The organism is Pseudomonas simiae (assembly GCF_900111895.1).
Taxonomy (GTDB): domain Bacteria; phylum Pseudomonadota; class Gammaproteobacteria; order Pseudomonadales; family Pseudomonadaceae; genus Aquipseudomonas; species Aquipseudomonas simiae.
Genome location: NZ_FOKB01000010.1, coordinates 56,323 through 166,416, shown reverse-complemented (window position 1 = coordinate 166,416; position 110,094 = coordinate 56,323). Strand labels below are relative to the sequence as shown.

Genomic DNA, 110,094 nt, shown 5'->3' with positions numbered 1-110,094 from the left:
GGGCCGTCATCCACAGCCCGCTCAATCTGGTAATCCACCGCCACAATGCGGCCCGACGCATAGCGCAAAAACAACGAGCGCCCGACGCCGTTATCCAACCGCTCAATCTGCCCCAGGTAATTACGGGAAATGCGCAGCCGGTTGTCATACGCATCGCTGATCGCTGTCAGCGCACCGTCGTGGAAGTGGTAGAAACGTGACCCTTGAGACAGGACTAACTCATCGGGCACAGCCCCCAAGTAGATCGCCGCTTCGGCCAGGCTGTTGGTAATTGCAGGTCGCGAAACAGTGGGCAAGGGCAGGGTGGTCGAGCGGTTTTCATGATCGGTCCACACCACCGCATCGCCGGAAACACTCAGCCGATGCGCCAGCGAGTGACTCCAGCCAAACCCCAACCCGCAGTCCATTTCCACCGCACTGGTGCGGTACAAGCGGGTCCACTCAAACGGCAAGAGCCCGTCCAGCGTTCCATCGGTGAGGGTCAGCAGTTCCTCGCCCGTGACCATCGACACCGGGCACCCGTTGGTGGCGGTCTTGTCCGAAGACGCAGCGACATTCCCAGCCGGGTTTCGAGCAGAAGCAGGCACATCGTCGACAGGCTCCTGCCGCACCAACACCGTCCGTTGCGTGGCCTTGTCCCGAACCAGCGGCACCGGGTTGGCAACCACCTGATCTCCAGCCTTCAACGGCACATCCGGAATCGTCTTGATCGTCGTTGCCCGGCTACTGAGCAATATCGGCTTAGCCAGCTCCGCGTGGTCATCCCCACGGAACCTCCCGAACTGCCCAGCCATATGCTCCAACCACTTACGCGCTCGCTGAGACTTGATGCCGCCCAGCACCTTCGTACTCAAGCGCACCGCCATCCCCATTCCTGCGGTAGCAAGACACAGCAGCAAATTGATCAATACTTCAGCGCTGATTTCCCCCAGCAACTCGTTCATATAAGGCGGCGGCAACATCCGCACCCAGCTGACCATCGCCGACACATAAATGAACAGCAGCGGCTCATCGCTCAGCACCAACAAGCCCTTTGCGATGCTTTCGGTGCCGAGCTTCAACAGCTTTTCAAATTCATCCTGGGACAGGTAATGCAGGAGTTTTTCCGCGTAACCCATTGGGTCCGAAAGCCACTGAAACATCTGCTTGATGTTGTCCCAGAGCGCATACAACGCCTCACCAAACCCCCGAGCGTAGGCTTGGTGCAGCGAGAGATAGCGTTCCAGGAAGTTGGCTTCGGAATACCCCTTCCACAGCGGTTCAAACGTGGTGGTCCATTCAGCGCGCAGCCAACCTTCCAGCGGCGCGATAACCGACTGGTAAGAGGCGTACAGCGCCTTGAAATGCGCTGTGGAAACGTTGGGGTAGAAACTGACCCGGTACTGCTGGTTGCGATCACATTCAGTGATTTCGAGAATGCCGCTCGGGCCAATGGTTTTATGGAGGGGCTCCCCGAGCGGGCCACCCGTTGGATCGATGCGTTGCACCATCACGGGCGTATTGCCAATGGGCACGAACCGTGAACTTTGGAACATGTGCACCAGGGTCAACGTGCCGTTGGCCTGGCAGGTTGCGGTGGTGGTGCTGGGAAACAGGGAGCGGTTGATCGGCGCGACCAGCGCCACTTCATCCCCGACCTTGAAGACCTGCTCGATATCCAGCGCCGAAAAGCTGAAAAAGCTTTCCGCCCAGGCATCGTAGTGATTGAGGCAGCGCTTGAAGTCGCTGATGACCGATTCAACGTCTCGCGTCTTTGAATCCAGGGTGGCCAGTACCAAATAGCCAATGGTTTGGCTGGTCACTTCGATCATGAGGCGGCCCCATCAACCGGGGGCCAAACAAACAACGCCATCCGCAATCCCTCGCACTGTGTACTCAGGCGAGGGACTTTGCGGACCTTTTCACGGGAGGGGAGTAGAGCTTATCCGGCAGGCATGTAGGACGTTTCGACAAACCTTGTCGTCCCTCACGCGACTAGCGGCTATTGTCAGAAATTTCCCGCAGGAGTACAAATGTACTCCATGACAACTCTAACGCCCCGCCGTACCGCCATCCTGACCTTCATCCGCGACCGTATCGCGCAGCAAGGCCAGTCCCCCAGCCTCGCCGAGATCGCCGAGGCGTTCGGCTTTGCCTCGCGCAGCGTGGCGCGCAAGCATGTGCTGGCGCTGACTGAAGCCGGGTTTATCGAGGTCAACCCGAACCAGGCACGCGGTATTCGCTTGCTCAATCAACCGATGCGTCCGCAATGGCTGGATGTGCCGGTGCTTGGCCGTGTCGCTGCAGGCTCGCCTATCGGCGCCGATGCCGAGGTGCATAGCCGCCTGCAACTTGACCCGTCGACCTTCGCGAAAACCCCGGATTACCTGCTGCGCGTGCAGGGCGATTCGATGATTGAGGACGGTATTCTCGATGGCGACCTGGTGGGCGTGCGCCGCAGTGCCGAGGCCTTGAACGGGCAGATTGTGGTGGCGCGCCTGGACGGTGAAGTGACCATCAAACGTTTCGAACGCCATGGCGACAGCGTGCGCTTACTGCCGCGCAACCCCGCGTATCAACCCATCGTGGTCGGGCCCGATCAGGACCTGGCGATCGAAGGGGTGTTCTGCGGTCTGGTGAGGCAAGGTTGATGGGCGCCGTGGTTGCACTGGACACGCTGTTCAATGGCGGGCGTGTCTGGAAAGGCCGGCCTGCCACGCCGCCAGCCAGTGTGCACCCCACCGGGCTGGCGGCGCTGGATGCGGTGTTGCCCACGGGCGGCTGGCCGGAGGCGGCCCTGAGTGAAATCCTCATGGCCAAGGAGGGGGTGGGCGAACTGCAACTGGTGCTGCCGACCCTGGCACGCTTGTCAAAGGCGCGGGAGCGCATTGTGCTGGTGGCGCCGCCCTATACACCGTACCCCCATGCCTGGCAGAACGCCGGGGTGGATCTGCGCTTGCTTTCGGTGATCCAGGCCGAAGAGCGTGATGCCCTGTGGGCGGTGGAACAGTGCCTGCGTTCCGGCAGTTGCGGCGCGGTGTTGTGCTGGCCACGCAAGGCCGATGACCGCGCGCTGCGGCGCCTGCAAGTGGCGGCGGAAACCGGGCAGACCCTGGCCTTTGCCTGGCGCGCCTTGAGTGAGGCGGTCAACTCATCTCCCGCCGCCTTGCGCCTGGCCGTGGAAGCCAAACCCGCGCAGGTGCGCGTGCTCAAGTGCCGGGGCGGCCTGGCCCATCCGGCGCCGATTACGCTGGCGGGGCATTGAGGTTGCCATGCGCTGGGTGTGTATTGTCTTCCCGCAATTGGCGCTGGACGGAGTGCAGCGTGCGCATCCCGAACCGGAGCAGCCTCTGGTCTTGCTGGCCGGCACGCCACAGCGGCGTGTGCTGCAAACGGTCAATGACGCCGCCCGCGCCTTGGGCTTGCGCCCCGGTCAATCCCTGACAGCTGCACATGCCCTGGCCAAGACCTTTGCCAGCGCCGAATATGATCCCGCCGAGATCGAACGCTACCAGCAGTTCCTCGCCGCCTGGGCCTATCAGTTCAGTTCTCAGGTCAGCCTGTATTATCCACGCGCTTTGTTGTTTGAGATCGAGTCGAGCCTGGGGCTGTTCGGACCATGGCCACGGTTCGAAGCGCGCTTGCGCAGAGAGTTGACCGAACTGGGTTTTCGCCACCGTATCGTCGCGGCACCCAACCCGGCGGCGGCGCGGGTGCTGGCAAATATCTACGATGGTTTGGCGGTGCAGGATGACGGCTTGATGCAGGCCCTGGCGCCGCTGCCCATCGACCGCGCCGGTCTTGACCCGCAGGCCGCTACGGCCTTGTCGCGCATGGGCCTGCGCACATTGGCCCAGGTGCAGGCGCTGCCTCGGCATACCCTGGCGCGACGCTTTGATGCCGGCTTGCTCAAGCACCTGGATGCACTGGTCGGGCACCGGCCGCTGGGCCTGGCGTTCTATCAGCCGCCGGACCGGTTCGATGTGCGTATCGAGCTGAATTTCGATGTGCAATCCCATCAGGCGTTGCTGTTTCCTTTAAGGCGTTTGACCGGCGATCTGTCCGCCTTCCTCTGTGGTCGCGACAGTGGCGTGCAGCGCTTCGACCTGCACTTGGAGCACGCCCAGGCGCCCGATAGCGTGATCAAGGTCGGCCTGCTCAGTGCCGAGCGTGAACCGGCGATGCTGTTTGAACTGGCGCGTGGCCGCCTGGAGCAAGTCCAAGTCACCTCACCGGTCCGCGGCTTTCGCCTGGTGGCCCAGGACCTGCCGGTGTTCGTGCCCCAGCGCCAGGACCTGTTCGACGACCGCCCGCAACAAACCCTGCCATGGGAGCAACTGCGCGAACGCCTGCGTGCCCGCTTGGGCGATGAAGCGGTGCAGGGCCTGCGCTTCCACGCTGACCACCGACCTGAATGCGCCTGGCAAGCGGCTGCGGATAAAACCCTGTGCCCAACCCTGAACAACGTGCAGCGCCCCGGCTGGCTGCTGAACGAACCGACCTTGCTGGGCGAGCAGGGTGTGCAGATCCTCATGGGGCCTGAGCGCATCGAGTCCGGCTGGTGGGACGGCGCCGATATCCGCCGCGACTACTACCTGATCCAGACGCGCGCCGGTCAGCAAGGCTGGGCCTTTCGCACCGTGGGGCAGGGCGATGGATTATGGTTGCAGGGTTGGTTTGCATGAGTTACGCCGAGCTGCACTGCCTGTCCAACTTCAGCTTCCAGCGCGGCGCCTCCAGTGCGCTGGAGTTGTTCGAGCGCGCCAAGCGCCAAGGCTACAGCGCGCTGGCAATCACCGACGAATGCACCTTGTCCGGCATTGTGCGCGCCTGGCAGGCGGCGAAGGCGGTGGAGCTGCCGCTGATCATCGGCAGCGAGGTGCGCATCGACAACGGCCCGAAACTGGTCCTGCTGGTGGAAGACATCAGCGGCTACCAGCACCTGTGCCGCTTGATCACCCTGGCCCGGCGGCGTGCCGAAAAGGGCAGCTATCGCCTGCTGCGCGAGGACTTCGATCAACCGCTGCCCGGCCTGCTGGCGCTGTGGGTGGCCGAAGACAGCGACACCCAGGCCGATAGCCAATGGCTGCGCCGCACCTTCGGTGAGCGACTGTGGCTGGCGGTGCACTTGCACTGCGGCCAGAACGATGCGCGTCACTTGGAACAACGCCTGCAACTGGCCGCCAGCCTGCACCTCCCCGCGGTGGCTTGCGGCGATGTGCACATGCATGCGCGTGGCCGCCGCGCCCTGCAAGACACCATGACTGCCATTCGCCATCACGTACCGGTGGCCGAAGCCGGCACGCGCCTGCACCCCAATGGCGAGCGGCACCTGCGCAGCCTCGACGCCCTGGCCGCGCTGTACCCGCAAGCCTTGCTCGACGAAACCGAGATCATTGCCCGCCGCTGCACCTTCGACCTCAGCCAATTGCGTTATCACTACCCGCGCGAACTGGTGCCCGCTGGCCACAACGCCCAATCCTGGCTACGCGCCGTGACCGAAGAAGGCATCGCCAAACGTTGGCCGCAAGGGGTCGACGCCAAGACCGCGCAGCAGATCAACAGCGAGCTGGAGTTGATCAGCGAGCTGGGCTACGAAAGTTACTTCCTTACGGTGCACGACATTGTGCAGTTCGCCCGCAGCCGGTCGATCCTGTGCCAGGGGCGCGGCTCGGCGGCGAACTCGGCGGTGTGTTATGCCCTGGGCATCACCGAGATCGACCCGAGCCTGACCAGCATGTTGTTCGAACGCTTCCTTTCAAGGGAGCGCAATGAACCGCCGGATATCGACGTGGACTTCGAACATGAACGCCGCGAAGAGGTGCTGCAGTACGTGTTCCAGCGTTACGGCCGTACCCGTGCGGCGCTGACGGCGGTGGTCAGCAGTTACCACGCGTCCGGCGCGGTGCGTGATGTGGCCAAGGCCCTGGGGCTGCCGCCGGACCAGATCAACGCCCTGGCCGACTGCTGCGGGCGCTGGAGTGACGCAGCGCCCCCGCTGGATCGCCTGCGTGAAGGCGGCTTCGACCCCGACAGCCCGATCCTGCGCCGCGTGCTCACGCTGACCCAGCAATTGATCGGCTTTCCCCGGCACCTGTCCCAGCACCCGGGTGGCTTCGTGATTTCCGAATACCCGCTGGACACCCTGGTGCCGGTGGAAAATGCCGCCATGGCCGAGCGCACCATCATTCAGTGGGACAAGGACGACCTCGATGCCGTCGGCTTGCTCAAGGTGGATATCCTCGCCCTGGGCATGCTCAGCGCAATCCGTCGCTGTTTCGACTTGCTGCGCCGCCATCGCAACCGGGACCTGGCCTTGGCAACCATCCCCAAGGAAGACCCGGCCACTTACGCGATGATCAGCAAGGCCGACACCATCGGCGTATTCCAGATCGAGTCGCGGGCGCAGATGTCGATGTTGCCCAGGCTCAAGCCGCAGAAGTTCTACGACCTGGTGATCGAGGTCGCCATCGTGCGACCTGGGCCGATCCAGGGTGGCATGGTGCACCCGTACTTGCGGCGGCGGAACAAGGAGGAGGAAACCACTTATCCTTCGCCGGAACTCAAAGTTGTGCTGGAACGTACCCTGGGCATCCCGCTGTTCCAGGAGCAGGTGATGCAGATCGCCATGGTCGCCGCCGACTACGGCCCAGGCGAGGCCGACCAGTTGCGCCGCTCCATGGCCGCCTGGAAACGCCACGGTGGCCTGGAACCGCACCAGGAACGCCTGCGCACCGGCATGCTGAAAAACGGTTACAGCGAAGCTTTTGCCGCGCAGATCTTCGAGCAGATCAAGGGGTTTGGCAGCTATGGCTTCCCCGAATCCCACGCGGCCAGTTTCGCCTTGCTGACCTACGCCAGTTGCTGGCTCAAGTGCCATGAGCCGGCGGCCTTCGCCTGTGCGCTGATCAACAGCTGGCCCATGGGGTTCTACAGCCCGGACCAGATCCTGCAGGACGCACGGCGCCATCGCTTGCAGATCCGGCCAGTGGACGTGCAGGCCAGCGACTGGGATTGCAGCCTGGAGCCGATCGACGGGGCACAGCCGGCGATTCGCATGGGCTTGCGCATGATCTCGGGGTTTCGCGAAGAGGACGCGCGGCGCATCGAAGCCGCACGCCACCGCCGGGCATTCAGCGATATTGCCGACCTGGACGATCGTGCCGGGCTGGATGCACGCGCCCAGGCACTGCTGGCGGATGCGGGTGCTTTGCGCGCCCTGTCGGGCAACCGGCACAAGGCGCGCTGGGAGGTCGCCGGTGTACACAAGCAACTCGGGCTGTTTGCCGGCCTGCCGAGTCCGGACGAAGCCGTGGTGGAGTTGCCGTCGCCCACGGTGGGTGAGGATTTGCACGCCGACTATGCCACGGTCGGCACCACCCTGGGCCCGCATCCGTTGGCATTGTTGCGTGCGGAACTGCGCAAGCGGCGCTGCCGCAGTTCCCAGGAGCTGATGGCGGTGGAGCATGGGCGCAACGTCAGCGTTGCCGGCCTGGTCACCGGTCGTCAGCGTCCCGGCACAGCCAGTGGGGTGACTTTTGTCACGCTGGAGGATGAATTCGGCAATCTCAATGTGGTGGTTTGGCGCGATCTGGCTGAGCGTCAACGCCAGGCGTTGGTGGGCTCGCGTCTGATGAAAGTGGATGGGCGCTGGGAAGCGGTGGGTGAAGTGCGGCACCTGATCGCCGGGCGCCTCACCGACCTGACGCCGTTGCTGGAAGGCATCACTGTGCGCAGCCGGGATTTTCATTAGGGGCTGTGGTTTCTGCGGGCATTCCTCCCTAAGTTATATAAGATGAAACCATCAGCTTCTGACGCGCTCCAAATTTCGCAGCTGTCTTTTCTTTGCGCAGAGTTCAATGATGCAATTTTTATCCAACCCTCATGGCTGTGAAGGTTGGGCCGGTGAAATGGCCCAGCGAATCCGCGCTTTCGATTGGGCCACCACCGACCTGGGCCCTATCGACAAATGGTCCACCAGCCTGACCTGCACCGTGCAGATGATGCTGGCATCACCCGTGCCCATGGTGATGCTGTGGGGGCAATGGGGGTACATGATCTACAACGACAGCTATTCGGTCTTTGCCGGTGGTCGCCACCCGTACCTGCTGGGAACGCCGGTAGAACTGGGGTGGCCGGAAGTCGCCGAGTTCAACCGTCACGTGGTGGACACTTGCCTGGCAGGCGGCACGCTGTCATTCAACAACAAGGACCTGGTGCTGTTGCGCAACGGCAAGCCAGAAACCGTATGGCTGGACCTGTATTACAGCCCCGTCGCCGGCGACAACCAGCAACCGGCGGGGGTGTTGGCGATTGTGGTGGAGACGACCGAGCTGGTGAAATCCGAACAGGTGCGCCAGGAGCTCACGCATAACCTGGAGCAGCGGGTCGCCGCTGAAGTGCAGGCGCGCTCGGCCGCCGAGGACCAACTGCGTCAGTCGCAGAAGCTCGAAGCCATCGGCGGCCTGACCGGCGGTGTGGCCCACGACTTCAACAACCTGCTGCAGGTGATCGCCGGCAACCTGCATTTGCTGGCCCGCCACGAACCGGACAACGCCCAGGTGCAGCGCCGTGTCGCCGCGGCCATTGCGGCGGTGGAGCGCGGGTCCAAGCTGTCATCGCAATTGCTTGCGTTTGCCCGTCGCCAACCTTTGTCACCGGCGGTCTACAACCCGCAACGTATCTACGCAGGCCTCGGCGAGCTGCTGCAACGGGCGCTGGGGGAAACCATCCATATCGATGTGCAACTGCCCCAGGACTCGTGGTTTATCAACGTCGACCGCAACCAACTGGAAAATGCACTGCTCAACCTGGCGATCAATGCCCGGGACGCCATGAACGGCGAGGGCGTGATTCGTATCACCGGCGAGAACATCATCCTTAATCCGGACGATTGCGCGGGTAAAGGCATCAAGCCGGGCGAATATGTGCGCCTGGCGGTCATCGACACCGGTGTGGGTATGTCCGAGTCCACGTTGAAACGTGCGTTCGAACCCTTCTTTACCACCAAGCGCGAAGGCCATGGCACCGGCCTGGGCCTGAGCATGGTGTTCGGCTTTGTGCGCCAGAGTGGCGGGCATGTGGAGATGTGGAGCGAGGAGGGCAAGGGCTCGGTGGTGCAGATGTATTTCCCTCACAGCCTGGAGCCGGAAAGCCTCGATGTGCATATCGACCAACTCCCCCTTAGTAGCGGCCAGGAAACCATCCTGGTGGTCGAGGACAATGAAGGCGTGCGCCTGACCGTCGTCGAGTTACTCGAACAGTCCGGCTACACCGTGCTCACGGCCGATGACGGTGACCAGGCCATGCTCAAGCTACAAGCCGGTTTGCAGCCGGAGCTGATTTTCACCGATGTGGTCATGCCCGGCCGCGTCAAAAGCACCGACCTGGCCAACTGGGCGCGTGCGCAAAACCCGCCGGTGGCAGTCCTGTTCACCTCCGGCCACACCCGTGACATTCTCTCCAGCAATCATCTGCTGAGCGCCGATATTCATCTGCTGAGCAAGCCCTACAGCCCCGAAGCGCTGACGCAACGGGTGCGCAGCGTGCTCACCGCCCGACAAGGTTGTCCATGACTTCACAGCGCAACACGCCTGCAATCACTGCCCAGCAAACCGGTTTCGTCCGTGTGCGTGGCGCCCGCGAACACAACCTGCGGAATGTTGATGTGGATATTCCCCGGGATGCCTTGGTGGTGTTCACCGGCGTGTCGGGTTCCGGCAAGTCGTCCCTGGCGTTTTCCACGGTGTATGCCGAAGCGCAGCGGCGTTATTTCGAGTCGGTGGCGCCGTATGCCCGACGGCTGATCGACCAGGTGGGCGTGCCGGACGTGGACAGCATCGAAGGCCTGCCGCCCGCCGTGGCCCTGCAACAGCAGCGCGGTACGCCGAGCGCGCGCTCATCAGTGGGCAGCGTGACGACGTTGTCGAGCCTGATCCGCATGTTGTATTCCCGCGCCGGCAGTTATCCGCCGGGACAGCCGATGCTGTACGCCGAGGACTTCTCGCCGAACCTGCCCCAGGGTGCGTGCCCGCAATGCCATGGCTTGGGCCGTGTGTATGAAGTGACCGAAGCACTGATGGTGCCGGACCCTTCGCTGACCATCCGCCAGCGCGCGGTGGCGTCCTGGCCATTGGCGTGGCAAGGCCAGAACCAGCGGGACATTCTGGTGACCCTTGGCTACGACGTGGATATCCCCTGGCGCGACCTGCCGAAAAAGCAGCGCGACTGGATCCTGTTCACCGAAGAAACTCCCACCGTACCGGTCTATGCCGGCTTTACCCCGGAGCAGACCCGCGATGCGCTGAAACGCAAACTGGAGCCGAGCTATCAGGGCACCTTCATGGGCGCCCGGCGTTACATCCTGCACACCTTCGCCCACACCCAGAGCGCGCTGATGAAGAAGCGCGTGTCACAGTTCATGCAGGGCAGCGCCTGCCCGTTGTGCGAGGGCAAACGCCTGACCAAGGCTGCGCTGTCGGTGAAGTTTGCCGGGGTGGACATAGGTGAGTTGTCACAGTTGTCATTGGCGCAATTGGCCGAGTTACTGCGGCCGGTGGCGGCGGGGCAGGACACGATGAAACTCTCGGTGGAAAAACGCCTCGCCGCCCAGCGTATTGCCCAGGACTTGCTGGAGCGGGTCAGCACCTTGACCGAGTTGGGCCTGGGTTATCTGTCCCTGGAGCGCAGCACGCCAACCTTGTCGTCCGGCGAGTTGCAGCGTCTGCGCCTGGCCACGCAATTGGGCTCGCAGTTGTTCGGCGTGATCTATGTGCTGGATGAGCCTTCGGCAGGCTTGCATCCAGCGGATGGCGAGGCACTGTTCACCGCACTGGACCGTTTGAAAGCGGCGGGCAATTCATTGTTTGTGGTGGAGCATGACCTGGAAACCATGCGCCGCGCCGACTGGCTGATCGACGTTGGCCCGGCGGCCGGCGAACATGGCGGCCAGGTGCTGTACAGCGGCCCGCCTGCGGGGCTGGCACAGGTGCAGGCGTCGCAGACCCGCGCCTATCTGTTCGCTGAAAAGCGTCTCTCCAAGCAAGAGCGCCGTGAACCCACCGGTTGGCTGACACTGCAAGGTGTGACGCGTAATAATCTCAAGGACCTGAATGTCGATTTTCCGCTGGGCTGCTTCACGGCGGTCACCGGGATTTCCGGGTCGGGCAAGTCCAGCCTGGTCAGCCAGGCGCTGCTGGAACTGGTGAGCGCCGGTTTAGGGCGCGTGGTGGAAAATGACGAAGAACCAAGCCTGGAAGACGATGCGCCGCAAACCAGCGGCGGGCACATCCACGCCGGTCTGGAGCACATCCGCCGCCTGGTGCAGGTAGACCAGAAACCCATCGGCCGCACTCCACGTTCGAACCTGGCGACCTATACCGGGCTGTTCGACAATGTGCGCAAGCTGTTCGCGGCTACACCGGCGGCGAAGAAACGGCACTACGATGCCGGGCAATTCTCGTTCAACGTCGCCAAGGGGCGTTGCCCGAACTGCGAAGGGGAAGGGTTTGTCAGTGTCGAGTTGCTGTTCATGCCCAGTGTGTACGCGCCATGCCCGACCTGTCATGGGGCGCGCTACAACCCCGAGACCTTGGCGGTCAAATGGCAAGGTTTGACCATCGCCCAAGTGTTGGGGCTGACGGTCGAGCAGGCGGTCGAAGTGTTTGCCGAACAACCGAGCGTGCTGCGCTCGTTGCAGGTGCTGCGGGATATCGGCCTGGGCTACCTGCGTCTGGGCCAACCGGCCACCGAGCTGTCGGGCGGTGAAGCGCAGCGCATCAAACTGGCGACCGAGCTGCAACGCAATGCGCGGGGCGCGACCTTGTACGTGCTGGATGAGCCGACTACAGGCCTGCATCCGCGGGATGTGGACCGCTTGCTCAGCCAGTTGAATCACTTGGTGGATGCGGGGCATACGGTGGTTGTGGTGGAGCATGAGATGCGCGTGGTGGCGCAGAGTGATTGGGTGATAGATATCGGGCCGGGGGCAGGGGATTTGGGCGGGACCGTGGTGGCCAGTGGTACGCCGCAAAAAGTTGCGAAGAGCAAGAAAAGCCGGACTGCCGCCTTCCTGGCGAAAGCACTCTAAACCTGTGTAGGCGCGGGGCTTGCCGACAAGCCCGGCGCCTATACAAAAGCTGTCAGGTCTGTTGGATTTGCTGCTTGGCCTGCCTCACCACATTCTCCACGGTAAACCCGAACTTCTCCTGCAACTTGGCCAACGGCGCGGACGCACCGAAGCTGTTCATCACCACCTTGGCGCCGGTCTGGCCTACATAACGGTCCCAGCCCAATGGGCCTGCCTGTTCCACCACGACCCGCGCTTTCACCGCCGGCGGCAGCACACTGTCGCGGTAGGCCTGGTCCTGGTCTTCAAACAATTCCCAGCTGGGCATGGACACCACTTGCGCGGCAATCCCTTCGGTCTTCAGCTGCTCATAGGCCGCTACGGCCAGGCCGACTTCGCTGCCGGTCGCCAACAGCAAGACCTTGGGATGGTCGGCAGCGGCCAGCACGTAAGCCCCCTTGGCCGCCCCGGACGCCGCTGCGTACTTTGTACGATCCAGCGTCGGTAACGGCTGACGCGACAACACCACGCAACTCGGCCGATGGGTTTGCGCCAGGGCAACCTTCCACAGCTCCAGGGTTTCATTCGCATCGCCCGGCCGCAGGGTCAGCAGCCCCGGCGTGGCGCGCAACTGCGTAAGGTGTTCGATCGGCTGGTGCGTCGGCCCATCTTCACCCACGCCAATCGAGTCATGGGTAAACACGAACACCACCGGCAACTCCATGATCGCCGCCAGGCGGATCGGCGGTTTCATGTAATCGCTGAACACCAGGAACGTCGAGGTGTATGGCCGCAGGTAGGACAGCGCCAGCCCGTTGGCGATCGCGCCCATGGCGTGCTCACGAATGCCGAAGTGCAGGTTGCGCCCGCTGTAGTCGTCGGCACTGAAACGCCCGGCACCGTCAAAGGTAAGGTTGGTCTTGGTCGACGGTGACAAGTCCGCCGAACCGCCCAGCAGCCAGGGGACCTGTTCGGCAAACGCATTCAGCACCTCGCCGCCAGCGGCGCGGCTTGCGATGCCCTTGGGGTCGGTATCGAAGTCCGGCAGGTGCTTCTGCCAGTGTTCCGGCATTTCCCCGGCACGCATACGTCTCAATTCATCGGCCAATTCCGGTTCGAACTGCTCCAGCAAGGACAGGTGTTCGGTCCATTTTTCATACAGGGGCTCGCTGCGTTCAAGCAGGGCATCACGCAATTGCGCGCGTGCTGCTTCGGGGACCAGGAAGCTCGAGTCCTCGGGCCAGCCATACGCCGACTTGGTCAGGCGAATTTCCTCTTCGCCCAAGGGCTCGCCATGGGCGGCGGCCGTGTTGTGTTTGTGCGGTGAGCCATAGCCAATCACGCTGTCGACCACAATCAGCGTGGGTGCGCCACGATTGCAATGAAAGGCTTCCAAGGCATTGCTCAGGGCTTGCAAGTCGTTGGCATCGGTAACGTGCAGGGTGTGCCAACCATACGCCTGGAAGCGCTGGATCACGTCTTCGCTGAACGCAAGTTCAGTGTGGCCTTCAATGCTGATGGTGTTGTTGTCATAGATCCAGCACAGCTTGTCCAGCTTCAAGTGACCGGCCAAGGACGCGGCTTCACCGCTGATGCCTTCCATCATGTCGCCGTCGCCGCACAGGGTATAGACGTTGTAGTCGAACAAGGTTTTTTCTTCGCGGTTGAAGCGCTTGGCCAGCCAGCGTTCGGCCATGGCCATGCCGACACTGTTGGCACAGCCCTGGCCGAGCGGGCCCGTGGTGGTCTCCACGCCAGTGGTCATGCGGTATTCGGGGTGGCCGGGGGTCTTGGAGCCGGCTTGTCGAAATTGCTTGATATCGTCCAGGCTGACCGCGGGTTGGCCGGTGCGCTCGCCGTTGGCATCCAATTCCACTACGCCGGCCAGGTGCAGCAGCGAATACAGCAGCATCGAGGCATGACCAACGGACAACACAAAACGGTCACGGCTGGGCCAGTCGGGATGCTGGGGATGATAGCGCAGGAAGCGGCTCCACAACGTATACCCCACCGGTGCCAGGCCCATGGGCGTGCCCGGATGGCCGGAATTGGCCTTCTGCACGGCGTCCATGGCCAAGGTGCGAAGGGTGTTGATGCATTGGGTGTCGATATCAGTGGCAGCATGAGTCATGAAACCGGTCTCCCTCGGTTGGCTATCTAGAGTGGAGGGCAGGGGGCGGCAAAGGTTTGATCCAAACGCCCGCGCTGCGACGAACGGGGCTGTATTGACCCCGGACATGACAAGACCCCTCGCAATGGTCTAGCTTCTAGGGCGTAAGCCATTGATCAACTTGCGGAGGTACGCCATGCCAGTGAAACACGACCTGTATCAGGACTTGGGGTTTAGCAAGGAAGTCGTTCACGAACGCAGGGCGAGCGATAAACGCCTGGACTCGCTGCTCACTCAATACGATGACGCTGATAAGGAGGTGCTGAAGGCAGAATCGGCAAGCGCCAGCGATGAGGATGTGGAGAAGCTGAAGAAGAAGCGGCTGTTGATCAAAGACGACATTGTCGCAAAGCTGGGGTAAACCAAAACGCCTCCCCTGTAGGAGCAAGCTTGCTCCTACAGCAGGGACGGACATATTTGTTCAGAATTGTCTGGGGGACAGGATGCTTCTCTCTGCCTATCATGCCGACCGCCCACCCGGCTCTGGGGACTGTTGCGGCGCAAGGATTGTGCTGGTGAGTCGGGTGGGCACTTCATTTCAGGCCAGCAGTGCCTTTGTGCATTCATCGATAGAGCGTTGCTGCGTCTCGCCATACAGCTTCAATTCATCAATCGTCCGACGTCCCAGCGCCTTTTCAAACTCGGCCCGATTCGAGTTGGCCGCGTAGTGACTCTGGGCTGCATCCCCCAGGTTCGACTGAAAAATCCCCGCCGCACTCACCGGTAGGAAATCCTCATACACCAACGGCTCCACATCGATGTGGCCGGCCTCGACCAGCGCTTCCAGTGTGCGCGGTTGAGCGGCAGTGCCGCGCGCCGCCAAACCTTGTTCGGTGGCGAAGTAGCGGAAGTAGGCCAAGCCCTGTTCGCGCATCTGTGCATGGTTATCCGGGAACGCCTGGAAATGCCGTTCCATCAATTCGACATAACGTGCAGCGTTGCCCTCATTGGGAAAGGCGCCCAATTCGTCGCGCGCGGCGTTCAGCAACTGGTCGTACAGCGCGCGGCCTTTGGGGGTGAGCGCCACGCCGCGCTGTTCGATTTCGCCAAAGCGCGCACTGTGGCTGCCTTGAGCGTCGGTAAAGGCGATGGGTTCGTCGAGGGCCTTGAAGCTGGTCTGGCGCAGCAGGATCGGGCAATGCCGGCGCGGTGGGCCTTCGATCACAGCCTTGGGGGTGATGCCTTTGCCGGGCATGGCGGCCTGGACCTGGTCGATGTCCAGGGTGCGCGGGGTCAGATGGTTGATATGCGGGCCTTTGAAGGCGACCACGTCGGCGATCAGGCGGTGCTGGTCGCTCAGTTGCTGGTACTGCGCGCCGGTGACGGTGGCGGTGTGGTGCCAGCGGAAGGTTTCCAGGGCCTGGCGGATAAACTCATCGGCGTCCTCGGCGTTGAGGCCGCCGTCCTTTTCCGCTTGTTCGATCAGCGTCAGGGCGCCAGGGGTGAAGATCGAGCGCTTGGCCAGCGCGGTTTCGGCGAAGGCGCGCAGGTCGGGATTTTCGATCAGTTCCAGGCGCAGCAATGAGGTAAATACCCGAAACGGGCTGGTTTGCAACGCCTGTTCATGCACGGCGCGAAACGCGGTGGAGTGCACCGGTACGCCGGCCGGTGTCAGGTCGTAGTAGCCCACCGGTTGCATGCCCATTACGGCAAACAGGCGGCTGATGGTCGCCAGCTCTGCCGCGGTGCCCAGGCGGATCGCGCCGTGGCGCTCCATGTCCAGGCGCTGTATTTCGCCGGTGCGTTGCAGCTGCTGCGCCAGCTGCGGCTGGGTGTCGAGTACGTGGGCATTGGTCTCGGCCACCAGCTCCATCAGGGCGCCATACAGGGGAACTTCATCTCGGTACATGTCGGACATGGCCTTGGAAAAGCCCCTACGGATCTGGTCGGGGCTGACATGTGCGGTGCTGGGCATAGAAAAATTCCTGATGGCTATAGCGGTAGAGGTGGCCTTTGCCTGGATTTTGTTGAGCGCAAAGCACCCTTGCAAACGAAGATTCCTCAGGACTTCATTCTGCAAATGAATGAGATGACGTGAATATGACAAAAAACAGCCCGTGAGAAATTTCATTTAACGGCGGCTTTCCTAACTAATTCTTCACGGATTCCGCCCTGGTCGGCATGAAAGAATCGTCACGTTTGCAAGGATGAAAACGCCGTTATGCACACCAGACACATAAAAAAATGTTTAGGGGCTGTCGTTAATGAAAATTTCTACACTGGCGTTGTCGATCACCGCCGCCGTTCTTGCACAACAGGCGTTCGCTGATGATTTCGGGCTCGGTTCGCTGGGCACCGGCAACGGTCACAGCGGCTTCTTGGAAGACAGTCATGCGGCCATCAGCTCGCGGACCATGTACTACAGCGCGGATAACCGCTCGGGGACCAACAACGACCTGCGCGAAGCCGCAACCGCGCTGCGTTTTGACTACAAATCCGGTTTCACCCAAGGCACCATCGGCTTGGGCTTTGACGTCATGGCTTTCGGCGCACTGCGTCTGGATGGCGGTGATGGCCACACGGCGGGCGCGGGCCTTTCGGGCAACGGCAACAGCTTCTTCCCGACAAAGAACAACGGCACCGAGCCTGCGGATTCCTTCGGCCGCGCGGCGGGCAACGTGAAGTTCCGCATTTCCCAGACCGAATTGCATGTCGGTGGCGGCTTGGCGCCGGTGTTGCCGATCCTGGTTTCCAACGACAGTCGCGTGGCTCCGCAGACCTTTGACGGCGGCATCCTCACCTCCAATGACATCCCCAATGTCACCTTCACCGGCGGTGAACTGAACCGCGCCGAAGGCCGTGCTTCCAGCAACTCCACGGGCTTGAGCGTGGCAGGCGGTACCCGCGACAGCGACAGCTTCAAATTCGGTGGGGTGGACTACAAACCGTTTGGTTCTTCCGAGAACGTGATCGCGAAAAACCTGACGTTGCAGTACTACTACGCGCAGCTGCAGGACTTCTACAAACAGAACTACTTCGGCCTGGTCCACGTGCTGCCGCTGGGCAATGATCGGTCGTTCAAGACCGACCTGCGCTACTTCGACAGCTCCAGCGACGGCAAGAACGGCGAGAGCGGTTACCAGTTCAACAACAACGGTGGCTACGCCAAGCACGCCAACGAAGTGGACAACAAAACCTACAGTGCGGCCTTCACCTACCAGTTGGGCGGCAGCAGCCTGATGCTTGGCCACATAGGCGTGGGTGATGACGGCGGCTTCGTGTGGGTGAACCAGGGCAGCCTGGCCGACCCGCACGCACAAGGCGCCGGCGGCAGCGACTTCTACCTGTTCACCGACGCCGTGGTCGGCCAGTTCTCCCGTGCGGGCGAACAGGTCAACTTTGGTCAGTACTCGTATGACTTCAAGGCCTATGTGCCGGGTCTGAAGGCGTCCGTGGCTTACCTGGACGGCAGGGACATCAAGTCGAAGGTGGCCGGTGGCCCTGACCAGAAAGAAAACGAAGCCGACTTCCGCCTGGACTACGTCGTGCAGGCCGGTCCGCTGAAAGGGTTTGGTACGACTTTCCGTACCGGCACCTATCACGGTAAAAACACCGGCACCGCCGACCAGGACCAAACCCGCCTGATCTTCAACTACACCTACGCGATCTTCTAAGTCTTCATGTGCGCCCGGACGTCATTGGGCTCTACACTGCCTCTCACTGGGTAGGCGATGGAGGACCCGATGACGGCCACACCCGACAACCGGATACTTGGAACCCTCGAAGGCCAACGCTTGGCGCAGCAGGATGCCGAACGTTGGCGCGAGTGGGGCCCTTATTTAAGCGAACGCCAATGGGGCACGGTGCGCGAAGACTACAGCGCCGATGGCGATGCCTGGACTTACTTCCCCCATGAACACGCGCGCAGCCGTGCCTATCGCTGGGGCGAGGATGGTTTGGCGGGATTCAGCGACAAGGCGCAACGCTGGTGCCTGGGCCTGGCCCTGTGGAACGAGCGCGATGCGATCATCAAGGAGCGCTTGTTCGGCCTCAATAACGCCGAGGGCAACCACGGTGAGGACGTCAAGGAACTGTATTTTTTCGTCGACGGCGTACCGAGCCATGCCTATATGCGCATGCTCTACAAATACCCGCATGCCGCCTTTCCCTATGACGACCTGATCAGCGAAAACGCCCGCCGTGGCCTGGCGGATGCCGAATACGAGATCCTCGATACCGGCGTGTTCGAAGACAACCGTTACTGCGATGTCAGCGTCGAATATGCCAAGCATCAGCCCGACGACATTTTCATGCGCGTGACTGTGCGCAACCGTTCGGAGCAGTCGACGCGCGTGCAGGTAGTGCCTCAACTCTGGGCGCGCAATGACTGGAGCTGGACCTTCGACGCGCCCAAGCCGCAATTGACGATGGACGGGGAACAGGTGCTGGCGCGCCACCCTGAGTTGCCTGATCGGCATCTCGGCGCCTGGGGCCAGGACGGCGTGGAGTGGTTGTTTTGCGAGAACGAGACCAACGTTGCGCGGCTGAATGGGCAGCCGGCGCCGGGACCGTTCAAGGACGGGATCAATGATTACGTGGTGGCGGGTGTGCAATCGGCGATTCGCCGTGACCGCGGCACAAAAGTCGCGGCGCGCTTCATCCTTGAGCTGGCAGGCCTGGAAAACAAAACCCTCTACCTGCGTTTCGCCCCCGTTGATGCACCGCAGGTCAACGCCCGCAAGCTGTTCGAACAGCGCCGCCAGGAGTCCGATGACTTCTATGCCGCCTTGCAACACAACATCGCCGATGAGGATGCGCGCAATGTGCAGCGTCAAGCCTTGGCCGGGTTGCTCTGGTCAAAGCAGCTCTATTATTTCGATGTGAACCAATGGCTCGACGGCGACCCGGCACAACCCGCGCCGCCGCCCGAGCGCCTGCATATCCGCAATACCCATTGGCGGCACCTGTCCAACTTCGACATCCTCTCGATGCCTGATACCTGGGAATACCCGTGGTACGCCTCATGGGACCAGGGCTTCCAGGCGGTGGCCATCGCGCTGATCGATCCGGGATACGCCAAGCAACAGCTGTTGCTGTTGGTGAAGGACCGTTTCATGCACCCCAACGGCCAGTTGCCGGCCTATGAATGGCGCTTCGACGACGCCAATCCGCCGGTGCATGCCTGGGCCAGTTGGCGTGTCTATCAGCAGGACAAAGCGCTGACTGGCGTAGGCGATATGGATTTTCTTGAGCGAATTTTCCACAAGCTGCTGCTGAATTTTTCCTGGTGGGTCAACCGTAAGGACGCGGAGGGACGCAACCTGTTCCAGGGCGGCTTCCTCGGGCTGGACAATATCGCGTTGTTCGATCGCTCGGCCGCGTTGCCACCGGGTTACCAGCTGGACCAGGCCGATGGTACCGCGTGGGTGGCGGCCTATGCGCTGGACTTGATGCGCATCGCCCTGGAGCTGGCCAAGCGCAATGGCGTGTACGTCGACATTGCCGTGAAGTTCTTCGAGCACTTCCTGTATATCGCCGGCGCCATCAACCGCGTCGACGACAGCGCGGAAGGCCTGTGGGACGAGCAGGACCTGTTCTTCTACGACGTGCTGCACCGGCCCGACGGCGCGAACGAGCCGGTGCGCCTACGTTCGATCGTCGGGCTGATGCCGCTGTTTGCCGTGTTGGTGCTGGAGCAGCGCGAGCATGAAGGCCTGGAAGGTTTGCGCGAGCGTTTGCTGGGGTTTATGAAGCACCGGCCGGACCTGGCCAAATTGGTCTCGCGCTGGAACGAGCCGGGGCAGGGCAATCGCCTGTTGCTGGCATTGTTGCGTGGTGAGCGCACCAAGGATTTGTTGCGGCGCATGTTGGCTGACGAAGAGTTCTTGTCGGCGTTTGGCGTGCGCTCCCTGTCCAAGGCGTTCGCGGAACAACCGCTGGCGTTGAAGATGAACGGCAATACCCTGTGTGCGAGCTACCAACCCGGCGAATCCGACTCGCGGTTGTATGGCGGGAATTCCAACTGGCGCGGGCCGCTGTGGATGCCGGTCAACTACATGCTGATCGAGTCGTTGCGAGAGTTTCACCGCTACTACGCGGACAACTTCTCGGTGGAGTACCCGGCCGGCAGTGGTTACCTGTCCTCCCTGGAGGACGTCGCCAACAGCCTCAGTCAGCGCCTGACGCGTCTGTTTCTGCGCGACGAAAATGGCTCAAGGCCGTCGATGGCAGGGTACGCCCAGCTGGAAGCTGACCCGGCCAGCCGCGACCTGGTGTTGTTCCACGAGTATTTCCACGGGGAAACCGGGCGCGGACTGGGCGCGTCCCACCAGACGGGGTGGAGCGCGCTGGTGGCGTTGCTACTGCAGCCAGGGGCTTGAGCTTCTTTGTGGCGATTGTTGTGGTGAGCGGGCAGAGCGCTGAACTACAGGCGACGCAGGAAGGATTTAACGATGTGCCGGGTGGCGTCGGTGGTGTCCAGTTCATCCATGGCGCCATAAGGGTGCCACTGGCAATCGATTATTTCATTGCAGGGTTTTGCATCGGCGATGTTCACCACTGACGCTTCGAACACGTGGTGAACGGTGTCGCGCGCCTTCAGTTCCTGCAAGTACAGCAAGCCGTCCACGTTCAATCCGGTTTCTTCTTCCAGTTCGCGTTCCGCCGCGCCGACCGGGCGCTCATTGCGTTCGACCTTGCCGCCCGGCAGCGCCCATTTCGATCTGGCCTTGCGTACGAAGAGGATATGCCCCTCGTGTTCGCAAATGACCGTGGCCCTTATTTTCATCGTCTGTGCCCCCGCAGTGGGATGAATGTCATAAAAGTGTAATGCAATTGTCATGCTAAGTGGTTATGGCGCTGACGCGTGGGGTTGTGGATACTGCCCGATTGATCAAAACGGACGAGGAGAGCAGATGAGCACCGTACGCTGGGGCATGATCGGCTGTGGCAGTGTCACTGAGTTAAAGAGTGGACCCGCTTTCTACAAAGCGCCAGGTTCGGCGCTGGTCGCCGTGATGGGGCGCCGTGAAGAGGCTGTGCGCGATTATGCGACACGCCACGGGATTGCCCGCTTCTACACCGATGCCCAGGCCCTGATCAACGATCCCGAAGTGGACGCGGTGTACATCGCCACGCCACCCGACAGCCACCTGGAATACAGCCTGATGGTGGCCGCCGCGGGCAAGCATTGCTGTGTCGAAAAGCCGATGGCATTGAATGCCGAGCAAAGCGCATTGATGCAGCGCACCTTCGAGCGTGCCGGCCTGCATCTGTTTGTCTCGTATTACCGCCGCTCACTGCCGCGTTTCCAGCAAGTGCGCCAGTGGCTGCAGGACGGGCGCATTGGCCAATTGCGTCACCTGACCTGGACCTTGTGCAAGCCACCGGGCGCCGACGACGCCAGCGCCGCCAATTGGCGCACCGACCCGCTCATTGCCGGTGGGGGTTACTTTGCCGACCTGGCCAGCCATGGGTTTGATCTGTTCCAGTACCTGGCCGGGGATATCGTCGAGGTCTCGGGCTTTACCGCGCGACAGGCCGGGCGCTACGCCGCCGAGGATGCGGTGACCGCCTGCTGGACGTTCGCGTCCGGCGCGCTGGGCATGGGCTGCTGGAACTTTGTCGCCGACCGCCGCGAAGACAAGGTCGAGCTGATCGGCAGTAAGGGGCGCATCACGTTTGCAGTATTCGAAGACCAGCCGCTGCGCCTTGAAGGCGAGGTGGACGAGGTGCTGGAGGTGCCTTGCCACGCGCATATCCAATGGCATCATGTGCTGGCCATGAACGCCCATATTCGCGGGGAAGCCGAACACCCCTCACAGGCAATCGAGGCGTTGAAGACCGATCGGATCCTCGACAAGGTGCTACAGCGTAACCCCCATCATCCTGGCTAGGTACGATAGGGTTGTGTTTTTTCAAGGAACAGATGGATGAAATTCTGGATGATGGTGTGGATGGTCATTGCCACCAACGCAATGGCCGCGCCACGAGAACAACGCCCGGCAGGGGATTTTGATTTTTATGTGTTGTCACTGTCGTGGTCGCCCACGTTCTGCCTGACGCACCCGAGCAACGAGCAATGCACGGGTAAAGGCTACGGCTTTGTATTGCACGGGTTATGGCCGCAGTATGCCCGAGGCGGGTGGCCGGCGTCGTGTGACCCGCAATCGCGGCTGTCGGCCGAAGACATCGCCAAGGGCGCGCTGATGTTTCCCACCCAGGCATTGCTCAAGCATGAGTGGGCCAAACACGGTACGTGCAGCGGCCTGGGACCCACGCGTTACCTGGACGCCACCGACGCGGCGCTGGCCACGGTGCAGATCCCGCAGCAACTGCAGCCATTCAATGTGCCCAATTACCTTGAAGCACGGGACATCGAACAGTTGTTCCGCCAGAGCAACCCCGCCATGGGCGATCACAGCATGGCGGTGATCTGCAAGGGCAAGGTGCTGTCCGAAGTGCGCGTGTGCCTGAGCAAGGAACTGCGCTTTGCCGGCTGCCCCAAAAGTGTGAAAACCCAGTGTCGCGGCGGTGATATTCGTATTCCGGTTCAGCGCTGATCCGGCGTCTGGAGCGCGTGCAACGCAATGGTTGCCGCGGCGTTGGCCGTTGGCGCCCCGGCGCGATCTGCCAGGTAACGTGCTGGCGGCTGGCCTACCGCCTTGCGGAACATGGTGATGAAGCCGCTGGCGTTCTCGTAGCCCAGGTCCAGGGCGACCCGCTGCACACTGTCGCCCCGGGCCAGGCGTTGCAGTGACAGGATCACATGCAACTGCCGGCGCCAGCGGCCGAAACTCAAGCCAAATTCTTCCAGCAACAGGCGCGTCATGCTGCGCTCGCTCATGCCGATGCGCATGGCCCATTGGCCGAGCGTGGTCTTGTCGCCGGGGTCGGCCAGCAGGCTGTCGGCCAGGCGCCGCAAGCGCGGATCCCGGGGCATCGGCAGGTGCAGGTCCTCGATGGGCGCCTGGGCCAGCTCGTCCAGCAGTGTGCGGATCAGGCGCCCCTGTGCGCCGTCCTCGTCGTACAGTTGCGGGAAGCTTACGGCCTTGCTGATCAGTTCATGCAACAGGCCGGACACCGACAGCGTGCAACATTGCGCGGGCAGGGCGCCGGCGGCGTCCGGGTCGATCAACAGGCAATACACCTCCGCTTCGCCGGAACCGCGCGCCGCATGGGGCAGGCCGCCGGGAATCCACAGCGCGCACTGGGGCGGCACGATCCAGATGCCAGCCTCGATCTGGCAATGAATCACCCCGCGCAGGGTGTACATCAGCTGCCCCTTGCGATGGGAATGCGGGGCATGCTCCCAGCTCTCGGACGTGCTGGTGGCGTTCACGGCCACCACGGCGCGCGGGAGCAGGTCGGCGTCCCTGACTCTGGCGGGATCACGATGATCAAGGCGGTGGCGTTGCATGACGGCTTCACGTTTTGGCTGAATTGCGAAACATTCTGGCTATTCTGTGCAATGCCGTCCAGCGGGTTGAGCCTTATGATGAGATTCACTCTCATCAACGGCTACTCAAGGGGCTTTGCCATGCGACTCGACAGTTCAACATTCCCAGTGGTGAAAATCGTCTTCGATGCACCCAACGAGGGCGGGCCGGAAGATGCCTTCCTGACCTTCGAAAGCCTGCTGGCCCGCCAGCAATCCTTCGTGCTGCTGCACGAGAAATCCGTGGATGAAAACAACCACGAGCACTCCCACGAGGAGCGCAAGCACGCGTCGATCTGGATGAAGAAAAACAAACAGGCGCTGCGCACCTACGTCAAAGGCATGATTCAGGTGGAGCCCAGCGCCGCGCAACGCTTGGCGCTCAAGCCGTTTGCCGCGATGTTCGGCAAGGCCTGGGGCTACCCGCTGCTGGTGGTGGAATCCAGGGAAAGCGCCTGGGCACTGGCGCGGGATGTGCTGGATGAGCGGGTGTCGGATGTGGCGCACTTCTAACCGCTCCTACAGGGGGATATGGCTCAGTCCACGCAGATCGCCCGCCCCAGCTTGCCTTTCTCCACCGTCGCCGAGCAGCCGAAGTGGCTGTTATCCACCTGGCAGGTGCCGCTGATCGGTGTGGTGCCTGTTTGCGTGGTCACGCTGGTCTGGCACTCACCCTCGCACTGGCTCGAATCGGTGCACGCCTTGCCCGCGTCCCTGTACGGCGTGATGCACTTCCAGGTCTGCAACTTGCCGACTTGCTTCATCGTGCCGCCGCCGGCCAGGCATGTTGACGCGGCGGAGTCTTGGGCGGGGGGCGTGGTGGGCGTGGTCGTGGTGCAAGCCGATACCAACAGCAGGGCGGCCAGGCCGATCATCAATTTCATGCAAAAGTCCTCATGGAGTAAGCGCAACGGTGCAGTGTACGGGCATTTGGACTACTTTGATTGACGAGCGATCCCTACCCGGTACTGGCCATGCGCACGTTATGGAAGCGGTATATGGCGTTGTTGGAAAACGATCTGAGCACGCAGATCTTCGACAACGTGAAAAACTTGCTGGTGTGTGCACTGCTGTTTGCGGCGGGGACGAATACGTTGCTGGGTCAGCGTGACTTGTTTATCGGGGTGTTTGCCTCCAGCGTGGCCGGCTGGGGCCTGATCATCCTGTCGACGCTGTTGATGCTCCTGAATATCAGCGACGGTATTCGCCGGCTCGCCAAGCTGCGTTATCACCTGGCGCTGCAGTTATTGTTGATCCTTGTCTACCTGGTGATCGCCGAACGGGTGGTCGAGATTGTGTGGGGCTTTCGGGCGCATTGAAGTATCCTCCGCGACCCGTTTGCCAGTGATTCAAACACAGATGACAGGACAAGACATGCAGGCGATGCTCTCGTCGATCCTCGACGAAGTGCGCCCCCTGATCGGCCTCGGCAAAGTCGCCGACTACATCCCCGCACTTGCCGATGTGCCCGCCAACCAACTCGGCATCGCCGTTTACGGCAACGATGGTGCGGCCTACTGCGCCGGTGATGCCGATACGCTGTTCTCGGTGCAGAGCATCTCCAAAGTGTTCAGCCTGGTGCAGGCCATCGACCACGGCGGCGAAACCATCTGGGAACGCCTGGGCCACGAACCTTCGGGGCAGCCGTTCAACTCCATGGTGCAACTGGAGTTCGAACGCGGCCGCCCGCGTAATCCGTTCATCAATGCCGGCGCGCTAGTGATCTGCGACATCAACCAATCGCGCTTCGCCGTGCCGATTTTGTCGATGCGCGACTTTGTGCGGCGTCTGTCCGGCAACCCGCAGATCCTGGTCAACAGCGTCGTCGCCGAGTCCGAAGCCCAACACGGCGCGCGCAACGCGGCCATGGCCTACCTGATGAAGTCGTTCGGCAACTTTCACAACGATGTCGATGCGGTGCTGCACAGCTATTTCAATTATTGCGCGCTGCAAATGAGCTGCCTGGATTTGGCCCGGGCCTTCAGTTTCCTGGCCAACGAAGGCGTGAGCGCCCACAGCGGCGAGCAGGTCCTCACCGCGCGCCAGACCAAGCAGGTCAACTCGATCATGGCCACCAGCGGGCTCTATGATGAAGCGGGAAATTTTGCCTATCGCGTGGGGTTGCCGGGCAAGAGCGGGGTAGGCGGCGGGATTGTCGCCGTGGTGCCGGGGCAGTTTACGGTGTGCGTGTGGTCACCGGAGTTGAACGCGGCGGGGAACTCGCTGGCGGGGATGAAGGCATTGGAGTTGTTGAGTGAGCGGATTGGGTGGTCGGTGTTTTAGATCGCGTCGGATGGCAGCACTCAGGCCGCTCAGGCATAGATGGGTAAACGTCCAACTTTGTGGGGTCAGTTCACTCTGCGTGGGAGCGAACTCTCTCCCCCTGTGGCGGGGACCTGTTCAGTATCTGCGTTGCTTCATTTTGAACGTCTCTTCGGCATCGGAAAAATCATGCTGACCTCTCCCTGATACTCGCGATACCTGTCTCCAAACAACACCGTCAGATCCTTCTCTTCAAAGTAGGTGCCGATAAAGAGATAGACCGTCAGCCCCATCGCAAACTGTAAATGACCGACCGTCATGTCCGGCGTAGCCCAAAAGGCAATCAGGAACCCAAGATACAGCGGGTGACGAATGATCTTATAGAGCAGCGGGGTCCTGAACACTGGCGCGTGTTGCGCTGTGTCGCGCCAGCGGTCAATCGCTTGCTTGAGCCCGAAGAGTTCGAAGTGGCTGATCAACAGCGTCGCCAATAACACAATGGCCCACCCCGCCCAGAACAGCCCCGTTATCAAAGCCCTCGCCCAGGCTGTTTCGATATGCCATACCTGATAGGTGATGGGGTGCCACAGCCAGAACATCACCCCCAGTACCAGACTGCTGAACAACACATAGGTGGAGCGTTCAGCCGCCGTCGGAATGAGTGCAGTCAACCTGCTCTTGAAGCGTTTACGCGCCATGACACTGTGCTGTAGACCAAACAGGATGATCAGCAAACCGTTGATCAACGTTGCCAGAGGCCAGTCGATAAGTCGCCCCGCGTTGATGTTCTTGGGCACCACGACGCTGCCCAAGAACCCCATCAGGTATAAAAAGGTGAGTAGGAAAACCACGTAGCAAGCGATGCTGTACACCAACCCGACCAAGCGCGCGGGGAGGCTGTCGGCGTGTGTTTGTGGGTTCATGGACGATTCCTTTCGCACATGGTAAAGGCGTGAGCCAGACGAGGATTGAGTTCGACTGGCTCAGGCTAGCAGGGTGCGTCGGTTCAGTAACCTGTGAGTGTTGACAGCTCTTTAGAGTGTTTAGCGATTCAAACGATGTTCAACCGGTCCAACAGGCTATACCACGCCACCCCCGCCCCGATGTAGAAACGCTGCAACCCATGCATCGGTAGCCGTTGCAACGGTGTCACCGGGTAGGCGAACTCCGCCTGGCTGTCACACAACTTGCCCGCCAACTGTTGCCCCAGGCTGGTACACAGTGCGATCCCGCGCCCATTGCAGCCCAGTGCCAACGTTAAACCCGGCGCGGGCTGGTGAACGTGGGGCATGAAGTCCCGCGTGATCGCGATACGTCCGGCCCAGCGATACTCGAACTGCAGTGGCCCCAACTGCGGAAACAGCAGCGCCAGCGAGCGTTCCAGGTGGGCGAAATCTGTCGGTGAAGTGGGGTCGTTGAACAGTCCGCGGCCGCCCATCAACAAGCGCCCATGGCTGTCCTTGCGAAAGTACAGCAGCAGCCTTTGCGCGGTGGAGACGGTTTCCTGGCCCGGCAGGATGCGCTCGGCGACGCTGCCACTCAACGGTGTGGTGGCGACGATAAAGCTGTTTGCCGCAAGGACGCTCTGCGCCATGCCCGGCCACAGGTTGCCGCTGTAGCCGTTGGTGGCCAGCACGACTTGATCGGCCATGACCCGTGCACCCGAAGCCGTCTGCAATTGCCAGCCCGCTCCCTGGCGCCGCAAGTCGGTCACCGCGCTCTGCCCATGAATGCGTACACCCGCCGCCAATGCCGCGCCCACCAATCCACGGGCATACGCCAACGGTTGAATCGCCCCTGCACGACCATCCAGCCAGCCGCCGGCAAATGCGTCACTGCCCATGCGTGACGCCACCGTCGACGCATCCAGACGCTGCACCGGCACACCGCGCCGCGCCCACTGATCCGCTCGCGCGTGCAACCCGGCGACGCCTTTTTCGGTGTATGACACCTGCATCCAGCCCTTGCGTACCGGCGCGCAATCAATGCCGTGCTTTTCGATCAGCTTGAACACCAGGTCTGCTGAACTCGACACGGTCGAGATCAACGGTTCGGCGCGCTCCGGCCCGAACATCTGCACCAGTTGCTCGGGGTCGTATTTGAGCGTGGGATTGACCTGCCCACCATTGCGTCCAGATGCCCCCCAACCGGGCTCATTGGCTTCCAGCACGCACACGCTGACACCACACTCGGCCAAGTGCAGTGCGGTCGACAAGCCGGTGTATCCCGCCCCGACAATCGCCACATCCACCTTCATCGACTCCCTCAACGCAGGTGTCGGCACCACCGAGGGCGCCGTCGCGGACCACAATGACTTCATGACAGGCTCCGCGTATCGCCAGTGGGGTGCAGCACCCGCCGCAGGAAATCCTGGGTACGCGGATGCTGCGGATTGCCCAGCACCTGTTCCGCCGCACCACTTTCGACGATGTAACCGCCATGCAGGAAACACACGCGGTCGGCGACTTCGCGGGCAAAGCCCATTTCGTGGGTGACCACAATCATAGTCATGCCTTCGTCGGCCAAGGTGCGCATCACCGCCAGCACATCGCCCACCAGTTCCGGGTCGAGGGCGGAGGTGGGTTCGTCGAACAACATGGCGTCGGGTTTCATCGCCAAGGCGCGGGCGATGGCCACGCGTTGTTGCTGGCCGCCGGAGAGTTGCTCCGGGTAAGCATCGGCCTTGGCGCTCAGGCCGACCTTTTCCAGCAACACCAGGGCTTCTTCGCGGGCTTGCGTGGGCGGTTCGCCTTTGACGTACACCGGGCCTTCCATCACGTTTTCCAGCACGGTGCGATGGGGGAACAGGTTGAAGCGCTGGAACACCATGCCCATGCGGCTGCGCAGGGCGTGCACGGTCTTGCTGCCGCGCTGCACGGTTTCGCCGAACACGGTGATCACGCCGCCGTCGTAGGCTTCCAGTGCATTGATGCAGCGCAGCAGGGTGGATTTGCCCGAGCCCGAGGGGCCGATCAGGCACACCACTTCGCCCTTGGCCACGTTCAGGTCGACACCGTGCAGTACGCGGTGGCTGCCGTAGTGTTTGTGCAGTTGGTGAATGTTGATCATGCTTTTTTCCTCCGACCCAGGTGTTGTTCCATGCGGCGCAGGCCATACACCAGCGGCAGGCTCATCAGCAGGTAGAGCAGGGCGACCAGGGTGTAGACGGTCATGTTCTGGAAGGTCGACGAGGCGATCAGCTGGCCCTGTCGGGTCATCTCGGCCACGGTGATGGTCGACACCAGGGACGAGTCCTTGAGCATCATCACCAGGGTGTTGCCGTAGGGCGGCAGAGCGATGCGAAACGCTTGTGGCAGGATCACCCGGCGCATCATCAGCGCCGAGCGCATCCCCAAGGCTTCGGCAGCTTCGCGCTGGCCTTGTTCGACGGCAATGATGCCGGTACGGAAGTTCTCGGCCTGGTACGCCGAGTAGGCGATGCCCATGCCGATCACACCCGCATAGAACGCGGTGAGGTGTACGCCCATGTCGGGCAGTACGAAGTAGATGTAGAACAGCTGCACAATGATTGGCAGGCCACGGATCACGTTGATGATGGTGCTGGCCGTCCACGACAGTGCACGAATCGGCGACAGCTTGAGCAGCGCCAGTACCAACCCGAGCGCACTGCTGAGCAGGAACGACAGCACGGTGATCTGGATCGTCACCCAGGCGCCTTGCAGCAGGATCGGCAGGAAGTCCAGGGCGTTTTGCAGGAACTCAGCCGGCTTCATGGGCGCACCTGGGTATCAAGTCCCCACTTCTTGAGGATGCTGTCGAGGGTGCCGTCAGCCTTGATGCTGGCGATGGCGGTGTTCAGGCGCTCCAGGGTTTGTGCATCGCCCTTGCGCACCACCAGGCAGACTTCGCCGACGTTGCTGGGCGTGTAGTCAGGAGCGAGCTTCACGCCTTTGAACAGCTTCTGGCGAATCTGGTAGGCCACCACTGGCTGGTCGCCCACAGCGGCCTTGATGCGGCCCAGGGAGAGGTCGCGGACCATCTCGCCGATGGAATCGTAGGTGCGGATCTCCTTGAAGATGCCGAGCTTGTTCAGCTGGTCATAGAAGATCGTGCCGGCCTGCACGCCGACCACCTGATCCTTGAGTGGCATGAGATCAGGGTAAGCGGCGTTGTCGTCGGCATTGATGATCAGGCCTTCACCGTACGCGTAAACCGGGGCGCTGAAGTCGACGACCTTGGTGCGCTCTTCGGTCTTGAGCATGCCGGCGGAAATGAAGTCGAGCTTGCCGGAGGTGAGGGAGGGGATCAGCGCGGCGAAGTTGGTCTGCTCGATCTGGCTGGTGAAACCGCCGGCCTTGCCTACGGCTTCAGCGACATCAACCATCACGCCCTGAATGCTGTTGCTCTTGATGTCGAGGAAGGTAAACGGCGAACCACTGGCCGTTGCACCGACTTTGTAAGAGGACGCACTTTCTGCGTGCACGGCGGTAACGCAGAACGTGGCGCAGAGGCCGAAGGCAAGGCGGCGAAACAAGGGCGAAAGACTGTTCATCGGGTTACTCCAGAAGGAAAACGGAAAGTCAGTACCGCAAGCGGCTGCCGATGAAATCGCAAGCTCTGTGCCATTTCGATTAATAAAAATCGTATATCGCTACACAAAATTGAAAAAATGAAGCAGTCGTATCGATATGCGATATTAGATGGTCTATTTTTGTAATTTAAGGTAGAAATATCGCCACGCCTGATCGACCTGACCACGAGTACGCCATGTCCGAAGATCGCAACAGTCTGCACAACCAATCCCTGGAAAAAGGCCTGTCGGTGCTCAAGGCATTCAGCGCACAGCGCCGCAGCATGAGCCTTGCGGAGGTGGCCGAGGCCGCCGGCATGACCAAAAGTTCGGCCCAGCGCATGGTATTTACGCTCGAAAGCCTGGGTTACCTTCGGAAACACTCGCGCACACGGCATTACCAACTCACACCTCGGGTGTTGGAGTTGGGCTTCAGCTATCTGGATGCGCATTCGTTGATCGAGGTGGCCAACCCGTTTTTATCGGAACTGACGCGATTGACCGGCGAGACGTCGTGCCTTACCGAGCCTGCGGGCTACGACATGACCTACATCGCGCGCTTCGTCAGCTCGGGTTTCGTGCCGGTGCACATGCCGATTGGCTCGCGGGTACCGATGTACTGCACGGCGTCGGGGCGGGCGTATTTGAGCGCGTTGCCGCAGGAGGAGGCGTTGGTGTTGATCGAGAACAGCCAGCGCATTGCGCATACCAGCCAGACATTGACCGAGGTCGACAGGATTCTGGAGTCGTTGCAGCAAGTGCGCGAGCAGGGCTATGCGGTAAATGGCCAGGAGCTGTTCCTGGGCGACATGACCATCGGCGCGCCGGTACTGGGTGCCAATGGCCGGCCGGTGGCAGCGGTGCATGTGGTGGCGCCGACCAGTCGGTGGAGCAGGGCGGATGCGCAGAAGCAACTGGCGCCGGCGTTGTTGCAGTGTTCGCGGGCGCTGAGCAATTCAGCGCGGAACCTCGAATAACCGACAACCTCTGTAGGCGCTCGCGAAAAACCAACAGGCACCGCGTGCATCCAGAATGCCTGCGTCTTCGTTGATGTTCTTCGCGAGCAGGCTCGCTCCTACAGTAGGGTGGGTTGGCATCAAAAAAAATGCGCCCCTCAGGGCGCATTTTTTGTTCGGTCAACGATTGCCTATTCAGGCAATTGCATCCCAGGCACGATCACCGTGCTCGTCTTTGATCCGCGTCGGCAAGCCCATCACGTCCAGCGCTTTCAGGAACGGCTCGGCTGGCAGTTCCTCGACGTTGGCCATGTGCTTCACATCCCATTCGCCACGGGCGACCAGCAGCGCAGCGGCCACCGGTGGTACGCCTGCGGTGTAGGAGATGCCCTGGCTGTCGGTTTCGGCAAAGGCTTCTTCATGGCACGCCACGTTGTAGATGAACAACTCGCGTGGCTGGCCATTCTTGGTGCCCTTGACCAGGTCTCCAATGCAGGTTTTGCCGGTGTAGCCCGGTGCGAGCGAAGACGGGTCGGGCAGCACGGCCTTGACCAGTTTAAGCGGCACGACTTCCAGGCCTTCGGCGGTGGTGACCGGCTTTTCGGAGAGCAGGCCGAGGTTCTTCAGTACGGTGAACACGTTGATGTAGTGTTCGCCGAAACTCATCCAGAAACGCACGTTGGGCACGTCGAGGTTTTTCGACAGCGAGTGCACTTCATCGTGGCCGGTGAGGTAAAGGTTCTGCGAACCGACTACCGGCAGGTCGTCGGTGCGTTTGACTTCGAACATGGTGTTGCTGGTCCACTGGCTGTTCTGCCAGCTCCACACCTGTCCGGTGAACTCGCGGAAGTTGATTTCCGGGTCGAAATTGGTGGCGAAGTATTTGCCGTGGGAGCCGGCATTGACGTCGAGAATGTCGATCGAATCAATGCGGTCGAAATGCTGTTGCTGCGCCAGCGCGGCATACGCGTTGACGACACCCGGGTCGAAGCCCACGCCAAGGATGGCGGTGATGTTCTTCTGTTTGCACTCTTCCAGGTGGTTCCACTCGTAGTTGCCGTACCACGGCGGGGTCTCGCAGACCTTGCCCGGCTCTTCGTGGATGGCGGTGTCGAGGTACGCAACGCCGGTGTCGATGCAGGCCCGCAGGACCGACATGTTGAGGAACGCGGAACCGACGTTGATGACGATCTGCGATTCGGTCTCGCGGATCAGGGCCTTGGTCGCTTCCACGTCCAGGGCGTTCAGCGCGAAGGCTTGGATATCGGCGGGAACCTTGAGGCTACCCTTGGCCTTGACGCTGTCGATGATGGCCTGGCATTTGGAGATGTTGCGCGACGCGATAGCAATACGACCGAGTTCGTCGTTGTGCTGCGCGCACTTGTGGGCCACCACCTTGGCGACACCTCCTGCACCAATGATAAGAACGTTCTTTTTCAATTGCTTTATCTCTCCTTTATCCGCCAGCTTACGAAAGGCTGGACAGGTAGTCGTCGTAACCAAATTCACGAACCACTTCGACAGTACCGTCGAGTTGTTTCACTACGATGGACGGCATTTTCAGGCCGTTGAACCAGTTTTTCTTGACCATGGTGTAGCCTGCGGTGTCGATGAACGACAGCCGATCGCCGATGGCCAGCGGACGATCAAATTGATACTCGCCGAAAATGTCCCCGGCCAGGCAGGATTTGCCGCACACCATGTAAGTGTGTTCGCCATCGCTCGGTGCCAGCTTGGCATTGAGGCGATAGATCAGCAGGTCCAGCAGGTGGGCTTCGATGGAGCTGTCTACCACGGCGAGGTTCTTGCCGTTGTAGAGGGTGTCGAGCACGGTGACTTCCAGGGAGGCACTGTTGGTGATCGCCGCTTCGCCGGGTTCCAGGTACACCTGCACGCCGTACTGTTCGGAGAACGCTTTCAGGCGCGCGCAGAACGCGTCCACCGCGTAGTCTTCCCCAGTGAAGTGGATGCCGCCGCCGAGGCTGACCCACTCGACCTTGTGCAGCAGCGCGCCGAAGCGTTCTTCGATCACGCCCAGCATCTTGTCGAACAGGCTGAAGTCGCCGTTCTCGCAGTTGTTGTGGAACATGAAGCCGGAGATCTGCTCGATCACACCTTCGATCTTCACCGGGTCCCATTCGCCCAGGCGGCTGAATGGACGCGCCGGGTCGGCCAGCAGGTAGTCGGAACTGCTCACCTGTGGGTTCACGCGCAGGCCACGGGTCTTGCCTTCGGAACGTTCGGCAAAACGCTGCAGTTGGCTGATGGAGTTGAAGATGATCTTGTCGCAGTTATCCAGCATCTCTTCGATTTCATCGTCGGCCCAGGCCACGCTGTAGGCGTGCGCCTCGCCTTCGAACTTCTGGCGACCGAGCTTGAGCTCATACAGCGACGAGGACGTGGTGCCGTCCATGTATTGCTGCATCAGGTCGAACACCGACCAGGTGGCAAAGCACTTGAGCGCCAGCAACGCCTTGGCGCCGGACTGCTCGCGCACGTAAGCAATCTTCTGCATGTTGACCAGAAGCTTCTGTTTATCGATGAGGTAGTACGGCGTTTTGATCATTTTTGAGAGCCTGCGGCGGTGCCTGCCAAAAAAGGACACGCATTGTGCCCGCACTTGGATCGAATCGAAAGGTTAGTGGGCGGATTTTGCGTGCCCGATTTTTCCAGACTAGCCCAGGAGTATGACTGTCTATGGATAGACACCGGCCCACATTTGGACCGCTGTTCATCCTGCTGCAGGGTATTTGCTGTCATCAAACCGTAACCCTCCCACCACCGTCCTGCCATATTCCCCCGCTAGTGTCCTCGCCAATGAGATCGATCTCAAGCGAGTGACAATGACTGACCTGAAAGACGTAGCACGGCTGGCTGGGGTATCCCGCGCCACCGCCGCCCGTACCTTTGCTTCCCCTGACCAGGTGCGCCCGACCACCCGTGAGCAGGTGTTCGCCGCCGCCCGTGAGCTGGGCTTTCGCCCCAATCTGCTGGGCCGCCAACTGCGCCTGCAAACCACCCAGTTGATTGGGGTGGTGGTGCCCAACCTGCTCAACCCGGTATTCGCTGAACAGTTCCAGGCCATGGAACGTGCGGCGCGGGCGCGCGGCTACAGCCTGTTGCTGGCGACAACCGACTACAGCAGCGAACGCGAGTGCAGTGTGGTCGAAGAGCTGCTGCGCCAGCGTGTCGACGGCCTGGTGCTGACGGTCACCGATGCCGAAAGCAACAGCGTGCTCAGCAGCCTTAACACCGAACAGACCCCGTTCGTGCTGGCCTACCACCAACCGAGCAACCCCAACTACAGCGCCGTATCGGTCGACAACCGCGCCGGCATGGCATTGGCTACCCGTTATCTGCTGGATGCGGGCCATCGACGCATCAGTATGGTCGCCGGCCCCGCGTTGCAGTCCGACCGTGCCCGCCTGCGCTACGCCGGTTATTGCGATGCCATGCTCGAATACAGCCTTGAGCCCCGCTCAGTGATCGAAATGCCGGCCCACACCCAGGCCGAATTCGCCGCCATCCAACCCGTTCTCCAAGGTGCTGATGCGCCCACCGCGCTGGTGTGTTCCAACGACTTTCTGGCAATCAGCCTGATCGCCGAACTGCGCCGTAACGCCTGGAACGTGCCCGAACAACTCTCGGTGATGGGTTTCGACGGCATCAGCCTCGGCACTCAGATGCACCCGACCCTGTGCAGCGTGGTGCAGCCCATCGCCTTGCTGGCCAGCACCGTAATTGACCAACTGCTGGCGCAAATCGCCGGCAATGCCCCGACGTCCCATTGCCTGCCTTGCCATATCCGGCCGGGCGACAGTACTCAACCCCACGAGGAAACCCACGATGCGCGCACTCAGTAAAACCCTGGCAGCCGTGCTGCTCTGCGGTGCGGCCAGCCTGGCCCAGGCCGCCGACACTGCAATCTGCTACAACTGCCCGCCGGATTGGGCCGACTGGGGCACCCAACTCCAGGCCATCGCCGCCAGCACCGGTGTGCAAGTGCCGCTGGACAACAAGAACTCCGGCCAGTCCCTGGCACAGTTGGTGGCGGAAAAAGCCGCACCGGTGGCGGACGTCGTTTACTACGGCGTGACCTTCGGCCTGCAGGCGCAAAAAGCTGAAGTGGTCGACACTTACAAGCCCAAGGCCTGGGACCAGATTCCTGCAGGTTTGAAAGACCCCGCCGGCCATTGGTTCGCGATCCATTCCGGCACCTTGGGCATTATGGTCAACGTCGATGCGCTCGGTGGTTTGCCGGTGCCGCACAGTTGGGCTGACCTGCTCAAGCCGGAATACAAAGGCATGGTTGGTTACCTCGACCCGTCCAGCGCCTTTGTCGGCTACGTCTCGGCAGTGGCGATCAACCGCGCCATGGGCGGCGACCTGGACAACTTTGCGCCGGCCATCGATTACTTCCAAAAGCTCGCGAAAAACACGCCCATCGTGCCCAAGCAAACGGCCTATGCGCGCGTGCTGTCTGGTGAGTTGCCGATCCTGGTGGACTACGACTTCAACGCTTACCGCGCGCGCTACAAGGACAAGGCCAACGTCGCCTTCGTGATCCCGGAGGAAGGCAGTATCAGCGTGCCCTATGTGATGAGCCTGGTGGCTAACGCGCCGCACCGCGCCAATGCGCAAAAGGTCCTCGATTTCGTGCTGTCGGACGAAGGCCAGGCACTCTGGGCCAAGGCCTACCTGCGCCCGGTGCGCCCGATGAAAATGCCGGCTGACGTAGCTGCACAGTTCCTGCCCGACAGCGACTACGCCCGCGCCGGGGTGGTGGACTACGAAAAAATGGCCGCCGTGCAGGAAGCCTTCGCCGCCCGTTATCTGAACGAGGTCAAGTAAGTGGCAGCATCGTCAAGACATGCGGTCTGGGCGCTGGCCCCGGCCTTTGCGGTGCTGCTCGCGTTCTGGCTGTTGCCGCTGGCGCACTTGGTGGTGCTCGGTGCCGACAGCCGCGACAGCAACGGCAGCGGGTACTGGCAGGTGCTCAGCAGTGCGCAGTACTTGGGCAGCCTTGGGCAAACGTTGGTCCTGGCCGTGGTGGTAACGCTGGTTGCGTTGGTGATTGGCGGTATCAGCGGGGTATTCCTCGCCCGGCAGCAGTTTTTCGGGCGCTCGGCGTTGGTGGCATTGCTCACCTTTCCTTTGGCCTTTCCCGGTGTGGTGGTGGGCTTCCTGGTGATTTTGCTGGCTGGCCGACAAGGCCTGCTGGCCTCACTGGGCCTGCAACTGGTCGGCGAGCGCTGGATCTTTGCCTATTCGTTGGCGGGACTGTTTGTGGGCTACCTGTACTTCTCGATTCCACGGGTGATCCTCACGGTGATGGCCGCGTGCGAAAGCCTTGACCGCAGCCTGGAGGAGGCCGCGCATTCCCTCGGCGCCGGGCATTGGCGCGTGGTGTGCGACGTGATCGTGCCGGGCCTGGCGCCCGCGTTGGCGTCCTGCGGCGCGATCTGTTTTGCCACGTCCATGGGGGCCTTCGGTACGGCCTTTACCTTGGGCACGCGACTGAATGTCACCCCGGTGGCGATCTACAACGTATTCACCAACTACGCCAACTTTGCCGTCGCCGCTGCGCTGTCGGTGGTGCTTGGCGTGGTGACCTGGGCGGTGTTGCTGCTCACGCGACGCCTGGTGAAAAACGCGGGAACTGTGCTGTGAAACGCTCATCACTGTTTGTGCTGCAACTGCTGTTCACCCTGCTGGTGTGTGCCTTCATGTTGGTGCCGGTGCTGATGTCTTTGCTGGCCGGCTTGACCCGCAACTTTTTCGTGGGGCTGTCCAGTGGCTTGACCTTTGATTGGTTGATCCAGGTGTGGCAGGCCTATTCGCCCACCGTGTGGTTGTCGCTGCAATTGGCGCTGGCCTGCGCGGTAGGTGTCTGCGTGATCGGCGTGCCGGCGGCCTACGCGCTGGTGCGGATGAACAACCGCTTCAGTCGCGCCTTCGAAGAGTTGATGGTGCTGCCGGTGGCGATGCCGGGGTTGGCCAGTGCGCTGGCCTTGCTGCTCACCTACGGCCAGTTCGGCAGCTTTCGTAGCAGTTGGCTGTTCATCTTGGTTGGCCATGTGCTGTTCACCTTGCCGTTCCTGGTACGCCCGGTGATGGCGGTGATGCAACGCCAGCAACTGCCGCTGCTGGAGGCGGCGGCGGCCAGTCTGGGCGCGGGTCCGATCAAACGCTTTTTCAGCGTGGTGGTGCCCAACTGCCGGGCGGGGATTCTGGCGGGCGTGCTGATGGTGGTGACCTTGTCCCTGGGTGAATTCAACCTGACCTGGATGCTCCACACCCCCATGACCAAGACGCTGCCCGTGGGCCTGGCCGACAGCTATGCCTCGGCGCGCCTGGAAATCGCCAGTGCCTACACCCTGATCTTTTTGCTGATGATCGTGCCGCTGCTGATTGCGTTGCAGGCCATCAGTGCCCGTTTGTCCCGTGGAGAACGTCGATGACCGCTATCACTATCCGCCTGCAAGGCTGTCGCAAGGCGTTCGCCGATGGCACCGTGGCCGTGCATGACTTGAACCTGACCGTCGAGGGCGGCGAAACCCTGGCGATCCTTGGCCCATCCGGCTGTGGCAAAACCACCACGTTGCGCCTGATCGCCGGCCTGGAGCGCCCGGATGTGGGCCAGGTGCTTTTCGGCGATCAGGACGTGACCCGCCTGCCCATCGAGCGCCGCGACGTGGGCATGGTGTTCCAGAACTATGCACTGTTTCCCAACCTGAACGTGGCGGGCAACATTGTTTATGGCTTGAAGATTCGTGGCATGGGGGGAGTGGAGCGCGAGAAGCGCTGCGAAGAGCTGCTGGAGCTGGTGGGCTTGCAACACCACGGCAAGCGCAGCATCCACGAACTTTCCGGCGGCCAGCGTCAGCGCGTAGCACTTGCCCGCGCCTTGGCGCCACGTCCGAAAGTGCTGTTGCTGGACGAACCGCTGGCGGCCCTCGACGCGCAATTACGTGAGCGCCTGCGCAGCGAACTGAATGACCTGTTGCGCGGTCTTGGCATCACCTCGGTGTTCGTCACCCATGATCAGGGCGAAGCCATGGCCCTGGGCGATCGCATCCTGGTCATGGAGCACGGCCGTGTGGCGCAACTGGCCAGCCCGCGTGACATCTACCACAAACCTGCCAACGCCTTTGTCGCCGGCTTCGTCGGCAACCTCAATGCCTTTCCGGTCATCGAACCGTCGGCCCATGGCTTGAAAGTCTGCGGCGGCGAGTTGCCGTGGCACGCCGCCGAGCTGCCCAGCACAGTCTATTGCCGCCCCGAACACCTGAGGGTGATGGAGGGTGAGGGGCACCTGCACGGCCACCTGCTGGCGCAGTTCTTCCAAGGCGCGCAAAGCCGCCTGCTGGTGGATGTGGGCGGCCCGCAACCGCTGTTGGTCGACAGCAGCGACAACCAGTTGTACGCCGTCGGCGCGCCAATTGCCCTGGCGATTGCGCCGCACATGTTGTTCACCCTGAATGCTTGAGAATCTATTGTGAATCGACCGTTTCTTGTCGCGCAGATCAGCGACCTGCACCTTAAAGCCGGCCAGCGTCTCACTTATGGGGTCGTCGACACCTTGGGCGCGTTGCGTCGCGCCGTCGACCACCTGAACGCCAGCGACCCGCGCCCCGATATCGTGGTGATCAGCGGTGATCTGGTGGACTTCGGCCGCGCCGATGAATACGCCGTGCTGCACCCCGAACTCGCCCGACTGCACATGCCGTACTACCTGGTCCCCGGCAACCACGACAGCCGCGGGCCGTTGCTGGAGGCGTTTCGTGATCACGCGTATTTGCCGTTGTCCGCAGAGGGTCCATTGGACTGGGTGGTGGACGAGCATCCGCTGCGCCTGATCGGTCTCGACTCCACCCTCCCGGGCAGTCACGGCGGCCAGCTGCATGACAGCCAATTGCAGTGGCTGCACGCGCAATTGTCCTTGCGCCCGGAGGCGCCGACCTTGTTGATCCTGCACCACCCGCCGTTCATCAGCGGCATTGGCCATATGGACCGCGAGCCCTTCATCAATGCGGCTGCGCTGGAGCAGGTCGTTGCCCGCCATCCGCAAGTGGAGCGCCTGCTCTGTGGGCACTTGCACCGCCCCATGCAGCGCCGTTTCGGTGGCAGCTTGAGTTGTGTGTGCCCCGGCACCTCCCACCAGATCGTACTGGACCTACAAGAAGCGGCGCCCGCGCATTTCAACCTGGAGCCGGCGGGCTATCTGTTGCATCGCTGGGAGGCGCAACAGGGTTTGATCAGCCACAACGGCGTATTCGGGGACTACCCGGGGCCGTATCCGTTTTATGACGCTCATGGGTTAATTGACTGAGGTTGTGATGAAAGCCACTTTGAATGTGTTAAGCGTGTTGACTGGCGGCCTGGGCGTTGCCCTGAGCCCTTTGGCGTCGGCTGATTTCTTGAGCGACAGCAAAGCCAACTTGAGCATGCGCAACTTCTACTTCAACAACGACAACCGGGATGGCACCGCCGCCCCGTCGAAGACTGAAGAGTGGGGCCAGGCGTTTATCCTCAACTACCAGTCGGGCTTCACCGACGGCACCGTGGGGTTTGGTCTCGATGCCATCGGCATGCTCGGCATCACCCTCGACAGCGGCGCCGGTCGCCATGTGGGCAGCTCGATGATCCCCAACGATGACGGCAAGGCCACCGACAACTGGGCCCGAGGTGGCGCCACCGCCAAGGCACGTTTTGCCAAGAGCGAACTGCGCTACGGTTACCTGCGCCCGAACCTGCCGATCCTGGTGAGCAACGACGGCCGCCTGTTGCCGCAGTCGTTCGACGGTGGGCAAATCACCAGCAAGGACATCGACAACCTGACCCTGATCGGCGGCCAACTGCAACACACCACCGGCCGTGGCTCCAGCGACCGTAGCGGTCTGGCGGTGGCGGGCGGCACCCAGGAAAGCAACACATTCAACTACGCCGGTGCCGATTATCAGGTGACCAAGGACCTGATGCTCCAGTACTACTACGCCAACCTCGAAGACTATTACCAACAGCACTTCGCCGGGCTGATCCACGTGTTGCCCCTGGGCGACTACGGCTCGTTGAAAACCGACCTGCGCTACTTCAAGACCACCTCCGACGGCAAGAACAGCAGCGTCGCCGGCCGTGCCGAAGGCTACAAGCTCGGCGGCTACACCAAGAACGGCACGGGTGAAATCGACAACAACACGTGGAGCGCGGCGTTCATCTACTCCCTGGGCCCGCACGCGATCACCGCCGGTTACCAACAGGTCTCGGACGACAGCAACTTCGCCCAACTCAACCAGGGTGGCCTGGTGAATAAAGGGGAGGGCGGTTCCAGCCTGTACCTCTACACCGACCGTACCGTGCAAACCTTCATCCAGGCCGGCGAGCGCACCGCCTTTGCGCAATACGCTTATGACTTCGCGTCACTCGGCGTACCGGGGTTGAAGGCCTCGGTGATGTACTTGAAGGGTGACCACATCCTCACCGCCAGCGGCAACGATGCGAGCGAGTGGGAGCGGGACATCTCGTTGGATTACGTGGTGCAGAGCGGGACGTTCAAAAACGTCGGGTTTGGCTGGCGCAACGGTGTGTCGCGCAGTGAAGTGGCGCGGGATCAGGATCAGAACCGGGTGTTTGTAAATTACTCGATTCCGTTGATGTAACGTCCCTTCAAACACCGCAAAGCCCAATGTGGGAGCCGTCGAACCCAGTGAGGTCGCGATGACCACAGCACTGTCGATAGAGATGCCGCCTGACACACGGCTATCGTCGCCTCGCTGAAGCTCGACAACTCCCACTTTTGCGCTCTGTCATTGAGCCTGCAGCATCTGTCTCAGCTGTGCCCCAAGGCTTTTGTGTGGGTGGCCGTGTCATCAGCCACTTGATCAAAACCACAGCGAAGGTAGAAAGCTGCCGCCTCAGAGGAATCGGTGGACAGACGTACCTGGTAAAAATGCACGGCAGCGTTTTCCAGCAATTGATGCACCAAGGCCTTTCCAGCCTGCCGCCCACGGTGATTGCGCTCTACGTAGACCCGGCGAAGCCGTCCAACGCCCGGTCCCGCAAAGGGATCACAAGACAGACCGCCGACTGCGATCAACTGCCCTTCACAAAACATCCCTAGAAAGCATTCACCCGGTTGATCAAATCGATGGGTGCCATCTTCCCACTCTGTGATCAATCGTGTCAGGAACCTGAAACCTTCGGCGACTGCCTGAACTTCGAGCGCGCGGATCTGCACCGGAAGTTGCTCCAGTTTACGTATCGAGACGTTTGCGTTGCGCTGACTCAAAGGAACTGTCCGTGAATCCAGGTTGCCTTGATTCGTTGTGTCCATGCCTGGTTTTATCCCGAAGAGTTCGACAAACACTATACCCGTGGCGAGGCAGCTTACTCCCGCCGGAAGGCGCAGCATCATCCCCATATCGGCCACAACCACAAACGTGCAAGAATCCCCCCAACGCCCCTCAGTAGACTCGCCGCACTCTTTCTACTGCAGGTCTCCCATGGACATCTTCCTCTACGCCTTCAGCGTCATGTACAGCCCCGGCCCCGTGAATTTCATGGGCCTTAACGCCGGGCTCACGGGGCAGTTCCGTCGCTCCACCGGGTTTTTCATCGGCGTGGGGTGCGCGATGCTGGTGTTGTTCATGCTGTTCGGCTACACCGGCGAAGCGATCATTTCTCAGGCGGCGTTGCCCTATATCTCATTGATTGGCGGCGTGTACACCCTCTACCTGGCTTATCAGGTGTTCACCGCGCGCACGGTGGTCGATGAAGAAGCCTCAACCGCACCGACCAGGACCCTCACGTTCTGGAACGGCCTGGTGATCCAGTTGCTCAACCCCAAGGGCATCATGGCGGTGCTGCCGATCACCAGCGTCATGCTGCCGGCGGCGCATATCACCGGGGTGTCGATTGCGGTGGTGTCGGGGTTGCTGGCCTTTGGCGCGTTTGGCGCGCCGTGGATCTATGCGTTGCTCGGCGCACTCCTGGGACGGCGGATCAACGGGACGTCAGCGTTTACGGTGTTCAACCGCTGTATGGGCCTGGCGCTGGCGGTGTGTGCGTATTTCATGTTTCAGGCGTTCTATCTGCATCTGGTCGCGACATGAAGGGCCCTGGGCGCCTCGGTAGCCTGCATAGACCGAGGTGATGCAATCGCAGGCAAGCCAGCACCCACAGAAAAGCTGTCCGGATTCTATAGATATTTGAGCCAGGCCAGGTCGCGGCGCCGCGCCTTCAGCCCGGCGAACCAATGTACCGGCGGGTACAGCGCCAGCGGCAGCAGCAGCGCCACCAGCCAAATGGCGCCCATGCCGTCAAAGCCGAAGTAGTTGCCGTGATTCAGGCCAAACAGCGCCACGCACACGACGTAGAGGATTTTCAGCACATACAGGTGCAGCAAATAAAAGAACATCGGCGCCGCCCCGAAGGTGGCGAGCATGCTGATCCAACGCTTGGCCCCAGCTTGTTCAAACGCCAGCAACAGCAACAATCCGATACCCAGCGTCAGGGCCAAAAACAGCAACGAAGGCGGGTACTTGGTGATGTTGAAAAAACTCATCAGGGTTTGCACGCCGTTGTCATAGGCTTGCCATGGTGTGTCGCCATACCCATTGGCCGCTCGCACCACCACGAACCCCACCCACGCACTCACACCGCCGAGCAACAGATAACGTTGGCGCAACGTCGGCTGCATGCTTTTGGCAAACCACGGGCCCAGGCAATAACCCAGGGCTATCACACCGATCCACGGCAGCACCGGATAAGTGATGCGCAGGCGCAGCGAGTCGCCCACCTCGATCCAACTGCGCTCATGCAGGATCGCCCATGGAACATGCAGTGCCGAACCGGTCTCGAAGTGCAGCCCGTCCAGCAGGTTGTGCCCGGCGATAATCACCACCGCCAACGCAATCAACAGCGGACGCGGCAACCACACCAGCGCGGCAAGGGCGATCATGCTCACGCCAATCGCCCAGATCACTTGCATGTAGATCACGCTGGGCGGCAACTGGAAGGTCCACGCGAAGTTGACCAAGGTGAATTCCAGCACCACCAGAAACAGCCCGCGCTTGAACAGGAACGCCGACACGTCGCGTCGGCCCTGGTATTTCTGGCCATACAGCCAGGCCGATAACCCCGTGAGCAACACAAACACGGGCGCACACAGGTGGGCGAGGGTACGGCTGACAAACAGCGCAGGCTCGGTGCTGTCGATGGTCATCGGGTCGCTGACCTGGCGGTGCAGCAGGAAGGTTTCGCGCACGTGGTCCAGCAGCATGAACAGGATTACCAGGCCGCGCAGGGCATCAATGGAGAGCAGGCGTTGGCGCAGGGGAACAGCATCGGTCATGGGGGGGGTCACAGGGTAGGGCGAAAGTGGGGTGTTATTCTATAACATTAGTGTGCGCGTTGCTGCGATTCGTTGTTCAGATTTGAATGCGATCAGTTCTTGACTGCTACCGGGGTCGGGGGATCGGCATGTCGTCTTCGCTCCCTCTGCCTGTCCAGGCGTTGTATTGCGAACATCGCCGGTTTCGGCAGCGAGCCGCACGCAGTCAAGTGCTCGGCAACAGTGGACTTCTGATCCGCAAACACGGTCCACTGTAGGCGCCGGCGAGCCGGTTCCTACAGGAGATAGCCCCGTGAGTGCGACCCAACACACCCCACAATCCGTCATCGAGTTCTGGAAACACGCCGGCCCCAAGCGCTGGTTTGCCAAGGACGAAGCCTTCGACGCCCGCTTTCGCGACACCTTCCACACCACCCACCTGCAAGCTGCCCGGCGTGAACTCGAACACTGGCTGGACTCTGCGCAAGGTGCCCTGGCCCTGCTGATCCTGCTCGACCAATACCCGCGCAACGCCTTTCGCGGCACCGCCCATATGTTCGCCACCGACCCGCTGGCACGCTTGTACGCCCGCCGCCTGGTCGACGCCGGGCTGGATCAACAGATCGACCCGGGGTTGCGCGCATTCTGTTACCTGCCGTTCGAACATTCGGAAAACCCGGCGGACCAGCAGCGCTCGCTGATCCTCAACCAGGCATTGGACGCCAGCACCTACCATTGGGCCAAGGAACATGCCCGGATCATCGAGCGGTTCGGGCGCTTTCCTCATCGGAATGAGGTGTTGGCTCGGGAGACCACGGAGGAAGAACGCGCCTTCCTGGACGAGGGTGGGTTTGCCGGCTAGGCCAGTATTCCGCCAAGGAATGCCCCCATAAAAACAGCGCATTGTCTTTCTTGCGGCACATCTCGTAGCGTGGTGTTCCCCTCAAGGAGAATCGTTATGCGCCTGTATGTTGACCATATGTACACCAGCCCCTACGCCCTGTCGGTGTTCGTCACGCTGCGCGAAAAAGGCCTGGCGTTCGACACGATCACCCTGGACCTGGATGCCGCGCAACAGCACGCGGCCGACTTCGCCCGCCTGTCCCTGACCCAACGCGTGCCGACCTTGGTAGAGGGCGACTTCGCCTTGTCGGAGTCCTCCGCGATCACCGAGTACCTGGAGCAGGCCTACCCCGGAACGCCGGTGTACCCGGCCGACCCAAAGCTGCGGGCGAGGGCGCGCCAGGTACAGGCATGGTTGCGCAGTGACTTGCTGCCGATCCGCCAGGAGCGTTCGACGATGGTGGTGTTCTACGGGCAGAAGATGCCGCCATTGTCCCCAGTCGCTGAAGCGGCGGCGGCCAAGTTGATCAGTGCGGCGCAGGACTTGTTGGTCGGCAACCCAGCGTATCTGTTCGGCGACTGGTCAATCGCCGATGTGGACCTGGCCGTGATGCTTAACCGCCTGATTCTCAACGGCGACAGCGTACCTGGCGAATTGGTGGAATACGCGCAGCGCCAGTGGCAGCGGCCCTCCGTACAGGCGTGGGTCAATCAGCATCGTCCTGCGCTGTAGAGCGCTCAGAGATTTGCAGGACCCGGCGATCCAGGTCCTCCCAATCCGCCATGCCCAGCACCCGCGTTGTGTTCAGGCCGCGCAGGTAACCGCGCAGTTGTTGGGCGCTGGCGCTGACTTGATCGTTGTCAGCCGCCTCGTCCAACAGCACGTTTTCATAATCGACCAGGTAATCGGCGACCCGCTCGCGAAACTCCGGTAGTACGGCTTCGCGGATGCGGTCGAAGGTTTTCTGGTGGGGCTTCATGGCGGGGTCCTTATAAGTTTTATGTCAGCACTATCGGTTCAGATAATAGTCACCATCATGGAACGCAAGTTCTGTTTTTGCGGGAAAAGCGCAAAATCACCCCATCGAGATGCTGTTCAAGGAAATACGCGATGAGGACGTTTATTCAGCTGGCTTTGATGACTTTGATGCTCGGCACGGTTGCCTTCAACAACGCGGCAGTCGCCGATGATCTGCGCACGCGCCATTTGCTACCTGTCAACGGTAGCGTAGAATCCCTGCAGCACGCGCAGTCGGTGGGTGTATTGCTGAGTGACAACACCCGCGACAACCTCAGCTACCTCGAACGCTACCACGACATGGCCTTGAATGGCGCCAGGGATGCCCTCGACGGGCGTATCCGCCAGGCGTTCGTCAACAGCTCCGACCCGGAGCTGGCCATCGATTGGTTGATGAGCTCGCTGCAAGGCACCTTTTTGTCGGTGACGGTCTACGACAACCTGGATGCCCTGGTGCAGGCTCACCCCGATGTGGTGGTGATGCTCGATACCCATAACCAGTTGCTGACCCAGCGTAACGACCAGGTCGAGGCGCGTTTCATTGCGCGGTTCTACGATGCGAACCTGCAATACATCGCCAAGGCCGAAGGCTCGGTGCACAAGCAGGTGCCATCGGTGTGGGTACACGACAAGGCCGCGCCGGAAATTGCCGCGCAGATCGAGCAGCAGCGGGATGTGCAACTGGATGCCTTGAAGCAGTTCGATGCCTCGCTCAAAGCGTTGGTTCGTGCCGGTTGATGTGAACCTTTATTTTTTTATCGTCAGGAATTTTTGATGCGCGCTTTTTTCGCCCCGGCCTTTGCCCTTGCTTCCTTGTTGTTGGCCGGTTGTGTTTCCGCCCCCAACGCTCCAACCATGACCTTCCAGACCAGCAAAACGCCTGAAGCCTATGTGCAGTGTGTGTTGCCCAAGCTGGAAAAACACGGGATCGCCGCCACCGTGACGCAGAACTCGCGCCACGCCAAAGTGGTATTGACCAGCAAGATTGCCGCCGATGATGTGCTGGAAGCCTACAAGTCCCAGGACGGTGGCAAGGTGTTCCTGTATGAGCGCAAGCCGCTGGCGTCGACGATTAAGCCGTCGCGATTGGAACTTGCCGCACAGGAATGTAAGTAACACCGCCCCCAGTGGGAGCGGGCTTGCTCCCACATTTTGAAGTGTGTCAGGCCTAAGGTTTGGCTTCGTTGCTGAAGGCGTTGACCGTCTTGACCAACCCCTGCGCCGCCAACGCCACCAGCTCCCCACCTTTTTCCACTGTCGCCAGCGCCGGGTCCGAACCCATGCGTCCGTCCGGGAAGCGTGCGCGGAAGTCCAGGGCTTCACGGATCGGCCCGGTGTTGGCAATTTGCGGCGAGTAATCCGCCGTCTTGATCGCGTCCGGGTAGGCCCATTGGGTCACTGCAATCTCCGAAGGCGTGGCATGGCTGCCATGGCCCACCGGGAATTGGCGTTGCGCCAGGTCGTTCACACCTTCCAGGTCCCACCAGTTCACCAGCTTCAAGGCAAACCCGGCCGGGCGGCGGGCGAAGCTGGCTTCGGCGTACAGCTCGGAAAATGCGGCTTCAATGGTGGCGATATTGCCGCCGTGGCCGTTCAGAAACAGGATCTTCTCGAAACCATGCCCGGCCAGCGAGCGCACCCAATCGCCAATCGCGGCGATAAAAGTGGAAGGGCGCAGGGAAATGGTGCCGGGAAAGCCCAGGTGATGCTGGGCCATGCCGATGTTGAAGGTGGGGCCGATCAGCAGGTCGGCGTTCTTCTGCGCTTCATGGGCGATGATTTCCGGGCACATCCAGTCGGTGCCCAGCAGGCCGGTGGGGCCATGCTGTTCGTTGGAACCGATCGGAATCACCACCGTGCGGTTGCGCTCCAGAAACTGCCCGATCTCGATCCAGGTGGATTTGTGTAGAAGCATGCGACGCTCTCTTTTATCTATGGGGACAGGCTATCCGCCACGGATTGTACGACTACTCGCCACCTGTTGGGGTTTGCAATTGAGGTAGGTCGAAGACTTCAACCAGCGCTGATCGGGGTACCACGAAAACATGAACTGCCCATCCTTGAGCTTATCCACTACCTGGCGCGCCACTTGCGGGCGCACGGCCGGGCAACCCTGGCTGCGGCCGATACGGCCTTCGCGCTTGCTCCACAGCGGGCTCACATAGTCGGCGGCGTGAATCACGATGGCACGATCGCGGGCCTGGTCATTGAAACCCGGCTCCAGGCCATCCATGCGCAGCGAGTAGCCGTGGGTGCCCAGGTAGCTTTCCTGGGTGCGGAACAGCCCAAGGCTGGACTGGTGGCTGCCTTCCAGGTTGGAGAACTGTGTGGCGAAGTTCTCCCCGGATTTGGCACCATGGGCCACCAGGTCGCGCAGCACCAGGGTCTTCTTGCGCAGATCGAAGATCCACAGCCGACGGGCGGTCGATGGCTGGGAGTAGTCAATAACCGCTAGGCGCTCGGAACGTTCTTCGCCGTTATTGACCGCACACTGCACCGCGTTCAGGGCGCTTTTGAGTACGGTGGGATTGAGTTCTGGAGCCGAGCGCGCCAGGCTGCTATACAAGTTAGGAGAGGTCTGATTGGCAGCAAGCGCAAAATTGCTCAGCGTAGCCAACGCCACGGTCATCAAACCGAGGCGGCGCATGAAAGTCAGCATCTACGAAGTGTCCCCCGGTGTGGATTGGAGCCTGGTCAATTGTTCAAAAAACACGCATGTTACTTGAGCATTTGCCTGCTCGTTGCACCATTGGTCGCGACAGCCGTCGCGCTGCCGGTCGAGCCGTTGCCGGTGACCACGCCGGCGCCGGTCGATCTGGCACCCGTGCAACAGGCGTTGGCGCAACTGCCCAGTGTCTGCCCGGACCTGGCTCGGCAGGTCGACGCCGCCGCCCAACTGCGCCTGCAAGCCTTCTACCAGCAGCAAGGCAACATGCCGCTGTGGTCCGCCGATGACCGTCGACAAGCCCTGCAATCTCAGTTGCTGATGCTCGCCGATGACGGCCTGGACCCTACCCACTATAGCTTGCCTGTGCCAGATGCCGCGGCTAACGTGCTGTGCAGCGATATCACCAGCAGCCAGCACTACCTGCAAGCCCTGCAGGATCTTCATTACGGCCGCCTGCAGCAATCGCGCTTCGAACCGCTGTGGCACGCTCAACCACCCACCCGCGACCCCAACGTCGAAGTGCTGGCGTTTGCGGCCCAAGGTCTGCAAGACATGGCCCAGGCGTTCGACCAGGCACGGCCCAGTGCCGATTTGTATCGCAGCCTGCGCAACGCTTATTCCACCGTGCGCCAGCAACCCTTACCGCATTGGGACCCTGTGGCCAGCGGCCCGCTGCTGCGTCCGGGCATGGAAGACCCCCGCGTGCCGGAGCTGGCGCGGCGCCTGATCAGTGGCGGCTACCTGGCCAACGCGCCCAGCGGCAAGCAGTACCGCGATGAACTGGTCAAGGCGGTCAAGGCCTTTCAGCTCAGCCATTCGTTGCAGGCCGACGGGGTGATCGGCGCCGGCACTGTGGCCGAATTGAACATCAGCCCGGCGGTGCGCCGCGAACAACTGCGCATCAACCTCGAACGTTTTCGCTGGCTGGCCCAGGACTTGGAGCCCGAAGGCGTGTTGGTCAACGTCGCTGCCGCGCAACTGAGCGTGTACCAGAGCGGCATCCCGGTCTGGCAAACCCGCTTGCAAGTCGGTCGCGCCGAACGTCAGACGCCGCTGCTCAAATCGCGCATTACCCGGCTGACCCTCAACCCCACCTGGACCATCCCACCCACCATCATGCGCGAGGACAAACTCCCGGCCATCCGCCTCAACCCCGAATACCTGCGCCAGCAGAACCTGCAAGTACTGGACGCCGAAGGCCACCCGCTGACTGCCGAACAGGTGGACTGGGCCCGACCCGGCAATATCCTGCTGCGTCAGGAAGCCGGTCCGCGCAATCCGCTGGGCAAGATCGTGATGCGTTTTCCCAACCCGTACTCGGTGTACCTGCATGACACGCCGAGCCAACCGCTGTTCACCAAGGGACCGCGGGCATTCAGCTCAGGGTGCGTGCGGGTCGAGCAACCGTTGTTGCTGCGGGATTTGTTGGTGAGCCCGGCTGAGCGCGCCCGTACCGATGAGCTGCTGGCTACCGGCCTGACCCATGAGTTCAGGTTGGCCACGCCGGTACCGGTGCTGTTGAGTTATTGGACGGTTGAGGTCAATCGCGAGGGCGGGTTGGTGTATGCGCCGGATATCTATGGGCGGGACCTGGTGTTGATGAAGGCGATGGGGAGCGTGCTTTGAGCGTCGCCAGCACTCTTGTTACCGCCTCATACGGCGTCATGAGTGCGGTATCGAGCGTCATCGGCACTTCGGCCCACGCCTCGTACTCATGCGCCAGCACCGACTCCCAAGGGGGTGGAGCCAGGCCGGGAATATCTCCCGTTCGGGCTTCCACCCGCCGTTGATGTTCCTGCCGGTCAGAACAAATCACCCGAATATCCAGCAACTGCGCACCTGCCATTGCCGCCGATGTTTTCCACGCCTCCCGGCTTTCCTTGACCGGGTTCACGCAGTCAGCCACCACCGCATGCCCCAATCGCAGATTGCTCAACGCCAAGGCATTCGCTACCCCATAACCGCTGGCACCCACATCGCTCGCCAACACGCCCGCGTCACGGATCGCCTGCTCAATCACATCGATGCGCAGGTACACTGCGCCGATCTGGCCTGCCAGCGCCTGGGCGATGGTGGTCTTGCCGGTGCCGGGCAGTCCGCTGAAGACAATTAGCATGGGTGGCTCTCGATAAGATGGGTGCGGTTCAGGGTATCCTTCAGTTCCCCATCGGTCGACCACAGGACAGCCCATGCCTCTGCCGTTTGTGAAAATGCACGCCCATGGCGATGATTTCATCATCATCGATCGCCGGGGCCTGCACGATCCGATTACCGCGAAAGTTGCCCGCCAACTCGGTAACCGCCACACCGGTATCGGTTTCAACCAACTGGCCGTGCTGCTCGATTGTGATGACGCCGCCGCGCGCATCAAATTCTGGAACCCCAACGGTACGCCGCTGGCCACCTGCGGCAGTGCCACCCGTGGCGTGGCTGACCGTCTGATGCATGAGGCGGGCACGGATTCGGTGGTGCTGCGTACCGACCGCGGCTTGCTGACCTGTGTGCGGGCTGCGGGGCGGCAAATTTCGGTGAACATGGGTGAGCCGTCGCTGGACTGGTCGGCCGTGCCGCTGGCCGAGGCCATGGATACGCTCACCTTGCCCATCGATGGCAACCCGGCGGCGTGCAGCATGGGCAATCCGCATTGCACCTTTTTCGTGGAAGACCTCACGGCTGTCGACGTGGCGACCGTGGGCCCGGTGCTGGAAATTCACCCATTGTTCCCAGCCAAGACCAATGTGCATTTCGTGCAGGTGCTCGACCGTGGTCATATCCGCCTGCGCATCTGGGAGCGCGGCGGTGGCGTGCCGCTGGGTTCCGGGTCGTGCTGCTGTGGCGCGGTGGTCAATGGGATCCGCCGTGGCTTGCTGGACGCCACGGTGCAGGTGCACTGCGACGGCGGCACGGTGACTGTGCACTGGGCGGGCGAGGGGGCAGTGGTGCTCACAGGCAGCGTGGAGCCGGTGATGCAGGGCAGCGCCTACGTAGGCTGAAAGTTGACGGTAAACGTCGTGCCGCCCGTGACACAGGAACTCACCGCTACATCGCCGCCATGCACCCTGGCCAATTCGCGCACGATGTACAGGCCAAGGCCGACGCTGCGTACGTCACTGCCCTGATCGGTACCACGTGTCATGGGCTCGAACAATTCGGCCAGCAACGCTTTCGGGATCACTCGGCCGTAGTTATGTACCGACACTTCGCACCGGTTATCTCCCAGGCGTGAAGTGATGGTGATTGGTCGTTGCGGGTCACCATACGCCACGCTGTTCGCCACCAGATTACCGATGATCTGCTGCACGCGGTCGGCGTCCAGACTGGCGTCGCCATTGCCATCGGCGAGGTGCACCAAGGATGCCTTGGGAAAGGCCACGCGCAGTTCATCCACAGCACGATGAATCACCTCATGCAGGTCCAGCGGCGCTGCCTTGATGGTGATGCCCTGGCCGACGCGTGCCTGGGTGAAGTCCAGCAGGTCGGCGATCATGCGTTGGGCACGCTCGGACGACTGGCCGATATGTCCGAGCAGTTGGCGTTCCTTGGTCGTGCGTTCGCCCCTTGCCAGAAAATCCGAGGCCATACGTATGGCGGTCAGCGGGTTTTTCAGGTCATGGCTGACAATCGCCACCATTTGCTCGGCAAACCGTGCGCGACTCTGGGAAATGGCATAGGCCTCGTGCAATTCGGCCTGGGCGTGCTGCAGGGCAAGTTCGGTGTCAGTCTTTTCCTGAAGCAAGGCCTCGGCCAGTTTGCGTGCATTGAGCAGCTCGCGCTCGTACTTGTCACGGTCAGTGGTGCCGAACAGCGCCAGGTCGTGTACCACGGCATCGGTCTGTTCTCGCTTGATACCGTTGAGCAGTACGGTCACTTTGTGGCCGTCACGGTGCAGCATGTCGAGTTTCACTTCGGTGACGCTGCCGCGCATGCGCAGCATCGGCGCCAGATGGGTCTGGTGGAAGATTTGCCCGCCCATGGTCAGCAAATCCTGAAAACGCTTGCCGCACAGCTCAGTCGTGCTGAACCCCAGCCACTCGCTGAACCGCGCATTGACTTGCAGGATCGTGCCGTCCTCTGCCGTGACGGCGAGGGCGCAGGCGGCGCTGTCGAACAGATCAGTCGGCACGTGCAGCCGCCCAAGGGGCCAGGAAGCTGTGCATGGCGGTTGCACAGGCGTGCGGCGCGCTCATGTGCGGGCAATGGCCGACGTTGTCCACCAAGCAATAGGTGCTATTGGGCAACACGCTGTGCAGGTATTCACCTACGGCGACCGGGGCAATCAGGTCGTCGCTCGATTGCAGGACCAGTACCGGAGTGGCCAGGCCGATCACGTCCTGGCGGTTATCCGACATGAAAGTCACCCGTGCAAATTGCTTGGCGATCTCAGGTTCGGTGCGGCAAAAGCTGTCGGTCAATTCCTGGCTCAACGCCGGTTGCCCAGGCGCGCCCATGATCACCGGCGCCATGGCGCTGGACCAACCGAGGTAGTTGCTGTCGAGGGTGTCGAGCAGGTCCTGGATATCGCCCCGTTTGAAGCCGCCGACATAACCGTCGGCGTCGATGTAGCGCGGCGAGGGGCCGATCATGACGTGGGCGGCAATACGGTTGGGGGCCTGGCGGTCGGCGAGGGTGCTGATCATGGCGCTCACCGAATGGCTCACCAAGATCACTGGGCCCACGGCGAAGGCGTCAATGATCTCGTTCAAATCGCGCGCGTAACCGTCGAGGGAACTGTATTTGGCCTTGTCGAACGCACTGAGGTCCGACAGGCCGGCGCCCACCAAGTCGTACATCACCACGCGAAAACGCTCGGAAAATTGCGGGGCCAGGTAGTTCCACATCGCCTGGTTGCAGCCGAAGCCGTGGGAGAACACCAGGGTCGAACTGCCGTTGCCCATCACACTGACATTGTTGCGGTGGCGTAGATCCATGGGCTTTCCGGTTGTGGCGTTTTGCTATGCGTGAAGGGAGTTTAAATAGTCAACGGCGTGGGGTCACGCGATATAGTGCGGATAAGGTAAAGTCGCCGCCTTCAGGAAGAAACTTCAGGTAACAAAACATGATGGCGATTCTGCGGCAATCCGTCTTGAGTCTGGTGGCGCTGGTGTTCTTAGGCCTTTTGAGCACCGCCCAGGCGGACACTTCACCGATTGGCGTCGCCCTCGACCAACGGGTGATCGACCTCACCGACACCCTGGATGCCAGCACCACCACCCGTCTGAAAAACCAACTGGCCGACCTCGAGCAGCGCAAGGGCGCGCAGGTGGCCGTGCTACTGGTGCCCACCACCGGCGGTGCGAGCATCGAGGATTACGCCAATCAACTGTTCCGCGCCTGGAAGTTGGGACGCAAGGGCGTCAATGACGGCGTCCTGCTGGTGGTGGCCAAGGAGGACCGTAAGGTGCGTATTGAGGTGGGGTACGGCCTGGAGGGTACGGTGACTGACCTGCTGGCACACCGCATCATCGAAGAACACATCACCCCGGCCTTCCGCCAGGGGGATTTTGCCGGCGGTGTTTCCCAGGGGGTAAACGACTTGGTGGTGCTGGTGGACGGCGGCGACCTACCCCAAATCGCCGGGCCAGGGGCGAATCCTCAGTTCATTGCGATAGCGCTGGCGTTTGTCATCGGCTCCATTGGCGGTGTGCTCATTAGCGCCGGTAGGCTTCACTGGCGCCGCGCCTTGATTGCGATGGCGGCCGTCACCGTGCTGCTGGCGATTTTTGGTGGGGGCCGCGACTGGCTGATGTTCCTGCTGGTGCTGCCATTGACCCTGCTGATCGGCGGCGCGACGTTTGGTGCGTTGTGGATGGCCCGCTCGGTGTTTTACGGCGTGGTTGCGCTGCTGGCCTACATCCTTGGGTTGGTGGTGGTTGATCAGCGATATGCCGACGTCAACTTCATTCATTGGTTGGTGTTTCCGCTGGGTGCGTTGCTGGCGTTGGGGTTGTACCTGGTCCTGTTGATGATCATGAAGGACGCCTGGAAGCAGAGCCGCGTAGGGTTTATTGCGCGACTGGTGGCCGCGGTGGGGGTGTATGTGGCGGCGGGGATGCTGATGGAACTCGGCCGTAACGGTTGGTTGTACGCCTTCCCGATAGCCTCGTTCGCAGCGCTGTTCATTTTTGGCAAGACCAGCGGCGGGTCTGGGTCCGGGTCGAGTGGTGGCTCAAGCTCGGGTTCCAGCAGCTCCAGTTCCAGTAGCAGTTCTTCCGGTGGCGGAGGCTCCAGTGGGGGTGGCGGGGCATCCGGAAGCTGGTAAAGGCGCCAGGCTGCGTGTAATCCACCGATCTCTGCACGCCGCCCCCGGGCTGGACGTGCGCAGACCGCTTCGCGGCTGCCGCGTCATCCCTTCAATAAATAATGCAAACAGCTCCGCCAGGGGATAGTCCGCCCCGCTGTAGAAGCGTCAGGTCAGGACGATGTAGTCATTCTGCTGGCGGATCGGCTGGTGCGGGCCCTGTACCAAGTGAACATAGCGACCGTCCACCAGATCGATCGGCAGGCAATCATCGATATCCAGTACGCCGTCGGTGTGGGCCTGGGACCACTGGCGCAGCATTTGTTGCTTGCCCTTGCTCGTAGCCTCCTGTTTATTGCGGGCCACCACCAACAGGTAGTGGTGGGCTTCGCCAAAGCTGTTGGCTTCATAACCGCCAAGGTTAATGAAGTACAGGTGATGCGCGCCGGCAGCAGGCGCCAGGGGGCTGAACTCGACTTTCCAACCGTCGACGCCATCCACCGCCATCCACGCATCGATATGCATACCCTTGGGGCCGCCAAACCAGCCATCGCGCAATTGCGGGTAGGTGGCCTCCAGCGTGTCCGCGACAACAAATACCACATCGTGTACTTCAATTTTCGCCCGGGGGTGCTTACCCCCGAGCATGACGACAAACAGCATTACAGGTTCTTCCTGGCGACTTGGCAGAGGCTAACCATACTTCGATTGAACCCTTTTGTCCGGCCAATGCCACACTGTTAATCCGCGAACTCATGAGGAGGTTGTCATGCGCACCATCGATCTGGCGGGTGTTCCCGTTCCTGTTATCGGCCAGGGAACCTGGCGCATGGGCGAAAACCCCGACCAGCACCGCGCTGAAGTCGCGGCGTTGCAATTGGGCATCGACGAGGGCATGACCCTGATCGATACCGCCGAAATGTACGGCGATGGTGGCGCCGAAACAGTGGTCGGCGAAGCCATTCGTGGCAAGCGCGACCAGGTATTTCTGGTGAGCAAGGTCTACCCGCACAACGCCAGTCACAAGGGCGTGCCCCGCGCCTGTGAAGCCAGTCTCCAACGCCTGGGCACGGACTACATCGATCTTTATCTGTTGCACTGGCGCGGCCAGTACCCCCTCGAAGAAACCGTCGAAGCCTTCGAACGCCTGCGCGAAGCCGGCAAAATCGGGCGTTGGGGGGTGTCCAATTTCGATGTGGCCGACCTGCAGGAACTCGCATCCCCGGCCTGCGCCACCAACCAGGTGCTCTACAACATCGAAGAGCGTGGCATCGAATTCGACCTACTGCCGTGGTGGCAACAGCATCACTTGCCCTTGATGGCGTATTGCCCGATCGCCCAGGGTGGTGAGTTGTTGTCCAGCCCGACCCTCAAGCAGATCGCCCACCGCCATGAGGTCACACCCGCGCAGGTCTCCCTGGCCTGGGTGTTACGCCAGGATGGCGTGATCGCAATCCCCAAGGCCGTCACCCCTGAGCACGTGCGGCTCAATGCGGCCGCCGCCAAGCTGGTACTGGATGAGCACGACCTGGAGGCGATTGATCGCGTGTTTGGCGCACCCAAACGCAAACATCCACTGGCGATGGTTTAGCCCCTTCGCAGGGACGGCGCCATCCTTGGCGCCGTCCCTGCGTCAAGCCGGTTTAACCTGCAACCGGGCTACGCCAGTCATCTGACCCTGATGTGCCGGACACTTCGTGGGTCCACACGATCTTGCGATAGGTGAAGTAAACGTCTTCCAAGTGAGTGAAATGAGCGTTGTCCGGATCCTGGCAGTTCGGCATGCGTGACTGGATGTCCACGATGGTCGCCCCCTCCAGTTCAATCGTAAAGTAGTGCTCCTGGGTGCCGGCCGACGAGGTGCGCAACCATTCCAGCCGGCACTTGACCTCTTCGCCGCTGGTCAATGCACTGAACAGCAACGGTGAGGATTTATCGAAGACTTTGCTGATCATCATGGGCTTATGCACCCTCTGGCCCGTTGGTTGGCCGGATTGAGGGTCACGCGGAATGATCACCTGGTGAGAAAAGGCCTGGACCAGGATCTGGTCCTCATGGCCTTCCTGATAAATGTTACCTACCGAGTCCTGGGTAAACGTGCCTGCCGTGATCAAACCTTGTTTGACGCCGGTGACGGAGAGATACGCGGGTGTTGGCATGACGGGTTTCCTTGTCTGATTGAAGAGGTAGTTCCAACCGATAATTACGCGGGTTGGGAAAGGTGCCTAGTACAAGAACCGTGCCTGAAAGTACGCGGGCCAATAAACATTGAGGTGTGGCGTTATATAAGTTCGTTTTTTGGGTTGTGTGGGATGAACTTTGTGGGTGTAAACCGTATTTAATTGCGCAGCTGTGCGCATTTAGTTGCTCAGTTGGAAGAATGGTTGAATGTCGAAGTTGTAAGGTCAAGTTGAGCGCATAAGCATGAATGGGTGCGCAAAATGCTGCGCAGTGGCCCATTTAATACGGTTGTAGGAAAAGGATTAAGTGTCATTCCGTCGCTTGCTGAATGATTTGGGCGTGGCTAAGGTTCGGGAACTTTGCAGAAGTTAGGGCAAGGTTCAGATGCCTTCTAATCCGTATTTCAAGTGCGGTTAGTGGGCTGCTCCCGTCTTGGTTAGTTGCGCCTGGTGCGAAATGTCTTATTCGGACACGCTGTGTGATTATTATCTTGAAGTTGCAAGGTCGCCTTGTTCGCAAACATGTTTTGCGGGCGGCGATATGCGCTTTTCAAGTGAATATGAATGCCTGGAATCCGAGTTGACCAAGGCGCAATCCATTCATGGCACCCGCCAGCCTGATTGGCACAAGATCCTGGAAACCAGCGAACGCCTGTTGCGCCAGCAATCCAAGGATCTACGCGTGGTGGTGTGGATGACCTGGGCGTTGTACCAACGTGAGTCTTATCCAGGCTTGCTGGCGGGTCTCGGGTTGCTGCGCTATCTCTGTGAGCATCATTGGGTGGAGAGCTACCCCGAAAAACTGCGTACCCGAAGCGCAGCGTTCGCCTGGCTGGTGTTGCGCATTGAGCCTCTGTTTGCACAGGGCCTGCCACTCCAGAACCAGCAGCTGTTGTTCCGCGCCGTGCTTGAGCACCTGACGAGCCTTGAAGAGCTGTGGGGCAGGCACTTGGGGGACGACGCGCCGCTGCTGCTGCCGATTCGCAGGCAATTGGCCCAACGGCTGGAGCAGGCGCTTCAGGCTGATGCCCCGGCAGCAGGCTTGAGCGGCGTCATTGCCCAGGTCAAGCAGGCGACCAGTCAATTGCTCAAATCCGAGCCCGTGGTGGACAACGAAAAAGACGCAGGCAAGTTGCTACGCACTTTGCAGGAGCAGGCCCGTCCGTTGTGTGCCTGGTGGTTGCGCCAGAACGCCACCGATCTACGCGCCCTGCGTCTCAACCGAACGTTGAACTGGCTCGTCCTGAGCGGATATCCGGACGCCGACAGCGAACGGGTTACCACCCTGCGTGGGCCAGCCCCTGAAAAACTCAAGCGTTATCAGGAGCGTTTTGCTCAAGGGCATCACGCCGACCTGGTACTTGAACTCGAAGCCAGTCTCGCCGGTGCGATGTTCTGGTTTGACGGGCTGCACATGCTCTGGCAATGCCTGGAAGCCTTGCGGGCCGAACAGGCCATGATCGAGTTGGAAGTGACCTTCGCCTTGCTGCTGCAACGTCTGCCGGACCTGCCGTCCTTCTGTTTTCACGACGGCATCCCTTTTGCCGACGCCGCCAGCCGTGACTGGATCACGCTGCAGGTCAGCCGTCATCTGCAAACACCCGAATCAGCCGCCGTGGTGATTGATACCGAAGCCGAGCCTTGGGAGAGCGCCTTGCAGGCAGTCGCACCCCGGTTGCGACAGGACGGGCTCAAAGCCGCGATCCATGAACTCAAACAAGGGATGTATGCCGCTCGCAGCGAACGCGCGCGATTTCATTGGCGGCTTGCCCAGGCGCGCCTGTGTGTGCAGGCCGGCAAGCATGAGCTGGCGAAGATCCAGCTCGAACACCTGGACCACGAACTGCAACACACAGGTCTTGAGCACTGGGAGCCGGAGTTGGCCCTTCAGGTCACCCAGCTTCTGTATCGCTGCTGCGACCTGTTGCCACAAAACCACGCAGTGCGTGAGCGCAAGGAAGACACCCATCGCAGGCTGTGCCTCTTCGATCTGGAAGCGGTACTTGAATAGGCTTTCGAGCCACTGAATAAGGAAATACACCATGGCCAAAGACGTTTCGGTCGCCCCCAAGGAGCGTATCAACATCACTTTCAAGCCCGCTGTAGGCGGGGCGCAGGAAGAAGTCGAGCTGCCGTTGAAGCTGTTGGTGCTGGGCGATTTCACCCAGCGTGAAGATGCGCGCAAGCTCGAAGATCGAAAGCCAATTGCGATCGATAAGAACACCCTGGATGACGTGTTGGCCAAACAGGCGTTGTGCCTGACGCTGAACGTGCCTAACCGTCTGCAGGAGGATGCAGACGTTGAGGAACTGGCCATTCAGGTAAGCATTAATTCCATGAAGGATTTTAATCCCGCGAACCTGGTAGAGCAGGTGCCCGAGTTGCACAAGCTGATGGCGTTGCGCGAGGCGTTGATGGCGCTCAAAGGCCCGTTGGGCAACACGCCGAGCTTTCGCAAGGCTATCGAGCAGGCCCTGGCCGATGACGATTCCCGTGCCCGGGTATTGGCGGAGCTGGGGCTGGACACGCCTGACGCCTGACATTTTTCAGTAAAAGGACACTGACCGCATGACAACACAACATCACTCACTGCCTGCACAAACCGCTGATCAATACAGCATTCTCGACAACATCGTTGCACAGACTCTGCTGAGTGCGGACGACGAGGCGTATGGCATTGCCAAGCGTGGCGTCTCGGCGTTCATCGAAGAGCTGATCAAGCCGCAGAACCGTGGTGAGCCCGTCAAGAAGCGGCTGGTGGATCGGATGATTGCCGAGATCGACACGAAGCTCAGTCTTCAGATGGATGAGATTCTGCACCACCCGGATTTCCAGGCCTTGGAAGCTTCCTGGAAAGGTTTGCAGTTGTTGGTTGATCGCACCAATTTTCGCGAGAACATCAAGATCGAACTGCTGAACATCTCTCGGCAAGACCTGCTGGAAGATTTCGAGGACTCTCCGGAAGTGACCCAGTCCGGGCTTTACAAGCATATCTACAGTGCGGAATACGGTCAGTTCGGCGGCCAGCCTGTGGGCGCGATTATCGCCAATTACTTTCTGTCCCCCAGCGCACCCGACGTGAAGCTGATGCAATACGCATCCAGCGTGGCCTGCATGGCCCATGCGCCGTTTATCGCAGCTGCCGGGCCTGGGTTCTTCGGGTTGGAAAGTTTCACCGGCCTACCGGATCTCAAAGATCTGAAAGACCATTTCGAAGGCCCTCAATTCGCCAAATGGCAAAGTTTTCGCCAAAGCGAAGACGCACGCTATATCGGCTTGACCGTGCCGCGTTTCCTGCTTCGTACGCCCTACGATCCCCTTGAATGCCCGGTCAAGACCTTTGCCTATAAGGAAAACGTGGTCAACAGCCATGAGCACTACCTGTGGGGCAACACTGCCTACGCCTTTGCTACGCGTTTGACCGACAGTTTCGCGCGCTTTCGCTGGTGTCCGAACATCATCGGCCCGCAAAGCGGTGGCGCGGTGGAGGACTTGCCGCTGCATCACTTCCACAGCATGGGTGAAATTGAAACCAAGATCCCGACTGAAGTGCTGGTTTCCGATCGGCGTGAATACGAGCTGGCGCAGGAGGGCTTTATTGCCTTGACGATGCGCAAGGGTAGCGACAATGCAGCATTTTTTTCCGCCAGTTCGGTTCAGAAGCCGAAACACTTCGGTCTCAGTCCAGAAGGCAAGGAGGCCGAGCTGAATTACCGCCTGGGCACTCAATTGCCCTACATGATGGTGGTGAATCGCCTGGCCCACTACCTCAAGGTCTTGCAGCGCGAGCAATTGGGGTCGTGGAAGGAGCGCACTGACCTGGAGCTTGAACTCAACAAGTGGATTCGCCAGTACGTCGCCGATCAGGAAAACCCCAGTGCCGAAGTGCGTGGGAGGCGACCCTTGCGGGCGGCCCGCATCGTTGTCAGCGATGTCGACGGCGAACCCGGTTGGTACCGCGTCAACTTGAGTGTGCGCCCGCACTTCAAGTACATGGGGGCGGATTTCACATTGTCCTTGGTCGGCAAGCTCGACAAAGAATGAGCAGAGGCCAGCGAATGCCCAATCACCAGAGTCTTTTCCAGCGCCTTGAACGCCCGGCTACTCCCGCAAGTGCCGTGACATCCGTCGCGAGTCACCTGGGAAAAATGCTCAGCATCCGTGCGGGCAGTGTGCAGACGCTGCCGGATTACGGCTTGCCCGACCTCAATGACATGAACCAGAGCCTGCATGAGTCATTGGCTCAGTCACGCTTGTTGATCGAGCGATTCATCCGCGCCTACGAGCCGCGCTTGAAGGATGTGCGGGTCAAGACGTTGCCGAGGGACCATGACCCGCTGGCCCTGGCCTTCGCCATTGAAGCCACGCTAGTGATTAAGGGCACCCAGCACCCCGTAGTGTTCACCGCTCGGCTAGGCGACTCCGGTCGGGTAGAGGTCTTGCCGGATGTCGTTTAATCGTTATTACCAAAGCGAACTCAGCGCGTTGCGACAACTCGGGCGGCAGTTCTCCGAGCGTAATCCTGCGCTCGCTCCGTTTCTCGCAGAGGCCGGTCAAGATCCGGATGTAGAGCGTCTGCTGGAAGGCTTTGCGTTTCTTACGGGGCGCTTGCGCCAGAAACTCGATGACGAGCTTCCAGAACTGACCCACTCGCTGATGCATTTGCTCTGGCCCAACTACATGCGCCCGATGCCTGCGTTCAGCATGCTGCAGTTTGATCCGTTGAAGCACTCAGGTCCTGACGTGTGCGTGGCGAGGGGGACGCCGGTTGAGAGCGCCGCAGTCAATGGCGAGCGATGCCGTTTTCGGACCTGCTATGCCACGCAGGTTCTACCGTTGCAGTTGAACGCCTTGGAGTATGGCTCCCGAGCAGGACAGGGGGTGTTGAGTCTGCGTCTGGAGATGAGCGCCGAAGGGAATTTCAGTGAATGGACCCTCAACCGGTTGCGTCTGCATTTCGCCGGGGATCGCTACATCAGCCAGGAGCTGTACCTGAGCCTGCTGCGTCATCTGGAGGGTATCGAACTGCTGCCTTTGGGCCACGATGGCCTACCGGTCAATGGGGTTGATGGTCAGGCGTTATCGCTACGACTGGGTGCCGACCAGGTCCAGCCGGTGGGTTTCAGCGAGGAACAGGCGTTGATCCCGTATCCGCAGAATACCTTTCCGGGGTATCGCCACCTGCAGGAGTATTTTGCCTTCCCTGACAAGTATCTGTTTGTCGATGTGGGGGGCCTGGGGGTACTGCAGGAATTACCTGGCGAATTGCTCAAGCAGGTCAGTGGAGTGATGTTGCGCTTCGAGTTGCGCAGTCCATGGGGTGAGTCCCGGCAGCCCACCCTGGAGAACGTCAAACTGTACTGCACCCCCATCGTGAACCTGTTCAAGCATGATGCAGTGCCCATCCGCCTGGATGGGAAGCAGGATGAGTACCTGCTCGTCCCCGGTGAGTATTCACGGGAAAACGCGAGCGTATTTTCCGTTGACAGTGTCACAGGGTGGCAACCGGGTGGGCGTAGATACAAGACCTACGTGCCCTTCGAATCCTTCGAACATGATGTCGATAACGACCTGTCGGATGGCCCAGGGAGTTACAGCATTCGTCAACGGCCATCGACACAACATGCAGGCCTTGAGACCTGGCTTGCGTTTGGTAACGGTCCTGGGTCAGCGCAACAAACACTGTCGATCGAGTTGACGTGTACCAATCACAATCTGCCTCGGCTATTGCAGCTTGGGGACATCAACCTGCCTTGCGAACAGACGCCAGAGGGGTTGTCGTTTCGGAATATCTGCGCACCGACGGCCAGTTTCCCGCCCCCCCTGGATCAGGATTTTCTCTGGCGGTTGATCAGCAACCTGTCGCTCAACTATCTGTCGTTGAGCGACATCAATGCCTTGAAGGTGATCCTTCAAACCTATGACTTACCGCGCTACCACGACCGACAAGCGCAGAAGATCAGCGAGAGGAAGCTGGGCGCAATGCGATCCGTCAGTCATACGGCGGTTGACCGATTGCACCGTGGCTTGCCGTTTCGGGGGATACGAATTGATCTGAGCATCGATCCCCAAGGCTTTTTGGGGCATGGCGAAGTGTTCGTCTTCGCGTCGGTACTCAACGAATTCTTCGCGCTTTACGCCAGCCTCAACGCCTACCACGAACTAAGAGTCATCAGCACACAAGGAGACGTGTACCTATGGCCACCACGGATGGGGCAGCAGCCCCTGCTTTGACGCGATTGTCCCTGAGCATCCGCGAGTACTCGCTATTCCAGGCAGTTTTGCAGGTGATCAAACGCTTGCGCGTTGCCCATCCGCTGTTGGATGAAGACGCGTTGTATGACCTGTTGGAGTTTCACGCCAATCCAGGTCTTGGCTTTCCCGGTCACGATATTGACCGGGTGGAGTTTTTCATCGAACACGAGCAGTTGCGTGCGCGTCTTCGACTCAACCTGTTGGGCTTGTGTGGCGCGGGGTCGCCCTTGCCGGCGTTTTATGGCGAGCAGGCGTGTGCCGACGGGGTGGGTGGCAATACCACGCGAGATTTTCTGGACGTGTTTCATCACCGTCTGCAACGACTGATGCTACCCGTCTGGCGTAAGTACCGTTTGTTACTGGAGCACCATCGCGCCGCCTGTGTCTGGGCAGGGGATAGCCGATGCTACCTGTGGCGAGGGCAGCGGCTGTATCAACTGTCGCGGGACCACTCTCTGCAGCAGCAACTGATAGACACGCAACAGTTGAGCCCGGAACTGGCCCAGGCTCATCCTGGCGCAAGAGCCTTGACCCGTGCGGTGGGAGCCAGGCAGCCATTGAGCCTTGAGATATTGGAGCTGCGCGCCCAGCCCGGTGATGTGTTTTTGTTGTGCAGCGACGGTCTGTACCAGGGGCTCAGCCATAAGGAGTTGGGGAGTGCCATGAGCGCAGGCACGCCACGGCAGGTGGTGGATCGGTTGTTCCGTGGCGTGCTGCAGGGGCCGGCACGGGATGACCTGACCGCCGTGGTAGTCCAGCCATGAGCGCAGCGGCAGGTCCGCCGAACTTGCTGGCGGGGCGCTATCAGCTTGAGCGGATCCTCGGCACCGGGGGCATGGGGGTGGTCTATCGCGCGCGGGATCTGCTGCATGAAGCTTTCGGCGAGCCAGACTGCCGTGTGGCGCTGAAATTGTTAGGCGAGAGCCTATCCGCCTCCACCGACGCGCATGTGCTTCTCTACAGCGAGTTCGCCCTGACCCGAAGCCTGCGCCATGATCACGTGGTGCGTGCATTTTCGTTCGAGGTAGACACAGCCCTCCAAGTGGCATTCTTCACCATGGAAGTGATGCCTGGACTGACCCTGGATCGCCTGCTCCAGGAGTGTCCTCAAGGACTGCCATGGCAAGAGTTGCAACCCATGGCCCTGCAACTGCTGGAAGCACTGGCCTACACCCACCGGCAGGGTGTCCTGCATGGCGATGTGAAACCGGCGAATATTATGGTTGGGGAGCAGGGGCTACGCTTGTTCGATTTTGGCTTGGGTCACGCGCAAGCCCAGGCAGAGGCGGGCTTGCCGGCTTTGAGCCGCAACCGGCTGAATGCCTGGACGCCGGCGTATGCGGCACCGGAGCTGATAGCAGGAGGATTGCCGTCGGCTAGCGCCGACTTGTATGGGGCGGCCCGGGTGCTCTATGAGATGGCCGAAGGACGGCGGCCCTTAGAGCCTCACCGCAATCAACGATTGCCACGACCCAGGCAACTGCCCAGGCAGTACTGGCCGTTGTTACGTTCAGCATTGGCCATTGACCCTGAGCAGCGAACCGTCGATGTTGCCGAGCTGTGCGAGGGCTTGGCAGCCCGTCGGTGCCTATGGTTCAGGGGCTAATGCGTCAACCGGCCACATCATGTATCCGGCAGTATTCGTCCCAGCTCAGCCCCGCCATCTGTGCTACTTCCTTGTGGACTTCAAGGCGTTGGGTTTCAAAGGCTTCGGGGGACTCGGCGGTCAGTTTCAGGGTCAACTCCCAGGCAAACAGGCCCTGACGTTCGGCTTCGGCTTCGAAGGCTTCATGCAGCCGTTCGGCGCGGTAGTGTGCCAGGGTTTCGCCCTTGGCTTGTGCGGCCAGCGGGTTCAAGGTCTCGAGTTCTGCGGCAACATCGGGGTGTTCGTTGAGGAATCTGTCCAGTGCCAACTGGTGGTTATCGCCGGGTGGTGACAAGGGCTTACTCCATTCAATGGCCGGGCTTTGGTCCGTGGCCTGCCGCGAGGCGGCGGGTGCGTTTGTATCGCCGGCGGTTGGTCCAGGCACGCATAGGATTGAGTAAAAACAATAACAGGAAGGTCATCAGCACCGAAGCAGATTTAGTGAGTGGCCCACGTCACAAAACTCAATTACTTTTGAAATCTGAGGAATTGACTGTCATCCATTATGGAAAAACATCTGGATAAATGGCAAAAGGCTTTCGCTCAGCGTGCCTTGACGTGTAGCGTTAACCCCGTATTTCCGGCCCTGCCTTTCAGGGACAGTGGGCGATGGGCAGAGGGATCGGTCATGGCGCAAACGCTGTTCAAGCTTTTCTTCACCCAACGTCTGGCCGCCTTGGCCAGCACGGAGTCTCTTCGAGCGATCCGCGAAGGTTTGTTGTGGATCCTGCCTTGCCTGCTGGTGTCTGCCGGTTTCCTGATCCTGTCCGAATGCGCGCGGATGCTGGGTTTCGATGCGCAAGTGGTGGCGTTCTTCGCTGGCTTGCACAATCAAATCAGCTCTGTGATCCCGCTGCTGGTCGCTGCGTCCATCGGTTACATGTTGGCAATCCAGCATCGATTGCCGCAACTGCCGGTGGCGTTCCTGTGTCTGGCCCATGTAGTGGTGGCAACGTTTATCCTGCGTGAATACCCACGCGCTTCGGCCACTTTCGTCCTGTTTATCGCGATTGCTTCGCCGCTGTTGAATGTGCCGGCGATTGCGTGGCTGCACCGTTACCGCTGGACTCGGTTGGTCAATGAAGACCTGGTGGGGCACAACCTGCGGGGCACTATCAATATGGTGGTACCGGGCGCCATCACCGCGCTGGCGTTGGTGGTGGTGTTGTCTTTGCTGCTGCAGATTCCTTACGTGGCGCAACTCCAGGGGCCCCAAGTACTCCATGCCCTGGAGTCGCCTTACGGCAGCGGCCTGTTTGTGACCCTGATGAATTCGCTGCTGTGGTTCTTCGGCATCCACGGTGTGTACGCCATGCAGCCGCTGTTCGATGTGCTGGACCAGGCGGTGGCGCTGAACGGTGCGGCGTCGGCGGCGGGCGAGCCGATCAACTACCTGTTGAACAGCGGCCTGTTGGGCAGCTTCGCGTTTATCGGCGGTTCGGGTGGAGCTTTATGCCTGTTGCTGGCGATCCTGCTGTTCTCCAAGAGCCAGTCCATGCGTTTGTTGGCGATGGCGAGTCTGCCGCTGTCACTGTTCAACGTCAGTGAGGTGCTGTTGTTCGGTTTGCCGATCATCCTAAACCCGCGCTTGTTCATTCCCTTTCTGGTGGTACCCGCGTTGAATGCCATGGTGGCGTTGACGGTGGTGCAGATGGGCTGGGTCTCGCCGGCGGTGGTCAGCGTTCCACTCACAGCGCCGGTGCTGCTCAATGCCTACCTGAGCACTCATGGTGACTTCGCGGCGGTGGCGCTGCAACTGACGCTGCTGGGCCTGGGCACGTTGGTGTATGCGCCGTATGTGCTTGCGATTCATCGCCAGGCCACCGAAGGCGGCACGGTCTACCTCAAGTCTCTGGACATGACCTTCCGTGGTCTTGAAGAAAAGGGCCGGCTGCGTGAGCTGGATCCGGTGCTCGCCTCCCACAAGGCCCTGGCGCGCCAGGCCAATGAACTGAGCCGCATCCAGCAAATCAGCGACTACGATTTCTACCTCGAATTCCAACCACAAGTCTCGACGCGCACCGGCCTGTGCACCGGCTGTGAAGCGCTGATGCGTGCCCGTGACGCCCAGGGCAAGGTGCATTCGCCTTGGGAGTTCCTGCAATGGCTGGCCCAGGCGCAGTTGATGCCGGACGTGGATGTGTGGGTTGCGTCCCAGGCGGTTCGCCAGTACCAGAAGTGGCAGAAACTCGGCTTTGTCCTGCCGATGACTATCAATATTTCCAGCGCGACGCTGACCGACGCCGCCTATGGTGAACGCCTCGTAGAAATCCTGGCCCAGGCCCACGGGCACGTCTCGGTGGAAATCACCGAAGACGCGCTGGTCGGCGATATTCAGGTCACGCGCCAGACCATCCAGAAGCTGCAGGCCATCGGCGCCAAGGTCTATATCGATGACTTCGGCACCGGTTTTTCGGCCTTGAGCTACCTGCATCAGTTTCCAGTGGATTTCATCAAGATCGACCGCAGTTTCGTGGTGGCCCAGCGCGACCCCAAAGGCGCCCAAGTCATGACTGGCATGCTGCGCTTCTGTGAGGCGCTGAACCTGGGTGTGGTGGTGGAAGGCGTGGAAACCGCCGAGCAGTTGGCCTTTCTGAACACCGGCGCCGAATTGATTATCCAAGGCTGGTATTTCAGCAAGGCACTGCCGGCAGATCAGTTGGAAGACTTTGTGCGTGAGCGCGCCGCCTTGGCGCAAGCCTAATACCCGCGCTGAGTCTGTTCGATCTCCTCGACCAACCCGTCGATTCCCGCCAGGCGCGCACGGTTGTCGTGGTCCCAGGGGTGAAAGCCGGGTTTGAAGTAATGCAGCCACGGCACCAGCATCCGTGGGAAAACTCCCTTGGGCCCATACAGAAATTTCAGCATGCGCCAGAAGCCTTTCAGGTGCCCGCCGGACTTGCGGTCAGCGATCAGCAGGCGCAGGTGGAAATCGAAGACCACCAGCCAGAAAAACACCGTGGTGGTGAGCATGGTCCCGGTACGCAATAAATAGCGCTTGGGCCCGGGCTTGATCACGGTGTTCCAGACATCGAAGGCCACCGCTTTGTGTTCGGTTTCCTCCAGGGCATGCCAGTACCACATCTGTTGGTAGCCCTTGAGTGAATCGCCGAAGCGAGACGGGTCGCTCAGCAGGATTTCGGCCAGCATCGCAGTGTAGTGTTCAAGGGCAATGGTCACGGCCAGGTTGAAGGAGGCTGGCAGGTGTTTTTTCTGCAGGTCGAGGATGAACTTCAACCGACGGTCCAGCGTGTGCGCTGGTAAGCCGGCCGCTTGCAGCAGATCGTTGTAGGCCACGTGTTCGCGGCTGTGCATGGCCTCCTGGCCGATAAAACCCTGGATCTCTTTCTTCAGCGCTGGATCGTCGATGCGTTGGCGGTAGTGGCGCACGCTGTCCATGAAAAACAGCTCGCCCTGGGGGAATAGCAGCGACAGTGCGTTGAAGAAGTGCGTGATGAACGGCCCCTGTTCATGCCAGTTTTTGATGCGCTCGGCGGGCAGGGCGAAATGAATGTCACGGCGGATCGGCAGCATAGTGCGTGCTCCTGTTCAGAGACGAGGCTCGTCGTTGGTTTCAAGCACCGGTGTGCGGGGTTTCGGCGCCATGCGCTGGCTGGCGAACACCACCAGGGCTTGATAGGCCGCCGGCAGACAGCGGGCGAGCAGGTCGAGGAAATAGGCGTCGCGGCCGATCAGCACGCGACGTTTGTTTTTACGCACCCCGTGCAGGATCACCTTGGCGGCCTGGTCGGGGTCGGTGATGAACAGCTTTTCGAAGTCGGCGCGGGCCTGCTGCTCGCTGTGGATCAGGAACCCGGTCATGTTGGCGTCGATACGGCTGCTGCGGCAGATATCGGTGCGTATCCCACCGGGGTGCACGCAGGTGGCCGATACGCCGCAACGTTGCATGTCCAGCTCTTGGCGCAGGGATTCGGTAAAGCCACGCACGGCAAACTTGGTGGCGTTGTAGCCGCTCATGCCCGGTTGGGCAAACAGGCCGAACACGCTGGAGGTGTTGACGACATGGCCTTCTCCTGAGGCTTTCAGGTACGGCAGAAACGCCTTGGTGCCATGGACCACTCCCCAGAAGTTGATGCCGACAATCCATTCCAGGTCGGCGTAGTCCACACCCTCCACCGTACTCGACAAGGCCACCCCTGCATTGTTGAAGACCAGGTTGACCCGGCCGTGTTCGGCCACGCAGCGCGCAGCCCAGTCCTCCATGGCCCGGCGATCGGACACATCCAGCACTTGGGTGGTGATCAGCACGGGGGCCAGGGTGGAGGCCTTGATCAATGCCAACGTCTGTTCCAGCCCCTGGCTGTTTTTGTCCGCCAGTGCCAGGTGGCAACCTTCCCGTGCCAGGGCCATTGCCAGGGCGCGGCCCATGCCGGATGCCGCGCCGGTAATGGCCGCTACGCGGCCGTTGAATGACTTCATGACAGGCTCCCTTCGGCAGTGGAATGGGCTGTAGGCACAGGACGGTGGGGCGCATGGATCGGCACCCGACTGGTCACATAGTCCTTGAGCGCAAACTGGCGGGTGACGCGTTTGAAGCGCCAGGTCGAGCCCGGCCACAAGGTGGTGTTTTTGCCCGTGCGTGGGTCCAGGTACCAGCTTCGGCATCCGCCGGTGTTCCAGATGGTGCGCTTGAGTTTGGCTTGCAGCTGTTGGTTGTAGGCGCTCTCCACGCTGGGTTTGACGTCCACGCTGGCGATGCGATGTCGCTGCATTTGCTCAAGTGCATCGAGAATGTAGGTCACCTGGGCTTCAATCATCAGGATCATCGAGTTGTGCCCCAGGCCGGTGTTGGGCCCGACGATCAGGAACAGGTTGGGATAGCCGGGCACCGTGGTGCCCTTGTAGGCATGGGCGCCGTCTCGCCAGGCATCCATCAGGTCCACGCCGTCGCGCCCGATGATGCAGTCGCGGGGCAGGGGGTCAGTGGCCTGGAAGCCGGTGCCGAAGATCAGGCAGTCGGCTGGGTGCTTGATACCGTCGGCAGTGATCACCCCGTCTGCTTCGATGCGCAGCACGTTGTCGGTGACCACTTCGACATTGCTTCTCGACAGCGCGGGGTAGTAGTCATTGGAAATCAGCACGCGCTTGCAGCCGATGGTGTAGTCCGGGGTCAGGGTCTTGCGCAGGGAAGGGCGTGCCACTTGTTTATGCAGATGGCGCAGGGCAATTTTCTGCACCATTTTCATCAGCCGTGGGTGCAGGGCAAAGCCGACCACGCGGCCTTCCAGAGCCCAATAAAAGGCACTACGCACCAGGCGTTGGGTGAAGGGCAGGTGCTTGAACAGCCAGCGTTCGAGAGGTGAGATTGCCCGGTCCGGCTTGGGCATGATCCACGGTGGCGTGCGCTGGAACAGGTCCAGATGAGCCACTTGGGACGCAATCTGCGGCACGAACTGAATGGCGCTGGCGCCGGTGCCGATCACCGCCACGCGCTTGCCCTTCAAGGAGTACGCGTGGTCCCACTGCTGTGAGTGGAAGCGTTTGCCCTTGAAGCTGTCGAGTCCCGGGATATCCGGCAGCGCCGGACGCGACAGGCCGCCCATGCCCGACACCAGCACCCGCGCGCTGACCTGGCGGCCATCACTGAAGCGCAATTGCCAGCGCTGGTGTTGCTCATCGAATACCGCCCGCTCAAGGCCCATGCCGAAACGCAAGTAGGGCGCCAGCTCGTAGCGCGTGGCGCATTGCTCCAAGTACGCACGGATTTCTGCCTGGGGCGCGAACTGCCGCGTCCAGTCCGGGTTGGGCGCGAAGGAAAACGAATACACGTGGGACTGCACATCGCAGGCGCAGCCTGGGTAGTGGTTGTCACGCCAGGTGCCGCCGAGGGTGTCGGCCTGCTCGGCGATAAAGAAGTCGGTGAACCCGGCCTTCTTGAGCTTGATCGCCATGCACAAGCCGGCAAAGCCGGAGCCGATGATGGCGATATCGATTGAGTCGCTCTGGGCATTCATAAGCATTCCTTCATGGGCATCGGGTGTGCTCCTTTTCTTGTTGTGTCTTTTAGATAGAACACCATTGCAAAGAAAAATTGAATTACTTATTTTAAAAAAGATTTTAAATAATCTACCTGAAAATATCACCTACGCTAGTCCCAGGTTCCTCATGTGCGACTTGTCCGACGGACAGGCGCGATATTCAGGTCCAGGGTGTGGGCGATAGCTGAGGCTTTGATCAATTCCGGTCAGGTCGACAGCAGCAGGGAAGCAGAGGACCGAGCTATGGCTGTTGAATGGGTTATCGCTGCGGCTGTATTGATAGGCGCGAGCGCCATTTCATGGGGGTTTAGTGCGTGGATGACTCGGCGCATTGAAGCCGCCGTTCCGGGCAGCGGGCGTTTTGTGGAGGTGGACGGCGAACGCTTTCATTATTACGAAGAGGGCAAGGGCCCACCGCTGCTGATGATTCATGGGCTGATGGGCAGCAGTCGCAACCTGACGTATGCCCTGTCCGGGCAGTTACGTGAGCACTTCCGCGTTATCACGCTCGATCGTCCTGGATCGGGTTACTCCACGCGTCATAAAGGCACCGCTGCGGACCTGCCGGCCCAGGCGCGGCAAGTGGCGGCCTTTATCAATACGCTGGGCCTGGATAAACCCATAGTGTTGGGGCATTCCCTGGGCGGGGCGATTTCCCTGGCGCTGGCCCTTGACCATTCCCACGCGGTGTCGGGGTTGGTGTTGGTGGCGCCACTGACCCATCCACAACCCACTTTGCCGCTGGTGTTCTGGTCACTGGCGGTGCGACCGGCTTGGCTGCGGCGCTGGGTGTCTCACACCCTCACGGTGCCTATGGGCCTGTTGACGCGCCGTGCCGTGGTCAAAGGCGTGTTCGCACCGGACAGCGCCCCCGACGATTTTGCCACCCGTGGAGGCGGGCTGCTGGGCATGCGCCCCGATAACTTCTATGCCGCGTCCAGCGAGATCGCCCTGGTCAACGACGACCTGCCGGAGATGGTCAAGCGCTACCCGCAATTGACGCTGCCCATCAGCCTGATCTACGGCGCGCAGGACAAGGTCCTCGACTTTCGCAAACACGGCCAGGCCCTGGCCGATAAGGTCCCAGGGCTGAAGCTGCAGTTGGTGGAGGGGCGCGGGCACATGTTGCCGATCACTGCCACCGCGCGGGTGGTGGAGGCGGTGCAACAGCTGGCGAAGCGTGCGCGGCCAGCGCAAACCGCGGCTATCCTGCATCCTCCGTTTGCCCTGACAAGCCAATAATCGTGGCACTCACCGCGGGTTGTACCGTTCGAAATGCTTGCCCTAGAGACCTGACCAAGCGCCTGCAAAAGAGACTGTCCGGTCACGCAAAAAAGGCCTCGAAAAACTAGTTGACGACCTAACGATTCCGCGCTATTTATTTAAAAAAATATTTCAATGTTTCTTTTGAAATGATTTTTGAAATGCCTAAGAGCGAATAAAAATGAAAAAAACGTCTTTTATCGCATGGTTGATTGCTCGGAGCATCCAACGCTCCCTGAACCTGTTTTCCGCCTCCCTGCAACGGAGGCTGCCATGAATCAGACACTGGCAGCTCCAAGCATCTGGACCGACGGCAAGCGTCACCTGTGGTGGTTGGGCATCATGCCCTTGGCCACGCCTTTATTGTCCGGCGCATTGGCCATCACCACCGGTGTCCAGCAACTCTGGTGGGTCGGTGTATTGGTGATCTTCGGCCTGATCCCGCTGATCGATGGCTTGCTCGGTGAAGACGTGAGCAACCCGCCCGAATCCGCCGTCAGCCATCTCGAATCGCAACGTTACTACCGCTGGATCGTTTACACCGGCGTGCTCTTTGTTATCTCGTCGGTGGTGATCACCGGTTGGCTCGCCGCTGGCGGTATCGACTGGATCATCCAGGGTGGGCTGTTGCAGGCTGCCGCTAGCCTGGAACCGTCGAGCGGTTTGTCCCATGCGGCCAGCTACATCACCACACGTACTCAACTGCATGGCGAAGTGAGTGCGTTCACTTACCTGGGCATGGCCATGTCGACCGGCGCCGCAACTGGCATCGCGATCAACACCGCCCATGAACTGGGGCACAAACCCAATGCGCTGGAAGTGTTCCTGGCCAAGGTCACCCTGGCCCCGACGTTCTACGGTCACTTCTACACCGAACACAACCGTGGCCATCACGTACGCGTTGCAACACCAGAAGACCCAGCCAGTTCGCGGCTGGGGGAGAGCTTCTGGGCCTTCCTGCCACGCTCGGTCTGGTTCAGTGCCCGATCGGCCTGGAATCTGGAGCGCGAACGCCTGCGCAAGCTCGGCCTGCCGGCCTGGCACTGGCAGAACGGCGTGCTCAGCGCCTGGATGTACAGCGTGGTGTTGTGGGGCGCAATGATCGCCTGGCTGGGGGCAGCAGTGATTCCTTTCCTGATCATCCAAGGCATCTACGGTTTCTCGCTGCTGGAAGTGGTGAATTATGTAGAGCACTACGGCCTTAAACGTCAGAAATTGCCCAATGGTCGCTACGAGCGTTGTTCGCCACGGCATTCATGGAACAGTAATCGCATTGTTACCAATATCTTTCTGTTCCAGTTGCAACGGCACTCGGATCACCATGCCAACCCCACACGTAGTTATCAGTCGTTGCGTCACTTTGATGAGTCGCCGCAACTGCCGTATGGCTATGCGAGCATGATTGTCTGGGCTTATGTGCCTTACTTGTGGCGACGGCGCATGGATCATCGGGTACTGAATCATTACGCGGGGGATATTACCCTGACCAATCTTCAGCCGTCACAGCGCTTGAAGTATCTGGAGAAGTACAGCAACAGCGCCAAACCGTTCTAAGTTCAACTTTACAGTGTTTGTGTACTCGGGGTCTGGATGCCGCGCAGGTCTTTATCGCCCGCCCGTTTCCAGATCAGTTGCCAGAAAGTTGTTTGACCCGAACAAAAATAATTAAAGGGAAGGACGTACACCATGCAATCACCTGCCACCTTCACCACCCATATCGTATTGGCTGCGCTGGGCCTGATCGCCTATCACCAGGCCCAGGCCGCCCGTATCGAACCCGCCGGCAGTGCGTTTACCGCCCAAGGGCCCATCAGTTTTTCAAAAGGCGCGCTGATCAGTGCTGATTGCACCATCAAAGTGGCCGGCAAGGTGGCGGCTGATGGTTCATCGGTAAACGTCGACAAAGTCGAATTCGACGGCGGCCTCAAGTGCAGCCGGGTGGAAGCCATCAACTTGCCTTGGGTACTCGTCGCGAAAGACACCAAGAGTGGTTCCATGTCGAAGATCGCCGTGGATGTCCATGCCTTTGGTTTGGGCGGCAAGTGCGGGCCATCCACTGCCGACGGTACATGGGACAACGCCACCGGCAAGTTGGAAGCCACGAATGTGCCCATCGGCGAAGACTGCAAAATCAAGACGGTATCTATCAAGATGCCGCCGACCTTTAAAGTTGTTGAATAACCGCTGGAAGTTGTTGCGGTAATTGAATTGAGATTTGGCTGGAAAGGGAAGTTCTGCAGTTTCACCGTGACCTCTCGATCATGGCCATTACCCCTGGCGAAATGAATTCGCCATAACATGTGAGGAAAAACAATGAAAAGCTTGAAAACTCTCGTGTCGTTGACTGCTTTGACTGTTTGCATGGGTGCTGCTTCGATGGCGAATGCCTACAGCATCAGTCCTGTCAGCACAAACTTCTCCGCGCCAGGCACCATTTCGGTGAAGTCACCGTCGTCCTTCCAGGCCACCGTTAACTGTGGCGCCACCTTTACCGGGAACGTCGATGCGACCGGTGTTGCCAAGATCACCAACGTCGCCGTCACCGGTGGCGGCCTGTGTGCGCTGCCTAAAATTACCGGCTTGCCTTGGACGTTGATTGCCACCGGTCCTGCTGCCGGGTCAGTGACCAACGTCGGCTACACCATTGCCTCTTCGATTCTGTATCCCGCCTCCAATTGCGGGCCTTCCACCATCACCGTGGGCTACAGCGGTGGTGTGCTGACCGCTACCAACCAGACCCTGAGCGGCAGCTGCACCGTGGTAAGCCTGAGTGTTACCCCAAGCCCTGCACTGACCATCGTGCCTTGAAGAAGGCCTGAGAACAAAGGGTTGATCACCCGGTGAAAAACTGGCGCCTCCACAGGGCGCCAGTTCATGAATTGCAAGCCGCAAGACGAACCGGCAGGGCTGGCTCAGAGATAATAATAAGGAGTGCCGCATGAATAATAAGAAACAACATGTGCAGGTTTTGCTGGGGCTGGCGTTGATGGGCGGGGCTATGGCGACGGCACCCGCACAGGCCGGCGGTTTTTCAACACCGACCTACGGGGCGCCAGGGTGGGGCCGGGCATTTGCCGGTGGTTCACTGTTTAAGAACGACCCGAGCTCAGCGTACAACAACCCGGCGGCCATGGCGTTTGTGGAGCACAACGTTGCGCAATTTACGGTCGACTACGCGCGCATCAAGATCAAGTACAAGGGCGATGCCTCTGATTATGCGGGCAACCCCATTTCCAATACGCCATTGGATGCCAATGGTTTTCCCGATGGGACGGCGACTACGGTCAATAACAATGACGGTGGGCAGGGCGGGTTTACGGCCTGGTTGCCAACCGGGTTCATGGTCATGCCCCTCGGGGATCGCTTCGCGTTCGGCTTGAGCCAAGTTGTGCCCCAGGGCATGCGCTCTACCTGGGATGAGAACTCGAAACTGCGCGACTTTGCAGTGGACACCAAAATCGAAACTGTGGGGCTGACCGGCTCCCTGTCCTTCAAAGTGAATGATCAGTTCTCCATCGGAGGCGGGGTGATCGTTCAGCACAGCAAGGGGTTCGTCAGCCAGAACGTCGACTTGCTGTCTGCCGCTGCAGTGTCCGATTCGGTGCTGGGTGGCATCAATTTCCCATCGGATGTTGGTCATGCGTTGATGCGTGTCAAAGTTGACAATATTTCGGCGGGCTGGTTTACCGGCGTGGTCTGGAAGCCCACAGAACGAGATACGCTTGGCTTGAATTACCACGCCAAGATCAAGAACAAGATGACCGGCAAATACAATATTTACGCCGATCAGTTTTCCTACAACTTGATGACCCAACCGAGTCCGTTTGGCGGTAGCGGTACGTTGGTGAACACCGCTTATCCAGGGTTGGAGTTGGCACCGGACGGCGCCCACGCCAGCGTGCAGTTGGACATTCCTGCCACGGCGGGTCTGGACTGGGTACACCAGTTCAACGATCGTTTCACCTTGGGAGCGAGCGTGACCTGGACGGAGTGGTCCTCGTTCAAGGACCTGACGCTTAACTCCGGCGGCACCACTATTGTGTCCATTCCCTACAACTACAAGAACACCTGGATGTACTCCCTCGGTGGCGACTATCGGGTTACCGATGAGCTGACCTTGCGTGCAGGTGTCGCCCTTGATCAGACACCTACCCGCAATTCGACTCGCGACCCGCGAATCCCGGATGGCGACCGTACATTCCTGTCGTTGGGGGCCGGCTACGACGTGAAAGCAATCAAGGGGCTGAGTGTTGACTTGGCCTATTCCCACCAGTTTGTGCAAGAGGTCAAGCTCAAGACCCAAAACGTCGATCGCCTCGGTGGCGCAAGCCTGAATGGCAAAGCCGAATCTTCAGGTGATGTTGTTTCTGTTTCGGCTACCTACGCGTTCTAGTTCAATGCCCCAACATTAGGGATAAACGCGCCAAGCGCATCTTGGTGCGTTTATCCTCGATGTTTCTTTTTAACGGGATGCTCGCGTAACCCGTTCATGTCTCCTAATTATCTCCACGTGAGAAATTAATAGTTGTTGGCAACTCTCCCGCTTTTTCAAGCGTCGATCGGCTGCGCGTTTAGTTGCGTGGTTTGGTACTACTCATCACTCAGATTATTCCTATTTCAGCTCATGTTCAGATGCAAGAGATTTGTTCTACCCGAACCGCAATGGTTTCAGGGAAGAACAATGTAGGTCGAACAGAGCGTTGATGATTTGGCTGTATCAAGAGAACTGTGGTTTACGCAGGGCTTTTTGAACATGGCCATTACTCCAGGCGATTAAAACTCGCCTTTATCGATGAGGAATAATAATGATGAACTTGAAAACTCTGGTGTCGTTGTCTGCCCTGGCTGTTTGCATGGGTGTTGCTTCTATGGCCAATGCGTACAGTATCACTCCTGTCAACACCAGTTTCTCCGCGCCCGGCACGATCTCGGTGAAATCGCCATCTTCCTACCAGGCAGCGGTCAATTGCGGGGCGACCTTCACCGGTAACGTCGACGCCGCTGGCGTTGCCAAAATCACGGATGTGGCCATTACCGGTGGTGGGCTTTGCAGTCTGCCCAACATCACGGGCTTGCCTTGGACCCTGACGGCTACCGGTCCAACAGCAGGTTCAGTGACCAACGTCGGATACACCATTGCGGGCTCGATTCTGTACCCAGGCTCCAATTGTGGCGCGTCGACTATCACTGGCAACTACAGCGGTGGCGTATTGACGGCGACCAATCAACCCCTGGCAGGCAATTGCACCGTGGTGAGCTTGAGCGTCAAGCCAACCCCGGCGTTCACCGTTGTTCCTTGAGGATGGCGTGAGCGCAAGGGGCTGATCGCCCGTTAAACGACAGGCGCCTCCAAAGAGGCGTCTGTTGCGACTGCGTGCCCCAGGGCATGCACTCCACCTGGGACCCAGACTCGAAAGTCCGTGGGTTTGCAGTGGACACCAAGATCGAAACCGTGGGTTTGACGGGAGCCTTGTCGTTCAAGGTCAACGACCGGTTCTCCGTTGGCGGAGGGATGATTGTCCAGCACAGCAAGGGGTTCGTCAGCCAGAACGTCGACGTGTTGTCAGCGGCGGCGGTGTCGGACTCTGAACTGGGCGGCATTCCTTTTCCGTCGGACGTCGGCAGCGCGCTGATGCGAGTAAAGGTCGACAATGTGTCAGTTGGCTGGTTTTCCGGTGTGGTCTGGAAACCCACGGAAAACGACGCCCTGGGCTTGAACTACCACGCCAGGATCAAGAACAAGATGACTGGCAAGTACAACATCCATGCCGATCAATTTTCCTACAATCTCATGACTCAACCGAGTCCCTTCGGCGGCAGCGGTACGCTAGTGGGCGTGGCCTATCCGGGGCTTGAGCTGTTTCCGGACGGTGCCCACGCCAGCACCCAATTGGACATTCCTGCCACCGCAGGCCTGGACTGGGTACACCGATTCAATGACCGACTTACCCTGGGCGCGAGTGTGGTCTGGACGCAGGGGTCATCGTTCAAGGACCTGACACTCAGGTCTGGGGGCATCACAATCGTCTCTATTCCCTACACCTACAGGAACACCTGGATGTACGCCCTCGGTGGCGACTTCCGTGCGACCGATGAACTGACCTTGCGCGCAGGTGTGGCCATTGACCAGACACCAACGCGCAATTCGACCCGTGATCCGCGCATCCCGGACGGCGATCGGACCTTCCTGTCGCTCGGTGCAGGGTATGACGTGAAGGCAATCGAGGGCCTGACCCTCGATGTAGCTTACTCCCACCAGTTCGTTCAGCCGGTGAAGTTGAAGACTCAGAACGTCGACCGGCTGGGGGCGGCAAGTCTGGATGGCAAAGTGAATGCCTCCGGCGATGTCGTGAGCCTGTCGGCCACCTATACGTTCTGACCTTTCAGGGCGGTGATCCCTTTAGATGACGGGTTGACCCGGCGGCCCATTCAGCCGCCGTTTTTTTCGTGCAGGCGTTAAATAAATATTTCAAAACAAAATTTGAATATAGTTTTCGAATTTTGTAGTGTGGCGTTACGCCGCATGTCATCCGACCTGGCGCACGTAGGCCGTACCCTGAATCGAGTAGAGGTATCTCCATGGTTATCTGGTTACTGGTGGGTTTCGCAGCAGCGATCGCCCTGGCATATCGACAAGCTGTCGCCACCTTATGGTTGGTCACGGGCCTGATCTGGCTGGCAGCGGGTTACCTGTTCAACGTGGTGGCCGGTTTCGGCACCGCTGTCGCGGCGATACTGGTAGTGGCGCCCGCGTTGCTGATGACGATCAAACCCCTGCGCCGCACCTTGCTGACCCGTAGGGCCCTGGGCCTGTTTCGTACGATCATGCCGGCGATGTCTGACACTGAACGCGCCGCCATCGAGTCCGGCACCGTGTGGTGGGATGCCGAGCTGTTCAGCGGCAAGCCCAACTGGCAGCGCCTGCTGCAAGCGGCACCGGCTAGCCTGAGCGCTGAAGAGCAAGCCTTCCTCGACAACGAAGTGGAAACCCTGTGCGACATCGCCAACGACTGGGAAACCACCCAGATCTGGCAGGACATGTCGCCCGAAGGCTGGCAGTACACCAAGGATGCCGGGTTCCTTGGCATGATCATTCCCAAGCAATACGGCGGTAAAGGCTTCTCCCACTACGCGCACTCCCAGGTGGTGATGAAGCTGTCGACCCGTTGCTCGGCGGCGGCGATTTCGGTGATGGTGCCCAATTCCCTCGGCCCGGCCGAACTGCTGCTGCATTACGGCACCGATGCCCAGCGCAATTACTACCTGCCGCGTCTGGCGAGGGGTGAAGACATTCCGTGTTTTGCCCTGACCAGCCCGTATGCCGGCTCCGATGCAGGGGCAATTCCCGACCTGGGCATCGTCTGCAAAGGCACCCACGAGGGCGAGGAAGTTCTGGGCTTCCGTGTGACCTGGGACAAGCGCTACATCACCCTGGGCCCGATTGCGACGGTGCTGGGCCTGGCGTTTCGCGCAGAAGACCCGGATGGGTTGCTCGGCGCTCCCGGTTCACTCGGCATCACGTGCGCACTGATCCCAACGTCCCATCCCGGCGTCAACAGTGGCCGCCGTCATTGGCCGCTGAACGCGGTATTCCAAAACGGTCCTACCACCGGCAAGGACGTGTTCATTCCGCTTGAGTGGGTGATCGGCGGTCGTGAACAAGTCGGCAACGGCTGGCGCATGCTGATGGAATGCCTGGCGGCCGGCCGGGCGATTTCGCTGCCATCGGCCAACGTCGGCCTGGGCAAGGTGGCGGTGCGCGGCACCACCGCCTATGCCGCGATGCGCAAACAATTCGGCCTGCCCATCGGCAAGTTCGAAGGCGTACAGGCACCCTTGGCGCGCATGGCCGGGCACTTGTATGCCTGCGATGCGGTGCGCAAGGTCTCGGTGGCGTCCCTGGACGCGGGTGAGAAACCGTCGGTGATCTCGGCCATTGCCAAGTACCACGTCACCGAGCGTGCGCGGATCATCGTCAATGACGGAATGGATATCGTCGCCGGCAAGGGCATCTGCATGGGCCCCAACAACTTCCTGGCCCGTGCCTACCAGCAAAGCCCCATTGCCATTACGGTGGAAGGCGCGAACATCATGACGCGCTGCCTGATCATCTTTGGCCAGGGCCTGATCCGCTGCCATCCCTATGTGTTCCGCGAGATGGAAGCTGCGCGTAATCCGGACCGGCGCAAGGCGCTGGAAGCCTTCGACAGTGCCATGTTTGGCCATGTGAGTTTTGTGTTGGCCAATACCGTACGTGCAGCGGTGCATTCCCTTACAGGCGGGCGGTTGATCGCTGCCCCGGCCAAGACCGAGCCGGCACTGGCATCCTACTACCGCCAGGCCAATCGCCTGTCAGTGGTACTCGCGCTGATCTCGGACATTTCCATGGGCGTGCTGGGCGGTGCCCTCAAGCGTAAGGAAAGTATCACTGGGCGCCTGGGGGATATGCTGTCGCAGTTGTACATCCTGTCCTGCGTACTCAAGCGTTTTGAGGACGACGGCCGGCCCCAGGCGGATCTGCCGTTGGTGCATTGGTCGGCCCAGGATGCGTTGCTGCGGGCCCATGAAGCGCTGGCGGAAGTGCTCGACAACTACCCATCGAAACCTGCGGCGGCGGTGGTGCGTGGCCTGACATTCCCGTTCGGGATCCCATTGCGCAAACCGTCGGACCGTCTGCTGGCCCAGGTGGCCGACGTGGTGCAGACACCAGGCGAAACCCGTGACCGCTTACTGGCCAACTCCTACATCCCACGTCCGGAAATCGACAAGCTGGCCTACGGCGAACTGGGTTTCCGTCTGTTGCCGCAGGTGGAGCTGATCGACGCGCGACTCAAACCTGCCGTCAAGCAAGGCCTGATCGAACCGATGCCTATCTCCGCAACGGCCTTCACCGGCTGGCGCGTCAGGGCGCGGGCGCTGGACCTGATCAGCGACGACGAAGACACCTTGCTCGGGCGCTACGTGGAATACGCCGATCACGGCATCCAGGTGGACGACTTCCCGCAGGACTTCGGGTTGCTGGAGGCATTGCAGCAGCGCAAGCAAGCGCTGGAGCCCGTGCCAAAGCGCCGAACCGCCCAAGGTGAAAACGCCTCGGTCAGTTGAGTGGCACTGAATGTACACGGTCAGTGTGGGAGCCGGCTTGCCTGCGATGCAGACGACTCGGTGCATCAGAAACACCGAGGTGATGCCATCGCAGGCAAGCCAGCTCCCACATTGATCGGGTTTACACGTCAAGACAGTGGGTTTACCTATGAGTGACAGCTACCTTACTTTCGTTAATTCCCCTTGGGGCCGTCGCTTGGCCCAGGCCGTTGGTTTACCGCAACCCTTGCCACTGCAACGTCACCGCAGCGGCCAGCAGGGCATGGCCAATCCGGTGATCGTCGCCGGAGCAGGGCGCCTGGCCGCCGAGGTGCGGCGGATTTTCGCGGCTACCGATACCGTTGTCGGCACCCCGGCCACGCTCAAGGCGCCTTCCACGGTGAAAGTGCAGGGCGCCGTGTTTGATGCCAGCGCCGTGGCCGATCTGCAACAGTTGGATGAGTTGTATGTGTTCTTTCACGCCAACGCCAAGCGCCTTGGCCACCACGGGCGCGTGGTGGTGCTCGGCACCGCGCCGGAACAGTGTCAGGATTTGCCCCAGGCCATCGCCCAACGCGCCCTCGAAGGCTTGGTGCGCTCGCTGGCCAAGGAGCTGCGCCGGGCGATCACCGTGCAGTTGATCTACGTGGCGCCCGGTGCTGAAGACGCGCTGGACAGCAGCTTGCGTTTCTTCTTGTCGCGCCGGTCGGCCTATGTATCCGGGCAGGTGGTACGTCTTGTAAAGCCCGTGGACGGTCACGTCACGGTCAACTGGGACAAACCCTTCGCCGGTCGTCGCGCCCTTGTCACCGGTGCTTCTCGTGGCATCGGTTTGGCGATTGCCCAGGTGCTGGCGCGGGACGGCGCCCATGTCGTGTGCGTGGACGTGCCCCAGGCCCAGGCGTCGCTGCAACATGCGGCGGACAGTGTCGGCGGTTCTGCGCTGCCCCTGGACATCACCGCGACGGACGCCGCCGCATTGCTGCAAGCCCATGTCAGCCAATACGGCGCTTTTGATGTGGTGGTGCATAACGCCGGGATCACCCGTGACAAGACCATCGCCAAAATGACCGAGGCCGCCTGGCGCAGCGTGTTGGCGGTGAACCTTGAAGCGCCGTTGCAACTGAGCAATGCCTTGTTGGACAGCCAAGGCCTCACGCCTGGGGGCCGTATCGTTTGTGTCTCGTCGATTTCCGGCATCGCCGGCAACCTCGGGCAAAGTAATTACGCCACTTCCAAGGCAGGCGTAATCGGCCTGGTGCAGGGCCTGGCACCGCGTGCGGCGGCGCAGCAGGTGACGGTGAATGCGGTGGCGCCAGGGTTCATCGAAACCCAGATGACCGCAAAGATCCCGCTGATGATCCGTGAAGCCGGGCGGCGCATGAATTCGCTGTCCCAGGGCGGGCAGCCCATCGACGTGGCCGAGACCATCGCCTGGCTGGCGCATCCTGCTTCCGGCGGGGTCAACGGCCAAGTCGTACGGGTGTGCGGCCAAAGCCTGCTAGGAGCCTGAGCCATGGACTACGTGACGCAAATCATCGATCCGCCGCCCTCACGCACCCGCTTGCTGCTGGACGGCGTGCGTGCCTTGCGCAAACCCAAGCTTGACGGTGCGCCCGTGCTGCCCAAGGAGCGCCTGGTGCGCTCGGCGGTGGCGTTGTCTGCCGGCGACATCGCTGCTTATGGCCGCGCCTGTGGCTTTCGCCGCGAGCAGGGCGTGCCGTTGTGCTATCCCCATGTGCTGGCGTTTCCGTTGCACTTGATGCTGCTGACCCGTCCCAGCTTCCCGTTCCCGGCCAGTGGCATGGTGCACCTGGCCAATCGCATCCGTCAGCACCAGCGTTTGCACGAAGGCCAGGCGTTGCGCATTGAGGTGTATTGCGAGCGTTGGGTTGCCCATCCCAAGGGGCAGGCGCTGAGTATTGCCACCCGTGCCTTCGGTGCCGACACGCTGGTATGGGAAAGCGACAGTCTGTACCTGCGCCGTGATGCGAAAGACCCTGTCGGCGAGCCCTGGGAGGACGCTTTGCCGTTGCAGGAGGAAGGCTTGTTACGTACCCAGCGCTGGGTGTTGCCCGCCGACCTGGGCCGGCGTTTTGCCAAGGTGTCGGGGGATTTCAACCCGATCCACACCTCGGTGATCGGCGCCAAACTGTTCGGCTTTCGTCGCGCTATCGCCCATGGCATGTGGACGCTGGGCCGCGCGCTCGCTGCCCAGCAACCGCCCGGCGGCCTGGACCAGGCCGAGGCGCATTGTGACTTCAAGTTACCGATCTTCCTGCCCGGCCAGGTCGCGCTGTGGCGCCGCCCGGTGACCGGTCCGCGCCGCGAATTCGAAGTGCGCAATTTCGCCGGTGACAAACCCCATATGCGTGGCCTTTTCATCTGGAAAGAGAACCTGGAATGAGTGAATACAGCTTCAACCCGGCCCCGGTCCGACGCGTGGCGATCATCGGCGGTAACCGCACCCCTTTTGCTCGCTCCAACACGGTATACGCCCACGACAGCAACCAGGACCTGCTGGTCGCCGCCCTGCAAGGCTTGGTCGACCGCTACAACCTGCACGGCCAACGCCTCGGTGAGTTTGCCGCCGGGGCGGTGATCAAACATTCGCGCGATTTCAATCTGGCGCGAGAGTCGCTGCTGTCTACCACGTTGTCGCCGGATACGCCGGCCTACGATGTGCAGCAAGCCTGCGGCACCGGGCTGGAAGCGGCGTTGCTGGTGGCGAACAAGATTGCGCTCGGTCAGATCGAGGTGGGTATCGCCGGTGGTGCCGACACCACCTCCGACGCGCCTATCGGCATCAATGAATCCCTGCGCCACACCTTGCTCGCGGCCAACCGAGCCAAGGGCATGGGTGACAAGCTGAAGACACTGCTCAAGGTGCGGCCAGCGATGTTCTTCAAACCGCTGCTGCCACGCAATGGCGAGCCCCGCACCGGTTTGTCCATGGGCGAACACTGCGAGGAAATGGCCAAGCGCTGGCAGATCAAGCGCCTGGCCCAGGACGAGTTGACCCTCACCAGCCATCAGCGCCTGGAGGCGGCCTACAAACGCGGCTTCTTCGACGACTTGATCAGCCCCCATCGCGGCCTGGCCCGCGACAATAACCTGCGCGCCGATGCCAGCCTGGAGAAGCTCGCCGGCCTGTCCCCGGCCTACGACCGGCAAAACGGTACGCTCACGGCCGGCAACTCCACCCCCCTGACCGATGGCGCCTCGGTGGTGCTGCTGGCCAGCGAAGAATGGGCGGCCGCCAACGGCTGGCCGGTGCTGGCTTACCTGCGCACCGGCGAAACCGCGGCGGTGAACTTTGTCGACGGCACCGAAGGCCTGCTGATGGCCCCGGCTTACGCGGTACCGCGCATGCTGGAACGTGAAGGCCTGAGCTTCAAGGATTTTGACTTCTTCGAAATCCACGAAGCCTTTGCCGCCCAGGTGTTGTGCACGCTGAAGGCCTGGGAGGACCCCGATTATTGCCGCGAGCGGCTAGGCTTGGACGCGCCCCTGGGCACCATCGACCGCGCGAAGATGAACGTCAACGGTGGTTCGCTGGGTTGCGGCCATCCCTTTGCGGCCACGGGGGGCCGGCAGTTGGCGGCGCTGGCCAAGATCATCCATGAGAACGGCGGCGGGCGCGGCCTGATATCCATCTGCGCGGCGGGCGGGCTGGGCATTACCGCCATCGTCGAAAAGTAGCTCTATCAAAAACAACAACAAGGAGACTGCCATGAACGCTGTAAGCCTGGAACACACCGAACGGATCTGGTTGAACGCTTACCTGCCCGGCGTCCCGGCGGATATTGACGCCGGTATCGAGGACTACCCATCGTTGCGCGAGGTGTTCCTGGAACACCTGGAGAAGTTTCGCGAGCGGGTGGCGTACGTCAGCATCGGCACCGAAATGACCTACGCCGACTGGCAGGTGCAAGGCGTTGCGTTTGCCGCTTGGCTGCAGGGGCAGGGCGTCAGGAAAGGCGAGCGTGTGGCGCTGATGATGCCTAACTGCTTGCAGTACCCGATCTGCCTGCTGGGCACGATCCTGGCTGGGGCGGTGGTGGTCAACGTCAACCCGCTGTACACCTCCCATGAACTCAAGCACCTGCTCAAGGACAGCGGCGCGGAAACCGTGGTGATTTTCGAAAACTTCGCCCACACCCTGGAAAAAGTCATCACCGGCAGCAGCGTCAAGCGCGTGGTGATCGCGGCCATCGGCGATTTGCTCGGTACGTTCAAGGGCGCGGCGATGAATTTCATCCTTCGCCGTGTGCAAAAGCAGGTGCCGGCGTTCAATCTGCCTGGCTCGGTGCGCTTCAATCAGGTGTTGAAACAGGGGCGGGCGCTCAACCATTTCCCGGTGGAGATGCACCTCGACGCGCTGGCCTTTCTGCAATACACCGGCGGCACCACCGGCGATGCCAAGGGCGTGATGCTCAGCCACCGCAATATCATCGCCAACCTGTTGCAAGCCAAGGCCTGGGTGGGGGATCAACTGGACCAGGACAAGCAGGAAACCAACGTCACCTTGCTACCGCTGTACCACATTTTTTCGCTGACGGTGAATTGCCTGATGTTCATGTGCCTGGGTGGGCGCAACATCCTGATCGCCAACCCGCGGGACGTGAAACGTGTACAGATGATCCTGCGCAAGGAGCGCTTCAACGGGATTGCCGGGGTCAACACCCTGTTTAACGGTTTGCTGGAGAACGAGGCGTTCTGCGCACGGGACTTTTCCGACCTGCGCATGGTGATCGCCGGCGGCATGGCCACGCACACGGCGGTGGCCAAGCGCTGGAAGGAAGTCACTGGGCTGCCGATCATCGAAGGCTATGGCCTCACCGAGTGTTCGCCGGTGGTGAGCATCAGCCCGATCGACATTGCGCGCATGCGCGAGATGGAATTCACCGGCAGCATCGGCGTGCCGTTGCCCTCGACCTGGGTGCGGTTTGTTCGCGAAGACGGTGAGTTGGCTGAGATTGGCGAGCAGGGCGAACTGCAAGTGCGCGGGCCCCAGGTGATGCAAGGTTATTGGCAGCGCCCCGAGGCCACTGCCGAAGTGCTGGATGCCGAAGGGTGGTTGTCGACCGGTGATATCGGGGTAATGGACGCCCGTGGTTACATCCGTCTGGTGGACCGCAAGAAGGATATGATCCTGGTCTCCGGTTTCAACGTTTACCCCAATGAAATCGAGGACGTGGTGGCGCTGCACCCCGCAGTGGCCGAAGTGGCGGCGATTGGCGTAGAAGATGGCGTGACCGGTGAGAAGGTCAAGATCATCGTGGTGCGCAAGGACCCGAACCTGACCCAGGAACAGATTCTTGCCCATTGCCGCGAGTATCTGACAGGTTACAAAATGCCCAAGTATGTGGAGTTCCGCACCACCGAGTTGCCCAAGACCACCGTGGGCAAAGTGCTTCGTCGGGCGCTGCGCTGAGTTGAAGATTTAGGTGATTCAAGTGTGGGCGCTGGCTTGCCTGCGAGAGCGGTGTATCAGTCACATCGCCATCGCAGGCAAGCCAGCTCCCACAGGGTTCGGTGGGTTGGTTTAGAGTGCGTTCACTGTTACCCAGCGTTCTTCGAGGGCAGCTACGCGAATCGCCGTCGCCAGCCGCTCCACCTCCCACGCCGCTTCGAAATCAGTGCCATCCGCGCCTTGACCGGCTATGGCCATGATCAATTCCTGCACTTCCAGCGTCTTTAGTTCGTTGTACCCCAACTGATGCCCCGCCGCCGGACTGAACGCCGCATAACCGGGCAGGGCCGGTCCTGCGAGCACGCGTTGGAACCCGTCCTGGCCCACGCGACACACCTGCAATTCATTCAAGCGCTCCTGATCGAACGCCAGTGTGCCTTTCGTCCCGCTGATCTCGAAACTCAGGTGGTTCTTGTATCCGTGCTTGAGCCAACTGCTGCTCACCGTGCCGCGCGCGCCGTTGGCGAAGCGCAGCAGGGCATGCACCTGGTCATCCACCGCGATGGGTTTGAGCTGCGCGCTGCCGTTGATGGCAGGTCGCCGGGCGTGGACGGTCTGGGTATCGGCACACACACTGACCACATCACCGAGCAGATAGCGCGCCATCGACAGCAAGTGGCTGCCCAGGTCCGCCAGGGCGCCGCCGGCATGCTCGACTTCGCAACGCCACGACCATGGAGAGGCCGAGTCGGCCATGAAGTCTTCGCTGAACTCACCCTGGAAGCTGATGATTTCGCCCAGTTCGCCACCGGCAATCATCTGCCGCGCCAACGTAATCATCGGGTTGTGCTGGTAGTTGTAGCCCACCCGCGTGACGACCCCGGCGGCACTGGCGGCGCGGCGCATGGCGTCGGCTTGTTCCAGGCTCACCGCCAGGGGTTTCTCGCAGTACACCGCCTTGCCCGCCGCGATGGCTGCCATGGCCATGGGGTAGTGCAAATGGTTGGGAGTGGTGATGGCCACTACGTCGACATTGGGATCATTGATCAAGGCTTGCCAGTCGCCGTGGGCCTGGGCAAATCCCCACGCCTTGGCGCAGCGTTGTGCGCGTTCGGTGTCGGCGTCGGCCAGTGCCGCCAGCTTGAGGTGTACCGGCAGTTCGAATACCGCGCGGGCGTTATTGAAGGCCAAGGCGTGGGCACGCCCCATGAAGCCTGTGCCGATCAAGCCGATTCCGAGTTCACGCATTGCCGTGGTCCTTTGGATTATTGTTTTCAGTGGGCTTATTAATGGAATAAAAATTCCCTAAATTCAATAGATGGAATAAAAATTCATTGAGGCCCCGACGATCACCCCGGCGAATGCAGTTATATTCAGGCTCTGACGAAAGCGGCTCAGTTAACAAAAGATAACGTAGCGCCGATTGTCAGACGATTCGAAAGCCCGCTAGGATGGCCCCTGCTTCCTCCAGGCGCTCTAGATTGCAGGTTTCAAGGCCCCGGAAGGCAGCGATAACAATAATAAATGGGAGAAAGGTCTATGAGTGAGCCTGTCATGGGTTGGGTTGTCTGCCGCCCACGCGCCGCACGCAGGGTTGCGATGCTGGCCGCAGCGCTCTCGCTGTTTGGCGCTGTCGCGTTGCCGACGGTTGTCCAGGCCGCCAGCGATACCTCTTTTGCGATTGAATCCCCCAAGGCCGCCAAAGGCCTGATGATCGATGTGGTCCATGCGGGCAAGCGCCTCGTGGCGGTTGGTGATCGCGGGCACATTCTCTATTCCGATGACCAGGGCAGCACCTGGACCCAAGCCAAAGTGCCCACCCGGCAGTTGCTCACGGCGGTGTTTTTCATCGACGACAAGCAAGGCTGGGCGGTGGGTCATGATGCGCAAATTCTTTCCAGTTCCGACGGCGGTGCCACCTGGACCCAGCAGTACCAGGATCTTAAGCGCGAAGCCCCGTTGCTCGATGTATGGTTCAACGATGCCAATCACGGCCTGGCCGTCGGCGCCTATGGCGCGCTGATCGAAACCACCGACGGCGGCAAGACCTGGGAAGACGTCAGCGACCGCCTCGACAACGAAGACCAGTACCACCTCAACGCCATCGCCTCCATCAAGGACGCCGGCCTGTTTATCGTCGGCGAGCAGGGCAGCATGTTCCGCTCCAGCGACGACGGCCAGACCTGGGAAAAACTCGAAGGCCCCTACGAGGGCTCGCTGTTTGGGGTGATCAGCACGGCGCAACCGCGAACCCTGCTGGCCTATGGCTTGCGCGGCAACCTGTACCGGTCGACGGATTTCGGCAGCACCTGGGAGCAAGTTGAGCTCAACGCCGCGCGGGGCGCGCTGGAGTTTGGTTTGTCCGGCGCGACGTTGCTGGAGGACGGCTCGATTGTTGTCGTCGGCAATGGTGGCAGCGTGGTGGTCAGCCATGACGACGGGTTGACCTTCAGCGTATTCAACCGTCCGGACCGGATTTCCCTTTCGTCCGTCACGGCGGCAGGCAATGGCAACTTGATTCTGGCCGGGCAGGGTGGCGTTCGCGTCGCTAAAGCCGATGGCGCCGAACCGACAAAACAATAAGAAGGCGGGGAAAGAATGAGCAGTCATCACAACGATAAAGCGACCTTTCTTGAGCGCCTGATCTTCAACAACCGCCCGGCAGTGATCGTGATCTGCCTGCTGGTGAGCATTTTCCTGTTCTGGCAGGCGACGTTGATTCGCCCCTCCACCAGCTTCGAAAAGATGATCCCGCTCAAGCATCCCTTCATCGAGAAGATGATGGAGCACCGCAATGACCTGGCGAACCTGGGCAACACGGTGCGTATCTCGGTGGAGGCCAAGGACGGCGACATCTTCACCAAGGAATACATGGAGACCCTGCGTCAGATCAACGACGAGGTGTTCTACATTTCCGGGGTCGACCGCTCGGGCCTGAAGTCGCTGTGGAGCCCCAGCGTACGCTGGACCGAAGTGACCGAAGAAGGCTTTGCCGGCGGTGAAGTGATCCCGCAGAGCTACAACGGCTCGCCGGAAAGCCTCGACCAACTGCGCAACAACGTGCTCAAGTCCGGGCAGGTCGGGCGCCTGGTGGCCAACGATTTCAAATCGAGCATCGTTGACATCCCGCTGCTGGAGTCCTACCCGGACCCACAAGACCAGGGCAAGTTGCTGGCCCTCGACTACCGCAAGTTCTCCCATGAACTCGAAGACAAGATCCGCACCAAATTCCAGGAGCAGAACCCTAACGTCCAGATCCACATCGTCGGTTTTGCCAAGAAAGTCGGTGACCTGATCGATGGCCTGATCATGGTGGTGCTGTTCTTCGGCGTGGCCTTTGGCATCACCCTGGTCCTGCTGCTGTGGTTCACCAACTGCCTGCGCAGCACCATTGCGGTCTTGAGCACCACCCTGGTAGCGGTGGTGTGGCAACTGGGCCTGATGCATGCCGCCGGTTTCGGGCTGGATCCCTACTCGATGCTGGTGCCGTTCCTGATTTTCGCCATCGGTATTTCCCACGGCGTACAGAAGATCAACGGTATCGCCCTGCAATCGAGCGAGGCGGACAACGCGCTGACCGCGGCACGCCGCACCTTTCGCCAATTGTTCCTGCCGGGAATGATCGCGATCCTGGCCGATGCGGTGGGCTTCATCACGCTGTTGATCATCGACATTGGCGTGATCCGTGAACTGGCCATCGGCGCCTCTATTGGCGTGGCGGTGATCGTGTTCACCAACCTGATCCTGCTGCCAGTAGCAATTTCCTACGTCGGTATCAGCAAACGCGCAATAGCCAAAAGCAAGAAAGACGCCAATCGCGAACATCCGTTCTGGCGCCTGCTGTCGAAGTTCGCCAGCCCTAAAGTCGCGCCGGTCTCGGTCTTCCTGGCCCTGATCGCCTTCGGTGGCGGCCTCTGGTACAGCCAGAACCTCAAGATCGGCGACCTGGACCAGGGCGCGCCGGAGCTGCGCCCGGACTCGCGCTACAACAAAGACAACAACTTCATCATCAGCAACTACTCCACCAGTTCCGACGTGCTGGTGGTGATGGTCAAGACCAAGGCCGAGGGCTGCTCACGCTATGAAGCCATGGCGCCCATCGACCAGTTGATGTGGAAGATGCAGAACACCGAGGGCGTGCAGTCGGCGATCTCGTTGGTCACCGTGTCCAAGCAGATGATCAAGGGCATGAACGAAGGCAACCTGAAATGGGAAACCCTGTCGCGCAACCCGGATGTGCTGAACAACTCCATCGCCCGTGCCGATGGCCTGTACAACAACAATTGCTCGCTGGCGCCGGTGCTGGTGTTCCTCAACGACCACAAGGCTGAAACCCTCGACCGTGCGGTGCATGCGGTGCAGGACTTTGCCAAAGAGAACAACAAGGACGGCCTGGAGTTCATCCTTGCCGCCGGTAACGCCGGGATCGAAGCGGCCACTAACGAAGTGATCAAGGAGTCCGAGCTGACGATCCTGATCCTGGTGTACCTGTGCGTGGCGACGATGTGCATGATCACCTTCCGCTCTTGGGCCGCGACGCTGTGCATCGTGCTGCCGCTGGTGCTGACCTCGGTACTGGGCAACGCGCTGATGGCGTTCATGGGCATCGGCGTCAAGGTCGCGACCCTGCCGGTGGTAGCGCTCGGCGTGGGGATTGGCGTGGACTACGGCATCTACATCTACAGCCGCCTGGAAAGTTTCCTGCGCGCCGGTTTGCCGTTGCAAGAGGCGTACTATCAGACGCTCAAATCCACCGGCAAGGCCGTGCTGTTCACCGGCCTGTGCCTGGCGATCGGCGTGTGCACCTGGATCTTCTCGGCCATCAAGTTCCAGGCCGACATGGGCCTGATGCTGACGTTCATGCTGCTGTGGAACATGTTCGGCGCACTGTGGCTGCTGCCGGCACTGGCGCGGTTCCTGATCAAGCCCGAGAAGCTGGCGGGGCAAAAGGGTAATTCGTTGTTTGCCCACTGAACCAGGGCGTGAGGGCGTCTTCGCCCTCACGCTCGGTTGTCACTGACGGGGGCGTGGGGCCTGCACGATCTTCAGGAATATCTGGTCCACCGGCGGGGTGATCAGTACGTAGAGAACCCGCCTGAGCGGCACGGCGGACGGTTCCGGCTGCTGGCGCAAATGGGCCTGCACGTGTTCCTTGAGCAAATCCTTCTGTGTGTATTTACGCTGTTCCGCCAACTTCAGGTGCGCCCGCGTGTAGTGCGCGGGCGGGGCGTCGGCGCTGGCGTAGTGAAAGTGCGCATACCACAACACCACCGGCGGTTTTTTTGCCTTGTCATACACGGCGTATTCGGTGAAGAAGTCGCCGCTGAGGGTCGGACGTTGCAGGTCGGCCACGCTGGTCAGGTTGATGTCGATCTGGTTGTGTTCCCATAGATAATTGAGGCTCTCCTGTGTTGGCCATTGGCGCTTATACGCATTACTGCATAAACGCTCTGCCTGCCGGGTCATGTCCCGCGCTTCGTCCCTGTATTCATCGATCAGGCGCTGTACCGCCGGTTTTTGCTCAAGGTGTTCGCGTAGCAATTCATCGGCCAATGCGGTGAGTTTTGCAGCTTGCCCGGTGAGCAGTTCATTCCAGTTGCCGGGGTCAACGTGTTGGCGGGTGAGGGCGGAATCGAGTTTTTTCTGCTCGGCTTCTATCAGTTGACCAATGCCTTTGCGTTCGTTGACCAACGCCAGGGCCAAGCCTTTGATTGTCGCCAGCGATCGACCCGTGGGCGCGGGCTCTGCCGAGGCTGCGGGCGTGTCGGAGGTGGCCTCCCAACCGTCTTCATGCCGGTTGAAGGTGGCAATGGTTTCGCCGGTCGGCGTATCGACGATGGTGAACTGCTCTTCAAGCTGTTGCGCATTGGTCTGCTTGAGGTCCCCAACCAGGTATTTCTTCTTGCGCGTTTTGAATACCCGTTTGGAGGCCGGCTTGGGGCGCAGCGTCTTGGACAAGGGTAATTCGACGTCCAGCGCTTCCTGCTTGCTCACCACGCCTTCCAATTCGGTTTGCGCCAGGGCCTGGGCATATTCAAGGCCTGTCAGCAAGCGCTCGGCCTCCGGGCGCAGGCAGCGTGGATTGATGATCTTGAGCGCACGAATGCCCTCCTCATAACGGCGGTACTCGTTGAGGACGGTTTCATACACGTCCCGCTGATCGGCAAGCGGGTACTCGGCGCCACTGCGCACATCGATGTGAGACTGCAGCGTTTCAAACAGGTCGGTTTGTTCGAGGCGATCGAGGTAAAACCGTTCCAGGGGCACCACCGACGTATGGGTCTTATCAAGGCTGGCGGCGGTGAGATAACTCAGCGTATTGAGCTTCAGGTTGTCGGCAAAAAAGTTCTGCGGGAACTGGATCCGAGACAGCTTTTCCTGGCGTATGGCGCGCCCCGCCACCGAGTCTTGCGCCAGCTGTTCGAGGGTCTGCTCCATGGCCGTGGAGACCTCGGCCATGTGCTGGCGGATGTTTGCCGATTCAACGGTGTTGCTGATGTATTCCTCATAGACCGTGAAATCTTCCAACAGATTATCGATAAACATCCTGCGTGCCATGTGCTCCATGGGCTCACCCGCCCTGGAAAAACGCATGGCGTTCAACCGGTCCAACAGCAGCGTGTGGATGGCCAACTGTTGATCCCAAATGGTTGCCAGGATTCTGGCCCGCTCCTGTACATGCGTACCGGCGCCCCCGACCCGTTCGAGTTCTTTGCCCACTTTGACCATTTCCAGGCGTGGGGACAGTGACTGGGCAAACTGATCTTCCAGGTTTTGCAACAGGATCTGAAACTCGGTGCGCCGCGTCTGGTGCTCCAGGGTTTCCCTCTGATGGCGTTCGGCCAATGCCGGTTTTTGTCGGGAAGTGGCTTTTTGCAGAAGATCCCAGATCAATCGCACGGTTTTGCGTTGGTTCTTCAAGGCTGTGAGGGCGCTCAGCATTTGATCCATTGTTGCCAGGAACGGCGGCATCAAGACGTTGATTTCTGAATTGAGTGCTTCCCCGCGCGCGATGAGTTCGGCTTTTCTACGTTGGTTTTCCTCACGCAAACTCGCCATCCGCTTGGGACCACCGCCTAGCAGTTTCAGGCCACGGTCCAATGTCCAATGCCCCTTGCCGTCGGTTTTCAGCTTGATGCCTGGGTGGTCGGGTTTCTGCGGGTGAATGATGAAGACCTCGCCAAACCCCGGCGTAATGCTGACCCTGAACAACAGGCCGCCGACCGAGGCATGCCATAGGCCGTCGATCCTGTACAACCCTTGGTGAGGGCCGATGCTGATCGGGTTCGGCAGCGGCGTAGGCCAGGCAATGTTGACCGCGCGCAGCGTGTTCAACAGCTTGCTCGCGGCCGCATCACCGGCCACCGATTGGTCAAAGTCCAGCAGCGTACGGCCTCCACCGGGCGGTTCGGAAGGCACGCCAATCTTGCCGTGTTCAATCAGGACCGTTCGCGCCAGCGGTGAGCCAGCCGGCTTGCGTCTGAAAGGCTGGCGCGTCATGACCTGTGTATCCGGCGCCGCGATGTCGGGTGCCACAGTCACCGAGCCATGGTGCAACAGCAGCATGGCGATGTTCTGCAGCAGGTCAACCCAAGCCAACTCCCTTGCCGTCGGGTCATGGCTCTCCAGGGCCGACACGTCCTGCGTGAGGCTTTGTACCAGTTGCATCAGCCAGCCGACGGCCGCCAGCGGCCCGCGTACGGCCATCAACAGCGTGTTGAACCCCAGTTGCATGCCTTCGATTATCAGTGCCCAGCGACTTTCCCTGTTGGACGTCGATGCGCGTTCGGCCTGGTCCAGCAACTGCCGGGTTTCACTGCCGAACAGGTACTCCATCAGGCGCCCATTGTTCAGCGCCTGGAGGATTTCATCGCTGCTCTCGTCACCAGCGCCAGCCAATTGTGCAGGCTCGGGAACGCTGGGCAACGGGGCGAATTCCGAGCCCATGCCGACTCTGACAATGTGAGGCTGTGTGAATCCGCCGTTGCTATAGATGGCTCTCGCGGTCTCCGGCAGCCAAGTCAAGACGCTGTCCTGCAGCGCGCCCGGCACTGCGATGGCTGCCAGCAGGCTGTCGCGATTGGCAAACTCCAGCAGTGCGTCGCGATAGGCGGGCCGATACAGCACGTGCGGCCCTCGCTGTGTATCGCGGGGTTCGATGATGAACATATTCTGTACGACGTCGGCCGTGGCGCCGGGCTTGCGCAGGAAGGCCAAGGCGCGGATGACAATGGCGTCATCGTCGACCTGCTGCGCCAATGGCTCGGGGTCGAGCACGGCACTCACACAACGAACACCGCGATGGGTCAGGCCCGCCTGTCCTTTGATCTTGTGTTCCAGCGCCTGTGTTTTCAGATGAACCGGGCGCTGCTGTTCGAACAGGCGTTGGCGTTTTCGCGCGACGTCGGTATCGCTCATCAGCGCCTGGCGTAGGTAACGAGGGTAGTTTTGGCCGATGTCGACACGCTGCACCAATTGGCGGATGTAATCGTCGGTCAACCAGGCTTCGAGTTCACGACCCGCGCGATGGCGCAGTGTCATACGGCCTTTGGGCGCACCCGACAGGTTTTGCAGGGCCAGATCGACCAGGCTTATGCAGACCGGTTCGACGTAGCCACCGGCCAGTGTGCCGACCGGGACGTGGAAGGTCAGTTCCAGGTCATCTGCGTTGTACCCGGCTACGCGCGCAGCGTCATCGCAATGACGTCGGCCGCCGAGCGCCTGCGCGCGGTCCAGGCACAGTTGGTGATTCAAGTGCTCGGTGGCATAACTGCGCAGCGTTTCTACGCCAGCGAAGTCTGAGTCACCCAGGGTCAGTCGGCGTATACCGGCTTGCTCCAGCAGGCACTGATGATAGGCCAGACGGTCGGCGGTGCTGGCGCGCTGCAGCCAGCCAGGCAAGCCTGCCTGGATCGAGGCCAAGGTGGTCCGTGGGGTGCTGGATGAGGCGCTGAACAAGAGCGCCGGGTCGGTGGCCGTGGCAAACAAGTCCTCCAGGGCTTGCACGCTGGATGTGCCGGGCAATTCAATCGCGGCCAGGTTATCCAATTGCTGGTTGATGATCAGTGCGGCTTGCACCTCGAAAATATTGCCGTCGGGCTCGTACTGCTGCCAGGTGATCCTGTCGGCGCCGTAACGTTGTTGCATGCTTGCACCCCATGCCTGGCCGAAGGCATCGAGGTCGGCGTATGCCTCGATTTCTCCCGATACGCGACACAGCAACACCTGCGCCTGGCAGACCACCAGGAGGTCGATGGCTTGCAGGGTGAGTCGGCTGCGAGCCTGGTCCAGATGCGTTTCCAGGGTATAGGCGTGTACCGCGCCCTCACGCCCTGGCCGGCGTGCACGGGTGGCGCGGTCGGGGTAGCGGGCCAGCGTGGCCAGGGTTTTCAGTGCGGGCATCGCGGCGCCGGCCTGGCCAATCGCCGAATCCAGCAGCGAGCCTTGCAGGACCTTGGCCAACCATTGCCAGCGACTGCCGCCGGCATCGCTGTCCTGGCTCCAGTAGGTTGCCAGCGCGTCTTGGAAGCCGATGAACAGTAGTGTCGGCAGCTCCCGGATGACAGCTTCGATCACCGCCAGGTCATAATCGCGAGCACCATTGCCTTGAAAGGTGAGGCGGGCGCCGGTGGCATCGGCCAGGTAGCAATCCAGGTTGTTGCGCGCAGACAAGTCCGGGAAACTGCCATCGGCCATGTAGCCCAGCGTCACCTCCAGCAGCGGCAATAGGGCGCGGCCACCGCCGTCCCGCGGTACGGCCAGTCGCAGTTCACCGACGGGATGCGCCAGCGGCGGGTAGTGTTCTTTCAAGTGGGTGGTCAGCATCTGCGCGGTGACTGAGCGTAACGTCGGGCGGGTGCGAAACTGGGCCTCAACCGCTTGTCGGGTCGGGTGTGCGGCAGGTGGGGTGTTGGGGTCTGTCATGGGTATTCCTTTACGCGGGATAGGACATGCCCAAGCAAGGTAATGCGCAGCGCCGCGACCCGGTGGTAGCCCGTTATGGTTTAGGCCCTGGCGGCAAACTCGCCTATGATTAGCCCTTTGAACCTGATGAAAGACTGTGATGACTGATAATTTGCCTGCCGTCCTTGAAGCTTCCGACATGCTTGAAATCGATGGGCTGCATGCCTTCGACTTCGTGCTCGATAAAGAGAAACTGCTGATCATCGCCATGGACGGCCGCGCGGAAAAACGCTGGTGCTTCAGCCTGGAGCAAGTCCAGGCAGCTACCTTCGATGACACCTTGCAAAGCTGGACCCTTACCGGTGAGTCGGGCGAGCACCGCCTGATCTGCATGAGTGCGTTCACCGGCAACAATAACAACGAGGAGCAAGCGGATGATGATGCGTAAATTCTGGCCCCTGCTGATGGCGGGCAGTGTCGGTGCGATGTCGGTGCAGGCCGCGCCGGCCGAGACTTACGAGTTGCTGGTGGGTAGCTACACCGCGGGCAGCAGCGAAGGGATCTATCGCCTGCAGTTCAATAGCCGGACCGGTCAGTTCAGTGGCAAGCCGGTACTGGCCGCGAAGGCTGCCAACCCGTCGTGGCTGACGGTCTCCAAGGACCAGAAACACCTGTTCGTGGTCAACGAAAACGGCCCCGGCCAGAACGACCCGGTCGGTCGCGTCAGCAGCTACAGCATCGATCCGCAGAATTACCAGCTCACCTTGATCAATCAGGTGCAGAGCCTCGGCAACGAGCCGACCCACTCCAGCGTCGCCGCTGACGGGCGCTATGTGTTTGTCGCCAACTATTCGGTACTCGAAGACCCGGGTGGCAGCCTGGCGGCCCTGCCGGTCGATGCGACGGGCAAGCTATCAGCTCCCGTGCAACTGAGCGGGCATCCGTCCAGCCGTGTGAACCCAGAGCGGCAGGCGTCCAACCATGTGCACTCGGTAGTGTCGTCGCCAGATGGCCAATACGTGTTCGTCCAGGACCTGGGCGCAGACAAGGTGTTTGCCTACCACTACGACCCCAAGGCCAACCCTGAACAGCCCTTGGCGCCGGCCAGCCCGGCCTCGGTGCAACTGCCACCCGGCAGTGGCCCACGGCACCTGCTGTTCAGTGCAGATGGCAAGCATGCGTGGTTGACCACCGAGATGAGCGCACAGGTGGCGGTGTTTGATTACAAGGACGGCCAATTGACCCAGACCCAGCTGGTGGACTTCGCCGCCGGGCAGCCGGTGTCGGACAAGGCCGGCGCCGCGTTGCATGCGTCCAGTGATGGCAAGTTCCTCTACGTGAGCAACCGTGGTACGGCCAACCAACTGCTGGTGTTCAGCATCGACCCGGCCACCGCGCACCTCAAGGAGCTGCAACGCCGTCCCGTGGAAGGCGACCACCCGCGCGAGTTCAGCCTGGACCCGAGCGGGCGGTTTTTGTTGATCGCCAACCAGAAAAGCAATGAAATCGTGGTGGTCGAACGCGACCCCAAGACCGGCCTGCTGGGTAAAACCGTGCAGAAAATGCCGATCGATGCGCCCAGTGACCTCAAGTTCCTGGTGCGTCAATAAGCCACAGGCCCCGCGATGCGGGGCCTGAGCCTTTGTATTAATTCTATTAATAGCGGCTACTGTTTCAAAGCATTTCTAAGGCTTAGCCCTCGGGCGTAAGTTTGGTTCCAAGGCCTTCCCCGGCCACTCAATCAAACGCACACAAGGGTTACCGACATGAATTTGAATCTCTTCTCCATCATCGCCGCTTCCGCTGTTTCCGCCACTGTTGCGCTGCCAGCAGCAGCCAGCGTGGAAGTCACCGGCAAAAAATCCAGCACCAGTGCCTACACCCAGAAATACCTGCAACAAAGCGCCAACTTCTACGCCGCACTCGATCACAAAACCCAGCAATAACCTGCACACCCGCAGACGCCAAACCACTGGAACGAAGCCTGGCTCGTTCGAGTGGTTTGGCGTTTGTGCAGGCGTGGAAGAAAAATGATTGATATCACATTGCCATGTGTTTAAATTTGACGCTCAACTTTTGACGCTTTTCTTCATGGAATCGACAGCATGGCAATCCGACTCGCCGCACTCATACTGGCCCTCTATTCCGCGCCCATCCTGTCTTCCGTGCAGGGGGTAGACAGTGAGCCTGAGATTGCCCGCGAGCGCTTGTTGGATTTGGCCCAGGGCTAAACCTTCGCCATCACCGCGACAAACAGCGGCGATTGCAGAAATCGCTCCAGCCAATGCTGCAAGCGGGGGTACGGGGCACTGGCAAACCAGTCCCGATCCACATGGGCAAACTGCCGCACGAACGGCGCCAGGGCCATGTCCGCCAGGCTTGGATGATCCGCCAGCAAATAGGCGCGGCCCGCCAGTAATGCTTCAAGCTTGCGCAAAAATACTTCGCCCTCGGCCCGATAGTGTTCCATCGGCAGTTCCGGGTAGCGTTCGGCGTACTTGTATCGATCCAGGTGATACTTGAAGCCTTGGTCATTCTCGGCAACAAGCGCCAGCACCGCCGGATCACCCTGCAGTAACCAATCCTGCGGATCATGCTGCGCCAGCGCCCATTGCATGATGGCCAGGCTTTCCTCGATCACCTCGCCCGCCACACTCAACACCGGCACCGTGCCCTTGGGCGACAGCGCCAGCATCTCGGCCGGCTTGGCCTTCAGGCTGACTTCAATGATGCGCACGGGCACGCCGCTGTAGCGCAAGGCCAGCCGCGCACGCATGGCATAGGGGCAGCGCCGGAATGAATACAGCAGCGCCTCGCTCATTTGACCTCCAGGGTGCTCAAGCCATTGCCCTGGCGCTTGACCTGAATCTGCACAGGAATGCGTTCGTGCATTTCCTGTACGTGGGAGATCACCGCAACCTTACGGCCTTGAGCCTGCAAGCCATCCAGCGCATCCATCGCCAATTGCAACGATTCCGGGTCGAGGCTGCCGAAGCCCTCATCGATAAACAGTGACTCGATCTTCAACGTGCTGGAAGCCATCGACGCCAGGCCCAAGGCCAGCGCCAGGGACACCAGGAAGGTTTCGCCGCCGGACAACGAATGCACCGAGCGCAATTCATCGCCCATTTCCGTGTCCATCACCAACAGGCCAAGCATGCTGCCGCCACGCTTGAGGCGGTAACGCCGCACCAACTGACGCAGTTGCACGTTGGCGTGGTGCACCAACAGGTCGAGGTTGTAGGCCTGGGCGATCTTGCGGAAGGTGTCGCCGGTGGCCGAGCCGATCAGCGCGTTCAGGCGTGCCCAGCGTTGCCACTCGTCATAGGCTTTGGCGATGTGCTCGGCGAAGGCCTGGTTGGCCTCCTGGCGGCGCTGGTCTTCGGACTGCCGTGCGCGCAGTTCGGCGCAGATTTTCTCGCCTTCGGCCAATTGCTGGTTGAGCGTTGCCAGGGCGCTGTCCAAGGCTTGGGCCTCAAGATTGCCATTGTGCAGGGCCTGGTGGTCGGCGAGGCGCTGTTCGCGTTCTTGCAGCAGCACCTTGGCCTGTTCGACGGCTTTTTCGCTGAGCTGCAACTGTTGGCGCAATTGGCTGACCTGGGCGTCATCGTAGGCCAGCAAATGGCTAAGCCCTGCGTCATCGAGTTCCGGGTGCAGGGCACGCCATTCGCTGATGCGCGTGGCGAGGGCATGGTGTTCGGCCTGCAACGCGTGTTCGCGTTCCTGCTGGGCCTTGAGGTCGGCGGCCAGTTCGATCAGTGCATTGTGGATCTCTTGCAGCTGTTTGTTTGCGTCGGTTTCGCTTTGACGTGACTGGGTCACGGCCTGTTCCAGCTGCTGCTGCCAGTGTTCGGCGCTGGAGTGCTCGCCCAGTAACGCGCTGAGTTTTGCCTGGGCCGTTTGCTGTTGGCTCGCCAGCTCGTTGACCTGCTGGAGCAGGGCGTCGAGTTGTTGCTGGCGATGTTGCTGGTGAGTCTGTTCCTTCTCGATCGCCTGTTGGCGATCTTGTTGCTCAGCCAGCTCATCGCGTTGATGGCCCAGCTGTTCCAGGCGCTGGTTGACCTGCTGGTCCAGCTGCATGAAGGTGGCGGCCGGCTCGGCGCGCAGACCTTCCAGGGTGTCCGCGGGCAGCAGGTTGGCGAAGGCGCTCAATTCCTGGTCGAGGCGTTCGCGGTCACCGGCCAGCTCGCGTTGCTGGTCGACCAACAATTGACGGGCCTGCTGGCTCGCGTCCTGGGCGGCTTGCAACTGCTGCTGCAGGCGCCCGGCGTTTTGTTGCAGATTAAGCAGGGCGCCTTGGCGTTGTTCGTCCTGGCTGATGCGCTGGGTCAGTTGGCCCAGTTGCTGTTCGAGCCAGGCGCTGCGTTTCGCAGTTTCCTGGTTGAGCAACGACGCGTACAGCGGGTGTGCATCCAGGCTCGGCTTGAGTGCTTGCTGTTGCGTCGCCAGGTGTTCCTGCTGTTGCAGGTATTCCTTCTGCTGGGCGATCAAACCGCCCACTTCGCCACGCAACTCGGTGAGCTTTTCCTTGAGTGTATCGACCGCTTTCTGCGCCGCGGCTTCTTCGTTTTCGTCATGACGACCGAGGCTTTGCAACAGGGCTTCGGGCTGGTGGTACGGATGTTCGTGGCTACCGCACACCGGGCAGGGCTGGTCGTCCTGCAACTGCTCGCGCAACTCTTCGACGCTGGCGCTGCGGGCCAGGCGCTGGCGTTCCAGCAGCTGTTTGGTCACGCTTAGCGTCTGTTCGGCAACGCTCAGCTCTGCCTTGGTTTGCAGGCCGGCCTGGTTCAACTGCTCGCGCTGCTGTTGGGCATCGGTGAGCTTTTGCGTCAAGGTAGCGGCTTGTTGGTCCAACTGCTGCTGGTTGTCCCACAGGCGTGTCAGATCTTCGAACGCGCGCTGCTGTTTGCGATTGTCTTGCAGCAGGCTGGCCAGCAGTTGGATCTGCTCGGCCACGGCGTGAGGCTCGGCACCGGCCTCCTGATACAGCAGGTCCAAGGCTTCGCGTTGCTGGGTGAACTGTTCGGCGGCGCTGGTCGCACGTTGCTCCAACTGCGGCAGTTCGGTTTGGCCTTTATTCAGGCGGTTGCCTATCAGCATCAACTGTTGCAAGCGGTCGCGGTAGGCGGTCCAGGCGTCGCTGAGCGGTGCCAGCGCCGCGCTGCGGTCAAGCTCGGTGCTCAGGCGTTGCAAGCGTTCGGCGACCTGGTTCTGTTTTTCCAGCAGGCCAGTGAGCTGGGCCTGGCCGTCGATGCAGGCGCTTTCGTGTTGCTGTTTGTCCTCGATGCGCTTTGCCAACTCTTTGGTCAAGTGGGCGAGGGTGCTCTGTTCTTCGAACGCCTGGCGCAGCAAAGGCACGGCATCAGCCTGGTTTTTCAGGGCTTGCGCCAATGCGGTTTGCGCGCTGGCTTGCTGTTGTTGGGCCTGTTCCTGGCGAGTATGCAGTTCGCCTTGTTGTTGGCGATGCAACTGGATCTGCGCGGCCAGCGGCGCAAGCAGGGTGCTCAGCTCTGCCTGGCGCGCAAACTGGTGACGCTGTGGCGCCAACTGATCCAGGCGGCTCAGGTCGTCACGTTGCTGGCCCTGGTTATCCCACTCGGCCTGCGCCCGCTGTAGCTGTTCGGTAGCGGCGAGTTGGCGCTCTTGCCATTCGCGCAGTTCCTTGAGCCAGGTGTGCTGCAACTCCAGCTGCTTGAGCTGGGCTTGCTGGGTCTTGAGGTGTTGTTGCGCCGCGTCGAATTGCTGATCCAGTTCGGCACGGGCTTCGGCGGCCAGCGGCACCACACCGGTCGCCTGGTCCTGTAGCTGTTTATGCGCTTCCCTGGCCTCTTTGGCCTTGTCGAACGCGCGCCGACCGAGCTGGGTGTAAAGGGCTGTGTCGGTGAGTTTTTCCAGCAGTTCGCTGCGCTCATTGTCGTTGGCCTTGAGAAAGGCGCTGAACTCACTTTGAGCGAGCAACACGGCACGGGTGAACTGTTCGAAGTTCAGGCCCAGGGCCAGTTCCAGTTGGGTCTTGTATTCGGTTTTCTGGCTGGCCAGCAGTTGGTCACTGTCCAGGTCGATCAGGCTTTGGCGGCTGTTCTGCAATTTGCCGCTGGCTTTGTCCCGTGCGCGGTTGGCTTCCCAGCGTGCGCGGTAGCGACGGCCACTGACGCCGACGAAGTCCACCTCGGCATAACCGCCACCGGTGCCACGCCGCAGCAAGGTGCGCGGGTCACCAATGGAAATGTCGCTGTCGGCATCCGGCATCTTCGCCTGGCCGGTATCGCCCAGGCGCGGCACCGCGCCAAACAGTGCCAGGCACAAGGCATCGAGCAGGGTACTTTTACCGGCGCCGGTCGGCCCGGTAATCGCGAACAAACCGGCACTGGCCAGCGGCTCGGCGGTGAAGTCGATCTCAAACGGGCCCGCCAGGGAGGCGAGGTTTTTCAGGCGGATGGCGAGGATCTTCATGGCTGTTCGCCCTCCTGTTGCACTTCCTGGAGCAGCACGGCGAAGTCCTTCAAGGTCTGTTCATCCACGTCACTGCCATAACTGTCCTGCCAGGCGCGGCTGAACAATTCCTGGGGCGTGAGCTGGTCGAGATCGATCAGGCGGTCGTCGCCTTCGTCCTCACGGCTGCCGGTACCGGCGTATTCGGCGGCGATGCGCACCAGGCGCACGGCCTTGCCTTGCAGGGCGCTTTCGATCTGCTGACGCAGATCGGGTTGTGGTTCATCCAGGCGTACGCGAACTTCGAGCCAGGGGTGGCGCTGGGTTTCGGCAAGCAGGTCGATATCCGGCAACTCGGCCAAGGCCTTGAGGATATCGGCCAGGGGCGCGGCTTCCAGGCGTTGCAGGTCGACCGAGCGGGGGATCAGCAGCGGTTCGACACTCACCAGGCATTGGCCCTGAAACGTCACGTCGAGAATCTGGTGTTTATAGCCGATTTCGGAAAACGACAGCGGAATCGGCGAGCCGCTGTAGCGAATGCGTTCTTCGCCATTGACCTTTTGCGGCTTGTGCAAATGGCCGAGGGCAACGTAGGCGACACTTCTATCGAACAGGCTGGCCGGCAGCGCCTCGGCATTGCCGATGATCAGGCTGCGCTCGGAGTCTTCCGACACCGAACCACCGGCCATGTGCGCGTGGCTGATGGCAATCAGCGCCTGGCCTTTTTTGCGCTTGGCGTTGGCGGCGGCGATCAGCCATTCATGCACCTGGCCGATGCCGCGCAGGTAGTCGTCACCCAAGTGCGCACCGGTGACTTCCGCCGGACGCAGGAACGGCAACGCCAGGCACCAGGCGGCAATCTTGCCTTTGGCATCCGGCAGCGGAATCAGCAGGCGTTCGGCGTCGAGTTGGCCGTCATCCAGCCACAGCACGCGGCCCAGCGCATGGGTACGCAGGCGCCGCATCAACGGCGCGGGCAGCTCGATACGCGAGCCGGAATCGTGGTTGCCGGCGATCATCACGATGGTCAGCTTGGGGTTCTGTTCATGGGCGCTGATGATGAAGTCATACAGCCGCTCCTGGGCCTTGAGGGGCGGGTTGACCGTGTCGAAGATATCGCCGGCGATCAGCAGCACATCCGGGAGATGGGTTTTCAGTTGGCCCAGCAGCCACTCAAGGAAACAGGCGTGTTCGAAGTCGCGTTCCTGGCCATGGAGGTTTTGGCCCAGGTGCCAGTCGGAGGTGTGAAACAGACGCAAGGCGAACTCCGTGGAGAATATGAAAAGGAAGGGAGTTTACCTGCAAAAACACATTCGGTGCCCGCGGGAGGCCAAGATCCAGTGTGGGAGGAAGCAGGCTATTTGGGATACAACGGCGGCAAACTGGTGGTATCCGCCGCCGGGTCCAGTTCACGTTCAGCTATAGGAATCGCTTTCACGGCACGCCACAAGTCCTCACCCAGCCAGAAATGCCCACCCTCGCTGTACAGCGCGCCATTCAAGCCATCCAATGCATCCGACAATGGCACAAATCGCGCTGCCATGTCCGCGAGCGTTTCCGGCTGCTGCCGCGCCCAGGCGTCGAGGGCCTGGCGGGTGGCTTGCGGGTCGTTGGCCTGGGTGGCGCGTTTAAGGTCATCGAGCAGGGTGCGCGGGCTCGGGCCCGTTTGCGCGGCACGTTGCACGGCCGGTTGCCGGCGTGCGCGCCACCACAGGCCAAAACCCAGCAGGGTGGTGCAGGCGAAGAGCAACGTGCTCAGTTGCCACAGCCACAGGCGTTCATCATCCGGCGCGGTGATCACCGTGGGCGTGGCGGGAGTGTCGACGGCCAGGCTCGGGTTGATCGCCACTTGCAGGGTGCGCGCGGGCAGGCTGGTACGCTCCAGATGATCTTCGTGGGTGTTCCACCACACTACGTCCACGGCGGGCAGGTCCATGCTGCCTGCGAGGGTGGGCACCAGGGCTTCGCGGTCTTCACGGCTGCCGATCAGGCCACGGTCGTTGGTCTGGTTGCCGAGCACCGGTTGGTCCGGGTAGCGGCGCAGGCCGTTGACGTCGGTGCTGGGCAGGGCCGGCAGTTGTGCGCTGGACAGGCCTTCGGCCTTGACCGTGAGGCTGCGGGTCAGGGAGTCGCCGACCTGCACATGCTCAGGCGCCGGGTTCCAGTTTTCGCTCAGGGTCAGGCTGCGTGCCGGTAGCCATGGGGCGTCGGCGGGATACAGCGCGGGCTTGGGTTTGACCACCAGCGGTAACTCCGCAGAGCTGACGTGAATCAGCTTGCCCGGCTTGGTGCCTTGCAGGGTGTTTTCCTGCGGTGGGCGCGACTCCACCAGCGTGGCGCTGAAGGTCTGCGCCGGAATCGCCAGGGTGCCGCTGTGCTGCGGATAGATCGCGTAGCGGGTCTCGATCACGCCATGGCGGATACTGTTGATGACCTTTTCGTAGGTGCGGGACTCGCCCAACTGCTCCACGCGCGCATCGGCAATCTGCAGGGGGGTGAGGCTGCTGTCATCGTACAACGACACTGAGTGGTAGACGCGTACGGTCAACAGCGCCTGGGCCTGGACGTAGACACTGGTCTGGTCAAGGTTGGCCTCGACAAACACCGGCGCCAGCTCGGCGGCGGTGTTCTGGCTGGCGGTTTCGACCACTTGCAGGCTGATGGGCTGGGTCTTGTAATCGCCCACTTGCAGGGGCGGGATGACCACCGTGCCGTTTTCCTTGGGCAGCAGGGTGATGATCCAGCGCGTGGTGGCGTGGTTATCGCCGCCCAAGGTGGTGAGCTGGTTGATCTGGCGGGTGCCGCTGACTTCGAACTGCGCATCCAGCGGCGACAGGTCCGGCTTGCCGAACTGCGTGACATCGCTGGACTCCACCGTCAATTCCACCGTTTCCCCGGAGTTGACGCGGCTGCGGTCGACGCTGGCGGTCAGGTTCGCCGCCTGGGCGTGGCCTGCCGAGAGGGCGAGCAGGAGCAGTAGGGTGGTGCGGCGGCTCATCGAGTCTTGTCCTGATGTTGTTGCTGTTCGTACCAGAATTTGCGGCGCAGCAGTTCACCGGGATTGTCCGGGATCTCCTGCAGCCATTGCTCCAGGGCCTGACGGTGTTCACCGTCGAGGCTCGCGTTGTCGGGGCGCAGCGGCGGGGTGGTGGTCTGTTCGTCGCCCAGTTCGCTGCCGGGCACTTCGTTGCCTGGGGTTGGCGATGGACTGCCGGCCTGGGTGTCGTCAGTACCGGATTCGCCCTGGCCCTGGGACGACGGCTCGCCCCCCGTGGCGTTTTGCCCACTGGCGCCCGGTTGCGCAGTTTGGCCGGGTTGAGTGGTTTCGTCATCTTCGTTTTTTGCCGGCTGGGTCGGTTCCGGTTCGTCGCGTTCCTGCACCAGTGCTTCCACCAACGCCTTGTTTTTCAGGGCGGGCTGCAGGTCGGGCTGGGCTTCGAGGGCCTGTTCGTAGGCATCGATGGCGGCTTCCAGCTCACCGGACCTGGCCAGGGCGTTACCCCGATTGTAGTGGGAGTAGGCGTCATTGCCTTCGGCAAACAGCTTGATAGCCTCGGCGTAGTTGCCGGCTTCGTAAAGCGCCACGCCTTTCCATTGCGGGTCTTCGAAGTGTTCGGCGGCTTCGGCAGGGCGTTTTTTCTTCAGCAGGTATTGGCCTTGCTGGTCGGGACGCAGCCACAGGTCCTGCAAGCTGAATGCGTAGCTGGGCTGTGGTGCGCTCAACAGCAGCAGGGGCAGGCAGAACAACCAGCCACGCCGCCCGGCACAGGCAGCGAGTAGCAACAGGGGCAGGAGCAGCCAGTAACCCTGGTCGGCCCAGGTGTCCAGGCGCAGCAGTTGGCCATCGTTGCGCAGGGTCTGCGGCGGGTCGAGCACGCCGAGTTGGCGCAGGTCTTTGTCGTCCAGGCGTGCCGCGCGGTAGCGCCCACCCATTTCACTGGCGAAGGCCTTGAGCGTCGGGCTGTCGAGGCGCGGCACCAGGATCGCGCCTTGTTCGTCCTTGAGAAATTCACCGCTTTCCTGGGTCACCGGCGTGCCTTCACGGCTGCCGATGCCGAGGATCGACAGGGTGGGCGATTGTGCGTTTTGCAGCAGCAGGCGAATGCCCTGGCGTTCCTGTTTGGACAGCGAAGAACCAATCAGCAGTAGGCGTCCCTGGCCGAGGCCACCTTGCTTGAGCAGGCCGAGGGCTTTCTCGACGGCCAGGTCGGCGCGATGGCCGGCCTCAGGCATGATCGAGGGGCGCAGGGCGTCCAGCAGGTTGCGGCTGGTGGCCAGGTCATCCGACAGCGGCACCAGGGTGTGGGCGCTACCGGCGTAGACGACGATGGCGGTTTGTGCGTCGGTACGCGCCTGCAACACGTCATATAGCTTGCGCCGTGCCTGCTCCAGGCGGTTAGGCGGGCTGTCGGTGGCGAGCATTTCCGGGGTCAGTTCCAGCAACACCACCAACGGATCGGAAGGCTTCTGGCTCGACTGCTCAACACGCTGCCAGCTTGGGCCGAGCAACGCCAGCACGGCCAACAGCCAGGCAATGCCCAGCAGCACCCACGGCGATTTGCTCTCGCGGCCGTTTCCACCCCTGAGCAACACGGCATGGAAGGCCGCAGGCAAGATCATCTGCCAGCGCCCGGCGCGCTTTTGCCGGTGCCACAGGTGCCACAGCAACCAGCCGAGCAACGGCAGCAGCAACAACCAGCCGGGGCGGAACCAGTGCGGCCACAGGTCGATCATCGACGCCTCCGCAAACGCAGGCGTTTGAGGCGTTGGCGCCATTCCGGGTGTTGTTGCAGGAAAATCCCCTTGCTCGACAATTTGTTGAACAACCGTTGCAGGGCGTTGTTCGGCCAGCGTTCTTGAATCACCAGCAGCATGCTCAGCACCAGCGCCAGGGCCAGCGGTGCGCTGTACAGCGCCAGGGCCGGGCGTGCCTGCGTCGGTTGCTGTTCGACCGGTTCCAGTTTGTCGAGGGTCTCCTTGATCGCTTGCAATTGCTCACCGTCACGGGCGCGGAAGTATTGGCCGCTGGTGACGTCGGCGATGGCCTTGAGCGCCGGCTCGTCGAGGTCCAGGCTCGGGTTGACGCCGAGGATGCCCAGGGAGCCGGTTTGTTCCGGGTCGGCGCCGATGCCGATCGGATAGATTTTTACCCCTTCTTCAGCGGCGAGGCGCGCGGCAGTCAGCGGGTCGATCTGCCCGGCGTTGTTGGCGCCGTCAGTGACCAGGATCAGCACGCGGCTCTGCGCCGGGCGCTGGCGCAGGCGTTTCAGGGCCAGGCCGATGGCGTCGCCAATCGCGGTGTTCTTGCCGGCAATGCCGATGCGCGCTTCATCCAGCCAGGTGCGCACGGTGCGGCGGTCAAAGGTCAGTGGAGCTTGCAGGTAGGCTTGGCTGCCGAACAGGATCAGGCCAACCCGATCACCTTCGCGGCCCTCAAGAAAATCGCCGAGCAGGTGCTTGACCAGGCTCAAGCGACTCACGTCTTCGCCCTGCCAATGCATATCGGGGAAGTCCATGGAGCCGGACACGTCCACCGCCACCAGCAGGTCGCGGCCACTGGCGGCGATCGGCAGCGGTTCGCCGAGCCATTCCGGGCGTGCGGCGGCGGTCAGCAGCAGCAACCACAGCACCACGAACGGTGCTTGTTGGCGCCAACCGGGCAAGTTGATGCGGGCGCGACGACGGGCCAGGCCTTCGAGGTCGCTGAGGTAGCTGACTTTCAAGGCGGGCTCACCGCTGTCGGCGGCCGGCAGCACCAGGCGCATCAACCACGGCAAGGGCAACAGGGCGAAGATCCACGGCCAGGCGAACTCAAACATGTTTGCGAATCCAGGTGTCGACGGCTTGGGTCAGGCCGGCGATAGCCTTGTCGTCTAGTTTGCATTCGGGTTTGTAGGCGCCCTCTACCAATACCATCCAGCGTGTGAGGCCGGCGGCGGGGCAGCGGTTATCGAGGAACGCCAGCCATTTGCGGCCGTTGAGGGTGTGGCTCTGGCTATAGGGATAATCGTTGCGACACAGCCGTTTGAGCAGACCGTTGAGCTGTTGCAGCCAGGCGCCGGCGGGCGCGCCATCGTAAGGCTTGGGCATTAGCGCAAGCTCTGCCAGGGCGGCGATGCGCAGCGGGTCCAGCGGCTGTTCGGCGCGGGCGATGGGGCGGCGGGCCGGCAGAAAGCGGCGCAGTGACCACAGGCCCCAGCCGAGCAGCGGAAGCACCAGCAGCAACAGCCACCAACCCGGCGCGGGCGGCCAGAAGCCGACGGCGGGCGGGGCGATCAACGGCTGCAGTTGGTCAAGGCTGCTCATTGTTTTTTAACCGGGCGTTGCGGGTTGAGGTATTCGCGCAGTTGCTCGACCATTTCGCTCTGGGTGCTCAGGGGCATCAGCAGCACACGCAGTTTCTGGGCGAGCAGCTCCCAGCGCGCGATGCGGGCTTCGGCCTGGGCCTTGTAGGCCTGGCGCAGATCGAAATTCAGCGTATCCAGTTCCAGTTGGGCACCGCGCTCCGCGAAGCGCAGCAGCCCAGCAGCGGGCAGGGCGTGGTCGAGTGGGTCGGAGATCGGCAACAGCAGCAGGTCGCAATGCCGCGACAATAGGCTGAGTTGTTGCTCGGCGCCTTCGGTCAGCGCGCGTTCATCGCAGATCACAATCACCAGGCTACCGGGGCGCAACACTTCGCGGCCACGGCGCAAGGCCATGCCGAGGGCATCGGCTTCGGGGCGGCTTTCGGTGCTCAGGCTCTGGTTGACGCGCACCAGGCGGTTGAGCAATTGCAGCAGGCTTTGCTTGCTGCGGCGCGGCTTGATTTCGTAGTGCTCGTTGTCGCCGAACACCAGGCCGCCCACACGGTCGTTATGCCCCAGTGCGGCCCAGCCAATCAGACTGGCGGCCTGTGCGGCCAGCACCGACTTGAACATCTGCCCGGAGCCGAAAAACAGCCGGCAGCTTTGTTCCACCATGATGAAGATCGGTCGCTCGCGTTCTTCATGGAACAACTTGGTGTGCGGCTCTTGGGTGCGCGCCGTCACACGCCAGTCGATGGTGCGCACGTCGTCCCCGGCCTGGTACACGCGCACCTGGTCGAAGTCCACACCACGCCCGCGCAGCTTGGAGTGATGCAGGCCGATCAGCGGGCTGCGCTGGCTTGGCGTGGAAAACAACTGCACTTCGCGCACGCGATGGCGCATCTCGATCAACTCGCTGAGCGTGACGCGGACCCCATCGCTTGCGTTCATGGGTTTCAAGCGACGGCAACGACGTCGAGAATGCGCTGCACCACACGGTCCTGGTCAATGCCGGCGGCTTCCGCTTCGAACGACAGGATGATGCGATGGCGCAACACGTCGAACAGCACCGCCTGGATATCTTCCGGGCTGACGAAGTCGCGACCGGCCAGCCAGGCATGGGCGCGGGCACAACGGTCGAGGGCGATGGAGCCGCGGGGGCTGGCGCCGTAGGCAATCCATTCGGCCATT

General features: G+C 61.0%; 94 protein-coding genes and 1 pseudogene (1 of these 95 only partly in view). 57 read left to right on the top strand and 38 right to left on the bottom strand.

The window, feature by feature from the left end:
• A partial coding sequence (locus BMZ57_RS25365; RefSeq protein ID WP_254775569.1) for a DUF6531 domain-containing protein occupies positions 1-1,811 on the bottom strand: 1,811 nt, incomplete at its 3' end.
• A gap of 201 nt (positions 1,812-2,012) precedes the next feature.
• Between BMZ57_RS25365 and lexA the strand changes: the two genes are divergently transcribed.
• From lexA to uvrA, 6 genes are all read left to right on the top strand, one after another.
• Entirely contained in the window at positions 2,013-2,630 is a 618-nt protein-coding gene (lexA, locus tag BMZ57_RS25360; protein ID WP_021492567.1) for a transcriptional repressor LexA, read from the top strand.
• Complete coding sequence (gene imuA, locus BMZ57_RS25355) at positions 2,630-3,244, top strand: translesion DNA synthesis-associated protein ImuA (protein WP_010209873.1); 615 nt, start codon at positions 2,630-2,632, stop codon at positions 3,242-3,244. The genes lexA and imuA overlap by 1 nt, the downstream gene beginning before the upstream one ends.
• A 7-nt stretch (positions 3,245-3,251) precedes the next feature.
• A complete protein-coding gene (locus BMZ57_RS25350; protein WP_042572206.1) occupies positions 3,252-4,664 on the top strand; it encodes a Y-family DNA polymerase in 1,413 nt (470 codons plus the stop codon).
• Positions 4,640-7,732, top strand: coding sequence for an error-prone DNA polymerase (locus tag BMZ57_RS25345; RefSeq protein ID WP_200887958.1), 3,093 nt, complete (start codon positions 4,640-4,642; stop codon positions 7,730-7,732). The genes BMZ57_RS25350 and BMZ57_RS25345 overlap by 25 nt, the downstream gene beginning before the upstream one ends.
• Before the next feature lie 109 nt (positions 7,733-7,841).
• Positions 7,842-9,554: an ATP-binding protein gene (locus tag BMZ57_RS25340; RefSeq protein ID WP_010209882.1), complete on the top strand. Its 1,713-nt coding sequence runs from the start codon at positions 7,842-7,844 to the stop codon at positions 9,552-9,554.
• Positions 9,551-12,067, top strand: a complete 2,517-nt coding sequence (gene uvrA, locus BMZ57_RS25335; RefSeq protein ID WP_069673383.1) for an excinuclease ABC subunit UvrA — start codon at positions 9,551-9,553, stop codon at positions 12,065-12,067. Before BMZ57_RS25340 ends, uvrA begins: the two co-directional genes overlap by 4 nt.
• Before the next feature lie 52 nt (positions 12,068-12,119).
• Here uvrA and tkt read toward each other — a convergent pair whose 3' ends face one another.
• Positions 12,120-14,177, bottom strand: coding sequence for a transketolase (gene tkt, locus BMZ57_RS25330; RefSeq protein ID WP_021491608.1), 2,058 nt, complete (start codon positions 14,175-14,177; stop codon positions 12,120-12,122).
• 175 nt (positions 14,178-14,352) lie between these two features.
• Here tkt and BMZ57_RS25325 point away from each other — a divergent pair, with 175 nt between their 5' ends.
• Positions 14,353-14,577, top strand: coding sequence for a DUF465 domain-containing protein (locus BMZ57_RS25325; RefSeq protein WP_069673384.1), 225 nt, complete (start codon positions 14,353-14,355; stop codon positions 14,575-14,577).
• A 177-nt stretch (positions 14,578-14,754) separates the two neighbouring features.
• On the opposite strand, the gene hglS is transcribed toward BMZ57_RS25325, so the two are convergent.
• Positions 14,755-16,131: a 2-oxoadipate dioxygenase/decarboxylase HglS gene (gene hglS, locus BMZ57_RS25320; protein ID WP_042572210.1), complete on the bottom strand. Its 1,377-nt coding sequence runs from the start codon at positions 16,129-16,131 to the stop codon at positions 14,755-14,757.
• 289 nt (positions 16,132-16,420) lie between these two features.
• On the opposite strand from hglS, the gene BMZ57_RS25315 reads away from it, so the two are divergent.
• Together BMZ57_RS25315 and BMZ57_RS25310 are read left to right on the top strand one after the other, a co-directional pair.
• Complete coding sequence (locus BMZ57_RS25315; RefSeq protein WP_021491606.1) at positions 16,421-17,830, top strand: OprD family outer membrane porin; 1,410 nt, start codon at positions 16,421-16,423, stop codon at positions 17,828-17,830.
• A 69-nt stretch (positions 17,831-17,899) separates the two neighbouring features.
• Positions 17,900-20,536, top strand: coding sequence for an MGH1-like glycoside hydrolase domain-containing protein (locus tag BMZ57_RS25310; RefSeq protein ID WP_010209892.1), 2,637 nt, complete (start codon positions 17,900-17,902; stop codon positions 20,534-20,536).
• A 44-nt stretch (positions 20,537-20,580) separates the two neighbouring features.
• Here BMZ57_RS25310 and BMZ57_RS25305 read toward each other — a convergent pair whose 3' ends face one another.
• A complete protein-coding gene (locus BMZ57_RS25305) occupies positions 20,581-20,943 on the bottom strand; it encodes an NUDIX hydrolase (RefSeq protein WP_010209895.1) in 363 nt (120 codons plus the stop codon).
• A gap of 127 nt (positions 20,944-21,070) precedes the next feature.
• Here BMZ57_RS25305 and BMZ57_RS25300 point away from each other — a divergent pair, with 127 nt between their 5' ends.
• Together BMZ57_RS25300 and BMZ57_RS25295 are read left to right on the top strand one after the other, a co-directional pair.
• Entirely contained in the window at positions 21,071-22,051 is a 981-nt protein-coding gene (locus BMZ57_RS25300; protein WP_021491604.1) for a Gfo/Idh/MocA family protein, read from the top strand.
• Positions 22,052-22,087: 36 nt separating this feature from the next.
• Positions 22,088-22,717, top strand: coding sequence for a ribonuclease T2 family protein (locus tag BMZ57_RS25295; protein ID WP_047541622.1), 630 nt, complete (start codon positions 22,088-22,090; stop codon positions 22,715-22,717).
• Here the strand turns inward: BMZ57_RS25295 and BMZ57_RS25290 are convergent.
• Positions 22,708-23,574, bottom strand: a complete 867-nt coding sequence (locus BMZ57_RS25290) for an AraC family transcriptional regulator (protein WP_069673385.1) — start codon at positions 23,572-23,574, stop codon at positions 22,708-22,710. The genes BMZ57_RS25295 and BMZ57_RS25290 overlap by 10 nt on opposite strands.
• A gap of 120 nt (positions 23,575-23,694) precedes the next feature.
• Here BMZ57_RS25290 and BMZ57_RS25285 point away from each other — a divergent pair, with 120 nt between their 5' ends.
• Positions 23,695-24,105 (top strand): hypothetical protein, encoded by a 411-nt coding sequence (locus BMZ57_RS25285; protein ID WP_010209901.1) that lies wholly within the window; start codon positions 23,695-23,697, stop codon positions 24,103-24,105.
• 23 nt (positions 24,106-24,128) lie between these two features.
• On the opposite strand, the gene BMZ57_RS25280 is transcribed toward BMZ57_RS25285, so the two are convergent.
• Positions 24,129-24,476, bottom strand: a complete 348-nt coding sequence (locus BMZ57_RS25280; RefSeq protein WP_010209902.1) for a hypothetical protein — start codon at positions 24,474-24,476, stop codon at positions 24,129-24,131.
• 90 nt (positions 24,477-24,566) lie between these two features.
• Between BMZ57_RS25280 and BMZ57_RS25275 the strand changes: the two genes are divergently transcribed.
• Both BMZ57_RS25275 and glsB read left to right on the top strand, forming a co-directional pair.
• Positions 24,567-24,911, top strand: a complete 345-nt coding sequence (locus tag BMZ57_RS25275) for a hypothetical protein (protein WP_029529123.1) — start codon at positions 24,567-24,569, stop codon at positions 24,909-24,911.
• Between the two features lie 55 nt (positions 24,912-24,966).
• Positions 24,967-25,875 carry a glutaminase B gene (gene glsB / locus BMZ57_RS25270; RefSeq protein ID WP_010209905.1) on the top strand — a complete coding sequence of 303 codons (909 nt, stop codon included), beginning with the start codon at positions 24,967-24,969 and terminating at the stop codon, positions 25,873-25,875.
• Positions 25,876-26,009: 134 nt separating this feature from the next.
• Here glsB and mddA read toward each other — a convergent pair whose 3' ends face one another.
• From mddA to BMZ57_RS25245, 5 genes are all read right to left on the bottom strand, one after another.
• A complete protein-coding gene (mddA, locus tag BMZ57_RS25265; protein WP_010209907.1) occupies positions 26,010-26,777 on the bottom strand; it encodes a methanethiol S-methyltransferase in 768 nt (255 codons plus the stop codon).
• 128 nt (positions 26,778-26,905) lie between these two features.
• The gene (locus BMZ57_RS25260; protein ID WP_044287304.1) at positions 26,906-28,174 is read right to left on the bottom strand and encodes an NAD(P)/FAD-dependent oxidoreductase; all 1,269 of its coding nucleotides are present in this window, start codon (positions 28,172-28,174) and stop codon (positions 26,906-26,908) included.
• Positions 28,171-28,923 (bottom strand): amino acid ABC transporter ATP-binding protein, encoded by a 753-nt coding sequence (locus BMZ57_RS25255; protein ID WP_010209910.1) that lies wholly within the window; start codon positions 28,921-28,923, stop codon positions 28,171-28,173. The genes BMZ57_RS25260 and BMZ57_RS25255 overlap by 4 nt, the downstream gene beginning before the upstream one ends.
• Positions 28,920-29,588: an amino acid ABC transporter permease gene (locus tag BMZ57_RS25250; RefSeq protein ID WP_021491600.1), complete on the bottom strand. Its 669-nt coding sequence runs from the start codon at positions 29,586-29,588 to the stop codon at positions 28,920-28,922. Before BMZ57_RS25250 ends, BMZ57_RS25255 begins: the two co-directional genes overlap by 4 nt.
• Positions 29,585-30,367 carry an ABC transporter substrate-binding protein gene (locus tag BMZ57_RS25245; protein WP_010209912.1) on the bottom strand — a complete coding sequence of 261 codons (783 nt, stop codon included), beginning with the start codon at positions 30,365-30,367 and terminating at the stop codon, positions 29,585-29,587. The genes BMZ57_RS25250 and BMZ57_RS25245 overlap by 4 nt, the downstream gene beginning before the upstream one ends.
• Positions 30,368-30,582: 215 nt before the next feature.
• Here BMZ57_RS25245 and BMZ57_RS25240 point away from each other — a divergent pair, with 215 nt between their 5' ends.
• Entirely contained in the window at positions 30,583-31,362 is a 780-nt protein-coding gene (locus BMZ57_RS25240; RefSeq protein ID WP_010209913.1) for an IclR family transcriptional regulator, read from the top strand.
• Between the two features lie 174 nt (positions 31,363-31,536).
• Here BMZ57_RS25240 and BMZ57_RS25235 read toward each other — a convergent pair whose 3' ends face one another.
• Together BMZ57_RS25235 and BMZ57_RS25230 are read right to left on the bottom strand one after the other, a co-directional pair.
• Positions 31,537-32,781, bottom strand: a complete 1,245-nt coding sequence (locus BMZ57_RS25235; RefSeq protein WP_010209914.1) for a saccharopine dehydrogenase family protein — start codon at positions 32,779-32,781, stop codon at positions 31,537-31,539.
• Positions 32,782-32,809: 28 nt separating this feature from the next.
• Positions 32,810-33,907, bottom strand: coding sequence for a carboxynorspermidine decarboxylase (locus BMZ57_RS25230; protein WP_010209915.1), 1,098 nt, complete (start codon positions 33,905-33,907; stop codon positions 32,810-32,812).
• Positions 33,908-34,184: 277 nt separating this feature from the next.
• On the opposite strand from BMZ57_RS25230, the gene BMZ57_RS25225 reads away from it, so the two are divergent.
• From BMZ57_RS25225 to BMZ57_RS25195, 7 genes are read left to right on the top strand one after another with little or no spacing between them, the layout of a single operon-like run.
• On the top strand, positions 34,185-35,204 hold the full coding sequence (locus BMZ57_RS25225; RefSeq protein ID WP_010209917.1) for a LacI family DNA-binding transcriptional regulator: 1,020 nt from the start codon (positions 34,185-34,187) through the stop codon (positions 35,202-35,204).
• Complete coding sequence (locus BMZ57_RS25220; protein ID WP_010209918.1) at positions 35,188-36,192, top strand: ABC transporter substrate-binding protein; 1,005 nt, start codon at positions 35,188-35,190, stop codon at positions 36,190-36,192. The genes BMZ57_RS25225 and BMZ57_RS25220 overlap by 17 nt, the downstream gene beginning before the upstream one ends.
• Positions 36,193-37,011 carry an ABC transporter permease gene (locus BMZ57_RS25215; RefSeq protein WP_042572215.1) on the top strand — a complete coding sequence of 273 codons (819 nt, stop codon included), beginning with the start codon at positions 36,193-36,195 and terminating at the stop codon, positions 37,009-37,011.
• Positions 37,008-37,802 carry an ABC transporter permease gene (locus tag BMZ57_RS25210; RefSeq protein WP_069673386.1) on the top strand — a complete coding sequence of 265 codons (795 nt, stop codon included), beginning with the start codon at positions 37,008-37,010 and terminating at the stop codon, positions 37,800-37,802. Before BMZ57_RS25215 ends, BMZ57_RS25210 begins: the two co-directional genes overlap by 4 nt.
• Entirely contained in the window at positions 37,799-38,830 is a 1,032-nt protein-coding gene (locus BMZ57_RS25205; protein ID WP_010209921.1) for an ABC transporter ATP-binding protein, read from the top strand. Before BMZ57_RS25210 ends, BMZ57_RS25205 begins: the two co-directional genes overlap by 4 nt.
• A gap of 9 nt (positions 38,831-38,839) precedes the next feature.
• Entirely contained in the window at positions 38,840-39,673 is an 834-nt protein-coding gene (locus BMZ57_RS25200) for a phosphodiesterase (protein ID WP_045792000.1), read from the top strand.
• A gap of 7 nt (positions 39,674-39,680) precedes the next feature.
• Positions 39,681-41,000, top strand: a complete 1,320-nt coding sequence (locus tag BMZ57_RS25195) for an OprD family porin (protein WP_047541632.1) — start codon at positions 39,681-39,683, stop codon at positions 40,998-41,000.
• A gap of 170 nt (positions 41,001-41,170) precedes the next feature.
• Here the strand turns inward: BMZ57_RS25195 and BMZ57_RS25190 are convergent, their stop codons facing one another.
• On the bottom strand, positions 41,171-41,755 hold the full coding sequence (locus tag BMZ57_RS25190; protein ID WP_331386622.1) for a GNAT family N-acetyltransferase: 585 nt from the start codon (positions 41,753-41,755) through the stop codon (positions 41,171-41,173).
• A gap of 88 nt (positions 41,756-41,843) precedes the next feature.
• Here BMZ57_RS25190 and BMZ57_RS25185 point away from each other — a divergent pair, with 88 nt between their 5' ends.
• Positions 41,844-42,452 (top strand): LysE family translocator, encoded by a 609-nt coding sequence (locus tag BMZ57_RS25185; protein ID WP_069673387.1) that lies wholly within the window; start codon positions 41,844-41,846, stop codon positions 42,450-42,452.
• 86 nt (positions 42,453-42,538) lie between these two features.
• On the opposite strand, the gene BMZ57_RS25180 is transcribed toward BMZ57_RS25185, so the two are convergent.
• Positions 42,539-43,693 (bottom strand): acetyltransferase domain-containing protein, encoded by a 1,155-nt coding sequence (locus BMZ57_RS25180; RefSeq protein ID WP_042572218.1) that lies wholly within the window; start codon positions 43,691-43,693, stop codon positions 42,539-42,541.
• Between the two features lie 292 nt (positions 43,694-43,985).
• Here BMZ57_RS25180 and BMZ57_RS25175 point away from each other — a divergent pair, with 292 nt between their 5' ends.
• Together BMZ57_RS25175 and yfcF are read left to right on the top strand one after the other, a co-directional pair.
• Entirely contained in the window at positions 43,986-44,534 is a 549-nt protein-coding gene (locus BMZ57_RS25175) for a DUF924 family protein (RefSeq protein ID WP_010209933.1), read from the top strand.
• Positions 44,535-44,630: 96 nt separating this feature from the next.
• Positions 44,631-45,248, top strand: coding sequence for a glutathione transferase (gene yfcF, locus BMZ57_RS25170; protein WP_069673388.1), 618 nt, complete (start codon positions 44,631-44,633; stop codon positions 45,246-45,248).
• Here yfcF and BMZ57_RS25165 read toward each other — a convergent pair.
• Positions 45,223-45,495, bottom strand: a complete 273-nt coding sequence (locus BMZ57_RS25165; protein ID WP_010209937.1) for a hypothetical protein — start codon at positions 45,493-45,495, stop codon at positions 45,223-45,225. The genes yfcF and BMZ57_RS25165 overlap by 26 nt on opposite strands.
• 131 nt (positions 45,496-45,626) lie before the next feature.
• On the opposite strand from BMZ57_RS25165, the gene BMZ57_RS25160 reads away from it, so the two are divergent.
• A complete protein-coding gene (locus tag BMZ57_RS25160) occupies positions 45,627-46,271 on the top strand; it encodes a hypothetical protein (RefSeq protein ID WP_044287299.1) in 645 nt (214 codons plus the stop codon).
• A 36-nt stretch (positions 46,272-46,307) separates the two neighbouring features.
• Positions 46,308-46,649 (top strand): hypothetical protein, encoded by a 342-nt coding sequence (locus BMZ57_RS25155; RefSeq protein WP_042572221.1) that lies wholly within the window; start codon positions 46,308-46,310, stop codon positions 46,647-46,649.
• Positions 46,650-46,701: 52 nt separating this feature from the next.
• On the opposite strand, the gene BMZ57_RS25150 is transcribed toward BMZ57_RS25155, so the two are convergent.
• Both BMZ57_RS25150 and BMZ57_RS25145 read right to left on the bottom strand, forming a co-directional pair.
• Positions 46,702-47,448 (bottom strand): creatininase family protein, encoded by a 747-nt coding sequence (locus BMZ57_RS25150; protein WP_010209941.1) that lies wholly within the window; start codon positions 47,446-47,448, stop codon positions 46,702-46,704.
• 30 nt (positions 47,449-47,478) lie between these two features.
• Positions 47,479-48,192, bottom strand: a complete 714-nt coding sequence (locus BMZ57_RS25145; protein WP_016977141.1) for a murein L,D-transpeptidase catalytic domain family protein — start codon at positions 48,190-48,192, stop codon at positions 47,479-47,481.
• A gap of 39 nt (positions 48,193-48,231) precedes the next feature.
• Between BMZ57_RS25145 and BMZ57_RS25140 the strand changes: the two genes are divergently transcribed.
• Positions 48,232-49,827 carry a L,D-transpeptidase family protein gene (locus BMZ57_RS25140; protein ID WP_010209943.1) on the top strand — a complete coding sequence of 532 codons (1,596 nt, stop codon included), beginning with the start codon at positions 48,232-48,234 and terminating at the stop codon, positions 49,825-49,827.
• Here BMZ57_RS25140 and BMZ57_RS25135 read toward each other — a convergent pair.
• Positions 49,742-50,317 carry a P-loop nucleotide/nucleoside kinase family protein gene (locus BMZ57_RS25135; RefSeq protein WP_074900673.1) on the bottom strand — a complete coding sequence of 192 codons (576 nt, stop codon included), beginning with the start codon at positions 50,315-50,317 and terminating at the stop codon, positions 49,742-49,744. The two genes, BMZ57_RS25140 and BMZ57_RS25135, sit on opposite strands and share 86 nt — an antisense overlap.
• Before the next feature lie 73 nt (positions 50,318-50,390).
• Between BMZ57_RS25135 and dapF the strand changes: the two genes are divergently transcribed.
• The gene (gene dapF / locus BMZ57_RS25130) at positions 50,391-51,194 is read left to right on the top strand and encodes a diaminopimelate epimerase (RefSeq protein WP_069673389.1); all 804 of its coding nucleotides are present in this window, start codon (positions 50,391-50,393) and stop codon (positions 51,192-51,194) included.
• Here the strand turns inward: dapF and BMZ57_RS25125 are convergent.
• Both BMZ57_RS25125 and BMZ57_RS25120 read right to left on the bottom strand, forming a co-directional pair.
• Positions 51,182-52,324, bottom strand: a complete 1,143-nt coding sequence (locus BMZ57_RS25125; protein ID WP_010209947.1) for a PAS domain-containing sensor histidine kinase — start codon at positions 52,322-52,324, stop codon at positions 51,182-51,184. The genes dapF and BMZ57_RS25125 overlap by 13 nt on opposite strands.
• Positions 52,314-53,129 (bottom strand): alpha/beta fold hydrolase, encoded by an 816-nt coding sequence (locus tag BMZ57_RS25120; RefSeq protein ID WP_010209948.1) that lies wholly within the window; start codon positions 53,127-53,129, stop codon positions 52,314-52,316. Before BMZ57_RS25120 ends, BMZ57_RS25125 begins: the two co-directional genes overlap by 11 nt.
• 128 nt (positions 53,130-53,257) lie before the next feature.
• Between BMZ57_RS25120 and BMZ57_RS25115 the strand changes: the two genes are divergently transcribed.
• The gene (locus BMZ57_RS25115; RefSeq protein WP_069673390.1) at positions 53,258-54,460 is read left to right on the top strand and encodes a TPM domain-containing protein; all 1,203 of its coding nucleotides are present in this window, start codon (positions 53,258-53,260) and stop codon (positions 54,458-54,460) included.
• Between the two features lie 147 nt (positions 54,461-54,607).
• Here BMZ57_RS25115 and BMZ57_RS25110 read toward each other — a convergent pair whose 3' ends face one another.
• Positions 54,608-55,102: a DUF1543 domain-containing protein gene (locus BMZ57_RS25110; protein WP_010209951.1), complete on the bottom strand. Its 495-nt coding sequence runs from the start codon at positions 55,100-55,102 to the stop codon at positions 54,608-54,610.
• A 106-nt stretch (positions 55,103-55,208) separates the two neighbouring features.
• On the opposite strand from BMZ57_RS25110, the gene BMZ57_RS25105 reads away from it, so the two are divergent.
• The gene (locus BMZ57_RS25105) at positions 55,209-56,030 is read left to right on the top strand and encodes an aldo/keto reductase (protein WP_010209952.1); all 822 of its coding nucleotides are present in this window, start codon (positions 55,209-55,211) and stop codon (positions 56,028-56,030) included.
• Between the two features lie 52 nt (positions 56,031-56,082).
• Here the strand turns inward: BMZ57_RS25105 and BMZ57_RS25100 are convergent, their stop codons facing one another.
• A complete protein-coding gene (locus tag BMZ57_RS25100; RefSeq protein ID WP_010209954.1) occupies positions 56,083-56,598 on the bottom strand; it encodes an Hcp family type VI secretion system effector in 516 nt (171 codons plus the stop codon).
• A gap of 478 nt (positions 56,599-57,076) precedes the next feature.
• On the opposite strand from BMZ57_RS25100, the gene tssA reads away from it, so the two are divergent.
• Genes tssA through BMZ57_RS25065 form a run of 7 tightly spaced genes read left to right on the top strand, consistent with a single transcriptional unit; the run spans position 57,077 to position 64,480 of the window.
• Positions 57,077-58,630, top strand: a complete 1,554-nt coding sequence (tssA, locus tag BMZ57_RS25095; RefSeq protein WP_074900670.1) for a type VI secretion system protein TssA — start codon at positions 57,077-57,079, stop codon at positions 58,628-58,630.
• A gap of 31 nt (positions 58,631-58,661) precedes the next feature.
• Entirely contained in the window at positions 58,662-59,159 is a 498-nt protein-coding gene (gene tssB / locus BMZ57_RS25090; RefSeq protein WP_069673391.1) for a type VI secretion system contractile sheath small subunit, read from the top strand.
• Between the two features lie 28 nt (positions 59,160-59,187).
• The gene (gene tssC, locus BMZ57_RS25085; RefSeq protein ID WP_069673392.1) at positions 59,188-60,663 is read left to right on the top strand and encodes a type VI secretion system contractile sheath large subunit; all 1,476 of its coding nucleotides are present in this window, start codon (positions 59,188-59,190) and stop codon (positions 60,661-60,663) included.
• Between the two features lie 14 nt (positions 60,664-60,677).
• On the top strand, positions 60,678-61,076 hold the full coding sequence (gene tssE / locus BMZ57_RS25080; RefSeq protein ID WP_010209959.1) for a type VI secretion system baseplate subunit TssE: 399 nt from the start codon (positions 60,678-60,680) through the stop codon (positions 61,074-61,076).
• On the top strand, positions 61,066-62,853 hold the full coding sequence (tssF, locus tag BMZ57_RS25075; RefSeq protein WP_069673393.1) for a type VI secretion system baseplate subunit TssF: 1,788 nt from the start codon (positions 61,066-61,068) through the stop codon (positions 62,851-62,853). The genes tssE and tssF overlap by 11 nt, the downstream gene beginning before the upstream one ends.
• Complete coding sequence (locus BMZ57_RS29870) at positions 62,817-63,638, top strand: type VI secretion system baseplate subunit TssG (protein WP_074900666.1); 822 nt, start codon at positions 62,817-62,819, stop codon at positions 63,636-63,638. The genes tssF and BMZ57_RS29870 overlap by 37 nt, the downstream gene beginning before the upstream one ends.
• Positions 63,635-64,480 carry a serine/threonine-protein kinase gene (locus tag BMZ57_RS25065; protein WP_069673394.1) on the top strand — a complete coding sequence of 282 codons (846 nt, stop codon included), beginning with the start codon at positions 63,635-63,637 and terminating at the stop codon, positions 64,478-64,480. The genes BMZ57_RS29870 and BMZ57_RS25065 overlap by 4 nt, the downstream gene beginning before the upstream one ends.
• A gap of 4 nt (positions 64,481-64,484) precedes the next feature.
• Here BMZ57_RS25065 and BMZ57_RS25060 read toward each other — a convergent pair whose 3' ends face one another.
• Complete coding sequence (locus BMZ57_RS25060) at positions 64,485-64,814, bottom strand: DUF6388 family protein (RefSeq protein ID WP_069673395.1); 330 nt, start codon at positions 64,812-64,814, stop codon at positions 64,485-64,487.
• A gap of 333 nt (positions 64,815-65,147) precedes the next feature.
• Here BMZ57_RS25060 and BMZ57_RS25055 point away from each other — a divergent pair, with 333 nt between their 5' ends.
• On the top strand, positions 65,148-67,223 hold the full coding sequence (locus BMZ57_RS25055; RefSeq protein WP_010209980.1) for an EAL domain-containing protein: 2,076 nt from the start codon (positions 65,148-65,150) through the stop codon (positions 67,221-67,223).
• Here the strand turns inward: BMZ57_RS25055 and BMZ57_RS25050 are convergent.
• From BMZ57_RS25050 to BMZ57_RS25040, 3 genes are read right to left on the bottom strand one after another with little or no spacing between them, the layout of a single operon-like run.
• On the bottom strand, positions 67,220-68,053 hold the full coding sequence (locus BMZ57_RS25050) for a metal-dependent hydrolase (RefSeq protein WP_010209982.1): 834 nt from the start codon (positions 68,051-68,053) through the stop codon (positions 67,220-67,222). The two genes, BMZ57_RS25055 and BMZ57_RS25050, sit on opposite strands and share 4 nt — an antisense overlap.
• 15 nt (positions 68,054-68,068) lie before the next feature.
• A complete protein-coding gene (locus BMZ57_RS25045) occupies positions 68,069-68,959 on the bottom strand; it encodes an SDR family NAD(P)-dependent oxidoreductase (protein WP_010209983.1) in 891 nt (296 codons plus the stop codon).
• The gene (locus BMZ57_RS25040) at positions 68,956-70,494 is read right to left on the bottom strand and encodes a flavin-containing monooxygenase (protein ID WP_021491575.1); all 1,539 of its coding nucleotides are present in this window, start codon (positions 70,492-70,494) and stop codon (positions 68,956-68,958) included. The genes BMZ57_RS25045 and BMZ57_RS25040 overlap by 4 nt, the downstream gene beginning before the upstream one ends.
• 267 nt (positions 70,495-70,761) lie before the next feature.
• On the opposite strand from BMZ57_RS25040, the gene BMZ57_RS25035 reads away from it, so the two are divergent.
• The 12 genes and pseudogenes from BMZ57_RS25035 (at position 70,762) to BMZ57_RS24980 (ending at position 86,302) form a co-directional block, all read left to right on the top strand.
• Positions 70,762-71,760: an alpha/beta fold hydrolase gene (locus BMZ57_RS25035; RefSeq protein WP_029529126.1), complete on the top strand. Its 999-nt coding sequence runs from the start codon at positions 70,762-70,764 to the stop codon at positions 71,758-71,760.
• Positions 71,761-72,054: 294 nt separating this feature from the next.
• The gene (locus BMZ57_RS25030; protein ID WP_010209991.1) at positions 72,055-73,335 is read left to right on the top strand and encodes an alkane 1-monooxygenase; all 1,281 of its coding nucleotides are present in this window, start codon (positions 72,055-72,057) and stop codon (positions 73,333-73,335) included.
• Positions 73,336-73,467: 132 nt separating this feature from the next.
• The gene (gene praA, locus BMZ57_RS25025) at positions 73,468-73,962 is read left to right on the top strand and encodes an alkane oxidation protein activator PraA (protein ID WP_010209993.1); all 495 of its coding nucleotides are present in this window, start codon (positions 73,468-73,470) and stop codon (positions 73,960-73,962) included.
• A 132-nt stretch (positions 73,963-74,094) separates the two neighbouring features.
• Entirely contained in the window at positions 74,095-74,589 is a 495-nt protein-coding gene (gene praB, locus BMZ57_RS25020; RefSeq protein ID WP_069673396.1) for an alkane oxidation protein activator PraB, read from the top strand.
• Between the two features lie 130 nt (positions 74,590-74,719).
• Positions 74,720-76,174 carry an outer membrane protein transport protein gene (locus BMZ57_RS25015; RefSeq protein WP_021491572.1) on the top strand — a complete coding sequence of 485 codons (1,455 nt, stop codon included), beginning with the start codon at positions 74,720-74,722 and terminating at the stop codon, positions 76,172-76,174.
• A gap of 412 nt (positions 76,175-76,586) precedes the next feature.
• Positions 76,587-77,081: an alkane oxidation protein activator PraB gene (gene praB, locus BMZ57_RS25010; protein WP_021491571.1), complete on the top strand. Its 495-nt coding sequence runs from the start codon at positions 76,587-76,589 to the stop codon at positions 77,079-77,081.
• Between the two features lie 74 nt (positions 77,082-77,155).
• Positions 77,156-78,160: pseudogene (locus tag BMZ57_RS25005) on the top strand (outer membrane protein transport protein); the annotation flags it as partial.
• Between the two features lie 200 nt (positions 78,161-78,360).
• Positions 78,361-80,886, top strand: coding sequence for an acyl-CoA dehydrogenase (locus BMZ57_RS25000; protein ID WP_044287284.1), 2,526 nt, complete (start codon positions 78,361-78,363; stop codon positions 80,884-80,886).
• Between the two features lie 148 nt (positions 80,887-81,034).
• On the top strand, positions 81,035-82,378 hold the full coding sequence (locus BMZ57_RS24995; RefSeq protein WP_069673397.1) for a 3-oxoacyl-ACP reductase: 1,344 nt from the start codon (positions 81,035-81,037) through the stop codon (positions 82,376-82,378).
• Between the two features lie 3 nt (positions 82,379-82,381).
• The gene (locus BMZ57_RS24990) at positions 82,382-83,272 is read left to right on the top strand and encodes a MaoC/PaaZ C-terminal domain-containing protein (protein WP_010210012.1); all 891 of its coding nucleotides are present in this window, start codon (positions 82,382-82,384) and stop codon (positions 83,270-83,272) included.
• On the top strand, positions 83,269-84,567 hold the full coding sequence (locus BMZ57_RS24985; protein WP_069673398.1) for an acetyl-CoA C-acetyltransferase: 1,299 nt from the start codon (positions 83,269-83,271) through the stop codon (positions 84,565-84,567). Before BMZ57_RS24990 ends, BMZ57_RS24985 begins: the two co-directional genes overlap by 4 nt.
• A 31-nt stretch (positions 84,568-84,598) precedes the next feature.
• On the top strand, positions 84,599-86,302 hold the full coding sequence (locus BMZ57_RS24980) for an AMP-binding protein (RefSeq protein ID WP_010210020.1): 1,704 nt from the start codon (positions 84,599-84,601) through the stop codon (positions 86,300-86,302).
• 111 nt (positions 86,303-86,413) lie between these two features.
• Here BMZ57_RS24980 and BMZ57_RS24975 read toward each other — a convergent pair whose 3' ends face one another.
• A complete protein-coding gene (locus tag BMZ57_RS24975; protein ID WP_010210021.1) occupies positions 86,414-87,529 on the bottom strand; it encodes a Gfo/Idh/MocA family protein in 1,116 nt (371 codons plus the stop codon).
• Positions 87,530-87,835: 306 nt separating this feature from the next.
• On the opposite strand from BMZ57_RS24975, the gene BMZ57_RS24970 reads away from it, so the two are divergent.
• Together BMZ57_RS24970 and BMZ57_RS24965 are read left to right on the top strand one after the other, a co-directional pair.
• Entirely contained in the window at positions 87,836-88,864 is a 1,029-nt protein-coding gene (locus BMZ57_RS24970) for a WD40/YVTN/BNR-like repeat-containing protein (protein ID WP_029529128.1), read from the top strand.
• A gap of 15 nt (positions 88,865-88,879) precedes the next feature.
• On the top strand, positions 88,880-91,255 hold the full coding sequence (locus BMZ57_RS24965; RefSeq protein WP_010210023.1) for an efflux RND transporter permease subunit: 2,376 nt from the start codon (positions 88,880-88,882) through the stop codon (positions 91,253-91,255).
• A gap of 39 nt (positions 91,256-91,294) precedes the next feature.
• On the opposite strand, the gene BMZ57_RS24960 is transcribed toward BMZ57_RS24965, so the two are convergent.
• Positions 91,295-96,205 (bottom strand): dermonecrotic toxin domain-containing protein, encoded by a 4,911-nt coding sequence (locus BMZ57_RS24960; protein WP_069673399.1) that lies wholly within the window; start codon positions 96,203-96,205, stop codon positions 91,295-91,297.
• A 139-nt stretch (positions 96,206-96,344) separates the two neighbouring features.
• Between BMZ57_RS24960 and BMZ57_RS24955 the strand changes: the two genes are divergently transcribed.
• From BMZ57_RS24955 to BMZ57_RS30025, 4 genes are all read left to right on the top strand, one after another.
• Positions 96,345-96,632 carry a DUF5629 family protein gene (locus BMZ57_RS24955; protein WP_010210024.1) on the top strand — a complete coding sequence of 96 codons (288 nt, stop codon included), beginning with the start codon at positions 96,345-96,347 and terminating at the stop codon, positions 96,630-96,632.
• Positions 96,619-97,794 carry a lactonase family protein gene (locus tag BMZ57_RS24950; protein ID WP_010210026.1) on the top strand — a complete coding sequence of 392 codons (1,176 nt, stop codon included), beginning with the start codon at positions 96,619-96,621 and terminating at the stop codon, positions 97,792-97,794. The genes BMZ57_RS24955 and BMZ57_RS24950 overlap by 14 nt, the downstream gene beginning before the upstream one ends.
• Before the next feature lie 156 nt (positions 97,795-97,950).
• Complete coding sequence (locus BMZ57_RS24945; protein WP_010210027.1) at positions 97,951-98,130, top strand: hypothetical protein; 180 nt, start codon at positions 97,951-97,953, stop codon at positions 98,128-98,130.
• A 159-nt stretch (positions 98,131-98,289) separates the two neighbouring features.
• Positions 98,290-98,415 carry a hypothetical protein gene (locus BMZ57_RS30025; protein WP_021491563.1) on the top strand — a complete coding sequence of 42 codons (126 nt, stop codon included), beginning with the start codon at positions 98,290-98,292 and terminating at the stop codon, positions 98,413-98,415.
• On the opposite strand, the gene BMZ57_RS24940 is transcribed toward BMZ57_RS30025, so the two are convergent.
• The 9 genes from BMZ57_RS24940 to BMZ57_RS24900 form a co-directional block, all read right to left on the bottom strand.
• Positions 98,412-99,005 (bottom strand): glutathione S-transferase, encoded by a 594-nt coding sequence (locus BMZ57_RS24940; RefSeq protein ID WP_010210029.1) that lies wholly within the window; start codon positions 99,003-99,005, stop codon positions 98,412-98,414. The two genes, BMZ57_RS30025 and BMZ57_RS24940, sit on opposite strands and share 4 nt — an antisense overlap.
• The gene (locus BMZ57_RS24935) at positions 99,002-102,640 is read right to left on the bottom strand and encodes an AAA family ATPase (protein WP_069673400.1); all 3,639 of its coding nucleotides are present in this window, start codon (positions 102,638-102,640) and stop codon (positions 99,002-99,004) included. The genes BMZ57_RS24940 and BMZ57_RS24935 overlap by 4 nt, the downstream gene beginning before the upstream one ends.
• Complete coding sequence (locus BMZ57_RS24930) at positions 102,637-103,878, bottom strand: exonuclease SbcCD subunit D C-terminal domain-containing protein (protein ID WP_038453299.1); 1,242 nt, start codon at positions 103,876-103,878, stop codon at positions 102,637-102,639. The genes BMZ57_RS24935 and BMZ57_RS24930 overlap by 4 nt, the downstream gene beginning before the upstream one ends.
• Positions 103,879-103,976: 98 nt before the next feature.
• A complete protein-coding gene (locus tag BMZ57_RS24925; protein ID WP_010210033.1) occupies positions 103,977-105,617 on the bottom strand; it encodes a BatD family protein in 1,641 nt (546 codons plus the stop codon).
• A complete protein-coding gene (locus BMZ57_RS24920; protein ID WP_045792024.1) occupies positions 105,614-107,353 on the bottom strand; it encodes a tetratricopeptide repeat protein in 1,740 nt (579 codons plus the stop codon). Before BMZ57_RS24920 ends, BMZ57_RS24925 begins: the two co-directional genes overlap by 4 nt.
• A complete protein-coding gene (locus tag BMZ57_RS24915; protein ID WP_021491559.1) occupies positions 107,350-108,438 on the bottom strand; it encodes a vWA domain-containing protein in 1,089 nt (362 codons plus the stop codon). Before BMZ57_RS24915 ends, BMZ57_RS24920 begins: the two co-directional genes overlap by 4 nt.
• Positions 108,431-108,925 (bottom strand): DUF4381 domain-containing protein, encoded by a 495-nt coding sequence (locus BMZ57_RS24910; RefSeq protein WP_010210039.1) that lies wholly within the window; start codon positions 108,923-108,925, stop codon positions 108,431-108,433. Before BMZ57_RS24910 ends, BMZ57_RS24915 begins: the two co-directional genes overlap by 8 nt.
• A complete protein-coding gene (locus tag BMZ57_RS24905; RefSeq protein WP_069673401.1) occupies positions 108,922-109,854 on the bottom strand; it encodes a DUF58 domain-containing protein in 933 nt (310 codons plus the stop codon). The genes BMZ57_RS24910 and BMZ57_RS24905 overlap by 4 nt, the downstream gene beginning before the upstream one ends.
• Positions 109,855-109,859: 5 nt before the next feature.
• Positions 109,860-110,094: the 3' portion of an AAA family ATPase gene (locus BMZ57_RS24900; protein ID WP_010210043.1), read on the bottom strand. The gene runs 725 nt beyond the window's last position; only the last 235 of its 960 coding nucleotides appear in the window; its start codon lies off the right edge, out of view; the stop codon is at positions 109,860-109,862.

Coding starts and splice junctions, on each gene's coding strand:
- lexA (WP_021492567.1), top strand. CDS start 2,013: ATGTACTCCATGACAACTCTAACGCCCCGCCGTACCGCCATCCTGACC.
- imuA (WP_010209873.1), top strand. CDS start 2,630: ATGGGCGCCGTGGTTGCACTGGACACGCTGTTCAATGGCGGGCGTGTC.
- BMZ57_RS25350 (WP_042572206.1), top strand. CDS start 3,252: ATGCGCTGGGTGTGTATTGTCTTCCCGCAATTGGCGCTGGACGGAGTG.
- BMZ57_RS25345 (WP_200887958.1), top strand. CDS start 4,640: ATGGTTGCAGGGTTGGTTTGCATGAGTTACGCCGAGCTGCACTGCCTG.
- BMZ57_RS25340 (WP_010209882.1), top strand. CDS start 7,842: ATGCAATTTTTATCCAACCCTCATGGCTGTGAAGGTTGGGCCGGTGAA.
- uvrA (WP_069673383.1), top strand. CDS start 9,551: ATGACTTCACAGCGCAACACGCCTGCAATCACTGCCCAGCAAACCGGT.
- tkt (WP_021491608.1), bottom strand. CDS start 14,177: ATGACTCATGCTGCCACTGATATCGACACCCAATGCATCAACACCCTT.
- BMZ57_RS25325 (WP_069673384.1), top strand. CDS start 14,353: ATGCCAGTGAAACACGACCTGTATCAGGACTTGGGGTTTAGCAAGGAA.
- hglS (WP_042572210.1), bottom strand. CDS start 16,131: ATGCCCAGCACCGCACATGTCAGCCCCGACCAGATCCGTAGGGGCTTT.
- BMZ57_RS25315 (WP_021491606.1), top strand. CDS start 16,421: ATGAAAATTTCTACACTGGCGTTGTCGATCACCGCCGCCGTTCTTGCA.
- BMZ57_RS25310 (WP_010209892.1), top strand. CDS start 17,900: ATGACGGCCACACCCGACAACCGGATACTTGGAACCCTCGAAGGCCAA.
- BMZ57_RS25305 (WP_010209895.1), bottom strand. CDS start 20,943: ATGAAAATAAGGGCCACGGTCATTTGCGAACACGAGGGGCATATCCTC.
- BMZ57_RS25300 (WP_021491604.1), top strand. CDS start 21,071: ATGAGCACCGTACGCTGGGGCATGATCGGCTGTGGCAGTGTCACTGAG.
- BMZ57_RS25295 (WP_047541622.1), top strand. CDS start 22,088: ATGAAATTCTGGATGATGGTGTGGATGGTCATTGCCACCAACGCAATG.
- BMZ57_RS25290 (WP_069673385.1), bottom strand. CDS start 23,574: ATGCAACGCCACCGCCTTGATCATCGTGATCCCGCCAGAGTCAGGGAC.
- BMZ57_RS25285 (WP_010209901.1), top strand. CDS start 23,695: ATGCGACTCGACAGTTCAACATTCCCAGTGGTGAAAATCGTCTTCGAT.
- BMZ57_RS25280 (WP_010209902.1), bottom strand. CDS start 24,476: ATGAAATTGATGATCGGCCTGGCCGCCCTGCTGTTGGTATCGGCTTGC.
- BMZ57_RS25275 (WP_029529123.1), top strand. CDS start 24,567: ATGCGCACGTTATGGAAGCGGTATATGGCGTTGTTGGAAAACGATCTG.
- glsB (WP_010209905.1), top strand. CDS start 24,967: ATGCAGGCGATGCTCTCGTCGATCCTCGACGAAGTGCGCCCCCTGATC.
- mddA (WP_010209907.1), bottom strand. CDS start 26,777: ATGAACCCACAAACACACGCCGACAGCCTCCCCGCGCGCTTGGTCGGG.
- BMZ57_RS25260 (WP_044287304.1), bottom strand. CDS start 28,174: ATGAAGTCATTGTGGTCCGCGACGGCGCCCTCGGTGGTGCCGACACCT.
- BMZ57_RS25255 (WP_010209910.1), bottom strand. CDS start 28,923: ATGATCAACATTCACCAACTGCACAAACACTACGGCAGCCACCGCGTA.
- BMZ57_RS25250 (WP_021491600.1), bottom strand. CDS start 29,588: ATGAAGCCGGCTGAGTTCCTGCAAAACGCCCTGGACTTCCTGCCGATC.
- BMZ57_RS25245 (WP_010209912.1), bottom strand. CDS start 30,367: ATGAACAGTCTTTCGCCCTTGTTTCGCCGCCTTGCCTTCGGCCTCTGC.
- BMZ57_RS25240 (WP_010209913.1), top strand. CDS start 30,583: ATGTCCGAAGATCGCAACAGTCTGCACAACCAATCCCTGGAAAAAGGC.
- BMZ57_RS25230 (WP_010209915.1), bottom strand. CDS start 33,907: ATGATCAAAACGCCGTACTACCTCATCGATAAACAGAAGCTTCTGGTC.
- BMZ57_RS25225 (WP_010209917.1), top strand. CDS start 34,185: ATGACTGACCTGAAAGACGTAGCACGGCTGGCTGGGGTATCCCGCGCC.
- BMZ57_RS25220 (WP_010209918.1), top strand. CDS start 35,188: ATGCGCGCACTCAGTAAAACCCTGGCAGCCGTGCTGCTCTGCGGTGCG.
- BMZ57_RS25205 (WP_010209921.1), top strand. CDS start 37,799: ATGACCGCTATCACTATCCGCCTGCAAGGCTGTCGCAAGGCGTTCGCC.
- BMZ57_RS25195 (WP_047541632.1), top strand. CDS start 39,681: ATGAAAGCCACTTTGAATGTGTTAAGCGTGTTGACTGGCGGCCTGGGC.
- BMZ57_RS25190 (WP_331386622.1), bottom strand. CDS start 41,755: ATGATGCTGCGCCTTCCGGCGGGAGTAAGCTGCCTCGCCACGGGTATA.
- BMZ57_RS25185 (WP_069673387.1), top strand. CDS start 41,844: ATGGACATCTTCCTCTACGCCTTCAGCGTCATGTACAGCCCCGGCCCC.
- BMZ57_RS25180 (WP_042572218.1), bottom strand. CDS start 43,693: ATGACCGATGCTGTTCCCCTGCGCCAACGCCTGCTCTCCATTGATGCC.
- yfcF (WP_069673388.1), top strand. CDS start 44,631: ATGCGCCTGTATGTTGACCATATGTACACCAGCCCCTACGCCCTGTCG.
- BMZ57_RS25165 (WP_010209937.1), bottom strand. CDS start 45,495: ATGAAGCCCCACCAGAAAACCTTCGACCGCATCCGCGAAGCCGTACTA.
- BMZ57_RS25160 (WP_044287299.1), top strand. CDS start 45,627: ATGAGGACGTTTATTCAGCTGGCTTTGATGACTTTGATGCTCGGCACG.
- BMZ57_RS25155 (WP_042572221.1), top strand. CDS start 46,308: ATGCGCGCTTTTTTCGCCCCGGCCTTTGCCCTTGCTTCCTTGTTGTTG.
- BMZ57_RS25150 (WP_010209941.1), bottom strand. CDS start 47,448: ATGCTTCTACACAAATCCACCTGGATCGAGATCGGGCAGTTTCTGGAG.
- BMZ57_RS25145 (WP_016977141.1), bottom strand. CDS start 48,192: ATGCTGACTTTCATGCGCCGCCTCGGTTTGATGACCGTGGCGTTGGCT.
- BMZ57_RS25135 (WP_074900673.1), bottom strand. CDS start 50,317: ATGCTAATTGTCTTCAGCGGACTGCCCGGCACCGGCAAGACCACCATC.
- dapF (WP_069673389.1), top strand. CDS start 50,391: ATGCCTCTGCCGTTTGTGAAAATGCACGCCCATGGCGATGATTTCATC.
- BMZ57_RS25120 (WP_010209948.1), bottom strand. CDS start 53,129: ATGGATCTACGCCACCGCAACAATGTCAGTGTGATGGGCAACGGCAGT.
- BMZ57_RS25115 (WP_069673390.1), top strand. CDS start 53,258: ATGATGGCGATTCTGCGGCAATCCGTCTTGAGTCTGGTGGCGCTGGTG.
- BMZ57_RS25110 (WP_010209951.1), bottom strand. CDS start 55,102: ATGCTGTTTGTCGTCATGCTCGGGGGTAAGCACCCCCGGGCGAAAATT.
- BMZ57_RS25105 (WP_010209952.1), top strand. CDS start 55,209: ATGCGCACCATCGATCTGGCGGGTGTTCCCGTTCCTGTTATCGGCCAG.
- BMZ57_RS25100 (WP_010209954.1), bottom strand. CDS start 56,598: ATGCCAACACCCGCGTATCTCTCCGTCACCGGCGTCAAACAAGGTTTG.
- tssA (WP_074900670.1), top strand. CDS start 57,077: ATGTCTTATTCGGACACGCTGTGTGATTATTATCTTGAAGTTGCAAGG.
- tssB (WP_069673391.1), top strand. CDS start 58,662: ATGGCCAAAGACGTTTCGGTCGCCCCCAAGGAGCGTATCAACATCACT.
- tssC (WP_069673392.1), top strand. CDS start 59,188: ATGACAACACAACATCACTCACTGCCTGCACAAACCGCTGATCAATAC.
- tssE (WP_010209959.1), top strand. CDS start 60,678: ATGCCCAATCACCAGAGTCTTTTCCAGCGCCTTGAACGCCCGGCTACT.
- tssF (WP_069673393.1), top strand. CDS start 61,066: ATGTCGTTTAATCGTTATTACCAAAGCGAACTCAGCGCGTTGCGACAA.
- BMZ57_RS29870 (WP_074900666.1), top strand. CDS start 62,817: ATGGCCACCACGGATGGGGCAGCAGCCCCTGCTTTGACGCGATTGTCC.
- BMZ57_RS25065 (WP_069673394.1), top strand. CDS start 63,635: ATGAGCGCAGCGGCAGGTCCGCCGAACTTGCTGGCGGGGCGCTATCAG.
- BMZ57_RS25055 (WP_010209980.1), top strand. CDS start 65,148: ATGGCGCAAACGCTGTTCAAGCTTTTCTTCACCCAACGTCTGGCCGCC.
- BMZ57_RS25050 (WP_010209982.1), bottom strand. CDS start 68,053: ATGCTGCCGATCCGCCGTGACATTCATTTCGCCCTGCCCGCCGAGCGC.
- BMZ57_RS25045 (WP_010209983.1), bottom strand. CDS start 68,959: ATGAAGTCATTCAACGGCCGCGTAGCGGCCATTACCGGCGCGGCATCC.
- BMZ57_RS25040 (WP_021491575.1), bottom strand. CDS start 70,494: ATGAATGCCCAGAGCGACTCAATCGATATCGCCATCATCGGCTCCGGC.
- BMZ57_RS25035 (WP_029529126.1), top strand. CDS start 70,762: ATGGCTGTTGAATGGGTTATCGCTGCGGCTGTATTGATAGGCGCGAGC.
- BMZ57_RS25030 (WP_010209991.1), top strand. CDS start 72,055: ATGAATCAGACACTGGCAGCTCCAAGCATCTGGACCGACGGCAAGCGT.
- praA (WP_010209993.1), top strand. CDS start 73,468: ATGCAATCACCTGCCACCTTCACCACCCATATCGTATTGGCTGCGCTG.
- praB (WP_069673396.1), top strand. CDS start 74,095: ATGAAAAGCTTGAAAACTCTCGTGTCGTTGACTGCTTTGACTGTTTGC.
- BMZ57_RS25015 (WP_021491572.1), top strand. CDS start 74,720: ATGAATAATAAGAAACAACATGTGCAGGTTTTGCTGGGGCTGGCGTTG.
- praB (WP_021491571.1), top strand. CDS start 76,587: ATGATGAACTTGAAAACTCTGGTGTCGTTGTCTGCCCTGGCTGTTTGC.
- BMZ57_RS25000 (WP_044287284.1), top strand. CDS start 78,361: ATGGTTATCTGGTTACTGGTGGGTTTCGCAGCAGCGATCGCCCTGGCA.
- BMZ57_RS24995 (WP_069673397.1), top strand. CDS start 81,035: ATGAGTGACAGCTACCTTACTTTCGTTAATTCCCCTTGGGGCCGTCGC.
- BMZ57_RS24990 (WP_010210012.1), top strand. CDS start 82,382: ATGGACTACGTGACGCAAATCATCGATCCGCCGCCCTCACGCACCCGC.
- BMZ57_RS24985 (WP_069673398.1), top strand. CDS start 83,269: ATGAGTGAATACAGCTTCAACCCGGCCCCGGTCCGACGCGTGGCGATC.
- BMZ57_RS24980 (WP_010210020.1), top strand. CDS start 84,599: ATGAACGCTGTAAGCCTGGAACACACCGAACGGATCTGGTTGAACGCT.
- BMZ57_RS24975 (WP_010210021.1), bottom strand. CDS start 87,529: ATGCGTGAACTCGGAATCGGCTTGATCGGCACAGGCTTCATGGGGCGT.
- BMZ57_RS24970 (WP_029529128.1), top strand. CDS start 87,836: ATGGGTTGGGTTGTCTGCCGCCCACGCGCCGCACGCAGGGTTGCGATG.
- BMZ57_RS24965 (WP_010210023.1), top strand. CDS start 88,880: ATGAGCAGTCATCACAACGATAAAGCGACCTTTCTTGAGCGCCTGATC.
- BMZ57_RS24960 (WP_069673399.1), bottom strand. CDS start 96,205: ATGACAGACCCCAACACCCCACCTGCCGCACACCCGACCCGACAAGCG.
- BMZ57_RS24955 (WP_010210024.1), top strand. CDS start 96,345: ATGACTGATAATTTGCCTGCCGTCCTTGAAGCTTCCGACATGCTTGAA.
- BMZ57_RS24950 (WP_010210026.1), top strand. CDS start 96,619: ATGATGATGCGTAAATTCTGGCCCCTGCTGATGGCGGGCAGTGTCGGT.
- BMZ57_RS24945 (WP_010210027.1), top strand. CDS start 97,951: ATGAATTTGAATCTCTTCTCCATCATCGCCGCTTCCGCTGTTTCCGCC.
- BMZ57_RS30025 (WP_021491563.1), top strand. CDS start 98,290: ATGGCAATCCGACTCGCCGCACTCATACTGGCCCTCTATTCCGCGCCC.
- BMZ57_RS24940 (WP_010210029.1), bottom strand. CDS start 99,005: ATGAGCGAGGCGCTGCTGTATTCATTCCGGCGCTGCCCCTATGCCATG.
- BMZ57_RS24935 (WP_069673400.1), bottom strand. CDS start 102,640: ATGAAGATCCTCGCCATCCGCCTGAAAAACCTCGCCTCCCTGGCGGGC.
- BMZ57_RS24925 (WP_010210033.1), bottom strand. CDS start 105,617: ATGAGCCGCCGCACCACCCTACTGCTCCTGCTCGCCCTCTCGGCAGGC.
- BMZ57_RS24920 (WP_045792024.1), bottom strand. CDS start 107,353: ATGATCGACCTGTGGCCGCACTGGTTCCGCCCCGGCTGGTTGTTGCTG.
- BMZ57_RS24915 (WP_021491559.1), bottom strand. CDS start 108,438: ATGTTTGAGTTCGCCTGGCCGTGGATCTTCGCCCTGTTGCCCTTGCCG.
- BMZ57_RS24910 (WP_010210039.1), bottom strand. CDS start 108,925: ATGAGCAGCCTTGACCAACTGCAGCCGTTGATCGCCCCGCCCGCCGTC.
- BMZ57_RS24905 (WP_069673401.1), bottom strand. CDS start 109,854: ATGAACGCAAGCGATGGGGTCCGCGTCACGCTCAGCGAGTTGATCGAG.